This window comes from Aeromonas sp. 25-248 (assembly GCF_053005425.1).
Genome location: NZ_JBRKTB010000001.1, coordinates 167,828 through 283,170 on the forward strand (window position 1 = coordinate 167,828; position 115,343 = coordinate 283,170).

Consider the following 115,343-nt stretch of genomic DNA (forward strand, 5'->3'; position numbering starts at 1 on the left):
CGTCTCTTCCAGGATCAGGTGCTCACAGTCGATGAGACCGTCTGGGCAGAGGATCAGGGCGCGCTGCACCACGTTGTCGAGCTCGCGCACGTTGCCGGGCCAGGGGTGAGCCATCAGACGCTCTCGGGCGTCCTCTGCGAGCTGCGGCGTCGGCAGCCCCATCTGGCTGGCATGGAGCGCCAGCAGGTGCTCCGCCAGGGGAAGAATGTCCCCCGGGCGCTCCCAGAGCGCCGTCCAGCGCAGGGGGAAGACGTTGAGGCGGTAGTAGAGATCCTCGCGGAACAACCCGTCCTGCACCGCTTTTTTCAGATCCCGGTTGCTGGTGGCAATGACCCGCACATCGAGGGGGATCATCTTGCGGCTGCCGAGCCGCTCCACCTCTTTCTCCTGCAAGACCCGCAGCAGCTTGGCCTGCAGCCCCAGATCCATCTCGGTGATTTCGTCGAGCAGCAGGGTTCCTCCCTGAGCCTGCTCGAACTTGCCAGGGCACCCCTGCACCGCACCGGTGAAGGCGCCCTTCTCATAGCCAAACAGGGTCGCTTCCAGCATGTTCTCCGGAATGGCGGCGCAGTTGATGGCGACGAAGGCCTGCTCTGCCCGGCTGGAGTGGTCGTGAATGTAGCGAGCCAGCACCTCCTTGCCCGTCCCGCTCGGTCCGGTCACCATGACGGTGGCTTCGCTTCTGGCCACCCGGGTCGCCAGCTGGAACAGCTCCGCAGTCCTGGGGTCCCCGTACACCACGGCCCGTTTCTCCACCTTCTGGGCCGGCACATAACGGCTGACCTGGTTGAGCAGTACCTCGGGGGAGAAGGGCTTGGCCAGATAGTCGATCGCCCCCTCGCGCATGGCGCGCACCGCCCCGTCGATGTTGGCGTAGGCCGTCATCAGGAGCACAGGCACCTGGGGATATTGCTGGCGGATGTTGGCGAGCAGAGTCAGACCATCCATGCCCCCCATCTGGATGTCGGAGATCACCATGTCAAAGCGCTGACGGGACAGGGCAAGCAGGGCCCGCTCGCCGCTGTCCACCTCGCGGCACTCATAGCCACCGAGCAGCAGGGTATCCACCAGCGCCTCGCGCAGGCCGTTGTCATCTTCCACCACCAGAATGCGAGCCTGGGTCATGCCACACCTCCTACAACCAACATGGCCTTGTCGAGAATCATCTTCACCGGCGCTCCGGCTTTTGCGCGCATCATGCCACGCCCCCCAACTGAACCTGTTGCTGATGCAGGGGGAAGGACAGGGTAAAACAGGTGCCCTCGCCAGGGACCGAGGCCACGCTTACCTCCCCCTGATGGGCTCGTACCACCGACTGCACCACCGCAAGACCGAGGCCCGTGCCCTGAGATCGGGTGGTAAAGAAGGGTTCGAAGATCTGGTTGAGCAGGGAGGGGGCCATCCCCTTGCCGTTGTCGATGACCCGCATCTCCACCCGGTTGCCGCTGCGCACAGCGCTCACCAGGAGCGAATCGGCGCCGGCCTGCCGGGCATTGGCGATGAGGTTGTTGATGGCCCCCGCCAGGGCACTGCTGTTGGCAAGCAGACAGAGATCGGGCTCAGGGGCCTCCAGATGCAAGGCGCACCCCTGCTGCTGGCAGAAGGCTTCGGCCCCCGCCTGCACTTCCGCCAGCAGGCCCTGCACCGAGAGGGGCGCCACCACCTGGTTGTCGCCATTGCGGGCAAACAGCAGGATGTCGTTGATCTGTTTTTCCAGGTCTTGCAACCTGGCCATCAATTTTTGCTGGAACTGGCTGCGGGATTCAGGCTTGAGGGTGCGGTTGGCCAGGTTGGCCGCATAGAGCATGGCCGCGGAGAGCGGGGTGCGGATCTGGTGCGCCAGGGAAGCCGCCATGTTGCCAAGGGCGGAGAGGCGCTTCATGTGGTTGACCCTGTCCTGCAACTGGCGGGTCTCGGTCAAGTCGGTAATGAACACCAGTTGGCCGGGCTGATCCGGCAGCGGCTGGGTCGACAGCTGGACCCGGCGGCCGTCGCGCAAGGAGATCTCGTGACCGTCATCCTCACGGGGTTCGAAGCAGCGGGCGATGATCTGGCGCCAGGAAAGGCCTTCCAGTGGCTCTCCCAGCAGCGCCAGGGCGGCAGGGTTTGCGCGGGTGATCAGCCCCTCGCCATCGAGCAGCAGCACGCCGGTCGGCAGCGCCGTGAAGATGGCGTAAAGCTGACTCACTTCATGTGACTGGAGGGGGGCATCCTGCTGCAAGATTGTCATAAAGCTGACCTCAAACGGGCGATTGAGTCAGCTTATTCAATTTCCATGCCAGCAAAATAGACGTTATTTATCAATGTATTGGGTCAATGCGTCAAAGCATTGACCTCAATTGTCCTTGCTCATGCCGTACTTCTTCATCTTCTCCACCAGGGTGGTACGGCGCATGCTGAGCAGGTCGGCGGCGCGGGCCACCACCCCGTCCTGGGACTCCAGGGCCTGGCGGATCAGCTCCACCTCGAGGTCGGCCAGCATCTCCTTGAGGTTGACCCCCTCCTGGGGCAACTGCATGGGCAGGGGCATGGCGATGCCGGGATCCAGCTCTGGTGGAGACTGGAACACGGCAGCCAGGGCGTCCCGCTCGTCCATCTCGGTGAGCCGTTCATCTCGTGGCTCGCAAGGCAGCAGGCGATAGCGGCCGGGCAGATCCGCCACATCGACGATCTGGTTCGGATAGAGGATGAGCAGGCGCTCGATGAGGTTGGACAGCTCGCGCACGTTGCCGGGCCAGGCGTACTGCATCAGGGACTCCATGGCGCGCTGGGTCAGACGGATGATCCCCTTGTGCTGTTCGGCATGGCGGTTGAGCAGCTCCTGCAGCAGCAGCGGGATGTCGTCGGCCCGATCCCGCAGGGGGGGCGTCTCGATGGGGAACACATTGAGGCGGTAGTAGAGATCTTCGCGAAATACCTGGGTGCGGATCATGGCTTCCAGATCCCGGTGGGTCGCCGCGATCACCCTCACATCGGCCTGGACGGCCTTGCCGCCCCCGACCCGATCGAACTGGCGCTCCTGCAGCACCCGCAGCAACTTGACCTGCATCGGCAGCGGCATGTCGCCGATTTCGTCGAGGAAGAGGGTGCCCCCCTGGGCCAGTTCGAAGCGGCCGCGCCGGGCGGCAATGGCACCGGTGAAGGCCCCCTTCTCGTGACCGAACAGCTCGCTCTCGAGCAGTTCAGCCGGAATGGCGCCGCAGTTGATGGGCACGAAGGGGCCCGCGCTTCGGGCGGACAGCTCGTGGATGGCGCGAGCCACCACCTCCTTGCCAGTCCCGGACTCACCGAGGATCAGTACGTTGGCGTCGGTCTCGGCCACCTGGCCGATGAGACGGCGCACCTCCTGAATGCCCCTCCCCTTGCCCACCAGCAGGCGCAGCAGGGTCTGACCCTTGTCGTGGGTCTGATGACGGGGATGCAGGGAGATGAAGGCCTGGCAGAAGTGCAGATGACGGGTGAGGGACTCATAGGTAAAGGGCGCCTCGGCCACCCCGATGAAGTTGCTGCAACCATGGCTCGCCGGCATCAGGGAGAGGAAGGGCAGACGAGGATGGGCGGCAAGCAGCTCACTCAGGGCGCGCTCGCGCAGTTCCCCGGCCAGAATTCCCTGCAAGGGCCCGGCAGTCTCGATGGCCACATCGAGATCGCTCTCCACCACCTCCTGCCAGGGGATCCCCATGAAGGAGAGCACAGTCCCCAGTTGCTGGCGCCGCACATCATCGGCATCAACAAGCAGCACACCCATAGCCATCCTATTCATATTTTCACACCTGACGCCAAGTTATTGTTTTTTAAGTGCTTATTAAAACCAATTTCGCACTGTGTCATAAGGGGGACAAAGTGCCAAAATTCTGGCGGATTGTCAAAACTTGTCGCATCCTCCCGGACCCTGGCGGGACGGGGATCACGCTTCCAGCCAGATTGAGTATCGGATGAAAACCAGCGAAGGGGAAAGAATGACGCCGACAGGGCGCGGCGTCAGAGAAGGGATCAGTGCTTCACGCTCTCCTGGGGTGCGGCATAGCGGCACTCGGGAAACCGGCTGCAGGCGAGGAACAGGCGACCGGCGTGGGGACCCTTTCGTGCTTCCCGTGCCACCAGGGGCGCGGCACAGCGGGGGCAATGAGGGGTCGTCTCCCGGGGCTCCTCCTCATCCGGATCGAGGAAGGGATTCTCCTCCATCAACACGGGCATTGCCTCTTCGGCCTGGGGGGGCGGCACCTGGGGCTCCCTGGCAACCCCCGGGTGTGACGTGCCCAGATCGACACCATCGAGCAGCAGCGGGCTGAAGGTCGGTTCGCGGCGCTCGCCGGGCAGCAGGTCATCCATCGGCGCCGTCGTTCTCGCCAGCAGGGGCAGCAGTTGCTCCCGCAACTCGTCGACCTGGTAGTGGCTGCTGGCCGGGATCTGCAACAGCGGCAGACCGGCGCCATCGCAGGCCGCCTTCAGGAAGAGATCCCGCGACTTGCGCTTCTGGTGGCGGTGCCCCTCGTCATCCAGCTCCACGGCACAGAGGAAAGAGAGATCCGCCGGGTGGCAGAGCAGAAAATCGAAGTGCTTCTCCCCTATCTTGTCGAGCGCCTGCTGGCGCTTGCCCTTGCCAAGGTGCGCCTCGGGCGTCAGTACATAAGAGGCTCGTACCTTGGCAAAGACACGGGCCTTGTCCCCCACCGCCTGATCCAGCACCCCGAAGAAGGTGCGCTCCGCTGGGCTCATCAAGGTTTCCTGCAGATCATAGGGCTCGGCTTTGCCCCCTTTCTCCCTGCGCCAGACGATCACCAGCAGGAGCAACCCCAGCAACACGGCTCCCGATACGACAAGGCTATTCATACACGCACATCCCGTTTACAAGACAAATTCAGTTCACACCAGAGGAAGGGGCACACTCTACCACGGGGAAAGCGACTCAGGCAGCGCAGAAATCAAGCCCGTCCCGGCATTCACGTTTTTTCACTGAATTTGCGCAAGGCGGGCTTCATATGGCCTGTCACAGCAGGCACAATGCTAGAGCCCATGGACGTTCTGGCGCGCACCCCGTCGCCGCCAGGTGTCAACGGACCCCACGCAGCCCCATTCAAGGAGAGCAGGATGCAAAAGCAATTGGTCGTCACCGTGATCGGCGCAGACAAACCCGGGATCGTCGAGAGCCTGGCCGATACCATCACCCGGCAGCAGGGCAACTGGCTGGCCAGCTCCATGAGCGAGCTGGCGGGGCAATTTGCCGGCATTTTGCACGTCGCCGTGCCTGACGAGCATTACCGCAGCCTGTGCGAGGCCCTGGTGATGCTGCCTGGCCTCACCGTGAGCTTCGCCGAAGGGCAGCTCAGCCCGCAACCGGCCCATCAGGTGATGCTGAGCGTCACCGGCAACGACAGACCGGGCATCGTCCACGAAGTGGCCAGCATCCTGCGCCAGCTCAACATCAACGTCGCCGACCTCACCACAGGTTGCGAACCTGCGCCCCACTCAGGCGCCCCCCTCTTCTATGCTCACGCCCTGGTGGCCCTCCCGCCGCAGCTCGAACTGGACGATCTCGTCACGGCCCTGGAGTCCCTCTCCGACGACCTCGTCGTCGACATCGATCAGGATCTGAGCGAATAGTGTCGCCTGTCATAAATTTGTCATGGTTTGACGCCATAACTTCCGCGCAGACGCAACCAGAGCAAAGAGGCACCAGATGAGCACCGACAAGCAGTATGAAGAGAAAGAGCTTAGCTGGCTCTCATTCAATGAACGGGTGTTGCAAGAGGCGATGGACAAGACGGTACCCCTCATCGAGCGGGTCCGCTTCCTCGGGATTTTCTCCTCCAATCAGGACGAGTTCTTCAAGGTACGGGTGTCGGACGTCAAGCGCCGCATCCTCATCAACGAAGTCCACGGCGGCGACGACGAGGCCAAGGTGCTGCTGCGCGCCATCCAGCAGAAGGTGATGGCGCTCGGCGAGGCGTTCGACAACACCTACAAGGAGCTGCTGATCGCGCTGGCCCGCCACAACATCTTCCTGGTGAACGAAAGCCAGCTCTCCGAGTCCATCCAGCAGTGGCTGCGGATCTTCTTCCGGGAAAAGGTGCTGCGCCACATCATCCCCATCCTCCTCAACAAGGAGGTCAACCCGGTCAAGTTCCTGAAAGACGAGCACACCTATCTCGCCATCGAGATGAAGAAGAACGGCCAGGTGATCCAGTACGCCCTGGTGGAAGTGCCCACCGACGATCTGCCCCGCTTCTTCCAGCTACCACCGGAGGGCACCCGTCGCAAGAAGCAGATCATCATCCTGGACAACGTTATCCGCTTCTGTCTGGACGAGATCTTCAAGGGCTTCTTCGACTACGACGAGATTGCCGCCTACGCGGTCAAGCTGACCCGGGATGCCGAATATGACCTCTCCGACCAGTTGGACTTGAGCCTGGTGGACAAGATGAGTGACGGCTTGAAACAGCGCCTCACTGCCATGCCGGTGCGCTTCGTCTACGAGCGGGAGATGCCGGCGGCCATGATAAGCTTCTTGAAGCTCAAGCTGCAGATCAGCTCCTACGACGCCATCATGCCCGGTGGGCGCTATCACAACTTCAAGGATTTCATCGGCTTCCCCAATGTGGGCCGGGATTATCTGGAAAACCCCAAGCTGCCGGCCCTGGACTGCCGCGACTTTGACGGCTTCGTCAACGCCTTCGACGCCATCGCCAAGCAGGACATCCTGCTCTACTACCCGTACCACAAGTTCCACCACTTCACCGAGCTGGTGCGCCAGGCGGCCTTCGACCCGGCGGTCAGCGCCATTCGCATCAACATCTACCGGGTGGCCAAGAAGTCGCGGATCATCCACTCCCTCATCGACGCCGCCAACAACGGCAAGAAGGTGACCGTGGTGGTGGAGCTGCGCGCCCGCTTCGACGAGGCGGCCAACATCGACTGGGCCAACATCCTGACCGACGCAGGCGTCAAGGTGGTGTTCGGGGTGCCCAGCCTCAAGATCCACTCCAAGCTCTGCCTCATCACCCGCCACGAGAACGGCGAGGCGGTGCGCTACGCCCATATCGGGACCGGCAACTTCAACGAGAAGACCGCCAAGATCTACACCGACTTCTCCCTGCTGACCCGCCATCCGGACATCACCGCCGAGGTGGAGAGCGTGTTCGAGTACATCGAGTACCCCTATCGGCGCTACAAGTTCAACCACCTGCTGGTCTCCCCCATCAACAGCCGCCGCCAGCTCTATCGCCTCATCGACAACGAGCTGACCAACGCCAAGGCGGGGCAACCCAGCGGTATCACCCTCAAGATCAACAACCTGGTGGACAGAGACCTCATCAACCGGCTCTATGCCGCCGGCCAGGCCGGGGTGCCCATCCAGATGATCATCCGGGGCATGTGCGCCCTGCGCCCGGGGGTGCCGGGTCTGAGCGACAACATCCGGGTCATCAGCATCATCGACCGTTTCCTCGAACATCCCCGGGTGATGGTGTTCCACAACAAGGGCAATCCCCAGCTCTATATCTCCAGTGCCGACTGGATGAGCCGCAACATCGACGGTCGCATCGAGGTGGGCACCCCCATCTATGACGAGCGGCTCAAGCAGCGCATCCTCGACATTCTCGAGCTACAACTGAGTGATACCTGCAAGGCGCGGGTGATCGATGCCGACCAGAAGAACGAGTACGTGAAGCGGGGCAACCGCCGCAAGGTCCGTTCCCAGGTGGCGATTTACGACTACCTCAAACGCATAGAGTCAAACCATGGACAATAGTCTGTACGCCGCTGTCGATCTGGGCTCGAACAGCTTCCACATGGTCATTGCCCGCCTCACCGAGGGGCGGATGCAGATCATCGATCGCATCAAGGAGCGAGTGCGCCTCGCCGAAGGGATGGATGAGCAGCGCCGCATGTCCCAGGAGGCCATGGCGCGCGGGCTGGACTGCCTCGCCCTGTTCGCCGAGCGGCTCACCAACATCAAGCCGGATCAGATCCGCATCGCCGGCACCTACACGTTGCGCCGCGCCAGCAACGCCCGCGACTTCGTGCGCGAGGCGGCCAAGGTGCTCAACCACCCCATCGAGATCATCAGCGGCCAGGAAGAGGCTCGCCTCATCTATCAGGGGGTCGCCCATACCCAGCACATCGAGGGCCAGGTGCTGGTGGTGGACATCGGCGGCGGCAGCACCGAACTCATCATCGGCGAAGGGTTTGAGCACAAGGCGCTCACCAGCCGCAAGATGGGCTGCGTGAGCTTCACCCAGAGCTTCTTTGGCAACGGCAAGCTCGGCGAGAAGGCCTTCAACGCCGCCGTGTTGGAAGCCCAGCATCAGCTCGCCCCCATCATCAACCAGTACCGCAAGCTGGGCTGGCAGAGCTGCCTCGGCAGCTCGGGCTCCATCCGCACCGTGCGCGACGTGTTGCAGGGGGAAGAGTGGACCGATGGTGCCATCACCCTGGCGGGACTGGAGCGGCTGAAGGAAGAGATGCTCAAGCACAAGCGGGTCGACCAGCTCAAGCTGGCGGGCCTCACCGAGGAGCGTCAGGGGGTGTTCGCCGCCGCGGTGGCCATCCTGCTCGGGCTCTTCACCTCCCTGCCCATCGAGCGGATGGAGTACTCCGACGGCGCCCTGCGCGAAGGGTTGCTCTACGAGTTCGAGGAGCGCCTGCAGCATCACGACATTCGCGAACGTACCGCGCTTGCCCTCAGCACCCACTATCGCATCGACAAGCGCCAGGCCACCCGGGTGGAGAGCAGCGTCCTCTCCCTGTTCGACGCCCTGAGCGGCCCCTGGGAGATGCCGGAAGAGCCCTATCGCGCCATCCTAGGCTGGGCGGCGCGGCTGCACGAGATCGGCCTTGCCATCAACTACAGCGGCATCCACAAACACTCCGCCTACATCTTGCAAAACACCGACCTGCCCGGCTTCAACCAGGACGATCAGGCCCTGCTGGCGGCCCTGGTGCGCTTTCATCGCAAGGGGCTCAAGCTCTCCGAGCTGCCGGCCCTGCCCAACCACGACGAGCAGACGGTGCTGCGCTGCATCCGCATCCTGCGCCTCGCGGTGGCGGCCCACCACAGGCGTCAGGACAACCTGCTGCCCGAGTGGAACGTGCAGGCCGCCGGGGATCAGCTGGTGGTCACCCTGCCGCTCGACTGGTGCGACGAGAACAAGTTGCTGATGCAGAACCTGGAAAAGGAGCACCGCTACTGTCACGAGCAGGGTTGGCCCCTGTTGTTCCAGCTCGGGTGATCCGCTCCTCTACGAAAAAAAGGCAGCCGATGGCTGCCTTTTTTGTCTCTTGTCCTTTCCTACTGCAGATCCGGCAGGATCAGCTTGGCTATCTCGAAGTAGATGATGAGGCCGGTACCGTCCACCAGGGTGGCGATGAAGGGGGCGGAGACCACCGCCGGGTCGATTCGAAAGCGACGCAGCACCATGGGGATCACCGAGGCGACGGTGGCGCTCCAGAGCACGATGGCGACGATGGTCAGGGTCACCACCATGCCGATCTCGGGCCCCACCCCCAGGCTCCAGGCCCGCACCCAGGCCGCCAGTGCGATGGCGGCCGAGATGAGCAGACCGGTGGAGATCTCCTTTTTCAGCACGGTGCCGAGGTTTTTCAGGCTCACCTCCCCCACCGCCATGGCACGCACTATGGTGGTGGTGATCTGGGTACCGCTGTTGCCACCGGTGCCGATGAGGAGCGGGATGAAGAAGGCCAGGGCGATGGCCGCCTCCAGCTGCTCTTCAAAGGCCCGCAGCACGGTGCCTGTGTAGGCTTCCGCCACGAACAGGATCAGCAGCCAGCCCACCCGCTTGCGCCATAACTGCCAGGGGGTGGCCTGCAGATAGGGGGTATCCAGCGGCGAGGAGCCCCCTTGCAGCTCCGCATCCTCGGTGGACTCCAGCTCCAGGATGTCGGCGGCATCGTCCACGTGGAAGACCCCCACCAGACGCCCCTGATCTTCCACCGGCAGGAGCGAGAGGTCACGGTCAATGAGCAGGCGGGCCGCCAGCTCCTGATCCGCCCGGGCGTTGATGCGCACCGCCTCCCCCTCCATCAGGTCCCCTACCGGCAGCAGCGGATCGGCGATCAGCAGCGACTTGAGGGAGACGCTGCCAAGCAGGCGCTGCTCGCCGTCAACCACATAGAGATGACCGAACAGCCTGGCCTGATCCCAGGCCCCGTGGATCAGCTGCTTGGCGCTTTCCACCGTCGCATCGGCCTCCACTGCCAGGTATTCGTGGCGCATGTTGGCCCCCACCGACTCGTTCGGCCAGGCCAGCAGGGACTGGAAGGCTTTGCGGGCGGGCTCCGGCAGCCGGGCGAGCAGGGTCTTGCGATCGTGCTCGTCGAGCCTGCGCAGGATGGCCAGCAGGTCACGACGGGCCAGGGTACCCTGCAGTATTCCCACGATGCTGCCATGCAGCCTGAGCAGCAGATGGCCGGCACACTCCGCCGGGAGGGAGGCGAGCAAGGACGCCCCTTCCGGCATGGAGAGGGTATCGAAGATGCAGTTGAGCTCTTCCGGGCGCAGGGTCAGAAGCTGATCGGCACGGGCCACCGGATCCAGGTTGTGCGCCAGCCAGTTGCGCAGGGCAACCGGGTCGAGCAGTTGATGACGATTGAGCAGGGTGTGTGTTTTCTTCATCACAGATGTCCTCATGTGATTTCAGGCGAACCTGAACGCCTCCGGCACCTGGCCGGATGCAACGGCAAGAAAACAGCAATTTGATTGACGAGTAACAGGCAGGAAATGACGCCGTCCGGCGTGTTTTCATCCCCACGTACCAGCTTTAGCACTGCATAACGTATCCGGCATGCCGGAAGCCACTTGGGTTGACACCTTAATCCGATGAAAACTGTCCTGATCTTGGGCGTCTCTGGACGTCGTGAGATCAGTGGCCTGTGTTTATGCAGGAGCCTCGCCTAACGAGATGCTGCGAACATTGATTGCACGGCGCGACCGTGCGGGCTGCATCATCTGCCCAGGCACAGGTCGAGTCAAGGCAAACGGGCCCCTGGCAACGGGTTGTTACAAATTGGCCGGACGGCGGGCCCTTCATGAAACGAGGCTCCCCCGTGCGTGGCACGGGGGAGCCTGCGGTCAACGGATGAACGTCAGCGGATATAGTCGAAGAGGGTCAGCTTGCTTATCTTGCTGAAGGCGAGCTGGGAGGCGCTCATGGCTGCATCCTCCTTGGAGAGGGCCGCGATCACCTCGTACATGTCCGCCTCGGACACCTTGGCCCGCGCCTGCTGGTTCAGGGTGCTGAGTCCGTCGTTGGAGCTCATCACCTGCTCCAGGCTGTTCATCCTTCCCCCCAGCTCCCCCAGTCCCCGGTCTATCTTGGTTCTGGCGTTGCTCATGTGGGTGGTGGCATCGGAGACCGCCAGCTGGAAATCGCTCTCGGACAGGGTCGGATCGCGCATGGCGGAGATGAAATCGGACATGCCATTGAGGATGTTGTCGTTTTTCGGGGTATCCAGCACGAAGTTCTGGGTCGCCGACCCCGCAGGGAGGTCGAGGGTGAGCGCCAGGCCGTTGAAGGGGATCTTGTTGCCCGCCACATAGTCGCCGCTTTGCAGCAGGGTGCCACCGCTGTCACGGATCTCGTAGGTGTCCGGCGGCCCGGCCAGGGTGCTGACCGCATACTGGTTGCTCGGCAGGGAAGCATCATAGTTGTTGCGATAGAAACTCTCGAAGTTCCCCTGATCCGCCACCGACACCTGGATGTTGCCACTGGCGGCGCTGGCGGTGCGCCGGGTCGCCACCATCTCGAACAGATCGAAACCGGAGTCGTTGGCCGGGATCTGCACCGTGGGAGAGACCTGGATGTTGCGCTGCCCCGTGTCCCCCTGGAACACATAGTTGCCACTGGCATCCTTGACGAAGGGCTGGGTCTTGCTCTGATTGCCGCCGAAGATGTACTCCCCCTGGGAGTTCTTGCTGTTCATCAGGTCGAACATCTGCTTTTGCAGCCCCTCCAGTTCGCTCGCGATGGCGTTGCGCTCCTCGGAGCCCATGGCGGAGTTGTTCGCCTTCTGGATCAGGGTCTGGGCACTCAGCATGGCGTTGTTGAGGGAGGTCAGCACCGTCTCCTCGTGGCCCAGGCTGTTCTCCAGCAGGCTGCCGTTGACGCCGTACTGCTTGAAGAGATCGATCTCCTTGGTCAGCGCCATCTTCTGGCTCATGCCGGCCGGGTCCTCCCCGGAGCGGGAGAATTTATCCCCCGTCATCAACTGGTTGTAGGCGGTGTTCTGGCGCTCGCTCACCTTGCTCATGGAGGCAAGGTTGCGGTCATAGATCATGTTGGTGGTGATGCGCATGACTTACCTCACGGAGGAGAGCAGGGTGTCGAAGATGGTCTTGGCGGTGTTCACTATCTGGGCCGAGGCCGCATAGGACTGCTGGAAGCGGATGAGGTTGGCCGCCTCCTCCTCCAGATTGACGCCGGAGACACTCTCGAAGATGGCGGTACTCTGGGTCAGCTTCGCCTCGTTGGCCTGCAGCAGGGTCTTGGCCTGGCTGGTCTTGTTGCCAATGCCGCTCACCAGACCCGAGTAGGCATCGTTGAAGGTCATCTTGTCGTTGCTGGTGGCGGCGTTGTTGTTCTTGCGCACCAGCTCCTTGTTCTGCAGCTCCGCCAGCGCCAGGCCGTTGGCGTTGTCCGCAAAGCCGTCCTTGTTGTAGCTGAGCGTGAAGCTGTCGTTGGCCTCCACCTTGCCGGTGATGCTGAACTCATAGCCCGGGCTCTGGGTCGGATCGGCGTAGACCTTGGGCCCCCCCAGGGGGCTCTCGAGGGCGGCCATCAGGTTCTTCCCCTTGCTGGAGGCGGGGGCCACACCGAGCAGGTTGTTGTTCTTGTCATAGACCTCGTAGTTGCCGCTGCCGTCGATCTTGATGACCTGGGGGGCACTCGGGTCCAGAGTGTTGGTGCCAAAACCCGAGCCCGTGCCGGTGTTGTAGACACCGCCCAGCGTTATCTCGCCCGAGCCCAGGTTCTGGGATCCCTTGTCCGCCTTCAGGGGGGATGCCAGCGCGATATCCTCGGGACGGGTGATCGCCTGCTCCAGGTTGGCAGCCGCATTCCGGGTGGGTTGCAACAAGATCTTGTCACCCGCGACCGGAGTGCCGGAGAGATCGATTTCGATGCCGTGCCCCGCCACCTCGAAGGTGGCTGGCGGCGTGGTCCCCGTGGCGAGCGAGGTACGCTGCCCGCTGCCGTCGATGGAGAATACCTCGTAACCGGTGGCGCTGTTGAACCGCACCTCGTAGTCGAAGGTGGTGACCTCGCTCCCCTTGCCGGGGACGAAGTTGACGCTGGCCGCCCCGTTACCCTGGTTGCTGGCGTAGGGCAGCCCCTGGCTTCCCTTGAGGGTGAAGAGATCCCCCCCAAGCTCGTTGTCGAGATCCATCCCCAGCCGGTTCTGCTGGTTCATGGCATCCCCCAGGGCGACGGCCAGCTGCCCCAGCTCCCGCTTGGCGGGCTCCAGATCCCGGCGCGCGGTGAAGAGGCCACCGATGGCACCGCCAATATCCTGGTCGTTGATGCTGGCCTGGTTCTTGCCCAGGGTCAGCTGCAGGGAAGGCTCACGGGAATCCGGGTCCCCCGGCACCACCTTGAACTGGGCCACGCCGCCATCGAGCACCAGGGAGTGCCCTGTGCTCATGTTGACCAGCATGCTGCCATTGGGCTGGGTCACGGTGCGGATCTCCATCTTCTCGGAGAGCTGGCGAATGGCCTCATCCCGCTGATCGAACAGCATCAGGTTCTCTTCAGGGGAGCCCTGGGTACGGACAATGGCCTGGTTCAGATCGTTGATGCTGTTCAGCAGGCTGTTCACCCTGTCCGTCTCGTCCCCAATGGTGGCGTTGATGGTATCGGACTGCTTGTCGAGCTGGGCGGAGAGGGTATGGAATCTGTCCACCATGCCGCTCAGTTCACTCAGGGTCGTCTTGCGCCCCCCGATCTCGGACGGTGACTCGTTGGCGGTGTGGAAAGCCTTGAAGTAGGAGGTGATGGTGGTCCCCACGCTGTTGCTGGCATCACCGAGCAGGCTGTCGAGCCGGAACAGTTGATCGTAGCGGGTGTTGGCCGCCTGATAGGCGGACGTATCCCGGCGCACCTCGGCCTGGGCATAGGCGTTGATGATGCGCTCGCTCACCATGTCGCCCGTCCCCAATCCGACGGAATTGGTGTAGATCAGGGTGCGTTCACGTACATAGCCCTGGCTATTGACGTTCACTATGTTGTTGCTGGTGGTCTGCAGCAGTCGCTGCTGGGCCAACACACCCGAGGTCCCAATTCCAAGCAGATCGCTTGCCATAGCTTACAGCTCCATCTCTGTGTTCCTGTCTGCAATGTTGCCGGGCGTCGAGTAACCGGCGATGGCATCACTGCGCAACACTTGTTTAAGTTTCCTGGCGTACTGGGGATCGGTGGCATAACCGGCCTGCTGCAACGCCTCGAAGTAACGGTCCGGGCTGTCCACCTTGGCCAGCGCCCCCTTGTAGCGACTCCCCGAGGTCAGGAAATCCACGTAGTCGTTGAAGCTCTCTTCGAACGACTCGTAGGAGCGAAACGCCGCTTTCTGGCGCGAGGCCACCCCTTGCTCGTATTCCAGGGTGCTCACCACCGCCTTGGGGCCTTCCCAACGCGGATCGGCCTTGATGCCGAACAGGTTGTGCGTCACGTTTCCGTCTGCATCCTTGATCACCCGCTTGCCCCAGCCACTCTCAAGGGCGGCCTGGGCCACCAGCACCGCCGGACTCAACCCCAGCTTGTCCGCCGCCTTCTTGGCCAGCGGCATCAGCCTGTCGACGAACTCTTCCGGGCTATCAAACACCTTGGCGCTGCCATCCAGGGCCGAAGGCCTCTGGCTGCTGCCCATGGGCGGCACGGTGCGGTGGGGGCGTCTTGGCAGGGCCAGCGTACGCTCGGCCCCATTCAGCTCACCCTTCATTTCGTTATCAGCAAAATCTTTGCCAACTTTGGAGGCAGCAATCAGATCGTTGGAGGCACTGGGGGGTTGATAGGGCTTGTAGACCCGCTCGGTACGCTGGGGCAGCTTGAGTACCCGGCCATCCTGATGGGTGAAGGTCTGCTCGGGTGAGAGCTGCCTGGCCACCATCTCGGCAATGCCCAGCCCCCCCTTGCTCGACATGTCGGCAACCCGCTGCTCGTCCAGCATCCCTTCATAGAACTGGGTGTAGCTGCTGTTCATCGGGTTGCCCTCGGTGAGCACCGAGTTGGCCTGGCGCATCCCCTTGAACAGGGTCTGGGTGAAGATGGATTCGAACTGGCGGGCGGCCGCCATCAGGGCCCCTTGCTTCCCCTCCTTGCTCAGGCTCATCTGGCGCAGTTTGTCCAGGTTCTGGACGTCCTGCACCATGCCAATATTGATACCGCTCTGGGTGTCGAACTCTGCCATAACCTACCTCTTTGCCGCCCGTGGCAACCGCTTGCCGCTCACGAAATTACAGAATGACCAGTTGGCCCTGGATCGCGCCCGCCTGCTGCAGCGCCTCCAGGATCGCCATCAGATCCCCGGGGGCGACCCCCACCTGGTTCACCGCCCGCACCAGGTCGTCCAGGGTCGCGCCGGTATCGAGCTTGAACATCCGACCGGGATCCTGCTGCACGTTGATGGTGGAGTTGTTGGTGACCGCCGTCTGCCCGCCAGCGAGCGGATTGGGTTGGGAGACCTGCTGGTTCTCGGCGATGGTGACCGTCAGCCCACCGTGGCTGATGGCCGCCGGGCGCAGCTTGACCTCGCTACCGATGACGATGGTCCCGGTGCGCGAATTCACGATGATCTTGGCGGACTCGCTCGCCGGGTCCACTTCCAGGTTCTCGATGGTGGAGAGGTAGGAGACCCGCTGGGCCGGATCCCGCGGTGCGAATACCTTGATGGAGGTGGCGTCCATCGCCTGGGCGGTGTTCGGACCCACCAGATCGTTGACCACGTCCGCCAGACGGCGGGCGGTGGTGAAGTCCGGCCGGTTCAGGTTGAAGGTGATGGTGTCGCCCTGGCTGAAGGAGTTGGGAACCTCCCGCTCCACGGTCGCCCCGTTGGCGATGCGCCCCACTGTGGGCGTGTTCACCACCACCTTGGAGCCGTCCGCCCCTTCGGCCCCGAGGCCACCGACCACCAGGCTGCCCTGGGCCACCGCATAGACGCGGCCATCCAGCCCTTTCAGGAAGGTCTGGAGCAAGGTGCCGCCACGCAAGCTCTTCGCCTCGCCGATGGCGGAGACGGTGACGTCTATGGTCTGACCCGGCTTGGAGAAGGGGGGCAGATCCGCGTGGATGGCCACCGGCGCCACGTCCTTGATCTTGGGCTTGATGTTGTCAGGCACCTTGATGCCGAAGTTGTTGAGCATGGTCCTGAAGGTCTGCTCGGTGAAGGCGTTGTTCTTCTCCCCCGTGCCGGGCAGGCCCACCACCAGACCGTAACCGATCAGCTGGTTGCTGCGCACTCCTTCCACCGAGGCGAGGTCCTTGATGCGGGATGCGTGCGCCAGCCCGAAGGGCAGCAGGCAGCACAGCAGGGCAAGCAGACGGAATCGGTTCATGACATCTCCTAACAAAACCTTCCTGATCCGGGGCCCGTGAACGCCCCGGACTATTGAGTCTTAAATGGGCCACCAGGGGCCGTTGAAGAAGCTGGTGAGCCAGCCCTGTTCCTGGGTGTTCGCCAGATCCCCGGTACCGCCGTAATAGATACGCGCATTGGCCACCCGCTGGGAGGAGACGCTGTTTTCCGAGCTCACGTCCTCCGGGCGCACCAGACCGGTGATGCGGATATATTCGTTGCCATTGTTGAGCATGATCCACTTCTCGCCGCGCACCAGCAGGTTGCCGTTTGGCAGTACCTTGACCACGCTGACCGAAATGTTGCCCTGCAGGCTGTTGCTCTGATCCGCCTTGGCCTGCCCCTTGAAGGCACTGTTCTGGCCGATGGAGGCCGACAGATCGTAGGGCCCCGCCGTGACCGGCACGCCACCCAGGGTGACGGGGTCGAGCGCCAGCTTGTTGTCCTTGCCGCTCTGGGTGTTGGCCTTTTTCGACGCTGAGGTCGACTCCGCCAACTGGATGGTGATGATGTCACCCACCCGGTGCGCCTTGATGTCCGAGTAGATGCCGTTGACCTGCTCGGGCTGGAAGATGGCGCCGGTCGGGCGCACCGACACCGGCTCAGACTCCCCGTAGACGGGGGCGAAATCCGGGTCATCCGGTTTGGCGGTATTGGGGGTACTGGTGCAACCCGCCAGCGTCAGCAGTCCCAGCATCCATATGGCTTTCATCATGACACTCCTTTCATCAGGTCCGCTGGGTCAGGAAGGACATCATGGAGTCGACGGCGGAGATGACCTTGGAGTTCATCTCGTAGACCCGCTGAGCCTGGATGAGATTCACCAGCTCCTCGGTCACGTTGACGTTGGAGGTCTCCAGCATCCCCTGCTTGATCACCCCCAGCCCGTCCGCGCCGGCAGTCCCCTGAATGGGGGCGCCGCTGGACTGGGTCTCGAGGAAGAGGTTCTCCCCCATGGGCTGCAGGCCGGTGGGGTTGACGAAGTCCGTGGTGTTGATCTGGCCCACCACCTGGGATTGGCCATCTCCCTTGAGCTGGACGGAGACCTGGCCATCCTCCCCCACGGTGACGCTCTGGGCGTTCTCGGGGATCTGGATCTCCGGTTGCAGCGGGTAACCGTTGCCCGGGGTGACGATGGTCCCCTCGTCGTTCAGGGTGAACTGGCCGTTGCGGGTATAGGCGGCGCTGCCATCGGGCAGCTGGATTTCGAAGTAGCCGCGGCCGCTGATCATCAGATCAAGGGAGTTGTCCGTGGTCTGGACGTTGCCCTGACTGTGGTTTTTCTGGGTGGCGACCACCTTGGCCCCCGCCCCCAGCATCAGGCCGGAAGGGAGCTCGGTGTCCGCCGAGGAACGACCGCCAGGCTGGTTGATGTTCTGATAAAGCAGATCCTCGAAGATGGCCCGCGCCTTCTTGTAGCCCACTGTGCTGGCGTTCGCCAGGTTGTTCGAGGTGACCGAGATGTTGGTCTGCTGGGCATCGAGGCCGGTCTTGCTGATCCAGAGTGCAGGATTCATGGGGTGCTCCTTGATTAGCTGATACGCAGCAGCTGGGTTTGTGCCTCGTCGTTCTCCTCGGCGGTCTTCATGATCTTGACCTGAGTTTCAAACTGACGTTGCAAGCGAATAAGGTTGGTCATCTCGTCGACCACGTTGACGTTGCTCCCCTCAAGGGAGCCGGCGATCAGGCCCACATCCGCAGACGCGGCCTCATTCTGGCCATCCTTGCGGCGAAACAGGCCGTCCTGGCCTTTCTCCACCGCATCTGCCGCCGGGTTGACCAGCTTGATACGCTGGAAATCTTCCGGCAGGTTGGCTGCTGCCCCCTCGGGACGGCCGCTGATGGTACCGTCACGATTGATCTCAATTTTCTCCATGGGCAGGGGCAGCACGATGGGCTGACCGGCATCATCCACCACATTCAGACCGGTGGAAGTCTGCAGATTGCCGGTGGCATTGAGCTGCAGGTTGCCCATGCGGGTATAGGCTTCCGCACCGTTGGGATCCTGCACCGCAATCCAGCCTGGCCCATCGACGGCAACGTCAAGATCCCGACCCGTGGTCATCAGCATGCCGTGCTGCAGGTTCTGGCCCGGCCGCTCGGTCATGGCGAACACCCGCGTGGGCAGCCCTTCGCCAAACGCCTGCATGCTGCGCGCCTGCTCGAAGTCAGACTTGAAGCCAATGGTGTTGGCGTTGGCAAGGTTGTTGCCACGAACAGCCAGGCTGTTCATGTTCTCCTTGGCCCCGGACATGGCGATGTAAAGCAGGTGATCCATGGGATCCTCCGTCAAACAGATGACTCTCACAGCTCAACTGCAAGTTGAATGCCAATAGAGATGACGAAGACGGAATGAAAGGAGGAAATGAGGCGGGACGGAAATGACAAGGGGCGCCGAAGCGCCCCTGCCAACTACCCGCCGTCTTAGCGGATCTGCAGTATGTTCTGCTGCAGGGAGCTGTTCACTTCCAGGGAACGGGAGTTCGCCTGGAAGTTGCGCTGGGCAGTGATGAGATCGACCAGCTCGGTGGTGAGATCCACGTTGGACTGCTCCAGTGCCGACGACTTGATGGAGCCGAACGTGCCGGAGTTCGGGGTGCCGGGCAAGGCATCGCCAGAGAGCAGGGACTGGCGCCAGGAGGTGTCGCCGACCTGGGTGAGCCCCTGGGCATTGGCAAACTTCGCCATGGCCACCATGGCCACCTTGACGGTGGTGGCGTTGCTGTAAGTGGCGGAGACAATGCCATCCGCCCCGATCTCCACCTTGGTCAGGCGACCGACGGTGGAGCCGTCCTGGGTCAGCTTGCTCACTTCAAAGGGGGAGGCGTACTGGGTCACGGTACCAAGCTTGAACTCAATCTCCTGGGTGCCATCGGCGCCATTGGTGATGATACCAGCCCCTGTCGCCCCCAGGGGTTCCGTCTTGATGACCGCCGGGGTGGTGGGTGTGACCATCTTGCCGGAGGCATCGAAGGTCACCCGGGCGCTCAGGGGAGCCTGGCTCAGACCGGTCGCCATGGTGGTGGCCGTACCGCCTACGATGTCGATGGGCTTGTCCCCTTCATAGAGGTACATGCGCCAGGCAGTCGGCACCGCCGCTTGGGTAGGATCGGCCGGATCCGCTTCCTTGGTGAAGTACTGGGTGATGGTGTGTGGCTCGCCCAGGGAGTCATAGACCACCACGGAGGTGGAGGAGGAGTAGGTGGTCGAGTCCGTGGGATCGAATTTGGAGGCATTGACATCCATCAGCGTTTTCGTGCTGGAAGGCAGGTTGAAGCCAGCCTCGACCGTCGTGGTCTGCACCGGCTCACCGGCCTTGTCCGGGATCTGGATGGGCTTGGTGGCATTGATGCTCACCGCCTTGGGGGTGCCGTCAGAGTTGATCTCGTACCCCTGCAGATAACCGCCGGAGTTGCTGACCATGTAGCTGCTTTCATTGAGCTTGAAGGCGCCCGCACGGGTGTAGGTGCGATCCAGGTTGGTCAGGCCGTCCGAGGTCACGAAGAAGCCGTTGCCCTGGATGGCAAGATCCAGCGCGTTGTTGGTGAATTGCAGCGCGCCCTGGTGGAACTGCTGGGCCACAGCGCCAGTCGCCACCCCGTTGCCGACCTGGGTCTTGGCGTTGACGAAGATGGAGTTGGCGTAGACGTCGGCAAACTCGGCACGGGACTCCTTGAAGCCGGTGGTATTGACGTTGGCAATGTTGTTCGCGGTGACGTTCAGGTCTTTTTGAGCCGCATTGATGCCGCTGAGGGCATTGTTGAATGACATGTCTTTCTCCTTAGATCACTGCGTTAGAGGACGAAGCCGACTGGGTGGTGGTCTTGCCGGTCGTCGCGCCAATTTCCAATACATCGGTCAGGTAGATGCCACCCAGTCCCTTGAGTTTGAGGGTGCTGGGGTTGGTGCTCGTTCCCAGGGTGACGCTCTCCACCTTGGCGTAAGTCAGGGCGGGGACGCTCTCCGACTTGCCGTCGACGGTGGCATGCGCCTCTATCGAATACTTGCCGCTCTTGGCCTGGTTGCCGGACTTGTCCTTGCCATCCCATTCGAAGGCCACGTTCCCCTTGTGGCTCCCTTCGATGGCGAACTCCCTGATGACCTGGCCGCTCTCGTCCTTCACCGTCACCTTGATGTTGCTGCCGCCATCGCCGGTGGCGATGACCCCCGTGAGGGTGCCCCCCTTCTCCACGTAACCCGTGTTGGACGGGATCAGCACGTTCTGCCCCACCAGCGCGGAGGCCTGCAGCGCCTGGCTGGAGGTCATCAGGCTGTTGAGGCTCTCCATCTGGGTGGAGAGACTGCTGATCCCCTGAGACGTCGACATCGAGGTCATCTGGGAAAGCATCTGGGCGTTGTCCACCGGTTTGAACGGATCCTGATAGGAGAGCTGCATGGTCAGCAGCTTCAGGAAGGACTCCTGATCCAGCTCCTTTTTCTGGGTACTGGTGTTGGCCGTACTGGTCTGGGCCGACGTCGTCCGGTTGACACCCAGCAGGCTGTCATAGGTATCTGCCACTTATGCTCCCCCCTCTAGGGCGTGCCCATTGGGCCGATTGTTGCCGCCTGGCAGGCGATCATGGGTCACTCTCATCCGAGTTCACCTCTGTCAGGACTTGCCCAGACCCAGGGTCTGCTGCAACATTTTCTTGGCCGCGTCGGCCACCTGGACGTTGGTCTGGTAGCTGCGCGACGCCGCTATCATGTCCGCCATCTCTTCCACCATGTTGACGTTGGGCTTGAAGATGAAGCCATCCTTGTCCGCCATGGGGTGATTCGGGTTGTACTCCTTGAGCAGGGGCGCATCACTCTCGACGATGCCCTTCACATCCACCCCGACCGAGGCCTGCTTGTCGGACATGGCCTGATCCAGCTGGGCGGCAAAGACTGGCCGCCTGGCGTGGTAAGTTTTTTCCACGCTGGAGCTGACACTGTCAGCGTTGGCCATGTTGCTCGCCACCGTGTTGAGGCGAACGGACTGCGCGCTCATGGCAGAGCCTGCAATGTCAAAGACCTTGAACAAACTCATCCTTGCTCTCCTTTCAGTGCCTTGAGCAGGCCGCTTATCTTGCTGTTCATGAATTCAAGGGAGGCCTGGTATTCGAGGCTGTTGCGCAGGAACTCGCTGCGCTCCTGCTGCACGTCCACCGTGTTGCCGTCACCGGTATCCGGTTGCAGGGGATTGCGGTACTGGGTCGTGCCCGGGGTATCCATCTGCAAGGCGAAGTGCTTCTCGCTGGTGGTGCTGAGCCCGAACCCTTGCTGGCCCTGGGCATCCTGCAACGCCTGTGAGAAGTCGATGTCACGGGCCTTGAAGCCCGGCGTGTCCGCATTGGCGATGTTGCTGGACAACACCTCGGCACGCTTGGCGCGCACGCTCAGCGTGTACTGATGAACACCGAATGCCTTGTCGAATGAAATTGCCATAGCACACCTCCTGCTTCATGAATATTTAGCAAGAGGTGTGCCAAGAGGGTATTGAGCGGGGTTATTTGACCTTGTAGACGATGCCGGGGTTGCAGCGGATCATCTCGAACTTGTCGGTGAGGCCGGCCAGAGACTCTGAGGCCCCCAGCATCAGGTAGCCGCCAGGATTGAGGCTGCTGGCGAACTGGTTGAGGATCTTGGATTTCACTTCGGGCGCAAAGTAGATGAGCACGTTGCGGCAGAAGATGATGTCAAACTTGCCGAGCAGGCTGTAGCTCTCCAGCAGGTTGAGGGGACGGAAGCTGGTCAATTTTCTGACACGCTCCACCACCCGCATCTTGTTGTCGCCACAGGGTTCGAAAAAGAGTCGCTTGCGCTCGGGGGAAAGCCCGCGAGCCAGCGCCAGGCTGTCGTAGACCCCCTCCTTGCACTGGTTGAGCATGGTGCTGGAGATATCGGTCCCCACTATCTGCACCCCGCCCGGCAAGGTACCCGGCCGCTTGACTTGCTGCTCCAGCGCCGTCATGGCGATGGAGTAGGGTTCCTGCCCGGATGAAGAGGCGGCAGACCATATCTTGATGGGACGACCGCTCTTGCCAAGCTCCGGGAAAATCTTGTCGCTCAGCAGCTGGAACGGATAGGTATCGCGAAACCACAGGGTCTCGTTGGTGGTCATGGCATCGACCACCGCCATCTTGAGCTCCCGCTCGCGCACACCCATCGCCCGGGTGACCAGATCAGACAGACTCTCGATACCAAACTGAGTCATCAAGGGCGACAGGCGGCTCTTGACCAGATACTGTTTGTTGTCACCCAGCACTATGCCGCTCTGTTGCGCCAGAAAATTGCTGAATTGCCTGTATAAGTCGTCCGAAAGTGTCTTCATGCAGTTGTTCTTCTTGATTAGAGAGCGCCTTGTACGGCCTTGGCCAATTCATCCGGCTGGAATTTGGCAATGAAATTGTTCGCTCCGACTTTCTGCACCATGGCCTGATTGAACACCCCACTGAGGGAAGTGTGCAGGATAACATGCAAATCCTTGAGGTTGGGATTGTTGCGGATCTCGGCGGTGAAGGTATAACCGTCCATCTCCGGCATCTCGATGTCCGAAATGACCAGGGCTATCTGATCCTTGATGGGACCGTTCTTGGACATCTCCAGCAACATGTTGAGCGCTTCCCGTCCATCCTTGGCCAGCACGCACTGCACCCCGATAGCCTCCAGTGCCCGTTGAACCTGCTTGCGCGCCACCGAAGAGTCGTCCGCAACCAGCACGGGACGCCCGTGAGGATTGCGCTCCACGCTTGCTTCCACCAGTTCGGTGGACACCTCGGTGGAGACCGGCGAGATCTCGTTGAGAATGCGCTCCACGTCCAGGATCTCCACCAGCTCACCATCTACCTCGGTCACCGCCGTCATGTAGTTGATGCGACCAGCCCCTTTGGGTGGCGGCAGGATGGACTCCCAGTTCATGTTGATGATGCGCTCGACCGAGTGGACCAGGAAACCCTGAATGGAACGGTTGTACTCGGAGATGATGATGAAGCACTTGGAGAGGTCCTGGATGGGGCGCTTGCCCATCGCCATGCTGAGATCGATCACCGAGATGGTCTGGCCACGGATATGTGCCACGCCGCGAATGCAGGAGTTGAGCTTGGGCATGACGGTCAGAGGGGGACACTGCAGCACCTCGCGTACCTTGAATACGTTGATGCCAAATCTTTGACGTCCATTGAGACGAAACAACAGCAGCTCCAGCCTGTTTTGTCCCACTAGCTGGGTTCGCTGGTTGACCGAGTCCAGAATACTCGCCATAAACACTCCCTAAAAATGCTTGGCACTGATCGTGCATGTCATTATGCATGCACATTGGCTTGCATCAGATCATCGTTGTTTCAACAACCGAATAATTCTGGAGCAAGCATAGTTAACTACGGTGGTATACGTGAATAACTTATCGACCGGTAAGCAAAAATGATTAGTAGACTTTTCCTTATCTTACTGCCGTTTTGCAGTCTGTCTCACGCCATGGCGTCCGAGGTCACCGACTATCTGCAAGAACAGGCACAGGCGTTCGTGCTCGACCAGCTCGATATTCCCCTCGATGCACAGGCCGACGTCAAGGCCGGTACCATTGACGAGCGCCTCCCCCTCACGCGCTGCGAAGATGCCCTCACCATTTCCCTCCCCGCCAGGATGGAGATCCGTCGCAACACTACCGTCTACCTCAAGTGCGAGGGAGACAAATCCTGGGATCTCTATCTACCGGTCCGGGTCAGCATCCAGAAACCCTATGTCACCGTCGCCGTCCCGGTTGCCAAGGGAGACATTCTGAGTGAACCCATGCTGACCCTGGCATACCAGGACCAGACCCTGATCCGTGGCGACTACCTTACCGACCCGACCGCCCTCATCGGGGTACGCAGCAAGCGTGAGCTCAAACCGGGCCAGCCAATCAGGCTCACCCAGGTGTGCGTGGTCTGCAAGGGGGACCAAGTCACCCTGAGCGCCGAAAACAGCAGCATGCAGATCAAAACCATGGCCCGCGCCTTGCAAGATGGCAGCTTCGGAGACATGATCCGGCTTGTCAACACGCGCTCGGGCAGAACGGTGCAAGGCCAGGTCAGTGCAGTGGGCTCCGTGGTCGTGACATTCTGACACATGAATGCACTGCGCAATTTTTTTCTAAAGTTCTGACCGCCGTCACCGATAAACAGGTAAGCGAACAGCAAAGCAGACGAAGGTAAACCTTATGGCTATCAACAATATCAACAACTTGGCTAACAACCGCCTGCAAAACAGCGGCAGCAGCCAAGGTGTAGCCACCAAGTCGGCGACCTCCAGCGAGAGCAGCCGTGCGACGACCGTCAAGAGCGACTCTGTCTCCTTGACCAGTGAGGCGCAGCAATTGCAACAGATGCAGAAGACCCTCAACACCGCCTCCACCGGTAACGAGAGCCGCGTCGAGAGCCTGAAGAAGGCCGTGGCCAGTGGGGAGTACAAGGTCAACAGCGAAGCCGTAGCCAGAAAGATGTTCAGCTTCGAAGCCGATCTGGATAAACGGTTGGGATGATGGACCTCCCTTCGCTGCTGCGCGCTCAGGACGACAACCTCTCCCAGATGCAAGGCTTGCTGGCAGAGGAGTTCGACCTCCTCAAGGCTCACCGGGCCCTTGCCTTGCCGGCACTCGCCGATCGCAAGCAGCAACTGTTGGTGGCCATCGAGACGCTGGACAAGACTCTGGCAGAGCTACCCGACCTGCAGCAACAGCTGGGCGCCTTCCCGACCCAATTGCAGGCCCTTCAAGCCAAGCTGGAAGCCTGTCAGGAGCAGAACAACCTCAATGGACGTCTGCTCGAACTCAGCATTGTCTCCAATCGCCGTCTCGCCAGCTTCCTCAGCAAGCTCAGAGACAGCAGCTCCCTGACCTATGACGCCAAAGGCAATACCCGCTCAGGCACCCGCTCTTTCGGGATCAAGGCCTGACCTCCTCTCCCCCTTCTGGTTTCCTCTCCTTGTCAGCTCCTAGTCAGAGCACCAGCTGCATCAGGGTTTCTCCATCCTTGCAGGCATGGATGCTCATGCAGCCCTCGTCATAGCGCCCATAACTGGCCACCCACTCGCCCCTTGGAAAACAGATAGACCCCGGGTTCATCAGGAAAATCTCTCCCTCCTGGCGCAGCACAGGCACATGGGTATGACCGCTGATGAACAGGCTCCCTGCTGGCAGGGGCACGTTGCCGGGCTCATAGAGATGACCGTGGCTGACAAACCAGCGCCGCCCATCCACCAGCAGCTGGTTGTAGGGCGCCGTGATGGGGAAGTGGAGCAGCATCTGGTCCACCTCCGAATCACAATTGCCACGCACCGCCATGATGCGGGGGGCCAGCTCGTTGAGCCTTGCCGCCACGGCGGCAGGATCATACCCCGCCGGCACCGGATTACGCGGCCCGTGATTGAGCAGATCCCCGAGCAGCAGATAGTGATCAGGCTGCCAGGGAGCGAGTTGCGCCAGCACCTGCTCGAGGGCAGTCAGACTGCCGTGCAGATCCGAGATAATGGCAATCTTCATTCCACACTCCTCATGGCTGGCTGAAATAGAGATCCTTGGTGGCGATGGCGCCCTTGAGGTTGCGGCTCGGCAAGCCGCGCAGTGCCGGGTCCACCAGTCGCATCTGGTTGTAGTGATAGACGGGGATGACGGGCACCTCCTCCATCAGCAGTTGCTCGGCCTGATGATAGATCCCGGACCGGGCGTTGGCATCCAGGGTCTCGGAAGCCTGCTGCAGCAGACCATCGAAGGCGGGGTTGCAGTAGCCGCTCTCGTTCTGGGGATCCTGGCAGCGGAAACTGCCAAGCATGGACGACGGCTCGACATAATCACCAAACAAAAATGAACGAGCCAGCATGAAATCACCACTGTCCTTGGCGACCTGATAGGCATTCCACTCCATGTTGTTGAGGGAGACTTCGACCCCCAGCGGTTTCCACATGGCCGCCACCGCCAGGGCCAGCTTCTTGTGGTTCTCCGACGTGTTGTAGGTCAGCGTCAGCCTGAGGGGATGGGCGCTGTTGTAGCCCGCCTGGGCCAACAGCGCGGCGGCCCGGGCCAACCGGGTCGGCTGGTCTTCCCGGGAGAGGGGGATATCCAGCTCGTCATAACCCGGCATGGCGGGCAGCAGTGACCAGGCAGAGCGCTCCCCCTGGCCGCTCACCTTCTCGGTCAGCAGGTGGCGATCGATGGCCATGGAGAGCGCCTGGCGCACCCGCACATCCTGCAACTCGGGGCGATTGAGATTGAAAGTATAAAGATAGGTGCCAAGCAGCGGCAGACCCCAGATCCGCTCCGGTGCCTCCTGCATGGTCTTCTGGTAGTACTCCAGCGCCACCTTGTTGGTGAGCTGGATCTCCCCCGCTTCGTAACGCAGCCGCTCCCCATGCTGGGAAGCGAGCGGCAGGTAGGTCACCCGCTGGATCCGGGTATGGGCGTCATCCCAGTACTGGGGGTTGCGTTCGGCTTCGATGCGCTCGTTCACCACCCAGCTCGCCAGCTTGTAGGGGCCATTGCTCACCATCTTGCCTGGCTGGGTCCACTGCTTGCCAAACTGGGCGATGACCCGCTCGTTGACCGGCACGAAGGGGCGCTGGCTGACCAGTTGCAGGAAATAGGGAACAGGGCGCTCCAGGGTCACTTTCAGGATCTGGTCGCTTTCTGCCTCCACCCCCAGGGCATCGAGGTCGAGCGCCCCGGCATAGATGGACTGGGCATTGTTGATGCCGGTCGCCAGCAGCAGGCCGGCGGAGGGGGAAGCCTGCGCCGGGTTCAGCAGCCGCCGCCAGGCGTAGACGAAATCCCGGGCGGTGAGGGGCTCGCCGTTGGACCATTTGAGCTGGGGACGCAGGAAGAAGCGCCACACCAGCCCATCCTCGCTGGTCTCCCAGCGCTGGGCCTGGGCGGGCACTATCTTGCCCTGACCATCCTCGCTCACCAGCCCCTCGAACAGGTCCACCAGCACCACCTCCCCCGGGAAACCGGAGCGGATCAGGGCCGGATCGAGGGACTCGGGTTCGGCGCCATTGCCCTTGACCAGGGTCTGCCTGTCCGACAGCACGGGCTGCTGCACCACGGTAGTGGCCTGAAGCGGCGGCACCGCCATCAACCCGAACAGCAAGGGAGAGAGCCAGCGGCGGGCTGGCCTGGCGGCGAAACGGTAAAACATGACATCAACCTCGTTCAATTCTTTTGACTGCAATGGGGGGAAGGCCGGCGGCGCGCCTGGAACCGAATGCAACATGCCGCGCTTGTTATCCCCGAAGACGACCCGTATTGTATCGGGCCTGCCCGATAGAGGGAGTCTTTCGGGCTATTTTTTTCAAGGTTTTATGACGACACGGCCGCCACGGGTGGGCGCAATCGCCAGAAGGCGCACTCCCCTGCCCCCTTGGCAATCGCCCCGGGGCGATGTGTCGCCTGCAAGTCCGGTTGTCGTCTACCGTTTCAGGGGTCTTTATGGGTTACGAATGGCTGGCGCTGGCTGCCGCCAGTTTATGGGCGATCGCCGCCCTCATCTCCGTCAAACCGGCTCGCCATCTGGGGGCCTTTGCCTACAGCCGCTGGCGGATGTTCCTGGTCAGCCTGATGCTGGCCAGCGCAAGTCTGGTGACGGGAGGCTGGCAGACCCTCACCGAGAGCGCCCTTCCCCTGCTGGCCCTCTCCGGCCTCATCGGCATCTTCGTCGGCGACACCGCCCTCTTTGCCTGCATGAACCGGCTCGGCCCCAGGCGCAGCGGTCTGCTCTTCTCCTGTCACGCCCTCTTCTCCGCCCTGCTCGGGCTCTGGCTCTTTGGCGAGCGGCTCGATGGCTGGCGCCTGCCAGGCGCCTTGCTGGTCCTGGCCGGGGTCATGCTCGCCATTCTGTTTGGTCGTCGTGGCGACAACCAGCAGAACGAATGGGAGCAGGTGCGCGGCCGCCTCGTGGTCGGCATAGCCCTTGGCCTCACCGCAGCCCTGTGCCAGAGCCTCGGAGCCATCATCGCCAAGCCGGTGATGATGAGCGGCACCGTGGACGCGGTGAGCGCTTCCGGCGTGCGCATGGGCAGCGCCCTCTTGGCACACTGCGTCTTGCGGACACTGCGCCTGCCGCTCGCCATGCCGCACAACCCCATCAACCGGCAGGTGCTCGGCATGATAGGCATCAACGGATTTCTGGCGATGACGCTGGGAATGACCCTGATCCTGGTGGCCCTGCGTCAGGGAGATGTGGGCATGGTGGCCATCTTGTCTTCCACCACACCGGTCATTCTGCTGCCCTTGCTGTGGTGGCACTCGGGGATGCGTCCCTCGCTCCCCGCCTGGGCCGGAGCCCTGCTGGCCACCCTGGGCACGGCCCTGGTGCTCGGAATGGGGAACTGAGCCGCCGATGCTCCCCCGCGCCGGACAGGGAGAGAGGCGATCGCGCCCCTAGAACAGAGCCACTTCCTCTTCGGTCAGCTCCCGGTATTCCCCAGGAGCCAGCTCATCGTCCAGAGCCAGATCGCCGATGCGTTCCCGATGCAGCCCGACCACCTTGTTGCCGATGGCGGCGAACATCCGCTTCACCTGGTGATACTTGCCCTCGTGGATAGTCAGGCGTGCTTCCCGCTCGTCCAGGATCTCCAGCTCCGCAGGGCGGGTCTTGTCGTTCTCGTTGCGCAGGTAGATACCGTCGGCAAAGAGCGAGATGGCCTCTTCACTCACGGGATCAGCCAGCCAAACATGGTAGGTCTTCGCACACTCGTGCCGGGGCGACGTGATGCGATGGGACCACTGGCCGTCGTCGGTGATCAGCACCAGCCCGGTGGTATCGAGATCGAGGCGCCCCACCACGTGCAGTTTGCCCATGGCCGGCTCGTCGAGCAGGTGGAACACGGTGGCGTGATCCGGGTCCTCATTGGAGCAGACATATCCTTCCGGCTTGTGCAGCATGAAGTAGCGATTCTGCAGGTTAAGGGTCAAGGTCACACCGTCAAACTCGATCTGGTGTTGCTCATTGATGTGAAAGGCGGGCTGCTTGACCAGCACGCCGTCTACCAGCACTTCCCCCTGACGGATCAGCTTGCCCGCCTGGGAACGGGTCAAATCGGAGCAATCGCAAAGAAATTTGTCGAGCCGCATGCAAAAACCTCGGAATCCATCATGATTGGGGGCGACATTATATCGGTCAGACCCGACAACACCAGTACTAAGCGACAGGGACTCAAGATGGCGCCTGACGCCATGATGTGCCAGTGATAGACTGCCGTCAGCAGACCGACATCACACATAATAATAAGCTCAGGATGTACCCATGAAGCCGACGAAGTCTCACCCCGTCATCCCCGTCAGCCAGCTAAAACCTGGCATGTACGTCATTGCCATTGCCAGCCAGACCGGCGCCATGGAGATTGCCCAGACCGGCATGGTGACCAACCCCCAGCAGGTGGAGGCGCTGATCCGGCGCGGCGTGCTGACGGTGCGGGTGGATCTTGCCCGCAGCAAGCTGCCGGGAGGGGGCTCGGCAAGCCCGGCGGATGTGGTGACAAACGGGGCGGGCTCCTCTCGTCAGATCGGCAGTGGTGAAGGGCGCGAGCTCAAGATCCGTCGGCTCTATCAGGAAGCGCGCGAACTGCAGGGCAAGTTCATTCGCCATCTCAAAGCCGGAGAGCCCATCGACATCACGCCCCTTGCCGCCGTGGCCGAAGAGATGGTCGATACCATGTTCACCCACGGCGATGCCATGCTCTGTCTGGCGCGGATCCGTGCCAAGGATGCCTACCTGATGGAGCACTCCATGAATGTCGCCATCCTCCTGGCGAACTTCGGCCGCTACCTGGGGCTGGATCGCAGCGTGCTCAAGGAGCTGACCCTCGGTGGCCTGCTCCACGACGTGGGCAAGATCATGACCCCGGACGAGGTGCTCAACAAACCGGGCAAGCTCACCGATGAGGAGCTGGAGGTGATGCGCGAGCACGTGGTCCACAGCCACGACATCCTGGCCGCCACCGCCGGCATCACCCCCATCATGCTGGAGGTGGCCGCCAACCATCACGAGCGGATCGATGGCACCGGCTACCCGCAGCGCCTCAAGGGGGATCAGCTCTCCCTCTACACCCGCATGAGCGGCATCGTCGATGTCTACGATGCGGTGACGGCGGACAGGGTCTACAAACAGGGCATGCAGCCAACCCAGGCGTTTCGCATTCTGCTCAAGGGGGTTGATCTGCATTTTGATGCCGACCTGGTAACCAGGTTCATCAAGTGCATGGGGGTCTATCCGGTGGGTACCCTGGTGCAGCTCTCCAACCAGCGCCTGGCCATCGTGATGCAGCGCAACGAACAGCAACCGCTCAAGCCCGTGGTCAAGGTGATCTATCACGCAGGCCATCGCCATTATCTCGAGGTGCAGTGGCTGGATCTCGCCAAAAACGGGGTTCAGGAGACCATAGAGAGCACGGTGGACCCCAAGGAGTTTGGCATCAACCTGGCCAACTTCGTCTAACCTGTCCGGCTTGTTGGCGGCTGCTCACGGCAATGGCGAATGAGGAACTCCTCATCCAGCGGGGAGAGATCGAAGCGCAGGCAGGCCTCTTCGATGGCCCGGATGTCGTGTTGATGGTGTTCGCTGAGCCAGCGCACCGCGCGGCGCAAGTCTTCACCATGGGGCAGCAGGGTATGGTCGCTCATGGAATACCTCCGGTCAGCCATCGACGCCAGCCCGTCAATCCGGGCTCTCACTTTTAGCTTAGCCCGCCCGCACTCGCCCGGCAGACACCTGCGCCCTTGACGGTGCCCACCCTATAGCAGGTATGCTCGACCCCTTCGGCGCCCTGCCGTGCCGGCGCCGCTCAAACAAGGATGCTGCATGCAAACCAAGGACAAGTGTCTGGCCGCCCTGGTCATTCTCTGCTGGGGACTCAACTTCGTTGCCATCAAGTGGGGGCTGGAAGGCATCCCCCCACTGCTGCTGGGAGCACTACGTTTCGTCGGAGTCGCCTTCCCCGCCATTCTGCTGGTTCCCAGGCCTGCCATGCCCTGGCGCTGGCTGCTGGCCTATGGCGGTGCCATCAGCCTGGGCCAGTTTGCCTTCCTGTTCTGCGCCATGAAATTCGGCATGCCCGCCGGCATGGCCTCCCTGGTGCTGCAATCCCAGGTGGTCTTCACCCTGCTGTTCGCCATGATCTGGCTGGGAGAGCGCTGGCAGCCCCACCACTGGGTGGCACTGCCGCTGGCGGGAGCAGGTCTTTATCTCATCGCCACCCATGGCGAGGGCAACCTCACCCTCATCGGGTTTGTGCTGACGCTGTGCGCAGCCGCCTGCTGGGGCCTTGGCAACGTCATCAATCGCCAGATAGGTCTGCGCTATCGCACCTCTCTGCCGAGCCTGGTCGCCTGGGGCGGGCTGGTGCCCATCCTGCCCTTCTTCGCGCTCTCCTGGTTGTTCGAGGGGCCCGAACTCATCGCGAGCAGCCTGCTCAACATCCGTTGGCAGGGCGTCTTGTGCGTGCTCTATCTCTCGTTTATCGCCACCTGGCTCGGTTATGGCCTGTGGGGGAGGCTGCTGATGCGCTATCCGGTGGCCCAGGTTGCCCCCCTCTCCCTGCTGGTGCCCTGTGTCGGCATGGTGGCCGCCGCCCTGCTGCTCGATGAACATCCCACTCCCCTGCAATGGCTGGGCTCGGGTCTGGTGCTGCTCGGCTTCGTGGTGCATCTGCTGGGGGGCAAGATGCGCTTCTTGAAGACCCAAACCGAGGATTGACCTCGCCCGGGAAACTTCCCATCATGGGTCAGGCCCTCTTGGGCCCACCCCGTTATTTCGGCAGGACGCCATCATCAGGAGAGCAAGGACATGCGTCATCCGTCATTTTCGATCATCCCCTCTTTACCAGGCATCATGCGGGTCACGGCCATGCTGCTCCCCTTCTGCTGGAGCCCGTTCGGCTGGAGTGCCACCCTGCCGGCAGATCTCAAATGGGAGAGCAACGACACCGATCCCGTCTATGCAGACCCCGAGGCCAAGCGAGGCGGCACCTTCCGGGATTTCATGTCGAGCTTTCCGCTCACCTTGCGCAAATACGGGCCGGATTCCAACGGCGGCTTTGCAGCCTACGTGCGCGAGACCAACCTGCCGCTCCTGAGCACCCATCCCGTGACGCGCAACCCCATCCCCATGCTGGCCAATCAGTGGGCTTTCGGCGCGGATAACAAGACGCTCTATTTTCGCATCAACCCCAAGGCCCGCTGGTCGGACGGCCAGCCCGTCACTGCGGACGACTGGGTCTTCACCCTCAAGATGATGCGCAGCAAGGAGATCAACGACCCCTGGTACAACAACTACTACAGCACCCAGATAAGCGAAGTGACCAAGTTTGACGATCACACCCTCGCCATCACTAGCGGCACCGAGAAGAGCCGGGAAGATCTGCTCGAAGCCCTCCCCTTCACCCCGGAGCCCAGCCACGCCATCAAGCTGACCGCCAACTGGGTCAAGGAGTACAACTGGAAGGTGCTGCCGGTCACCGGCCCCTACCAGATTGGCGAGCTCAAGAAGGGCAAGTCGGTTACCTTCGACCGGGTCAAGGATTGGTGGGGGAACGACGAGCGCTACTTCCAGCACCGCTTCAATCCGGATCGCATCGAGATCAAGGTGCTCAGGGATCAGAACATCGCCTGGCAGCACTTCCTGCGCGGTGAGCTCGACACCTTCCCCCTCGTGATGCCCAACTGGTGGCACGACAAGAGCAAGACCGCCGAATTCGAGAAGGGCTATATCGAGCGGCTCTGGTTCTACAACCAGACGCCTCAGCCCCCCATGGGGCTCTATCTCAACACCGCCGATCCCTTGCTGAGCAATCTCGACGTCAGACTCGGCATCCAGCACGCCCTCGCCCTGGACAAGATGATCGCGACCCTGCTGCGGGGGGACTACCAGCGTCTCAACACCTATGGCTCGGGCCAGGGAGATTTCACCAATACTGACCTCAAGGCGCGCCCCTTCGATCCCGCACTTGCTCGCGAATTCTTTGCCAAGGCCGGCTTTACCAAGACCGGACCGGATGGCATCTTGCGAAACGACAAGGGCCAGCCCCTCTCCCTCAGCATCACCTACACCACGGCGGAACATGCCCAGCGCCTCACCCTGCTGCGGGAAGAGGCGAAAAAGGCGGGGCTCAACCTCGAGCTCAATCTGATGGATGCGTCTGCCGGCTTCAAATCCATGCTGGAGAAAAAACACCAGAGTGCCTGGATGGCCTGGAGCGGTGGCCGTTATCCCGCCTATTGGGAACACTTCCACAGGGTCAATGCCAACAAGCCCCAGACCAACAACATCATGAACATCGATGACGACAGGATCTCGGCCCTGGTGGAGCAATACGACAAGGCGTTCGATTTCGGCAAGAAGGCCGACCTCTCCCGCCAGATCCAGCAGCGACTCTATGAGCTCGCCAGCTTCGTCCCCGCCTATCAGGTGCCCTATACCCGGGCCGGCGCCTGGCGCTGGATACGCCTGCCCAAGGTGCCGGCAACCCCCCAGAGCGACTTGCTCTACTGGCCCCTCGACGGCTCCAACTCGGGTTACAGCTTCGGCGGTCTGCTCTGGATTGACGAAGCAGCAAAGGCGCAGACCCAGGCCGCCATCAAAGAGGGGCAGACCTTCCCGTCAGTGACCATCACGGATACCACCTACCAGCAAAAATAGGGCAGCTGGCACCGTCATCCCCAAAACAAAAGACCCCGCACATTGGCGGGGTCTTTGTTACAACCGGGATGGCACCAGGCAGAGGGCATTCAGCTGCGTTTGGCCTGCTTTTGCGCAATGGCGTCGGCGACGTCGGCCGGGTCCAGCACAATGCCTTCCTGATCCGGCGTCGGGAACACGGCCACGCAGAGATCATCCTGCTCCATGCCGTCCACCCAGCGATCCAGCCACACCTTGAGGGTGATGGACTGCGGCTTGCACTCGGCCCACTCCCCTTCGGCCCAGGCCTTGGCGTAGTCGGGATGCGGCCATACCGGGATGCAGTCTTCCTCTTCGGTCGTCAGCATCATGACGCCGTGTTCGTCGGTCAGGACAAACAGCTCTTCGTGCTCGACCAGCTTGCTGATGAAGTGATCAAAGCGGTAATCGGCGTTCAGTTGCAGCGCGGCATTGCGCTCGGTGTCGCTAAGTTCATAGCTCATCGGTCAAGTCTCTCGTTCAATAAAGGGCGACATGTTCACATCTTGCCGACCCCTTGTCCAGCAGGAGTAATGGGTCATCTGTCTTTCCATCGCCTCACCCCAGCTCGGGGGTCAACAGCCGGAGTCCCGCGGTCTCACCCAGTCGCTCCCTCAGCCAATAGGCGGACTCCACCTCCACAAAGCAGAGCTGATCCCGCCCCGCAGCGACCCCCACCATGATCTGCTCAAGCCGTGCTTGCTGGGCGGTACTCCAGGCAGCAACCAGCTTGCCGCCATGGGCCTCGTCCACCACCTCGCGGCGCAGCTCGAACAGGTTATCGGTGATCGGGCTGTTTATCTTGCTCGGGTGGCGCCAGTACATCTGCAGGTTGTCCAGCATCTCCTCATCGTAACTTGCCAGCGCATCGAGCTCCGGCGTCTCTTTGCTCTGGGCCGCGAATTCACACCAGCCTGCCGACAAGGTAGCCAGACTCTGGGCATCCTTGCCATGCTGACGCAGGGTTGTCACGTCTTCCCCACGAATGGCCGGCAGCCAGAGATCTCCTTGATATTGCGCCAGGAGAGGGAGCAGCAAGGAGGGAGCATAAACAGGAAAACGGGGACCCAGAGAGTGCAGCAGAGAGACCAGAGTAACAGTGATCATGAGACGCGCCTTGAACAAGATGACCTAGCATCACGCCTGGTCATGAGGGTGAACGAGGGTGCCATTCTAGCATATTTGCCTTGCTGGGGGCGTTTGCGTCCAGCCGGACCGGGGATAGATAGCGTCCAAAAAAGCAGCGTTTGAACCAGAGCGGCACCGATAAAGGCCAATTGTTTGAGCCAGCGCCCACTAAAGAGACACCGGGGATGCTAGGTTGCATACATCTTTAGCGTAAGGAGTGCATCCATGAGTGGGATCAACCAGGTTTCTGACGATTTTGTGAATGAGCTGAAAATACTGGCGTGTTTTGATCCGGCCAACATGAGCCTGGGGATCAAGCTGCGCAGCGACATGTCGGAAGCGCTTTGCCAGGCGGCAGCGCGCCTGCACAGCCAGGGCCTGATCACCGCGGCAGATGGCGGCTATCTGACCCCTTTCGGCATGACCATGCTGGAGCATCTCCAACACCTGCTGGTCGCACTCAAGCCGAATTGAGCGGTTGTGGTGCCCAGAGCGAGAAGTTGAGCAACTCCCAGCGCTCTCCTTGTCGCAGCAGACAAGCAAACAGCAAAGGACCTTCGGGTCCTTTTATCTTGCCATCGACCAGCCACTCTCCCGCCCGTTTTGGCACCGGCTGTACCCTGATCTCATCGGGTTTCACCGCGTTTCCCAGACGAACATGTACAAACTGTTGACACACGGACACGGCATCATTCACCGCAGGATCCGGCGTTGGCGGGCTGGCCTGACCGGTCAACGCCACGGTCAGCAAGAGGGAGGAGATCAGGGTCATGACGCGTATTGATGAAGCCATGAAAACAAAAAGCCGTGGCACCAGAGGTACCACGGCTTTCTTAAATTCTGCAAGAATTACAGAGCAGTTACGTTCTCAGCCTGCGGGCCTTTTTGACCTTGGGTCACAGAGAACTGTACGCGCTGACCTTCAGCCAGGGTACGGAAGCCGTTACCTTGGATGGCGCTGAAGTGAACGAAAACGTCCGGGCCGTTTTCTTGCTGGATGAAGCCAAAACCTTTGGTTTCGTTGAAAAACTTAACGGTACCGGTGATCATGTTAGACATATCTTTAAACCTGTATTCAAAATAATTACTTATGCTTTTCAGCGGGTAAAGCTCAAAAAACGGGATTACTTATGAACAACAGGAAAAGATGTAAAACATCATATTCATTGACATAACTATCGCCCTTTCAAGCTGGTTGAGATTATACGTGCCTTTGTCGATTACGCAAACAAATTTGTACCCCGCCAGCGGCGGGGTACAGCGGTTTAGACCTGTGCCGACTCCAGTGCCTGAACCAGGGCTTTGAGGAAGCGAGCCGCCTCTCCACCGGTGCAGGCTCTGTGGTCAAACGTCATCGACAGGGGAAGTGCACGCACCGGGCGCGCCTCGCCGTGGATGAACACCACCTTCTCGAACAACTTGCCCGCTCCTATGATGGCCACCTGGGGTGGTGTGACGATGGGGCTGGCGTAACGGCCTGCGATGGCGCCAAAGTTGGTGAGGGTGATGGTTGCCCCCTGCAGCATTTCCCGCGGCACGGCACGGGCCTTCACATCGGCGATCATCCGATCCAGCCCCTGCCGTATGTCAGCCTGGTCCCGCTCTGCCACGTTCTCCATCACGGGCACATAGAGCCCATGCTTGGAGTCGACTGCGATGGCCACATTGACCTCCCTGAATAGACGCCGCGACAGGGTCTCTCCGTCAAACCACGCATTCATGGAGGGTTCAGCCCGACACGCCACGCCGATCGCCTTGATGAGGCGCACCGTCACATCTTCATCCGGGCGCCAGTGGCGCAAGTCCACTTCGTCGGTGATGCTCACCGGCACCACAGTCCGGTGCGAGAGCTCCATCGCCTTGGCCATGGCCCGGCGCGAGCCTTTCAGGAATTCGTTGCCGCTCTCCTGCTGGGCCTCGAACGCCTGTTGCACATCCTGCTCGGTCACCATGCCAGCGCTGCCGGTTCCCTTGACCTTGTCGATGTCCAGCCCCAGTTTTTGCGCCAGCAGACGTACCGCTGGCATGGCTTGCACCAGCGTGCCGCCGGGCGCCATGGCCCCCACCACGAAATGATCCTCGATATGCTGCTGATGGGCGCTGACCTTGCCAACGACGGTGCCGTCATCCTCGCCCCCTTCAAACTCCACCAGCGGTGCCCCGATGTGGAGGATGTCCCCCCCCTGCCCGCACAATCTGGCGATGACCCCGGCCACCGGTGAGGGCACATCCACCAGCGCCTTGGCTGTCTCCACCGACAGCAGTACCTGATCTACCTGCACCGTATCACCGGCGCTCACCTTCCACTCGACGATCTCGGCCTCGGCCAGTCCTTCGCCCAGATCCGGCAATTTGAAAAATTTCATGACCTGCTCTCCCTCTGCTGGGACATCACCAAACATTGACAGACACCATGGAGCCCTGTGGCCCTGGCACTTGCGCATCCGTACCTGTCGTGCGTCATAGCCACTGGTTCTCCATCAGTTGCCGAGCCGCCTGCGCGATCTCCTGCTCGGTGATGAGGTAATACTCCTCGTTGCGATAGTAGGGGACGGCGGCATCCACGCCGGTGAGGCGTCTTGGCGGCGCCTTGAGGGCAGTCATCGCCTCTTCGGTCACCTGGGACACGATTTCGGCACCCACCCCGAAACTGCCACAGGCTTCGTGTACCACCAGCAGCCTCCCGGTCTTGCGTACCGAGGTCAGGATGCTCTCCATGTCCAGGGGTTTGATGGTGGCAAGATCCAGCACCTCGCACTGGATGTCCTGCTCCGCCAGCAGGTGCGCCGCACGCATGACTTCCTGGATGCAGGCACCCCAGGCCACCACAGTGATGTCCCGGCCGGGACGCAGGGTGAAGCAGACATCCAGCGGCAGGCCGACGCCGTCATCCACCACATCCGACTTCATGGAGCGATAGATGCGATCCGGCTCGAAGAACATCACGGGATCCGGATCCCGAATGGCCGACAGCAGCAGGCCGTAAGCCCGCTTCGGGCTCGAAGGGATCACGACCCGCAGCCCGGGGATATGGGCAAACAGGGCCTCGACGCTCTCGCTGTGGTGCTCGGGTGAATGGATGCCGGCGCCGTAGGGGGAGCGGTAAACGATGGGACAGGTGACGCGGCCACGGGTCCGGTTTCGCATCCGTGCCGCCTGGCAGATGATCTGCTCCATGCCCGGGAAGATGAAGCCCTGGAACTGGAATTCGGCCACGGGTTTGAGCCCCTGGGTCGCCATGCCCACCGCCACCCCGGCGATGAGTCCTTCGGCCAGCGGCGTATCGATGACCCGCTTGAACCCGAATTTATCGCGAAGCCCCACAGTGGCGCGAAACACACCGCCGTTGACCCCCACATCCTCCCCCAGTACCACCACATCAGGATCGCGTGCCATCTCGTGGTGCAATGCCAGATTGATCGCTTCGAGCAGCGTGATATCGCTCATAGTCCCTCCCCGCTCTGCTGCATGCCCTTGGCGATGATGCGCTTGCGCTGGGCAAGATAGGCCTTCGGCAGCTCGGCAAACTGGTAATCGAGCAGGGTCTCCGGCGCCTGGGGCGTGATGGCCTCATAGGCGGCAACGGCGCGTTCCACTTCCCGGCCCGCCTCTGCCAGCAGCGCCTGTTCCTGCTGCTCGTCCCACCAGCCCCGTTCAAACATGAACTGGCGCAGCCGCTTGACCGGCTCCCTGGCCCAGGCCGCTTCCACCTCGGCGCCGTCACGATAGCGAGTCGCATCATCGGCGGTGGTGTGATCCCCGAGCCGGTAGCTGACGGCTTCGATGAGCGTCGGCCCCTTGCCGCTGCGAGCCCGCTCGACGGCGGCGCGGGTCGCCTCATAGACCGCCACCACGTCATTGCCGTCCACTTGGAGGCTGCGCACCCCGGCCCCTATGCCCTTCTGGGCCAGGGTGGGCGCGCTCGACTGCAACTTGCGCGGCACCGAGATGGCCCACTGGTTGTTGTTGATGATCATCACCATGGGGAGATGCCAGACACCGGCACAGTTGAGCCCCTCGAGAAAGTCTCCCTTGGAGGTGCCGCCATCGCCGATGGTCACCACGGCGACCCTGGGCTGGTTGCGCAGCTTGAAGGCGGCCGCGATGCCGGCAGCATGGGTGATCTGGGTGGCGATGGGAACGCAGATGGGCAAGTCTTCCGACAACTCGCCATCGGCCTTGTAGAAGACGCTGCCCCGTTCATCGCCGCCCCAATACTGCAGGTTCTGCTCCATGGGCACGCCCCTCACGTAGAGAGTGGGCATGTCCCGGTAGTAGGGCACATAGACATCCTCTGGCTGCATGGCGAGCCCGACCCCGATCCCCACCGCTTCCGCCCCGAGATGGGAGGGAAAGGTGCCGAGTTTGCCGGTTCGCTGCAGTGCTATCGCTTTCTTGTCGTAACTGCGCACCATCACCATGTTGCGGTAGAAGGTGTGCAGCATCGCCTTGTCCAGCCAGGTCGGCAGTGTCGCGACCGGGCGCCCCTCCTCATCGAGGTAACGAAGGAAGGGGATGTCGACATGGGTCATAACTGGCTCCTTGCCGTTGTCAGCGTCACCACCATGAGGTGACATTTAAAATGTAAACAACATGTTAACCAGAGGGCAACGAGATTCATCCAGGTAAGACCAGTAGAAACTTCTTTTATTTTCGAAGGTAATCGGAATTTTCGGCGAGCATAAACAAAGAAGGGAGCCTGTTCAGGCTCCCTGTCATATCGAGTTCGGGATCATACCCATCACCGCCATGCTGCTTGCCACCGCCCGTGGCGCAGGATCAGCATGACAAAAAGGCGTCAATTCACTCCCACAAACGGGTGGGTACCACCAGCAACATGGTGCGCTGTCCGATGGCCACGTTGGCGTTGGGGAAGACCACCGCCTCCCGCGGTTTCTCTACCCTGTATTGCCGATCCCCATCTTCTGCCAGCACAAAACCCTGGGGAAATTCGGTGAAATTGTCCACATCGCTGGCAAACAGGAAGCGGAACTGCTCCGACTGCTTGTTGATCACCCGATCTATGGCAAAAAGGGTGAAGTCATCGGCTCGCCATGGCTCGAGGGCCACCTCATCCTGGGTCACCAGCTCCTGCAATGTCTGGCGCACCTCGATGAAGCGGGTCATGTCGTTTTCACCGAAGGGCCGCACCTTGCCCAGCTCCACCGTAAAGGCATGGGCGCCGTGCTGGTGCGAGCTGTAATAGCTGAAGGTGGTGGTCGGGCCGCTCGAGAGCAGTATGGTGCGCACGCCGCAGGCACCGAGGAAACGTACCTGCTCCTTGCAGTGGGGGCGTTCGTGGGGAAAGGGATAGACGGCAAACTTCTCGTGGCGCGAGCCGCGAATGGCGGTATGGAGATCGTAGTGGTAACGGGGCCTGCCCGAGTCGGCAAAGAAGCGGCTCACATACTGCTCCAGACGCATGGCGCGGATGCGCTCCCGGTTGCACAGCCCCTCCCCCTTGCTGTGGGCGCCCGAGAAGAGGCGGTTCATGTTCTCTTCCACCTCCCTCACCCCCTGGTTCATGGCGGCGGGGTTGCCAAAGAGGAAGAGCACCCGGTGACGAACCTTGAGCTCCTCTGCGAGCAACCGGGTCAGCAACTGGTTGCAGATCTCGATGGGGGCTGTCTCGTTGCCGTGGATGCCGCAGGAGAGGACGATGTCCTTGTGCCCGGGTTGCCCCGCCTCGGAAGCGGGTTCCAGGCAGATCACGCCGGTATCCCACACGCTCACCCGGGTACCGTCGGTCAGATTGAAGGCGAAAGGCTCGAGCTGCCACTCATGGCGGCGCGTCAGGGCCAAAAAGTCATGCTGGGGAATCATCCGTCTCACCCTTTAGTCTGGAATGCCATGGCCGGATTATACGCAAGGCAACCGGGCTTAAAATCAGTTTTTAAACAAATTCAAACAGTAAGGATACAAAAATGGCGAGAATGAGTGACAACTCATGCAACAGGATCAAGCGGGGGGAAACACGGAAGAGGGAAAGCGGTGAACGGGTATCGGCAGGTGAAGACAGCATGTCTTCGGCAGACAGGCGGGCAGCATGCCCCTGGGATCAGCAGAAAAACAAGGCATCCATGCCCGGCTGATCAACCACGCCAGAACGGCTTGGTGGTCTCTTGATAGCGGTCGGCTTCGTTCAGACCGATGTCCTTGAGCAGGTAGGCGGGCAGCTCGGAGAGCTGGCGACGGCTGCGGCTGCGTTCCAGCCAGGTCAGGACGGTCATCTTGACGCGAGCAACCAGATTCGATTCGCTGGAATGCTGGTAACCGGCTTCGGTATAAGTCATGTTGGCCATGATATGGCTCCTCTCTCTCGTTCTGCGCAAGGCTCGGATTTGATGCGCAAAGCTTAGTCAGGGCGGGGAGGTGCCTCAATTGACGAATTTTGATACATGACATTAGTAAAAGTAATGGTTGATATCGCCAAGGAAATAACCATAACCATATGATTTTAAAATGAAATAATGCTGAAACTTTCCCCCTGGCAGCCTGACAGCATTTTCTCCTGCGCCACCCACTTCTAACTATGCACTTTCCCACGCTAGCTATGCACGGCACGACGCCGAGTCAGCAGGGTGCAAACTCTCGGCCACCAGGGTTTGTTAACAAATAGATCGCAACAAGATCGTTATTTAACAAAAAGATACGAACAGGCAACCTGAACCGGATGCCCCCCATGTCACCCCCATCGTCAGGGTGGCACCGGACACTTGGCACCCTGCCATCATACTGGTATGGTTATTTATACAGTGGTTTATCATGCTGCCTCCCCACACTGCCCCAATATCATGCTGAACAGGGGAGCGGCACACACAGGATCTGCCGATGGACACCTTTACCCCCACCGCCGCCCTGCGTCAACAGATGGCCCTGCTGGAGGCGTCGCTGGCACGCCTTGCCCGGCAACTGGGCCAGCTCGACCTGCTGGAGGCTCATGTCTATCCCCTCCCGGCCGTGGCCCAGGGGGAAGAGCATGAGCCCATCGAGGCCATCGAGGTGGGCTATCTCTCGGGCGAGGCGGCCCTGGCCGCCACCCTCGCCGCCTTTCAGGACCACTGCGCCCGCCCCGGCTGCTCCACCAAGGCGACCCACCGTCTGCCCGGCTGGCTGCGCTTTCCTGCCGCCAGCGCCAGGGAGCTGGCCCCCGTCATCGAGGAGATCAACGCGCACAAGCTCGCCTTCAAGGCCATGGTGCAGGCGGCGGGCGGGCGGGACGAGAAGTTCGAGCTGGTGCACGGTGCCCTGCCCGGTGTCATCACCCTGCAGGTCTATCGCAAGCTGACCTGGCTTCAGGGGGATCTGCATTCGCTGGGCTTCACCTGGGCCGACAAGCAGAGCATCAGCCGCCTCAGCCGGGAGCAGGTACTGGAGATGCTGGAGCGCAGCCGCCGATATGTACCGGCGCTCTTTGACAACGAAGAGTGGAGCAAGATGGTGGATCAGGAGGTATACGACATTCGCCGCCTGCCGGCGGATGCGGCCCTGCGGATCCGCAGGCCGGTCAAGACCCACCCCATGATCAACCTGCTCTGGCAGGACAGGGAGCCCCGCAAGCAGCAGATCAAGGCGAGCCTTCCCCTGCTGCTCTGCTCCGATACCCAGCCGGCCGTCACCCATCTGGGCCACTACCCGCCCAAGCTCCGCCAGGCACGCCGGGATCGCAAGATTGGCGGTGACCCCATCATAGAGCGGCTGCACCTCTACCTCTATCAGGGGTAGCGCAGGCTCGGCACCGCCACAAACGACAAGGGGAGCATCACGGATGCTCCCCTTGTCACATCGGGCGACAGCCCATCGCCGTCAGCTCATCAGCAGTGCCCGCAGGCTCTCCACATCCAGCCCCTTCACCTCGGACTGGCCGCTCAGGAGGCCGTCGGCCAGTGCCCGCTTCTCGTCGTGCAGCGCCACTATCTTCTCCTCCACCGTCTGCTCGCACACCAGGCGATAGACGGTCACCGGCTGGGTCTGGCCCATGCGGTGCGCCCGATCGCTCGCCTGATCCTCCACCGCCGGGTTCCACCAGGGATCGAGGTGCAGCACGGTGTCGGCCTGGGTCAGGTTGAGGCCCGTCCCCCCCGCCTTGAGGCTGATGAGGAAGAGTGGCACCGCTTCGTGGCGAAAACGCAGGATGGACTCCTGACGGGACTTGGCCGAGCAGCCCCCATCCAGATAGCAGTAGTCCCACTGCCGCTGTTCGATACGGCTGCGCAGCAGGCTCAGCAGATCGACAAACTGGCTGAACACCAGCACCCGGTGGCCACCATCGATGGCTTCGTCCAGCAGCGCCATCGCCTCGTCCAGTTTGCTGCTGGTCTGGGACCACTCCGGCATCACCAGCTGGGGGGAGCAGCAGAGTCGGCGCAGCCGGGTCAGGCCGCTCAGCACATGCATCAGGGCACGGCCATCGGCACTTTGCACCTGCTGCACCACCTCGCGCCGGGTCGCCTCGTAGAGCTGACGCTCCTCGGGGGAGAGGCTGATGTGATGGATGATCTCGGTCTTGTCCGGCAGCTCCGTCAGCACCTGTTGCTTGAGGCGGCGCAGGATGAAGGGGCTGATCACCGCCCGCAGCATCGCCATGTGCTGGGGATCCTTGACCGCCTTGCCAAAGCGGCGCTTGAACTCCCCGAGGCTCCCGAGCAGGCCGGGATTGATGAAGCTGAACAGGCTCCACAGCTCCCCCAGATGGTTCTCGATGGGGGTGCCGGAGAGGGCGAGGCGAAAATCCCCGTCGAGCTGGAACAGCAGCTTGGCGCGCTGGGTACCGGCATTCTTGATCTGCTGTGCCTCGTCCAGCACCATGCTCGACCAGCGGCGGGACTTGAGCGCCTGGGAGAGACTGCCGAGCATGCCGTAGTTGACCAGGACGAGCTGTCCGGCCCTGGCCCCCTGGATCAGGGTCTCCCGCTCGGCGGGATGGTCGAACACCACCACCTCGAGCTCGGGGGCAAAGCGGGCCACCTCCTCCTGCCAGTTGGTGACCACTGACTTGGGCACCACCACCAGCGCCGGGCCCAAGTGCTGGCGCATGCGCAGCACGATGAGGGCCTGCAAGGTCTTGCCCAGGCCCATGTCATCGGCCAGACAGGCGCCAAAGCCGTGATGGGCCAGGGTCGCCATCCAGCGTACCCCCTCCTTCTGATAGTCCCGCAGCGCCGTCAGCAGCTCGGGGGGACAGCTCACCTCCTGCTGCCACTCCTGCTGGAGATTCTGCCAGGCGGCATCCCCCTCGGTGGTGATGACGGAGAGCAGGCGGGCCAGCGGATAGGCCAGCTTGTTGTTGATGCGCTGCTCGTTGTCCAGCATGGCGCCGAGCACGGTGAGGCGTTCCACCAGCTTGTCGCTCAGCATCAGGCTGGTCTTCTCGTCGAGCTGCACCGTGCGCTGGCCCGGGGTCAGCTGGCGCAGGATGAGGCGAAGATCGAGGATCTGGTGCTCGTCCAGCGAGAGCGCGCCCTCCACCTGGAACCAGTCCTGACGCCGCTCGATGCGCAGGCTCAGGGCCGCCTCATCGAGGCTCTTGAGGCGGGCGCTGTCCTGGTGCCAGTGCACCACCACACCGGCGTCCACCAGCTCCGGCAGGGCGTTGACCAGGGTGAGCGCCTGCTCCCCGTCCAGCTTCCACTCGTTGCCGGGCAGGCCGATGGGCAACTGGTTGCGAAGGCGCTGGGCATCCTCTTTCTCGGCAGCCAGATCCCGCTGCCAGTAGTGATACTCCCGGATACCCTGGCGCACGATGGCCTCCCCCTTGCCCAGAGGCAAGGGAGGCAGGTCCCCCTCCCGGGTCACCAGCTGGACCACGAGCTGCCCCTCCTGCCAGTCGAGCAGGACGGAGGGAACGCCGGGCCAGGGGGCCAGCTCGGCATTGCCTCTGAGCCCCGCCACCTGGCTGTGCCAGGGGAGATCGGGGATCGCATCCAGCGTGCGTTGCAGCTCCTCGAGCCCGGCCGGCGGCAATGCCGGAATGGCCTCCAGGGCCGGTAATCTGTCCAGCAGTGCCTGCGGTGTCAGAATAAGCTGCCACAAATCCTGAGCCAGAGGGACGATGTGCGCACCGCGGGCGGCGGGAGCAGGATGTAGTCTGGCACTCATGCCCTCCCCGCTCTGTACCAGTTGCAGCAGGGGGGCGCTGACGGCCAGTTGCAGCTTCTGCCCCTTGGCATTGAAGAGGCGAGGATGGTTTGCCAGGGGCACCCAGGCATCCCGGGGCAGCTTGCCCATGTTGCGCGGCAGGGTGCGCACCAGTGCCCAGTCCGCCTCGTCCAGCAGGCTGGCGTACTGGGTGGAAAGCAGAGCCGGATCGACCCTTCGCCCGGCGGTCCACTCCCCCTTGGTGCTCTGCTTCTGGATCTTGCACTCAAGCTCAGGCCCCTCTGCGTGGAGCAGCCAGACCAGCCGCTCCTGGGGCTTGCGTACCCCGCTCGAGCGTCCCAACCCCTGCAGCCAGTTGAGCCAGCTTGCCGAGGCGGGGGCCTTGCCTTCCTCCTCGGTGGCATCCTCTTCCTCCCCTTGAGCAGGACGCAGCGCGCGCAGGGGCCAATGGGCGGCCTCCCGGCCCAGCAGGAGTCGCAGCAGATCCTGGCAGAAGGCCATCAGTCGATGCCGGGGCTCGGCGTCCAGCACGTGGGAGAGGTCCCACTTGTGCAAGATGGTCACCTGGGGGCTCTGCTCGCCGTGGCGCGCCAGGGCGCAGAGATCGAGCCAGAGGTAACCCCAGTGGAGCTCCTCCAGCGGCAGTTGCAGGGTATCGAACAGGCCGACCGCCTGGCCGTGGCGATCTCCGGCCCACTGCCCCAGCAGATCGGCCAGCAGGGGGGAGTGATGGCCCAGACTGCGCTGCCACTTCTTGCGCTGCTCGCTCCCCTGCACCGGATCTGCCTGTTGCAACCAGCCGAGCCAGAGCAGGGCGCTGAACATCCGGGGCCAGGGCGACGCCTCTTGCCCCTGCCACTGGCCAAGCGCCCCCAGCAGCCGCTCGGCCAGGGGTTGCTCATCCCCTTTCTGCGCCAGTTGTTGCAGCGCAGGCCAGTGAGTGGTTACCTCGCCGCCAAAGGGGCCGCAGAGCCACTCCCATTCTTGGGCGCGAGCCTGGATCTGGCCAGAGAGCGCCGGGGAGCAGGAGGCAACCAGCGTTGCCAGCGGCCAGCCCTCGTCAGGCTCTGCGTCAAGCAGGGCCTGCAAGGCGAAGTGCTCGAGCAGCAGGGCCTGCCAGGCGGGGCTGGAGCCTGCCAGCAGGCGGGGAGCATCGGGGAGATCCAGGAGGCTCAGGAGTTCGGCACTCTGGTAATAGGCCGGGATCTGCCCCGCGTCTCCCAGACAGAGCTCGCGCACCACCTCCTGTGCCCGCTCCAGGCCCGTGACCGAGGGGATGCGGGACCACTGCGGCATGGGGCACTCCCCCGCACGCACCGCCAGGATCAGGGTCAGGGTTCCCTCTGCCGTCAGACTCCACTGCTGCTCCGTTCGTTGACGGACAAGCCCCCACTGCTGCAACTGATCGAGGGTATCGAGCAGCGCACGCCCGGGTGCGCCCGGGGCATAGAGGGTGTCTTGCAGGTAACGAGTGCTGGCGGCGCGCTGCAATTGCAGCTCGCACAGCAGGGCATGGCAATCTGAAGAGAGGGTGAAGGCTGACATCAGAACTCACGGGCAAGTGCAAAGGCGGAATTTTAACGGGAAAGCGGCGGCGGCTCGACCTTTAAGCGCGAAATAGTGCAAAAAAGCTGGCGCCTTTGATGGGTACACGAGCGACAGGGCTGACAGGGCACTCGTCCCTGCCACCGGGCAACGGGCCACAGGAGGGGCGCGGTCATCAAAAAAGGCGCCGCAGCGCCTTCTGGAAACAGATTGTTGGCTCAGCCTTCCAGCCGGGCCAGACGGGCTTCCAGCCCCTGCAACTGCCCCTTGAGGTGCTCGACCTCTTCCTCGAGCGCTGCCAGTCTGTCTGCCGCCGGTGACACAAGGTTGCCAGCGGGCGCCGCGTCGGCCAGCGCCTGCAGATCCACCTCGCCACTGAACAGGTGCGCGTAGCGGGATTCCCGCTTGCCCGGCTCACGGGGCAGCTTCACCACATAGGGCCCCCGCTCGATGAGAGTGGCCAGCACCGCATCCACTTCGGTCACATCGTCAAAGCTGCACAGCCGGTTGGTGCGCGAACGCAGCTCACCCGGGGTCTGCGGACCACGCAACAAGAGTTCGCAGATAATGCCGAGCTCCTGGGCCGAGAACTTCAGCTCGCCGAACTCGGTATTGCAGAAACGATGCTGATAGCGGGGCACCCTGGCGTTGAAACCGGCGGTATTGACCACCAGACGGCGGCGGATCAGCTCGTCGATCACGGCGCGAATATCCAGCTCGGCGAGCTCCAGCACGGGTTCCCGGTTGCTCTTCTGGTTGCAGGCATTGACCAGTGCATTGAGCGAGAGAGGGTACTGATCCGGCGTACAGATCTCTTTCTCAATCAGGCAGCCGATCACGCGGGCCTCTAATGGGCCTAGTACTATCTCCATGTCATACTCCCTTGCCAAACAAGACGTTAAGACGGTTATCTTAACCAAGGCGCTTGCGCCGTCCAGCAGATAACCCCATTTTTGCGAGCCGATGAAACCCTTGCTGCAACCTTGTACAGCAAAACGGCCGCGGTGCGCGGCGAGGTGGACGGATGGCCGGGAACCTCTTTGGCAACAAGCCCCCTCCCCCTTCAACGAGGCGGGCACAAGAACCATCACGGCCGCAAAGGCGGCCGTGATGGTAGACAGATTGAAACGGCCCTCACGAAGAGGGCTTGCGCTCCAGGGTCGCGGCCACCTTTCTTGCGGCCGACACGGTGAGCAAAGGCTCACCCGGATAGAGCATCAGGGCGCTTGCCCGCAGGTTGTCGGCCTCCGCCGTGCGCCCCAGGGCATTGAGGGCGATCACCATGTTGGCGTAGATGTTGGCCCTCGGGGTATGGCGCACGAAGGCCTGCCCCCAGTCGAGGTAGGCTTCAAGCTCCGCCTTGTTGTTGGCCTGCAGACCGACCATGAGGCGCACCGCGTTCACGTCGAACTCCACCCGGGTCAGCCAGGCCATGGGGTTGACGATGTCGAGCAGGAGTGCAGGCTGCTTGTAACCGCCCCGCTCATACTTGGTCACCACCCAGGCGGTATGCAGGGTGGTCAGCATGAAGGGGATGACGATCAGGGGAATGGCGATGGCCATGAAGCGCAGCAGCAACCAGGGGCGGCACAGATGGTCGCGCCAGTTGCCGTGGTCTTGCTCCTCCACCTCCGCATCCATCGCATACAGAAGCAGCAGCAGCGCCCACCACAGGGCGATGGCGTGGTAAAAGGGGTACTCGGTCTGGGTGTGCAGCAAGATGGGGGTCACCAGCGCAAGCAAGGCGGCGCCCTTGACCCAGCCCGCCCGGCTCAGACGCCACAGCAGGGCTCCGCCCATCAGCACCATGCCCAGCATGGGTGCCAGACCCCCTTCAACCGCCCAGTAGAGAAACTCGTTGTGGGGGTGATCCAGGTTGTACTCAATCTGCACCATGGCCGGGTTCAGCGCCTTGTCGGCCATGTAGTGATGGAGAAACACCGACTCGAAGCTGCCATAACCCCAACCGGTCCAGGGCATCTGGGCAATCAGCTTGGCTGCGTAGGGCCAGTAGATGGAGCGCATGCCACCGGACTGGTAGATCTCCAGCCCTCGTCTGGCTCCGGCCATCAGGTATTGCGAGGCCAGCCCAAGCAGAATGCCCAGGGCCACCAGCGCGAGCATCCGGCCCAGCCGCCGCTCACGCCCCAGCTGGGCGGACAGCAGCAAGAGAGCCATCACGCCGCCCAGTTGCCCGACCCGCGATTGCAGGACCACCAGCAGCAGAGAAGTGGCCAGGATCACCCCATAGCGCAGCCCCTTGAGCCAGGGGTTGGCATCACCGCGCAGCTCCAGCCAGATGGCCAGTGACAGGCCGGTCGCCATGAAGCTCGCCATCACGTTGGGTTGCTGGAAGATGCCATAGGGGCGGTTGGTCTGGGTGTCGTACCCAATCCAGTTGCCCGGCACCAGCAGGTAATACTGCACCAGGCCGAGCAGCGCCTCGATAGCAACGGCCCCCAGCAGCAGATAGAGCAGCCTGTCTCGCCCCTCGCGGCCGAATCGCCACTGATAGAGGCTTGCCAGAAACAGCAGGCCGGCAAACAGCCCCAGCAGCCGGGGAATGGCATAGTCCTTGAGCTCGGCTCCCGGATAGGCCATGGGCAGCAACAACAAGAGGCCCCCCAGCCACTGGGCCGTCAGCAGCGGCGAGACCACCAGCCGCTGGCTGAGGGTCACATGCCACAGCCCCAGTGCCATCACCAGGCTGGCGAAGATCCAGCCCCAGGCATTGAACGGCAGATAGAGCCCTGCCCCGCCCGGGTTGTGCATGAAAAAATGCATGCCAAGCAACCAGTAAAGGAGGCTGACAACCCCCAATATCCCAGTCGTCGACGTCACCGTCACTGCTCCCTGTTGTGTCATGCTCATGCTCGTTTTCTTCCGACACGCCATACATGAAGGGGGGCAGAGCCCCCCTTGTTCACTTCAATCATCCTTGTGCCGATTCCGGTCGGCGAAACGCATGGCGCACCAGCACGATGCCCACCCCCAGCATGCCGCCGAGCAGGGTAGCCAGCACCACCACCAGAGGGCGCTTGGGCTGTTCGCGGCTCAGGGGCTCACTCGGCGAAGCCAGATAGGCGAACGACTGGAAGGGCTGTGCTTCAAGCTTGATGGCCTGAAGGCTGCCCAACTGCAGGCGCAGGTCGCTCAGCGCCGGGTTGAGGAACTCGGGGTTCTTGATCTCCTTGAGGATCTTGAGCTTCTCGGCGAGGGCGCGCGCCCCCAGATCGATGGGAAGGCTCCCCTGCTCCTGCAGATTCTGCACCGGCGCCTCCAGCCCGGCCGCCTGTGTAATGCGCAGACCATATTCGGTACGCAGAATATCGTCTTGCAACTGCTTGAGGGTATCGGCCTTGGCACTCTCGAACTGGGTCTGCAGCGTCTTGATGCGATTCTGCCAGATGGTATACAGCTCCTTGCCCTTGGCCGCCGACTCCTGATGCTGGATAAAGGCGATGTACTGCTCCAGCCGGGATTTGGCCTCCCCCGCCGTGGCCGCGGCAAAGGAGAGCGTCACATCTTCACGCAACTTGTCCGGCGCCTTGGCGCTGATCCCCTCGGCCATCTTCTTGAGCAGCAGCCGCTTGCCTTTGGGATCTGTGACGTCGGCCTGCGCGGCTTCGGCATCCAGATAGCCTCTTTCCAGCAGGAACTGGCGTTTGTTGTTGAAGCTGTTGAAGTTGTTGACGAAGTCGCCATAGAGCGCCTTCTTGTCAAAGGCAGTAAAAGCCGCTACCGGTACCTGAGCATTGACCAGCTGGTTGATGTTGAGCTCGAGGGACTCCATCTCCTTGAGGGTGGGCGACTTGATCTCGGCCTGGCTGACCCAGACCTGGGGGGCCAGGAGGGCATAAGCGATACCAGCCAGGGCAAAGAGACCTGCCGTCAGCAGGACAAGGAGCTTCTGGCGCCACAGGACCAGGATCAGCTCACGCAGATCGATTTCATCACCGGAAGAGGCTTGCCAACCCTGGGGCAACTGACTGTCTGAATTATCGAATACTTGTTTGTTCATATCGGGCTCTGAAGATGAGGTGATTGCCAGAGGGGGGCGTGACGGTCTTTCTCCGACAAGCGTAATGGCACATTGTCCATGAGGGGCCACTCAATAGCCAGTGTAGGATCCGACCAGTGAAGGGAGGCTTCCAGCTCGGGAGCGTAATAATCGGTGCATTTGTAAAGCACCTGGGCCCATTCGCTCTGAACATAAAAACCGTGGGCAAAACCTGGCGGGATCCAGAGGGAGGTTCCCTCTTCGGCCGAGAGCGACACCCCCACCCACTGGCCCAGGGTCGGGCTCCCGGCGCGCACATCGACGGCCACGTCGAAGATGGTGCCTGCCAGCACCTGTATCAGCTTGCCCTGGGGCCGCTGGCGTTGATAATGCAGGCCCCGTAGCGTCCCTTGTCGGGAACGACTCAGATTGTCCTGAACGAAGCAAAAATCACCGCACCTGCGGGTGAAAAGATCGTGGCGAAACAGCTCCATGAAGTCGCCCCGCTCATCTGGATGACGCTGGTGACGGATCTGGATAACATCCGGAATCTTCAATGAAATAAAGTGCATAGGTGTTTTCTTTGGAATAATGGGCAAGGATATATCACTCAATGGAGTGCCTTATCAATCCCAATCGGGGTGCATTTTGCCAAAGGGCTCTTGCAACAGACGCAACAGATAGGCGCCATACCCGCTTTTTGCCAGTGGCTGTGCCAGTGACGCCAGCGCCTCGTCAGAGATCCAGCCCTGGCGCCAGGCGATCTCCTCCGGAGCGGCCACCTTGAGCCCCTGGCGTTTCTCCAGGGTCTGGATGAAGCTGCTCGCCTCCTGCAGGCTGTCATGGGTCCCGGTATCCAGCCAGGCAGCACCACGCCCCATGAAACAGACCTCCAGACTTTGCTGTGCCAGATAATGGAGATTGACATCGGTGATCTCGAGCTCTCCCCGTGACGAAGGGCGCAGGCCCCGAGCAATCTCGCTTGCCGTGGCATCGTAGAAATAGATGCCCGTCACCGCATATTGACTGGCAGGAGATGCCGGCTTCTCGACGATCGACTCGACCCGCCCCTCGCCGTCGAACCCCAGCACACCGTAACGTTCTGGATCCTGTACATGATAGGCAAACAGGGTGGCGCCTTGCGTCTTGGCGCTCGCGCGCTGCAACTGGCGGGGCAGCTCGGTGCCATAGAAGATGTTGTCCCCCAGAATGAGGCAGCAGGGGCTGCCGGCCAGAAAGGGCTTCGCAATGAGCAGCGCCTGGGCCAGCCCGGCAGGCTCTTCCTGCACCGCGTAGCAAAATTGCATCCCCCACTGGCTGCCATCCCCCAGCAGCAGCTCGAAGCGGGACAGATCCAGCGGCGTGCTGATGATGAGAATCTCACGGATCCCCGCCTGCATCAGGGTTGAGAGGGGGTAATAGATCATGGGCTTGTCATAGACCGGCAGCAGTTGCTTGCTGATGGCCAGCATCGCCGGATAGAGACGGGTGGCGGATCCCCCGGCCAGGATAATGCCTTTACGCTGGTGCATGGAACACCTCCAGAGGAGAACGGAGAGCCATCAAGACACGCGTCACATCATTCACCTTCACACTGACTGGCAAGCCAGCGGCTCATCAGCCCTTCCCAGGCCGGGATCTGGATCCCGAACACAGTGGCAAACCGTCGACAATCGAGCCTGGAGTTGGATGGCCGACGGGCTGCCTGGGGCCAGTTTGCAGATGGAATGGGTTTTATCGGAACGGGCTGCGCCAGCAGACCAAGCCGACAGCCTTCCTCAACCAGGGCCGATGCAAAGCCATGCCAGCTCGTCTCGCCTGCGGGGCAGAGATGATAGAGGCCGCCCTTGTCTGGCGCCTTCACGACCTGTTTCAGCGCCAGGAGAACAGACGTTGCCAGCCAGTCCACCTGGGTCGGCGCCCCCCACTGATCCGCCACCACCTCAAGGGGCTGGCCCTCGTTGGCACGGCGCAAGATGGCTCGGGCGAAGTGTGCCCCTTCCCCACCATAAACCCAGCTGGTGCGCACGATCAGATGATGGGGACACAGGCTCTGAATGGCCTGCTCTCCGGCCAGCTTGCTGGCACCGTAGACATTGAGCGGGGCAGGCACATCCACCTCGCGCCAGGGAGCGCTGCCGGAGCCATCGAACACATAGTCGGTGGAAAAATGCACTAGCAGCGCCCCCCTGGCACCGGCTTCCCGGGCAAGCAGTGCGACGGCCTGATGATTGATACGCTCTGCCAGCTCGGGCTGGCTCTGTGCGAGATCGACTGCCGTATAGGCCGCACCGTTGAGGATGACATCAGGCTGATGGCGGTTCAGGGCGCAGATCAGCGCACCGGGGTCGGTGATATCACACGCATCCCTGCCAAGGGCCGTCACCTGCCAATGGGGATAATCCCGGCACAGGGCAGAAAAAAGGGCTCGTCCCAACTGGCCACGAGCCCCCAGCAACAAGATCCGCATCGGGATTACCGCGCGCCAAAACCGGTCAGGATGGTGCGGATGGTCTTGAACACGATGAGCACATCCAGCCAGAGGGAGAAGTGCTTGATGTAGTAAAAATCGTGCTCGATCTTGATGCGGGTATCATCGGCATCGGCGGCATAACCGTGGACCACCTGGGCCCAGCCACTGATCCCAGGCCGCACGATGTGACGGTACATGTAAAACGGGATCTCCCGTTCGAACTGATCGACGAACGTGCGCTGCTCCGGTCTTGGCCCAATCAGGCTCATGTCCCCTTTAAGGACGTTGAAGAACTGCGGCAGCTCGTCGATGCGCAGCTTGCGGATCACCTTGCCAACCCGGGTGACGCGCATGTCACCGTCCTGGGCAAACTGGGCGCCGGCTTTTTCCGAATCCTTGCACATGCTGCGGAACTTGTAGATGCGAAAATCCTTGTTCCCCTTCCCTACCCGGTTTTGCAGGAACATCACGGGGCCCGGACTCTCCAGCTTGATGAGGATCGCCGTCACCAGCATCAGGGGGGAGAACAGCGGGATCGCGATCAACGCGGCCAGAATGTCCATTCCCCGTTTGATGAAGGCATAGACGGGGGACGGCAAGAGGGAACCAAGCTGGTTCTCGTGGAGATGGTCGATCTTCACGCGCCCGGTCAGGGTCTCGCTGATCTGCTTGATGTGATAGACGGGAATGTGCGCCAGGGCGCAGCGCGCCAGGAAACGCTCCCACTCACCCGCCAGCTTCTCATCCCGAAGATCTGCCACCACGGCGTCATAACGCACGGCCCCGAGATCGGGTTTGTCCAGCAGACGCCACTGCACACACTCGTGCCGGGTCAGGGCCTGATAGTCCCCAAAGGGCAGCAAGGCATATTTGGGGGTCCGGTAACGGCGGCCAATGAAGTAGGCCAGCCAGCAGCAGAGCAAGGCAACCAGATACGACTCGAACAATACCTGGCGGCTGTAAGGCAGCCGCAGGAAGAAGAGAATGCCGACCAGGGCACCATAGAGGGTGGTCACCGTGGGGATCATGTAGGCCACGGGACTCGCGCCCGGATAGCGCAGGAAGCGATGCAGCACAATCCCGGTCAGCAGAAACGCCACAAAGGCACCGCTCAGGGTGTTGATCCGGACAGCATCGAAGTGATGCCAAAACTCCAGGCCCCATCGCTCAATGGCTGGCAAGCAGACTGCAAGCAAGGCCCCGAAGGTAAACAAGGCAGGAGGGCTGAATAATACACGCTCATACCAGCGTGAGTGACGACGTTGAAATGACAAGGACAACCCCCAAATAAAATATTAGCTATATATCATTACACAAAACTAGAATTAAAAGAAGATAATAAAACTACAGCAGAACGATTTTATTAAAAAATATTAAATAACAAGAATAGTGCTAGAGCTAGTCGATCACGAGCTCTACGCCTTAGTTCATTAACTCTAACAAGAAGATATAAATTACCTTTATAACCATTTTCAAGGCCAAATCTGAATATGGCTGAACTTTGTAAATCCAAACATTCAGCGATATTCATCACTTGTTTACGATACCATTTGGACTTAATTAGTGAGATCCTTTTCTTGGCTGCTTTAAAATTATTATTAGTACCAACCTGATTATTAGCGTGCTGCCGATATCGCATCATAGGCATAGCGTCTATAAACCAACGATAACCATAACGACGAGAGAAAGCATAAATGAGCCAATCATGAAGTTCTATATTATTAGACACTCTAGCATAGTTACCTATCAACCATTTCTGAAAGTTAATAGCAAAGTCGCGATTAAAAACATAAGTACAACCAGGTCCGGCAGCCTCAAATAGAAAATCCCATCGACGAAATGGTTGAGCCTTGTTGATTAAAACCTCACGCCCATCCTCCCAAAAAGCAATAACATTAGACGAATAACAATCATATTCACTCAAATATTGAGTTGCACGGTATATTTTATCGGAAGGCCAGATATCATCTTGATCAGAAAAAGAAATAATATCATACTCACCAATATAAACATCTTTTAATAGTCTATAGAAATTTTTACCCGCCCCTCCAAATCGTTCACCATAGGGCAAAAGTGTTATATTAGAGAATTTATTTGCATACATAGTGCAAATATCCAAAGAACTATCACAACTTAAATCAAGGCTAATTACAATGTTAACATCAATTTTTTCTTGTCGCAAAATGCTATCAAGCTGCTCTACGAGCGTAGTTGCACCATTGTATGCTGCAACCAAAACGAGACATTTACTATTACTATTACTATTACTATTTACGATCATCTAAAAAATCCATGTCAAAAAATTCTAAAGCTACTTTAAAAAATAACACTTTAACATCCTAAGAGGATATTTCAAATTCTCTAATATAGTAGCGGTAAATAAAAATAAAAAGCTAATTTCCTTTTTATAATAAAGATCTTTTAGAACTATTTTATATGACTCATGCATATTAGCGATGTTCCCTGTCAAACCACTGGCTCCAATAGCTGCCTTAAAACCACCAGCCAATGGTATTTTTATTAAAAATGCAGGCCCCCTTTTTATATTTTCTAGCCAACAACAGTAATCATCAACCACTCTGTACTTTGGATTAAACATCACCATGTCTCTTTTAATCATAACAGTTGGCGTAAAGAAAGGATTACCAATCAAAAAATTGATTTTTTTAATCCTCTTTGATTTAATAATGTCAGAAGACTCCATTTTTTTAAAATTTACATTCTGAACGTAGTAATGCGCAGAGATATGAGCATTGCTTTCAAGCATAAAATGATACTGTACTTCAATCTTCTTGGGGTGCCACACATCATCTGAATCAAGGAATGCAATTAATGAGGAGCTTGATAACGCAACCCCCATATTCCTTGCATATGCGGCCCCCCGATTTTCCGATAAGGAATGTAACCTAATATTTAATTTGTTAGAAAAACATACTACAATATCAGAAAGCACTTTTTTATCTACACTACAATCATCAATTATAATAACTTCTCTGGGTATTAAGGTCTGTTCACAAATAGACTGTAGTGATTGAGATATTGTATTTTCACCATTGTAATATGGTATAACCACACTGACATCAACCATTATAGACCTCATTATACTTTCTCGACTTTTCCTTTACATAGAAAAGTAATAATATGGAATATATATACATTGCATCATATGGATATATCAGAGACATCCCAGCAATAATCATAGGCAATGTTATATATAAGCTATCGAATCCTACTTTTACATACGAGTAGATAATAATAGAAATATAAAAAAACATTCCAACAATACCCACTTCGCCAACAATAAGAGGTATCATTGCATGAGCATACCCACCTTCTTTCCAACTATATAAGTAGCCACCAACATCAAATCCCTGGCCAAACATAAGTGTGCCTAAATTGACTTCAAATATCTTGGAAAAAAAAGCATTAAATATACCAAACTTTGTTTCAAAACTGGCATCATTAAAATCTAAAAAATCAATATAGTGGATGATAATAGCTAGTATTAATGGCGTGATAATTGAAAACAATACAAATTTACTTTGGATACTTACCTTTCTAAGAAGGTATAATACAGGAATAATGAAAAATGCCACATAAGCTGCGCGACTTAACGTCATTATTATTATAACGATACAAAATAACGACAATATCTTCCTAAAAAAACCACAAAACAAATAATACACTAACACACTAACAACTAATGCATGCAAGGCCACATAATTTGAATCCAGATACATTATGCTTCCATACTTAAATACATAGAATGTATCTCTCTTTAAAGCGTCACTGTAGCCCTCCCCATCCCCCTTTACTGCGTACTCAGGATGCATAAAACGAATATATGTATCAATCAACATCAATAAGATGGATGCAACAGTAAAAAGCTGCCCACCTTTTATGACCTCATTTAAGTTTATTTTTTCACAGATAGACTTTAATGATATAAAAACTGCAAGTGGGTAGATAAACTCTATGCTTTTTCCAACAGCAGCGTACCCTAGATCGATTGACCATATAAGTACGTATGTAGTAGCAATAAAGGAATACAATAATAATGAAATAGCATTCCCCCACTTCAATATGCCGTTTTTAACATAAAAAGATGAGAGCAGAACAAAAGGAAATATTACTATGATAACTCGTAATGGAATATATCGGGTAGAATCATTAAAGTAAAAAGATAGCCTTATTGACAAGGAAATACTAATAATATAAAAAAACAAGGTGAAATAATTTCTACCATGTGTTTTTGTAAGATGCATTATTTATCCTGAGAGGTGTCTGAAATAGCCATGAAGCCCGTCAAAAGACTTTTCAGAAAGTAGAACTTAGAGACCCCCATAACTTTTGACATTGGTTTCAAAAATGACAACCTTAAAATCAAAAGCAGGCCGATTATAAAGCCAAACCCATATCGGTAAACCGCCCCTTTTGCTTTCAGAATACTAAAGGCATTATTTTTATTTGTTGCTGTACTTTCTTTAGGATGCGACACAATATATTGATTAATGAAGCTAACGTTTAAATTGGCATCTATTGCATCAAAAAGAAAAACACTCTCTTCTCCACAAATGAATTTAGCTCCTATCCCAAAATCTTTATTAAAGAACACCTCAGATGTGTCTATTTTTCTTTTGTCGATAACCATTTCAATAGAGCATGCATGTAAACATTCTATTTTACTTAATTGTCCACTGTTTATCGGATATTTTCTAAAATCCGTTGAGTCTTCTGTAACCTTAGCTTTAAACAAGGCAATATGAAAAGGATTTTCTTTTTGGGCTGATAATATCTTATCAGCCACATCACACTCATAGACAACGTCATCATCAGATATAAGTATTAACTCTTCTGTAGAGTACTTCAATGCTTCATTTCTGCTATTCGTCAGTCCCTTTGTATCACTTTCAATTAGAGTTATATCTTCATAAGAAAATCTTTCTTTTGCATCATTTGAGATAAATACATCGACATAATCCTGATGCACTATCAAATACCTACAATTATTTAAAAATGGTAAGGATGATAGCCTGTTTATTCTCTTTCCATATGTCGATATACATATTTCCAGCATTTGTTCACCATTATGCATAAATTTAGCGATAATTAAAAATCAGAAATGATATTTATAATTCATTTAAAAATCAAATAGATTTTTCTTTATAGAAGAAACTATCGTTTCATTTCCTTTATGATAGTCAATACCAAATAACGCTTTCATATCATTCCGTTCCGTTTGATGGTCATCACTATTGGAAATGATTTTTTCCATTGCAGCTATAAGTTCAGACAATGAATAAACTTTAACTCCCGGCGTATTTAAATCATAATCTAGATAAAGCTCTCGCTCTTTCAAATAGTTTTCTTTATCAAACGGGAAAAATATTATTGGTCTATCTAGAATCAAAAAATCAAAAAATATTGATGAGTAATCCGTAATTAAACAATCAGCCATAACCATTAACTCACAAGGATCTATTTTATTGTCAATCAAAGATATATTTGACCATCCTATAGGGTTAATAGTCAGCTCTGTCGCAGGGTGTAGTTTTATTTTTAACCTAGCATTATTTCTTGCTAAAAAATCATTGAGCAGCTCAAAATTAATGCCTGACTCTGCTATGAAATCCACACCTGAATCACGCCAAGTTGGTGTATATACGAAAGTAAAGGGGCTTTTATCAGCATCAATACTCTTATTTTTTGTCATTTTTAAAATTTGACCAATTCTAGGATAAGAAGTTATGATTAAATTTTCTATACCTCTCAGCCTGAATGCAGAAATATAAGAATATTCAGCCACATATAATGACGGGCATAGCACCAGATCATGCCTTAAGTGTGCATGAGGGTGCATAAACTTAGATAAGATATTGGCTTCATGGAATATTTTCACCAAAGGCAAACATCTGATGTCAAATTCAATTTTCTTTAATGGAATCCCATGCCATAAATTAACATTAAGAGCTCCTCTAGATGTAAACCAGCAAATATCCCTAGCGTACGAACTATAAATATAGACACCAGCTCGAAGACAGAAGTACAATCCCATAACAGAATATCTACGATAAGACTTACCATATTTAGAGGCTAATTCAACTGATTGAATATTTTGCGATATCCAGACAGGTGTTATATCTGGATTATTTTTACACACATGTTCATAAAGATATCTACTGTTATCCCCATATATGCCAAAGCACCCGAAAACCCAAATATTTTTATTCCTTGGAAAAGCTCCCGAGAGCCAATATAAAAAGTACTGCATGCATCTAAAAGCAATTCTGAAAACATTATTCATATATATGATTTCATTTTATGTTAATGAGCATGATAATAGCTACACATTAAGACTAGCATTATGCTGTGGCAATGAGCAGGAATTATCTTGAGATGACGTGTGGGACTTAGCAATAATAAGATTAAGATTTTCGACAATTTAAATGATATGTGACTACATTGTGAAAATATTTACTCTATTTTTTCTGTAAGAAATAAAAAAAAATCACTCTTATAAGCATAACTAGAGACTCTACAGCCAAAACACTTAGGCATATGTTTTTTGCCGTAATAGCATCCGTTATATACATAACACTTAGCGCCAGGATCTGAATTACCGCAGCAAAAATAACACTTCTATTTGCTATATCAATCCTGTTAATGGACGCAAATGCTGGATAGCCAAAGTTAACCCCAACAAAATTAATTAGAAGTGCTATAAGAAATATCTCTAGATATTCATGTGCAGAAATAAATTGCTCGCCAAACAAAAAACCCATTATCTCTTGAGAATAAGATATACCAATAATGGCAGTAAATGCCATAGGGATTATCCCTACTCCAACGAATTTATAAAGATCTTTTTTATTGCCGGTTCTAGCCAGATAAGGGAACAATGCTTGACTTACTGGTGATATAATACTTTGACCTGCTTGATATAATTTTTCCGCACTATTATACAATGCCGCAGCATTAGTTCCAGAAAATGAGCCCACGAGAAAGGTACTTGCACTCGTATATACTCCCACTGCTAATCTTGAAACAAAAAATACTCCTCCCTCTTTCAATAGGGTATAACATTTTTTACGATCAGCCATTGAAATCCAATAGCCTTCTTTATATATGCTGACAACCCCAATAGATGTAGCCAATAGATTACTTAAAGCAAAAAATATTAAAACAGAGTCAGTTTGATTTTTTTCTTTAATAAAAATAAAAATTAAGAAAACGTAAAGCAGTTTTGCAGACACCATAGATATGGTGATTTTTTTCATTTTCTCTATGCCTAAAAAAAACCAATTAGGCTGAAAAGATTGAAAGAAAATTGATGTTATTATAGCAATATGGATGCTGCTAATATCTGGTATTGTATTGCCTAGCCTAAAATATAGTAAAACAAATGCGGAAGTTATTAAAAACAAGAAAAGTTTTACGGTAAAAATAGCCCCCAAGTAATCGGCTACCATTCTCTTATTTTCTTTGTTTCTTGCCAGCCAATAAGGAGCTGATATACCAAAGCCATAGTCGGTAATAATCAGAGCAATACTACAAAGTGACATTGACATAGCTACCGTGCCAAAACCCTCTAATCCGAGAACACGGCTAAGATAAGGTAACACTAATAACGGCGCTATATAGTTACTGAACTGAACTAACATCAATGATAGAATGTTTTTGCTTAATGCTACCTCTCTCAATTAATCCTCTCTCAGCTTTTAATGCATTTACTTTTATAAAAAGAAAGGGAAATGAATTGACTTTTAAGCTTCACTTGTTGTCAATAACAAAATCCGGGTTTAATTCCAAAATGCCTTTTCGATAGAATACAATATCTCCAGATTTATACTGTTGAGTTGTAATTGCGTTAATTATAGGTCTTATACCTTCTTCAATCGTCATTACATTTGAGTTATTTATTGAAAGTCCATCACGTAATTTTGTATCGATAGCTCCAGGACATAGAGCTAAAGTATCATATCCATCTTTAGCTAATCCCATAGTTAGTTTAATTACCCCCGCTTTAGCGGCACAATAAGCAGTCCAATCTTTATAAGCGTTAAATGCTGCTGTAGACGATATATTTACGATACGGCATCTATTATTCTTTATGAGGGCCATTCTAGATACTAGATATGTGCCGATCAAATTTGTCTGTATATCATTGATCCAGAGTGCTGGTTCGGAATCCACAATTCGACTAGAATATAATGAACCTGCACAATTGACTACGACATCAAAACTATTACCTAAAAAATAATTCTCAACAGATTTTTGACTTGTTACATCTAACTCAGCACGTTTTGGAGCCGAGACTTGATAAACATCAAATCTGCAAAGTGTCGCGGCTATATGTTTTGCTAGATCACTGTTACCACCAGTTAATAAAATTTTCATATTTTTGGCTCTGGTATTGGATGATTATCACTTCGCTCAATCAATTTTTCATACTGATCATGAATTTTCTTTTTAAGATTAGTAGAACTCACTCCTTTTCCATATGGCATATAGAAAACTTTCACACCTAATTTTCTTAAATAATCATACTTCCCTAACCAATCATCACCTATCACGAAGATGTCAATGTTTAGCTTTTTAACAGTTTCACTGTGCTCTAAAGTATGTTGAGGTACCACAACATCAGGTGCTCGTAATCCTTCTATAATTGATATGCGCTCTTCGAATGGTACAGCTGGTGGATTTTTATAGCTACAAACTAACTCGTCTGTACTAACCCCAACAATAAGTACATCTCCTAATCCACGACCATATTCTATCATTTTCAGATGGTTACTATGAAATAAATCAAATGTACCAGATACATATACAATATGTGACATAAATCACCTTATATTATTTCGCATTTAAAATAAATAAAAATACCCACTTTATTAAACCATCATATTTAATGGTAAAGCAGCTGTGTCTTTTTCTGACAATATCGGAGCCCCATCAAAAGGCCAATCAATCCTTAACTCTGGGTCGCACCACAGAATAGTTCTTTCACAATGTGGTTTATAATAACTTGTCGTCTTGTATAAGAAATCCACTGACTCGCTTAAAGTTAAAAATCCATGAGCAAAGCCGGCAGGAATCCATAATTGTCGTTTATTCTCTGCAGAAATATTCACTCCAACCCACTGTCCGAATGTAGGTGAGTTATTACGAATATCTACCGCGACATCAAATACCTCACCCACAGCACATCGCACCAGTTTCCCTTGAGCATGGGGTGGCAACTGGTAGTGTAATCCACGTAGCACGCCTTTCGACGACTTTGAGTGATTGTCCTGTACAAAGGTAACAGGATATCCTACAGCCTCTTCAAACTGCTTATGATTAAAGCTTTCAAAGAAAAAACCACGCTCATCACCAAATACTTTGGGCTCCAAGATAAGCACATCAGGAATTGCTGTCTTGATTACATTCATCTGTCTATCCACATTTAATTAAATCTTTATGGGGGAGCATATTCCCTCCCCCATATCACATCAGGCTTTGGCAACTATTTTTAACAAATATTGGCCATACGCATTCTTTGCCAACGGTTCAGCAAGTTCACGAACCTGTTCGGCATTAATGAACTTCTGGCGATAGGCGATCTCTTCCGGGCAAGCCACTTTCAGTCCCTGACGTGTTTCTATAGTCTGAATAAAGTTGCTCGCTTCTATCATGCTTTCATGGGTACCGGTATCAAGCCAGGCATAACCACGTCCCATCATGGCCACCGATAGATTGCCTTGCTCCAAGTAGATACGGTTCACATCGGTGATTTCCAGCTCACCACGCAGTGACGGCTTTAGGCTCTTGGCGATCTCAACCACGCTGTTGTCATAGAAGTAGAGCCCCGTCACCGCATAGTTGCTCTTGGGCTCCAGTGGCTTCTCTTCCAGGGAAATAGCGGTGCCCTCTTTATCAAACTCCACCACCCCATAACGTTCCGGGTCATGCACATGGTAGGCAAAAACGGTAGCTCCACTATCTTTACTTGCTGCAGTTTCCAGTTGTTTCTGCAGATCATGGCCATAGAAGATGTTGTCGCCCAGTACCAGCGCACAGGGGTCTGAGCCGATGAACTCTTCACCCAGAATAAAGGCTTGGGCCAACCCGTCCGGGCTTGGTTGCACCTTGTATTGCAAATTCAGGCCCCACTGATTGCCATCCCCCAACAATTGCTCAAAGCGAGGAGTATCTTGCGGCGTACTGATGATCAAAATATCGCGAATACCTGCCAGCATCAGGGTGCTGAGCGGATAGTAGATCATTGGCTTGTCATATATGGGCAGCAGTTGCTTGCTAACCGCCATAGTGACTGGATAGAGACGAGTGCCAGAGCCGCCGGCCAGAATAATGCCTTTACGTTTGGTCATGATGCTTGTTTCTTATTTTTAAATTGCAAAAGAAAAGGGTGGCTTGCGACTACACCTTTCAAGTTTTACCCTTGCCTGTCGGGGTTTTACTTGCCGAGGATCTCAGCCAACATCCGCTCCACGCCGACCTTCCAGTCCGGCAGCACCAGATCGAAGGTGCGCTGAAATTTAGTGGTATCAAGACGGGAGTTATTGGGGCGTTTGGCAGGGGTCGGGAAGGCACCGGTCGACACCGCATTAAGTTGCGTGACCGCTAGTTCAACCCCGGCCTCTCTGGCTTTGGCAAACACCAGCTGGGCATAGTCAAACCAGGTGGTGGTGCCGGTGGCAATCAGATGATACAGCCCGGCAACCTCGGGTTTGCTCTGCGCCACGCGGATCGCATGGGCTGTGCAATCGGCCAGCAACTCGGCACCGGTCGGGGCGCCGAACTGGTCATTAATGACTGACATCTCGCTACGTTCTTTGCCAAAGCGCAGCATGGTCTTGGCAAAGTTGGCGCCGCGGGCGGCGTAGACCCAACTGGTGCGGAAGATCAGATGACGGGAACAAAACGCAGCCCCTTGCTCACCCGCCAGCTTGGTCTCACCGTAGACGTTGAGCGGTGCCGTTGTGTCGGTTTCCAGCCAGGGGAGCTCGCCACTGCCATCGAACACATAATCGGTGGAGTAATGCACAAACCAGGCACCCAATGCTTCCGCTTCTTTGGCGATAGCGGCCACACTGGTGGCGTTGAGCAATTCAGCAAACTCCCGCTCGCTCTCGGCTTTGTCTACCGCAGTGTGGGCTGCTGCGTTCACGATGACATCAGGCTTCACCAGGCGAACAGTCTCCGCCACGCCGGCCGGCTTGCTGAAGTCACCGCAATAATCGGTTGAGTCAAAATCGACGGCAGTGATACGACCCAGCGGCGCCAATGCGCGTTGCAGCTCCCAACCTACCTGACCGTTTTTGCCAAACAGCAGAATATGCATCAGGTACGCTCCCCGTAGTTCTGCTCAATCCAGGATTGGTAGGCGCCGCTCTTGACGTTGCTGACCCACTGCTGGTTACCCAGATACCACTGCACCGTCTTGCGGATACCGGACTCGAAGGTCTCTTGCGGTTGCCAGGCGAGTTCGGCGCTCATCTTGCTGGCGTCGATGGCATAACGGCGATCGTGACCGGGGCGATCGGCCACATAGGTGATTTGATCGCGGTAGCTTCTCCCCTCACCCCGGCCCTCTCCCCCAAGGTGCGAGGGAGACAGAGGTACCATCTCGTCCAGCAGATCGCAGATGGTATGAACGACGTCCAGATTCTGTTTCTCGTTATGACCGCCAATGTTGTAGGTCTCGCCGATCACGCCTGTAGTGACCACGGTATAGAGTGCACGCGCATGATCCTCAACATAGAGCCAATCGCGGATCTGGTCGCCCTTGCCATAAACCGGCAGCGGCTTGCCATCCAGCGCATTGAGGATGACCAGCGGGATCAGCTTCTCAGGGAAGTGGTAAGGACCGTAGTTGTTGGAGCAGTTGGTGACAATGGTCGGCAGGCCGTAGGTACGGCGCCAGGCGCGAACCAGATGGTCACTGGAGGCTTTAGAGGCAGAATAGGGGCTGCTGGGGGCGTAAGGGGTGGTTTCAGTAAAGAGTGGCAATGGCTCACCAGCGGCGACTTCATCCGGATGGGGCAGATCCCCATACACCTCGTCGGTGGAGATGTGGTGGAAGCGGAAGGCCGCCTTGCGTATCTCATCCAGACCGTTCCAATAGGCACGTGCCGCTTCCAGCAACATATAGGTGCCGACGATATTGGTTTCTATAAAATCGGCAGGGCCGGTGATGGATCGATCAACGTGACTCTCGGCAGCCAGGTGCATCACGGCATCGGGTTGGTGGGCAGCGAAGATCCGATCCAATTCGGCGCGGTTGCAGATGTCAACTTGTTCAAACGCATAGCGGTCGCTAGCAGAGACAGCCGCCAAGGATTCCAGGTTGCCCGCATAGGTCAACTTATCGAGGTTGACCACTGAATCTTGGGTATGCCGGATGATATGACGAACAACGGCAGAGCCGATAAAACCGGCACCACCAGTCACGAGGATCTTCATTGAAAGGTTCCCGATTGCAATCTGATTAAATGAAAAAGAGATTTCTGGCTATGGTTGGCGACCATATGCCGTCACATCTCATTATGAACAAGCGTATTGTGTGTAATAGCGCAATAGCTGGAGTAGGGAGCATCCATTTACTTCAGCAGGTTGGCGCTTTATTTCAGGAGCGTGGAAAAACAACATTGATGGAAACGCAGATTATGCCGTTGTCAGCCCAGAAGGTGAACAAGGCTTATGCTACCGCCCTTGGGTTACAGCTCCCAACATGCTGCTTTTAACCTGATTGTCCGTGCTGTTGGCCATCACATCCTCCAGCTTCTTGTTTTGATTGATGTTTAACAATGTTGTCGCATTACATTGCACACCCAGGCAGTCCACAGCCTGCATTGCTCACATCTTGGGCTATCTGCGCCCCAAACCCGATTCGGGGTCAGATTCTATCTTGTTTAACCCAAAGATGAACAGTCAAAACAATAGGAAAGCGCCTATTGAAATCAGGATTCAAAAAAAACCATTCATGTGATACTGCCCTTTGTGAATCCACTCAGCCGTTGCCGGGGATTGCCCTGCTTTGTTCCAGCATCCAGGCCAGGGCATGTAAACATGTTTAATTTCAAACAATTAAATTCATACCTCAAGCGCTTGCAGGCACACGGGGATGGCCTGACGCCAGCAAGGCCCCCCCGCCCCTGTGTACCGGCGGCAAGCCGCTTGTGCGATAAGAATGGTCGCGACCAGCCCCTGCACCGGCTCTCCCCTCAACACCCAGAAACCGGCAGGCACGGATAGCGAGCCTGAACACGAGGCTGATGACACAGCGTTGCATCATGGGAAATGCATGAGGAAAGAATACAGGGATGATTCAGTCCCGATACAGCGGGGTCAGGTAGGATCCGGATTGACTCTCCCTCTTGTTGACCCTCTAATTGACAGCCTGGACCCTCATCATCATGCATCTTATGAAAATCCTACTGGTTGAAGACGACAAGCTGCTCAATCACCACCTCTCCACCCTGTTGACCGAGGCCCAGAACCAGGTTTACAGCACGGACAATGCCCAGGTGGCGCTGCACTACGCAGCCGACTACCCCATCGATGTCGCCATCATCGATCTGGGCCTGCCTGACATGGATGGCCTTCAGCTCATTACCCGCCTGCGCGAGCAGCAGATCCCCTTTCCCATCATTGTGCTGACGGCCAGAGGCAACTGGCAGGACAAGGTGGAAGGACTGGAGGCCGGGGCGGACGACTACCTGGTCAAACCCTTCCAGAAGGACGAGCTGCTGGCCCGCCTCAATGCGCTGGTACGCCGCAGCGCCGGCTTCATCTCCCCCAGAGTGAAGGCGGGTGACTACGAGCTGGATCTCTCCCGCAAGGAGCTGACCATCGCCGGCGAGGTCACCGTGCTGACCAGTTTCGAATATCTGATCCTGGAATACCTGATGCGAAATGCCCGTCAGGTGGTCTCCAAACAGCAGTTGCTGGATCAGCTCTATGGGGATGGTGAAGGGGACCCCAACACCATCGAGGTGATGGTGAGCCGGCTTCGCAAAAAACTGGATCCGGAAGGGAGCATCCAGCCCATCTCCACCATCCGCCGCCAGGGCTACATCTTCAACCTCGCCTGCAGCTGATGCGCCTTGCCATGTTGCATCCCCTGACCCTGATCCGCCGCTCCCTGCACCTCAAGCTGATGCTGAGTGCCATGCTGGTCATCGCGCTCATCATGGCCTTCTCCGTCTACATCCTCTACCTCGGCCATGCCGAGGAGCAGGCCCAGAAAGCCAGTGTCCGCATGCAGGAGAACCTCTCCAAGCTGTTCTCGTCCAAGCAGCCGGAGCCCCACGCCATGACGGATCTAGGCAAGCTCACCCCGGATGCCATCGATCCCAATCTCGATACCCTGATCTGCCGCGCCGACGGAGTGTTGAGCTGGTCCAGCCTGCACATGCCGGAGGTGGTCTCCATCAAGGAGACCATCTGCCGGGATCTGATGAGATACCTGGGGGGACTGGATCAGGACTATTTCTTCAAGCTGCATACCATCAAGAACGGCGAGAGCTACTTCATCTACAGCCTGCGTTTCCTGCGCAATCATGGCGCCGGCCCCACCACCTACTACGTGGTGATGGTCGATTCCGCCCGGCGCTATCAGGCCCAGACCCGCGATTACCTCTACCGCTGCATTCGCCAGGCGCTGCTCGCCTACTGTCTGCTGGGCGCCCTGTTGCTGCTCACCAGTTTCTGGAGCCTCTCCTCCCTGCGCACCATGGCGCGCCAGATTGACGAGATCCGCGCCGGTACGCGAGAGGCACTGTCAAACGACTACGAGCGCGAGCTGACCCCCCTGACAAGCTCGGTCAACCAGTTGCTGGAGAACGAACGCCAGCAGACCCAGCGCTACCAGCACGCCCTCAACGATCTCGCCCACAGCCTGAAAACCCGACTGGCGCTCATCCAGATCACCGCCCAGGAGCTCAAGCTCGGCCACGACATCCATGACAACATCAATGAACAGATCACCACCATGGATCAGATCATCCAGTACCAGTTGCGCCGCGCCGTCACCGGGCGAAAGCGCCTCGCGAGCAAGGGCACCGAACCGGTTCCCCTCATCGAGAAGCTGTTGGCCAGCCTCGCCAAGGTCTATCGCCACAAGAAGCTGCAGACCGGCTTCCAGTTTGACGATGATGTCTTCTTTCACGGCGAGCAGGGCGATCTGATGGAGCTGATGGGCAACCTGCTGGACAACGCCTGCAAGTTCGCCATCAGCGAGATCCGGGTTCATGTCCGCCACCGGGAGAGCGGCCTGCTCATCGTGGTGGAAGACGACGGCCCCGGCATCGCCCCCGGCAAATCGCAGCAGATCTTCCAGCGCGGCGTGCGGGCTGACAGCTCCCCCGGCCAGGGGATTGGCCTCGCCGTGGTGACCGAAATCGTGCACAGCTACGGCGGCGAGATCCGGGTGGATGACTCCCCGCTCGGCGGCGCGAGATTCCACATCACCCTCCCCTGACAGCGCAGGAGCCAGTACCTGGCTCCTGCCGCATTCGGGCATTGCCATCCCGGTGCTTTCTCTGTCTCACGCCTCACTCCTTATGCTTCGACCAGGCCAAGCACATGGCAGCGAGGCTGACGAGCTTGCCCCCCCATCAGAAGCTGGCCTGCCGCTCCCCTCAGCCCCATGCTCGCGCAGAAACGACAGGCATAAAAAAACCGGCCGCGAGGGCCGGTAAAACAGTTCAGGCTTGTCAGGTGACAATGCGCACCCAGCGGATGAAGACCGGTTTCAATTCCCTATGAAGCCCCGTCCTCTTGAGTACGTAGGTTCACTTTACGCCCCGGTCACTGAATCGGGACTGAACCATGTTCACCCTGGCAAGGCTCAGAGACGGATCCCGAGGGACTGGCGCAGATAAGCCCCCGCCCCGAGCAGCCCCGGCCCTTCATGGGTGATGAGGAAGACCGGAATGTCTTTGAGATAAGGCTTGAAGCGCCCCTTGTCCTCGAAGGCGACCCGAAAGCCCGATCCGATGAAGAACTCCTGGAAGCGCGGCACTATGCCACCGGCGATGTAGACACCGCCGAAGGTGCCCATGTTGAGGGCCAGGTTGCCGGCAAAGCGACCCATGAGCACGCAGAACAGGCTCAAGGTGCGACGGCAATCGAGGCAATCCCCCGCCAGCGCGCGCTCGGTGATGTCCTTGGGGGCAAAGGGTTCGGGCTCGCGGCCATCGGATTTGACCAGGCCGCGATAGAGATTGACGAGCCCGGGGCCCGAGAGGAAACGCTCCGCCGACACATGGCCCAGCTCGCCGCGCATCACCTGCAGCACCGCATCTTCCTCTTCCGTGTTGGCGGCGAAGTCCACGTGACCGCCCTCACCCGGCAAGCTCAGCCACTGCTCACCGGCCTGCACCAGGTGGGCAACGCCAAGGCCGGTCCCTGCGCCATAGATGGCGATGGGCTTGCCGGCGACTGGGGCCGCGCCCCCGAGCTGGATGCGATCGCTCTCGCCGAGCACGGGCACCGCCATGGAGACGGCAGTGAAATCGTTGATCACCTGCAAGCGTGCCAGGCCGAGGTTGGCCTGCATCTCGCGGATGGAGAACTCCCAGCTGTGGTTGGTCATGGCGACCCAGTCACCATTGATGGGACAGGCGATGGCGATGCACGCCTCGCCCACGGTGGCATCGTGCTCTTCGAGATAGAGGCGCACCACGGCCTCCAGGCTGGGATGGGCCAGCCCCGAATAGGTTTTTGCCTGGGAAATGGCGCCCGTCGCCAGTTCGCAGAGGGCCAGCCGGGCATTGGTACCGCCAACGTCGCCCACCAGCGCATGGGTATGCTGCATAACAAACTCCTTCGTTACCGACTCGGGGCGGCCCTTACCGTCCCGACATTATTATTTGGCTGCAATACTACTCGAGCCCGCAGCCGGGCTGCGCGATTTATGCAGACAAGTGTGCGCCCGCTCACAGTGTTGTTGCTTTGCAACATTTGTAAGCGTTTTCAAGACGTAAATGGAAGTTTGCAACTAAAAACACGAAATAATTAGACATGAGTCATACTTTGCAGGGCCGAGATTAGTTCCGATAAGCGCTTGTCTTGTATAGTCATCGCGGAGACTGGAAACCTGCTTGAGCTGTGAATTTAGTGCACAGACACTGAAGTTAAATTACAAAAATGCCTGGTGGTAATGATGAATACCCTCGATAAAATTACGAACAATCTGGAAAGTTTCAGTAAATCAGAGCGTAAGGTGGCTGAAGTGATCCTGGCCTCACCCCAGACCGCCATTCACTCCAGCATTGCTACCCTGGCCAAGCTGGCCGATGTGAGCGAACCGACCGTCAACCGTTTCTGCCGTCGCCTCGATACCAAGGGTTTTCCCGATTTCAAGCTGCACCTGGCCCAGAGTCTGGCCAACGGCACCCCTTATGTGAACCGCCACGTGGAAGCGGAAGACGGCCCGGATACCTATACCGCCAAGATCTTCGAATCCACCATGGCCTGCCTCGATGCCGCCAAGAACAGCCTGGACATCTCAGCCATCAACCGCTGCGTCGATATTCTGACCCAGTCCAAGAAGATCAGCTTCTTTGGTCTGGGCGCCTCCTCCGCCGTCGCCCGGGATGCCCAGAACAAGTTCTTCCGCTTCAATATCCCCGTGGTGAGCTTCGATGACATCGTCATGATGCGCATGAGCTGCATCAACAGCAGCGAAGGGGACGTGGTGGTCCTCATCTCCCACACCGGCCGCACCAAGGCCCTGGTGGAAATTGCCGCGCTGGCCCGGGAAAACGATGCCACCGTCATCGGCATGACCGCCAAGGACTCTCCCCTGGCCCGCGAATGCAACCTGGTGCTCTCCATGGACGTGCCGGAAGACACCGACGTCTACATGCCCATGGCCTCGCGCATCGCCCAGCTCGCCCTGGTGGACGTGCTGGCCACCGGTTTCACCCTGCGCCGTGGCATGAAATTTCGCGAAAACCTGAAGAAAGTCAAAGAAGGTTTGCGCGAATCCCGCTTTGATACCCCGCACTCCTCCTGATCATTCGGGGGTCCGCCCCCGACTGTCTATGCCAACGGGCTTGGTGTAGTATCGAAATTCAATCAAACAAGGCCACCCAGATGGCCTGCCAGTTGGCGCCATGCCACATGCTTGACGGGGCAGTATTTCAAGTCATATCAACTTCACATTGGAGTCTTTCATGCCAAGACGTACAAAGATTGTTACCACACTCGGTCCGGCGACCGATCGCGACGGCATTCTCGAGGGGATCATTCGCGCCGGTGCCGACATGGTGCGGATGAACTTCTCCCACGGCACTCCTGAAGATCATATCCAGCGCGCCAACCAGGTGCGTGACATCGCCGCCAAGCTGGGTCGCCACGTGGCCATCATGGGCGATCTGCAAGGCCCCAAGATCCGCGTCTCCACCTTCAAGGATGGCAAGATCTACCTAGCCATCGGTGACAAGTTCATTCTCGACGCCGCCCTCGGCAAGGGAGAAGGCTGCCAGGAACAGGTTGGCATCGACTACAAGAGCCTGCCGCAGGACGTGGTATCCGGTGACATCCTGCTGCTGGACGATGGCCGCGTGCAACTGAAGGTCGAGCAGGTCGAAGGCACCCGCATCCACACCACGGTGACCGTGGCCGGCCCGCTCTCCAACAACAAGGGCATCAACAAGAAGGGTGGCGGCCTCTCCGCCCCCGCCCTGACCGAGAAGGACAAGGAAGACATCAAGACCGCCGCCCGCATGAACGTGGACTACCTGGCGGTTTCCTTCCCCCGCAGCGGCGATGATCTGCGCTACGCCCGCGAACTGGCCCGCGAAGCTGGCTCCAACGCCAAGATCGTGGCCAAGGTCGAGCGCGCCGAGACCGTCGCCAGCGACGAGGCGATGGAAGACATCATCCTCGGCTCCGATGCCGTCATGGTGGCCCGTGGTGACCTGGGTGTCGAAATCGGCGACCCCGAGCTGGTGGGTGTGCAGAAGAAACTCATTCGCCACTCCCGCCGCCTGAATCGCGTGGTCATCACCGCGACCCAGATGATGGAGTCCATGATCAACGCACCGCTCCCGACCCGTGCCGAAGTCATGGACGTGGCCAACGCCGTGCTGGACGGTACCGATGCGGTGATGCTCTCCGCCGAGACCGCCGCCGGCCAGTTCCCCATCGAGACCGTGACCTCCATGGCCAGCGTCTGTGTGGGCGCCGAGAAGCACCCGAGCCTGAACGTCTCCAACCACCGCATGAGCTACACCTTCACCTCGGTGGAAGAGGCGGTGGCCATGTCCACCATGTATGCGGCCAACCACCTGGAAGGGGTCAAGGCGATCGTGGCGCTGACCGAGTCGGGCACCACCCCGCTGCTGATGTCCCGCATCAGCTCCGGCCTGCCCATCTTCGCCATGTCTCCTCACAACAAGACCCTGGCCTGGGCCAACCTCTACCGCGGCGTCACCCCCGTGCTGTTTGATGGCGACGAGACCAAGCCGGTCTACGAGGTGTGCCGCGACGCGCTGGACGTGCTCAAGGCCAAGGGACTGCTGCAAAGCGGCGACATGGTATTGCTCACCCACGGCGACAAGATGGAGACCGTCGGCAGCACCAACACCTGCAAGGTGATGATGGTCGAGTAATCGCCCCTCCTCCCTGCAACAAAAACGGCTCCCGCGGGAGCCGTTTTTTTATGGGATCAGCCCCAGGTTCAACCGCGAAACAGCTCCACCTTGTCCCCATCCTGCAGGCTGCCGGCGCCGCGCACCACCACCTTGTCTCCCTGCTTGAGGGCGCCACTCACCGCCACCTCCCGGCTGTCCCCAAAGAGCACGGTTACCGGCACCCGGTTCACCGTGAGCGCCTCGCCGTGCTGCTCCACCTGATAGACCACGCTTCCCTCGGTGCCGAGCACCAGGGCATCCCGTGGCAACAGCATGGTGTGCTGCTCTCCCATCGGCAGCGCCACCCGCACCGGCGAGCCGATGATGAAGGTGCCCGCTTCCGGCTTGAGGCGCAGCTCGATGAGCCGGGACTTGGGATCGGCGCTCGCCGCCCGCTGGTAATAGATGGCGTGGCTGCTGAGCTGCTCCCCTTCCACCCGCAACCGGGCCTGGGTGGCCAGTTGCCGGGCCCAGGCGATGGGCGCACGCAACCGGATGTCCGGCTGGTCCGGATTGACCAGCTCAAGCGCCTGTTCGCCCGCATCCACATGCTCCCCCGGCTGGATGAAGTGTTCATTCACCACTCCGTCAAACGGGGCAAAGATGCGGCTTCTGCGCAGCTGCTCCTCAATCTGGCGCACCTGCACCCGCGCCAGCTGCTCGGCCAGCTCAGCCTGCTCCACGTCATAGCGAGCCTTGTCATACTGGCTCTGGGAGGCACTCTTTTGCTGGTGCAAACGATCCAGGCGCTGGAACTCGGCGCGAGCGTAACGCAGGTTGCTCCCCTCTCTGGCTTGTTCCGCCCTCGCCTGCTCCAGCGAGAGGCGCAGGGTCGCGCTGTCCAGGCGCAGCAACTCGTCCCCCGTCTTCACCCGGCTGCCAAACTCGGCTATCCACTCCACCCGACCGCTCACTTCGGCGCTGAGCGCCGCCTGCTGGCGGCTCGCCACCGTGCCGCTGACCCAGATGCTGGCCCCCGCCTCTCCCTGGGCCACCTCCGCCAGCGTCACCATCTTGCTTTGTGCAAACGCAGGCAGCCCGCCAGCCAGCAGCAGAGCCCCCACCACTATCCTTGTGAAACCTTGTGTCATCGATGAGCTCCTTGCTCAGGCACGCTGCCGAAGGGCGTGCGGTATGTCGGTCTGCTCCCCCAACCGCAGGAAGGCGGGCAACAGGATCAGGGTGAAGAGGGTGCTGCAACTCATGCCGCCGACGATGACGGTGGCCAGCCCCCGGTAGATTTCGCTCCCCTCGCTCGGACTCAACATCAGAGGCAGCATGCCGAAGATGCTGGTGAGGCTGGTCATGGCGATGGGACGCATCCGGCTTTGCAGAGCATCGGTGACTGCCGACTGTCGGCTCATCCCCTCCCGCTCGGCCATCCTGGTCTGGTGCACCAGCAGAATGGCGTTGTTGACCACCAACCCGAGCAGGATGACGAAGCCGATGATGGTGAGCAAGTCCATCGGCAGCGGCACCACCAGACCGCTCAGGTGCAGCGCCAGCACGCCGCCTACGGTGGCGAGTGGCAAGGTGAGCAGCACCAGCACGGCATCCTTGAGGGAGGCAAACACCCCCCACAGCAGAATGAGCAGTATCATCACGGCGAACAGGAAGATGCTGCCGAGGTTGCCGAGCGCCTGCTGCAGGCTGTCGGCATTGCCGGCGACCCGCAGCTCCCCCCCGGCCGGCAGCAACGGCCGGATGGCGGCAAAGCTCTTGTGCTGCAGGGTGTCGAGCACCTGCTCCATGCTCATCCCCGCAGGGGGGGAAATCTGCAGGCTGATGCTGCGCCGCCCATCGGATCGGAAGATGCTCTCAGGCCCGAGTTGTGGCTCCACCCGCAGCAGTTCCCCAAGGGGAACGATGCGCCCGGACGGGGTAGCAAGCGGCACCGCCTTGAGCTCGTCCGGGTTGGCGGAGGCCTGCCCCATCAGCAGGATGTCGAGCCGCTCATCCCCGTCGAAATATTCGCCGACCCGCAGACCATCGCCGAAGGTCTGGATGATGGCGGGCATCGGGGAGCGATCCCAGCCCACCTCGGCCAGGCGCCTGTCCTGGGGCACCAGCCGAAGCTCGGGAGCGGTGAAATCGAGTCCGGGCTCTGGCCTGACCTGGGCGCCGGGCAAGTCCCGCTGCACTATGGTCATGCTCTCCCGGGCCGCCTGATAGAGTTCGGGTAGCCCACCCCCCTGGATCAGCAGGGAGATGCTGTTTTCACTGTCAAAACCGCCAAACAGGGACCCCTGACCGCCAAACACCCGGGTGTCGGGAATGCCCACCAGCAATTGCTTCATCAAGAGCTGCTCCAGCACCTTGATCTGGTTATCCTCCTTTGGCCGCACCCCGATCTGGGCACCGCCCGGGTAGCGCAGGATGTAGTAGTTCTTGAGGACAGGCTCCTTCTCCCCTTTCATATAGGGGTCGAGGCGGGCAATCAGGGTATCGATCACCTCCTCCCGCTGGGCCTTGAGATTAACCCCGGGGGTGAAACTCATCCAGACGTCGATGGCGTCCCGCTTCACATCCGGCAGGTAGTTCATCTTGGGCAACATCAACCAGCTCACCAGCACAGGCCCCGTCATCATCAGGACGATGATGGCCCAGCGCCTGGGGGCGGTGGCAGTCCAGCGGATCACATGGCGGGTGACGCGGCACCACAGGCGCTCAAAGGGATCAATCAGCCGCTCGTGCCCCATCCAGCGCGCCGCCACCGCAGGCAACACAGTCACCGCCACCACCATGGAGACGGTCACCGCGCAGGCGATGGTGAGCGCAAGATCGGCAAACAACTGCCCTTCCACGTCGTTGAGCAGGAGCACCGGCAGGAAGATGGCGACCGTGGTCAGGGTGGACGCCACCAGAGCGGTCCACACCCGGCGGGTGCCCTCCAGCGCCGCCTCTCCCTTGCTGATGTCACCCCGCTCATGGCGCCGGTAGATGCTCTCCAGCACCACGATGGCGGCGTCGAGCACCATGCCGACCGCAAACGCAATGCCCGCCAGGGAGATGATATTGAGGGTCCGCCCCATCACCTTGAGCAGGCAGAAGGTGAGCATGATGCTGATGGGAATGGCGATCGCGATCATCAGGGTCGCCTTGAGCTGGCGTAGAAAGACCCAGAGGATGGCGCAGGAAAGCAGCACCCCGAGCCCCAGGTTGGCGGTCACCATGCTCACCGCCCGGTTGATGTAGAGGGAAGCGTCAAACGACTGCTCCATGTGCAGGCCGACCGGCTCCAGCACCTCCCGGTTGAGCTCCCCGACCTTGGCCTTGATCCCCTCGAGCGCCGCCAGGGCATTGGCGCCGCTCTCCTTGAAGATCTGCGCCGCGATGGCGGTGTTGCCGTTCTGGATGCGCAGCACCGGGTTCTCCTCCCGGGCCACTCTGATCTCGGCCACGTCCCGCAGATAGATGGGCAGGCCGTCACGCCAGTCCACCACCTTGTCCCCCAGGGCCGCCACGTCATAGCGACCGGCAAAGCGCAGCTTGTACTCCCAGCGTCCGATGTCGAGGGTCCCGGCCGACACATCCCAGCCCGTCGTTGCCCGGCTGGCGAGCACCGGGATCTCCACCCCCAGCTCGGCGGCGCGGTAAGGGTCGAAGCGGATCTGGATCTGGCGCTCGTTGATCCCCTCGATGTCGACCGTGGACACCCCGGGGATCCGCTCCAGCTCGGGCTTGACCCTCGCCTCGATCAGCGCCTGGTGATCGTCTATCTCCCCCTTGGCGCCGGGCAGTTGCTGGATGAAGAAGAAGGTCAGGGTGTCGTTGCTGCTGTAGTTGTTGACGTAGGGGCCACCGATGTTGTCCGGCAGCCCCGAGACCCGGTTCAGGCGGGAGATGACGTCAAGCTGGGCCCGCTGCATGTCGGTGCCGAGAGCAAACTCCATGTCGATTTCGGTGAAGCCGGGGTAGCTGTTGCTGCTGAGGCTCTTGAGCCCCTGTACCCCCTGCATCTCCTGCTCGATGGGATCGGTTATCTCCGACTCCATCTCCTGGGGCGAGGCCGAACGCCAGTCCACCGTGATGTTGAGGTGAGGACGGTCTATGTCGGGAAACAGCTGGACGGGCAGTCCCCGGATGCTGAGCAGGCCCAGCAAAAAAATCAGCACGACCGAGACCGCCACCCAGATGGGGCGTTCGATCGCCTTTTTGGCGAGGTTCATTCACTCTTCCTGAGTTGTTGTTATCGGCCATTCCGATGGCCTTGCTTCCTGCCCCAAGGGTGGGGGCCATTGCATTAAACTGGAATTAATCGACCTTGTAAATGCCTGGTTGAACAACAAAAAACCGGCCACTAGGGCCGGTTGTCGGTTTACGCTCGGGGTCAGGCTGCATGCTCGACCGGGTTCGGTTGAGACAATCCTTCCAGCTCCCCAGGAGCGAAGTTGTCCACCTGGATAGCCTCGTAGCGCAGGGCATCGGCGGCCAGCAGCTTGTCCGCCTCCTCCTTGCCGAGGATGGACTGGGACAGGGCCGCAGCCACCAGCTCAGGCAGCGCCAGCTTGCGGGGCAGTCTGCCCTCTTTCTGGGCCTGCACCAGCTTCTTCTCGATGGGCTGCACCGAGACCATGGCCTGGAAGGCACGCTCCATCAGCCCCACCGGATCCGCCTCGTCCTTGCCTACATAACAGAGCGCGGTCAGACGATCCCGGAACTCGCCCGGCGTCATCATGGCCAGACAGATGGCATGGCAGCGATCGTCCGCCGGCATCTTGTAACCGACGCCGAACGGGAACACCACCCTCTTGAGTACGGCACCCACCACCTTGTTCGGGAAGTTCTGGAAGAAGCCCTCGAACGCCTTGCCAATCAGGTAGAGGTTGCGCTCCACCGCGTACTGGACGAACGGCAGGTCAGAGACCATGCGGCCCTGATCCTCGTAATGCTTGAGGGTGGCGGAGGCCAGGTAGAGGTGGCTCAGCACGTCACCCAGACGGGCGGAGATCATCTCCTTGCGCTTGAGATCCCCGCCCAGCATCAGCATGGAGACGTCGGCGCACAGGGCCAGCCCCTTGCTCATGCGGGAGAGCTGCTTGTAGTAGCGGGCGGTTTCGCCAGCTACCGGCGCGCTGTTGAACTGGCCCAGGGTCAGCCCCTGGAACAGGGCACCGAAGAAGTTGCCGGTACCGAAGGCGATGTGCTTCATCAGCAGGGCGTCAAACTTCTCGAGACCGCGCTCCACATCGGTGTCGGCCGCCGCTTCCAGCTCTGCAAACACATACGGATGGCAGCGGGTGGCCCCTTGCCCGAAGATCATCAGGTTGCGGGTCAGGATGTTGGCCCCTTCCACCGTGATGGCTACCGGAATGCCCATGTAGGCGTAGCCGGTGTAGTTTTTCGGGCCCAGCTGGATGGCGCGACCGGCGTGGATGTCCATGGAGTCATCCATCACCTGGCGGGCCATCTCGGTCATGTGGTACTTGGAAATCGCGGTGACGATGGCCGGTGCCTGACCCAAATCCAGGGAACCTGCGGTCATGCGACGAGCGCCTTCGAGCTGATAGGTGAGGCCGCCAATGCGGGCCAGCGCTTCCTGCACACCTTCAAACTTGCCGATGGACATGCCGAACTGCTTGCGCACATAGGAGTAGGCGCCCACGGTGCGGCTCGCCATGTGACCACAGGCGGTGCCAAGGGCAGGCAGCGAGATGCCACGACCGGCGGAGAGGCACTCCACCAGCATGCGCCAGCCGCGGCCGGCGTAATCCGGGCCACCGATGATCCAGTCGAGCGGAATGAACACATCCTTGCCGAAGGTCGGGCCATTCAGGAACGCCAACCCCATGGGGTAGTGGCGATCGCCGACGCGCACGCCAGGGTGACTGGTCGGGATCAGCGCACAGGTGATGCCGATCTCTTCCTTGTCACCCAGCAGTTTTTCCGGGTCATAGAGCTTGAACGCCAGCCCCAGCACGGTGGCACGCGGCGCCAGGGTGATGTAGCGCTTGTTCCAGTTCAGGCGAATACCCAGCACCTCTTCACCCTTGTGCATCCCCTTGCAGACGATCCCCTTGTCCGGGATGGCGCCCGCATCGGAGCCCGCTTCCGGCCCGGTCAGGGCGAAGCAGGGTACCTCCTTGCCGTTGGCCAGCCCCGGCAGCCAGAAATCTTTCTGGGCCTGGGTGCCGTAATGCATCAGCAACTCGCCCGGGCCGAGGGAGTTGGGCACCATGACGGTGACCGCGACGCTCAGGCTCTTGGTGGCGATACGGGTGACGATGGTGGAGTTGGCAATCGCCGAGAACTCGCGGCCGCCGTAGGATTTCGGGATGATCAGGGAGAAGAAGCCTTCTTTCTTCAGATAGTCCCACACCGGCTCCGGCAGGTCCTTGGTCTCGTTGACGATCTTGAAGTCGTCCACCATGGCGAGCAGGGTTTCGACCTGGTTGTCGATAAAGGCCTGCTCTTCTGCGCTCAGCTCGGCCTTGCCGTAGCCGTGCAGTTTCTTCCAGTCCGGGTTGCCGCGAAACAGCTCCCCGTCCCACCAGACGGAGCCGGCCTCCATGGCCTCCCGCTCGGTGGCCGACAGGGGCGGCAATATCTTCTTGAAGATGCCGAACACGGGGCGGGTCACCACCTTTTTACGGATGGCGGGGACACCGAGCACCACGGCTATCGCCAGCACCAGCAGGACAAGCAATGTGATCATACCGAAGTTCCTTCTATTTCACTGTTTCCGTTGATTATTGTTAGGTGTTACACGGCCAGGGAGAGCCTGGTCGACTCCACGGGCGCCCCGACACCGGACGCCAGATAAGGAATGACGTTGCGCACCAACCCTTCCACATCGAGCTGCTGGCCAAAATCGGCCTGGGCGATGTCACGCAGGGCATCCGCAGAGGCCATGGTGAAGACGACGGTGCCCAGAGTGAAGTGCAGGCGCCAGAAGAGATCCGCTGGCGACAAATCCGGATTGGCCTTGGAGATGGCCTGGGTGATCCCGTGCAAGGTCGCCCCATAATGGGTGGTAATAAAGCGGCGCAGGTGGCCCTGACTGTCGATATAGCCGCGCCCCAGCAACTGCATGAAGAGCGCCGGGCCATTCGCCCTGACGGCCGACAGTTTCATCAGGGGTTCGACAAAGCTCTCGAACACCTGCAACAGGGTCAGCTGATCCTGCGCCATCAACGTCTGCAACCGCCCGTCCAGTGCCGGCATGAAGAGGCTCAGATATCGGTCGAGCACCGCCTGGATAAGCTCCTTCTTGGAGCCGAAGTGATAATTGACCGAAGCCAGGTTCACATCGGCCTCACTGGTGATCAGACGCAACGAGGTATCGGCGAACCCCCGCTCGGCAAACAGCACCTCGGCGGCATCGAGAATACGGTTCTTGGTATCGATTTTACTCACTGGACACCTCACTTAAACGAATGTTTAAAAAGTACGTTTCACGCCCACCCATGTCAAGAGAATGTGAACAAGTGTTGGCTAAATGTTTTTAATCAAAAAAGAGGGAAGATGGCGGGAACTTCGCGGCGAGACGGTACTCTATATCTATGCCACTGCAATTAAACATTAAGTCTCGCCCAACCTGCGTCATGCTAGTTGGGCATTTTTTTGCCCTGCCGTCACCCGATGCGCCGACAGAGAACCAAAAAAAAACCGTCGCAGGTGCGACGGCGGGGAAAACGGGTCTGACTATCCAGTGTCGACCCATCGATGGGTGTTCAGGCTTGCATCGATGTCGCTATCCTCGCAGTGAAACGTCATCAGACTTTGTCAGCACAGACCCAAATTGTGACAAAGTATGGCAACCAGCCACATGGCCCGGCTTCGCCAATCTTGCTATGCTGTCGCCTCATGCCAGAGGGGAGAGAAGATGAAGTATACGGTCGATACCCACACGCACACCGTCGCCAGCACCCACGCCTACAGCACCATTCACGATTACTTGCCCATCGCCAAAGCCAAGGGGATCAAGCTGTTCGCCACCACGGACCATGGCCCGGACATGGCAGATGCCCCGCATTACTGGCATTTCGTCAATCTGCACGTGTTGCCCAGGGTCGTGGACGGGGTCGGCATCCTGCGCGGCATCGAAGCCAACATCAAGAACATCGACGGTGAAATAGACTTCCCCGAGCGCTACGAATCGCGGCTCGACATGATCATGGCGGGCTTTCACGAACCGGTGTTCCCCCCCTGCGATCAGGCGACCCACACCCAGGCCATGATCAACGCCATTCGAAGTGGTCGGGTCGACATGATAAGCCACCCCGGCAACCCCGCCTTCCCCATCGATATCCAGGCGGTGGTCAAGGCAGCGGCAGAGTATCGAGTGGCGCTGGAGGTCAACAACTCCTCGTTCAGTCACTCCCGTGCAGGCAGCGAAAGCAACTGCCGCGCCATCGTCGAGGCAGCGCGCGATCTGGGTGCCTACCTCACTTTCGGCTCCGACTCCCACGTGGCATTCAGTCTCGGCGACTTTGATCACTGCCATCGGCTGGTCACCGAAGCCAACTTCCCACATGAGCGGATCCTGGCCCGCTCCCCCCGCGCACTGCTCGATTTTCTCGAGAGCCGCGGGCGTGCTCACATCCCGGAGTTCGTTGGCCTCTGATATGCCTTAACATCATGAGCCAACTCATAAAATCGAGCTGGCTCAATTGACTTGTCCGGCTTTTTTCACGACTCTGAACATCAAGCCGCCGGTATAGCTCAGTTGGTAGAGCAGCGCATTCGTAATGCGAAGGTCGTAGGTTCGACTCCTATTACCGGCACCAGACAGACGAAGGGTTGGCCTCAGTGCGAGGCCAACCCTTCGTGCTTTTTGTCCCGGGTCTCTGGCCAAGACGCCGGTGTGACTGCGCCAGATCACCCTCCCCCTCTAGGACACCGCCATCCGCGACGGTCCTGTTCATCTTTCAGAGCCTGACGCACCAACCTGGCCCCACCGACAGAGAGGGCTGCCAGGCAGCCACGCCCCGGCTGCACCTGGGCGAGCATCGTTATCCCGGGGCGCCTCAGCGCTGGGCATAGATCTGGTCGAACACCCCGCCCTCCTTGAAGTGAGTGCGCTGGATCACAGGCCACGCGCCGAAGATCTTCACCACGTCGAGGAAGGTGGCGTTCGGGAAACGGTCTGCAAACTCGGCGAGGATCGCCGGGTTGCGCGGGCGTAGATAGTTGCTGGCAGCAATGCGTTGGCCTTCGTCAGACCAGAGATAGGCAAGATAGGCTTCGCCCTCCTTGCGGGTACCCTGCTTGTCGACCACCTTGTCCACCACTGACACCGGCAGTTCGGCCACGGCAGTGACGCTCGGATAGACCACCTCGAAGCTGCCACGACCGAACTCCCGGGCAATCATCTCGGCTTCGTTTTCGAACGTGACCAGCACGTCCCCTATGCGGTTCTGGATGAAGGTGGTGGTGGCGGCGCGGCCGCCGGTGTCGAGCACGGGAACCTGCTTGAACAGCTTCCCGACAAATGCCCTGGCCGCATCTTCATCGCCCCCCTGCTCCAGCACATACCCCCAGGCAGACAGATAGGTGTAGCGGCCGTTCCCCGAGGTCTTGGGGTTGGGCACGATGACCTGTACCCCCTCCTTGAGCAGATCAGGCCAATCCTTCAACCCCTTGGGGTTGCCCTTTCGCACGATGAACACGGTGGCCGAGGTGAAGGGGGCGCTGTGATCCGGCAGGCGATCCGCCCACCCCTTGGGCACCAGGCCCCCATGCTCAGCCAGGGCGTTGATGTCGGTGGCCATGTTCATGGTGATGACATCGGCGGGCAGGCCGTCGATGACGGCGCGCGCCTGCTTGCTCGATCCGCCGTGGGACATGTTGATCTGCAGTGGCTCCCCACCTTCGGCCTGCCAGTGCTTCAGGAAGGCTCCGTTGTACTCCTTGTAAAAATCGCGCATCACGTCATAGGAGGCGTTGAGCAGGGTGGTCGCCTGGGCCAGCGGGGCGAGAGCCAGTCCTGCAACAAGCAGGGTGGCGGGCACGAGTCGTTTCATTTCACATCCTTGGAATGAGGGGCGAGTGACTGACTATAAGAGCCGACCATTTATTCTTTGAAAGAATAATTACTGCTCAGCTTATGCGATAAATGGCATCTCCTGGGTCCGGCGCAACGGATGACGGCGATGAGGTGGTCACCTCCAGGCGGGCCATGATGGCTGCCGAGGACGGCGCCCATGAGCCTGGGGCTCCTCCTGCCCGCTCCCTGCCCCGGGCAGGGAGCGCCGTTGTCACCAGCCTCGATTTGGCTTCTCGACATGACAGATAAAAAAACGGGGCGAACCTAGTGGTTCGCCCCTGATGCTTTTTACGTCAACCCCGAGGGGTCAACCCTGTTTGTCTGATGCCGGCTCTGCGTCCTTCGGCGCCTGCCAGCCGCCACCGACGGCCTTGTAGAGGGCGACCTGGTTACTCAGCTGGGCGAGCCGGGTGCTGATGAGCCCCTGCTTGGCGCTGAACAGGGAGCGCTGGGCATCGAGGCGGGTCAGGTAGCTGTCCACCCCTTGCTCGTAACGCACCTCCGCCAGCCTGAAGTAGGTCTGATTGGCATCCACCAGCGCCTGTTGCGCCTGCAGTTGCTGCGCGTAGTCCGCCTGGGCACCGAGGGTGTCCGCGACCTCCTTGAAGGCGGTCTGGATGCTCTTCTCGTAGCTGGCCACCGCCTGCCTGGTCCCCACCTCGGCCACGTCCAGATCCGCAACGCGCTTGCCGCCATCGAAGATGGGCAGATTGATCTGGGGCATGAAGGTCCAGGTGCCGGTGCCGCCGTCAAACAGACCGCTCAGCTGGTTGCTGGCGGTGCCCGCCGTCGCGGTGAGCGAGATGGTCGGGAAGAAGGCGGCGCGGGCCGCCCCTATGTTGGCGTTGGCCGCCTTCAGGTTGTGCTCCGCCGCCAGGATGTCCGGGCGTTGCTGCAACAGGCTGGAGGGAGCCCCCACCGGGATCGGCGCCAGTTTCACCTCGGCCAGGGTGGCCGGTTGTGCCGCCAGCACCGGGATATCGGTGCCAAGCAGCAGGGCCAGACCGTTTCTGTCCTGCTTCACCAGACGCTGGTATTGCGCCTGGCTGACCTTGGCGTTTTCCAGTGCCGTACGCCCCTGGGCCAGCTCCATCTCGGAGGCGGCGCCCAGGCGGTATTTGTGCTCGGTCAGGGCATAGCTCTCCTGCTCGGTGGCGAGGGTCGCCTGGCTCAGGGCCAGCAACTCCTGATCCGCCAGCAGGGTGAAGTAGGCATTGGCCACCGAGGCCACCAGCGCAATCTGGGTGCTGCGCTGGGTCTCGATTTGCGCCAGATAGGTCTCAAGGGCCTGATCTTTCAGGCTCTGGATCCGGCCAAACAGATCCAGCTCATAGGCGGTGATGCCGATGTTGGCGCCGTACTGGCTGCTGATGGTGCCCTGCCCCGTACTACTGAGATCGTCGGATCCCTGCTGGCGGGTGCCGCTGCCACTGGCGGCCAGGGTCGGCAACTGGGCCGCCCGCTGGATACGGTATTTCGCCTCGTAGGCCTCGACGTTGAGGGCTGCCAGGCGCAGATCCCGGTTGCTCTCAAGGGCGGTGCCGATCAGCGTCTGCAGGGCCGGGTCCTGGAACTGCTGGCGCCAGGGGGCAAGTTCCCCCTTGGCGGCCAGGTCAGCTTGCCAGGAGGCGCCTTGGGGCAGCTCGGGGCGCTGGTAGTCGGGGGCCATGGAGCAGCCCCCCATCATCAGGGTCACGCCCAGGGCGATCAGGGTCTTAGTCATGGTTGATCTCCTTGGTGTGGACACTCTCTTCCCCGGCATGCTTGCGTTCGGTGAAATAGCGCATCACCAGCACAAAGAACAGCGGCACGAAGAAGATGGCGAGCACGGTGGCACTGATCATCCCCCCCATCACGCCGGTCCCGATGGCGTTTCGGCTGCTGGCGCCCGCCCCGGTGCTGATCACCAGGGGCAGTACCCCCAGGATGAAGGCGAGCGAGGTCATCAGGATGGGGCGCAGACGCTGACGCGAGGCCTCCACCACCGCATCCCCGAGCCTCATCCCCTTGTCGTGCAGCTCCTTGGCGAACTCGACGATGAGGATGGCGTTCTTGGCCGACAGCCCGATCGTGGTGAGCAGGCCCACCTGGAAGTAGACGTCATTCTCAAGCCCGCGCAGGGTCGCGGCCAAAATGGCCCCCAGCACCCCGAGCGGCACCACCAGCATGACCGAGAACGGAATGCTCCAGCTCTCGTAGAGGGCCGCCAGACAGAGGAAGACCACCAGGAGCGAGATGGCGTACAGGGCCGGCGCCTGGGAGCCTGCCTGACGCTCCTGGAAGGAGAGGCCGGTCCACTCGATGCCGATCCCTTCCGGCAACTGCTTCACCATCTCCTCGATGGCCGCCATGGCGTCACCCGTACTCTTGCCCGGGGCCGCCTCACCGACGATCTCCATGGCGGAGACACCGTTGTAGCGCTCAAGACGGGGAGAGCCGAAGCTCCACTCCGTGCTGGCAAAGGCGGAGAAGGGCACCATCTGGCCCGCGCTGTTGCGCACGTACCACAGCTTCAGATCTTCCGGGTTCATCCGGAAAGGGGCATCCGCCTGCAGATAGACCTTCTTGACCCGGCCTCTGTCGACGAAGTCGTTCACATAGGAGGAGCCCCAGGCCGCCGACAGGGTGTTGTTGATGTCGGTGATGGAGAGCCCCTGGGCCAGCGCCTTCTCGTAATCGATCTTGATGTCGAGCTGGGGCGTGTCTTCCATCCCGTTCGGGCGTACCCGCACCAGGTTGGGATCCTGCGCCGCCATGCCGAGCAGCTGGTTGCGCGCCTGCATCAGCTTCTCGTGACCCAGACCGCCGCGGTCCTGCAGGAAGAAGTCGAAGCCGGTGGCCGTGCCGAGTTCCGGAATGGGGGGCAGGTTGAAGGCGAAGACCTGGGCTTCCTTGATGCTGAACAGGAACCCCATGGCGCGGCCGATGATGGCATTGGCGCTACGCTCTTCCCCCTTGCGCTCGCTCCAGTCCTTGAGCTTGATGAAGGCCATGCCGCTGTTCTGACCGCTACCGGCGAAGCTGAAGCCCGCCACCGTCAGCACGGAGTCCACGTTCTCCTTCTCGTTCTCGAGGAAGTAGTCGCGCATCTCCCCGAGCACCACCTCGGTCCGCTCCTTGGTCGCCCCCACCGGGAGCTGCACCATGGACATGATGACCCCCTGATCCTCTTCCGGCAGGAAGGAGGTGGGCATGCGCATGAAGAGCACCGCCAGCACCGCCAGCATGGCCAGATAGATGATGCCGTAGCGGGTGCCCTGCTTGATCACCTTGCGCACGCCGTTCTGGTAACGGTTGGCGTTGGTGTCGAAGAAGCGGTTGAACCAGCCGAAGAAACCGCGCTGGGCGCCGAATTCACCGTGCTTCATGGGTTTGAGCAGGGTGGCGCACAGGGCCGGGGTCAGGATCAGGGCCACCAGCACCGAGAGCACCATGGCCGAGACGATGGTGAGGGAGAACTGGCGATAGATGGCACCGGTAGAGCCACCGAAGAAGGCCATGGGCACGAACACCGCCGACAGCACCAGGGCGATGCCCACCAGGGCGCCGGTGATCTGGGTCATGGACTTGCGGGTCGCCTCGAGCGGGGAGAGATCCTCCTCGCTCATCAGACGCTCCACGTTCTCCACCACCACGATGGCGTCATCCACCAAGAGGCCGATGGCGAGCACCAGACCGAACATGGTCAGGGTGTTGATGGAGAAGCCGAAGGCCGCCATCACCCCGAAGGTGCCGAGCAGGACCACGGGCACCGCGATGGTCGGAATCAGGGTTGCCCGGAAGTTCTGCAAGAACAGATACATGACGCAGAACACCAGGAAGATCGCCTCGATCAGGGTCTGCACCACCTCCTCGATGGAGATCTTCACGAACGGCGTGGTGTCGTAGGGATAGACGATCTCCATGTTGGCCGGGAAGTACTCGGAGAGTTCACCCAGCTTGGTCCGCACGTGCTCGGCGGTATCCAGGGCGTTGGCACCGGTCGCCAGCTTGATGGCGACGGCGGCGGTGGCCTGGCCGTTGTAGAGCGCGGTCGCGTCGTAGTTTTCACCGGCAAGTTCGACCCGGGCCACGTCCTTGAGCTGGACCTTGGAGCCATCCTGGTTCACCCGCAGCAGGATGTTGTTGAACTCCTCCACGGTGGAGAGCCGGGTCTGGCCCATGATGGTGGCGGTAAATTGCTGATCGCTCACCGCAGGGGTCCCCCCCAGCTTGCCGAAGGCAACCTGGGCATTCTGGGCCTTGATGGCGGCCTGAATGTCGGCCGGGGTCATCTGCACCCGGTTGAGCTTGTGGGGATCGAGCCAGACACGCATGGAGTACTGGCTGCCGAACAAGGTGATGTCACCGACCCCGTCCAGACGGCTCAGGGGCTCCTTGATGTTGGCTACCACATAGTCCGCCAGGTCATCGTTGGTCATGGCGCCATCGGTGGAGATGAAGGCGGCCACCATCAGGAAGCTGCTGGAGGTCTTCTGTACCCGCACGCCCTGTTGCTGCACCTCTTGGGGCAGGAGCGACATGGCCTGTTGCAGCTTGTTTTGCACCTGCACCTGGGCGATGTCGGGATCCGTACCCGGCTTGAAGGTGAGGGTCACGCTGACGTTCCCTGACGAGTCGGATTGCGCCGACATGTAGAGCAGGTGATCCAGCCCGGTCATGTTCTGCTCGATGATCTGGGTCACCGAGTCTTCCACCGTCTTGGCGGAGGCCCCCGGGTAGCTGGCGGAGATGCCAACCGCCGGCGGGGCGATGGTCGGGTACTGGGCCACCGGCAGGCCGATGATGGCCATGGCCCCAGCCAGCATGATCACCAAGGCGATCACCCAGGCGAAAATGGGTCTATCTATGAAAAAACGTGCCATGAGGCGACTACTCCATCCTACTGCTTGGTTGCCGGGGTCTGTTGTGCGCTGTTACCGGCACGTTCAGTGGGCGCCACCACGACCCCGGGTTTGACTTTCTGCAGACCGGCGACGATCACCTTCTCGCCAGCCTTGAGACCGGACTCCACCACCCAGCTGTCGCCGGACATGCGGCCGACCTGCACTTCACGCAGTTCCACCTTGTTGTCCGCCGTCACCACCATGACGGTGGCACCGCCCTTGGGGGTGCGGGTCACGGCAGTCTGGGGCACCAGCAGGCCTTGCGGGCGCTCGCCCTCCTGCAAGGTGGCGCGCATGAACATGCCGGGCAGCAGCAGTTGATCCGGGTTGGGCACGATCACCCGCAGGGTCACCATGCCGGTCGCCTCGTCCACGGTCACGTCGGAGAACTGGAGGGCCCCTTTCTCGCCATACTGGCTGCCATCTTCCAGCTGGAAGCTGACACCGGCCCCGTCCTTCTCCCCCTGGGTCAGCTTGCCCTCGGCCACCAGGCGCTTGAGCCGCAGCAGGTCGGCGGTGGACTGGCGCACGTCCACGTACATGGGATCGAGCTGGGAGATGGAGGTGAGGCTGTCCGCCTGCTGGGCGGTGACCAGGGCACCCTCGGTCACCGCCGACTTGCCGATGCGGCCGCTGATGGGGGCCGTGATGCGGGTGTAGGCCAGGTTGATGTTGGCGGTCTGCAACGCAGCCTTGGCGGCCCCGATCTCGGCCAGCTGCTGTTTCCAGGCCGCGTCGGCGTCGTCATACTCCTGGCTGCTGATGGCTTTCACCTTCACCAGCTCGGCGTAGCGCTGGGCCTTGAGGCGGGCGCTGCGCTCATTGGCCTCGGCCTTGGCGAGGTTGGCCTTGGCGGAAGCCACTTCGGCCTGATAAACGGCGGGATCAATCTGATAGAGCAGTTGACCGGCCTTGACGTCGCTCCCCTCGGTGAACAGGCGCTTGAGGATGATGCCGTTCACCTGGGGACGCACCTCGGCCACCCGCAGGGGGGCGGTGCGGCCGGTGAGCTCGGACAACAGTTGCAGGGGGGCCGTATGGAGGGTGACCACGTCCACGGCGGCGGGAGGCATCTCCCCCATGGCCTGCTGGGCCCCGTCCTTGTCACCACAGCCAGCCAGCAGGCCGCTTGCCAGCAAGGCAAGGCCGACCGAACGTGCGAGAATATGTTTATGCATCAAGACTCTGAACCTCTGTTTCAATCAAAAAGAAGTGACAAAACCACAGGGTTTATAAGGCCCCTGTTGGTAAAACGGCGAAGATGAGGCAATATACATACATTCATGAATGTATGTAAGAAACTTTTTTCACTTTTAAACAGGACCGGAGTCAATGGCCAGACGCACCAAAGAAGAGGCGCAGCAAACCCGCTGCAACATCATGAGCACGGCCCTGGATCTCTTCTGCCAACAGGGGCTGGCGCGCACCAGCCTGACCGATATCGCCAAGGCGACGGACCTCACCCGGGGCGCCATCTACTGGCACTTCAAGAATAAAGAAGAGCTGTTCGTCACCCTGTGGGAGGAGCTGTGTGCCCCCCTCTCCCACCAGTTGGATGCCTGCGTCGACGAGGCGGAGCCGGATCCTCTGGGCAAGCTGCGCAGCTTTCTCAAGGAGGTGATGCTCAAGATCAGCACCGAGCCCGCCCACCAGCAGATGTTCACCATCATGTTCAATCTGGAATCCATGGAGGGAGAGGCCGCCGTCATGCGCGAGCACATGCACCTGCAATCCATGAATTTCTTCCGGGATCTGGAGATCACCCTGGCCAATGCCGTGCGTCGCGGCCAACTGCCCGAGGGGCTGGATCTGCGCCGCGCCGCCACCCTGCTCCACTGCACCCTGGACGGCTACATCATCAACTGGCTGCACTTCCCGGATCGCATCGATCTGATTGAGGAGTCGGACTTTCTCCTCGATACCCTGTTCACCCTCATCGCGAGCCCCACCCTTCGCCGCCACCCCTGAGTCTGCAAGACGCGCCGCCCCCGCCAATGCTCAACAGCCGGGGGCAAACCTGCTAGAGTAACGCCCCCCACCACGATGAGCCCGACACCCTTGCCACACGCCCCCGCGCCGGCGCACGACGCCGCCCCTCGCCCCGCCCTCGTGGCAGGCGCCCATGCCCTCTTCCTGGCCCTGCTGGGCAGCGGCCGTCATCTGCTGGAGGCCGGTTGCGGGGCAGGAGAGGATCTGCGCCTCTTTCGCCAGCAAGGCCTCACCGTGACCGCCTTCGATGCGAGCCGGGCGCAGGCCGCCGCCGCCTCGCGCCTGTGCGGCCAGCCGGTGCGGGTCTGCCGCTTTGAGCAGATGCAAAGCGTCGTTCCCTATGACGGCATCTGGGCCAGCGGCTCCCTCCCCTGTCTGCCCGAACACGAGATAGCCCCGGCGCTCGGTCATCTGGCCACCCTGCTCAAGGCCGGGGGCCCCCTCTACGCCTCCTTCCCCCACGGGGAGGGCGAACCGCTGCCACGGTCGGGTGAATATCCCCTGCAGACCCGGCTCGACGAGGCGGGGCTGCGACGCCTGATCGCTCCCCTCCCCTTCACCCTGCACCATGGCTGGGTGGGGGAAGATGAGGTGAACGGCCCCTGGCTGCACGCCTTGCTGGTGCGGCGCTGATCCGCGAAAGCCCCTGGGGACAGTGACACCTCACGGCATTCAGCCCGTTAACAATATTTAACCCTGAGTTAACCACCATAAAGCAGACAAGATGCGGCACTTGTGTTAAAAAGCGGCATTAAAATCAAAATTAAATAACAAATCAGACACCAACACCTGGATTCCCCCATGAAACTCGTTCTCAATCTGGTTGCCGGTATCCTCGCCGGCCTGCTGCTCGGTCTCTATGCCCCCGAATGGGTCGCCCGCGTGCTGTTCACCGCCAAGACGGTGATAGGCCAGCTCATCACCTTCACCATCCCGCTCATCATCCTCTTCTTCATCATGAGCGGCATCGCCAGCCTGCCGAAGAACTCCGGCAAGCTGCTGGGCAAGACGGTGGGGCTCTCCTACTGCTCCACCATACTGGCGGGCCTGTTCGCCTTCACCGTGGCGAGCCACCTGATCCCGCACCTGACCACGGCCGCCGAGCCCACCGCCGAGGCAGCCACCAAGCTCGCTTCCTACATCAACCTCGAGATCCCGCCCCTGTTCGGGGTGATGTCGGCCCTGGCCGCCGCCTTCGTGTTCGGCATCGGCATCAGCGCCACCCAGGCCACCGACCTGCGCCGGGTCGCCGATCAGGGCCGTGACATCATCGACCGCCTGCTGGCACGCGTGATCATTCCCCTGCTCCCCTTCTACATCGCCGGCGTCTTCGTCGAGATGACGGTGGAAGGCACCGTCTTCGCCACCCTCAAGACCTTCGGAGTGGTGCTGGTGATGGCCATCGTCATGCACTGGATCTGGCTCTGCGTCCTGTTCGTCGGCACCGGCCTCGCCCAGGGACGCTCCCCCGTCATGCTCATCAAGAACATGCTGCCCGCCTACTTCACCGCCCTTGGCACCATGTCCAGCGCCGCCACCATTCCGGTGGCCCTGCAAGCCAGCAAGCGCAACGGCGTGAGCGACGGCATCGCCAACTTCACCGTGCCCCTGTGCGCCACCATCCACCTGTGCGGCTCCACCATCACCCTGGTGACCTGCGCCACGGCGGTGATGTTCCTCTCCGAACACCTGGCCATTCCGGGCTACGGCACCATGGTGCCCTTCATCATGATGCTGGGCGTCATCATGATTGCCGCGCCGGGCGCACCGGGTGGCGGTGTCATGTCCGCGCTCGGCCTGCTCACTTCCATGCTCGGCTTCGGTGAGGCCTCCATCGCCCTGATGATCGCCCTCTACCTGGCCCAGGACAGCTTCGGCACCGCCTGCAACGTCACCGGTGACGGCGTCATCGCCCTGTGGGCCGATCGTTTCGCCCGGGGCGAGCCAGCACTCAGCACCGAGCAGGACGCAGCCTGATAGCGCAGGCAATAAAAAACGGGAGCCATCGGCTCCCGTTTTTTATTGGTGCAAGAGGGCGTCTCAGCCCCGGCGACGGATCACCCCTTCCTGCATGGTGCTCGCCACCAATAACCCATCCCGGGTGAAGAACTGGCCGCGCACCAGACCCCGACCGCCGCTGGCGCTCGGGCTGTCCACCACGTAGAGCAGCCAGTCGTCCAGCCGGAACTCCCGGTGGAACCACATGGAGTGATCGATGGTGGCCACCTGCATGTCCGGCTCCCAGTAGGAGACCCCGTGGGGCTGCAGGGCGGCGAACAGAAAGTGGAAGTCGGAGGCATAGGCCAGCAGGTAGTTGTGGACCCGCTGATCGTCCGGCACCGGGCCATTGGCCTTGAACCAGGTGTAGCGAAGGGGCTCGTGAACATCCGGGCGAATGGGGTCCACCAGGGTCACCGGGCGAATTTCGATGGGCTTCTCGCACAGGATCTTGTCCCGCAGGGCCGCCGGGATCAGCTGCTCGTAGGGACGCACCAGCTCCAGCTCGCTCTTGAGCTGCTCGGGGGGCGTGATGCCGCCCGGCATCTTCGCCTGGTGCTCGAAGCCCTCGGCCTCCACCTGGAAGGAGGCGTTGAGGTAGAAGATGGGCTTGCCATTCTGGATGGCCTTGACCCGGCGGGTGGAAACGGTCTGGCCGTCGCGGATGTTCTCCACGTCGTAGACGATGGGCTTGTTGGCATCCCCGGGGCGCAGGAAATAGGAGTGGAAACTGTGGACCTGGCGGTCGCTTGCCACCGTCTGCTTGGCGGCTGACAAGGCCTGCCCCATCACCTGTCCGCCAAACACGGATCGCAACCCGAGATCCTGGCTCTGGCCCCGAAACAGGCCCTCCTCGATCTTTTCGAGCGCCAGCAACGCCAGCAGCTCATCCAGTACCTTGCTCATTGGTTTCTCCTGTCTTTGTGCGCGAAAGGCTAACAAGCCCGTCCCGGCAGGGCAACAGCTCCCTCGGCAGGGTCGAAAAAAAGAAAGAGAAATTAATGAAAACAAAAATGCATTAGTAAAAGGAATGAAAAGCCCCCTGCGCCGCCCTCTTTGTCGTACCAAGCCGGGAACATGTCCGGAACACAAAAAAGCCCGCACCTTGGGGTGCGGGCTTGTGGCGTGTCCGGGGCGAGCGGCCCGTGGCGGCGGCTTACTTGCTGCCGGTGCCGGAATTGCGGGTGGAGGAGGTCGGCTTGCGACGGGCGGTGGTGGCACGGGCGCGCGGCTCCTTGCCCTGCATCTCCTTGTGGCGCTTCACGGCGCGACGGATCTGGGCGGCCTGCTTGTGGCGGGTGCTCTTGCCATCCTGCTGCAGATCGACCTTGGATTCGGTCTCGTTCGGCAGGTTGACCAGGCCGCGCAGGTAGTTCACCTCGGGGAGTTTCAGCTCCTGCCAGCCGCCGCGGGGGATGCCGCGATCCAGCTTGACGTCGCCGTAGCGGATACGCATCAGGCGGCTCACCTGCACTTCCTGGGATTCCCACAGGCGGCGCACTTCCCGGTTGCGGCCCTCGGTCAGGGTGACGTTGAACCACTGGTTCAGCCCTTCACCGCCGGCCGGCTTGATCTTGTTGAACTTGGCCATGCCGTCTTCCAGCTGCACGCCCTTGCGCAGGCGCTGCAGCATGGCTTCGGTGATCTCGCCAAAGACGCGCACCGCGTATTCCCGCTCCACTTCGTGGCTCGGGTGCATCAGCCGGTTCGCCAGCTCGCCGTCGGTGGTGAACAGCAAGAGACCGGAGGTGTTGACGTCCAGACGACCCACCGCAATCCAGCGGGCGCCATCCATCTTGGGCAGACGATCAAACACGGTGGGACGTCCTTCCGGATCGTGGCGGGTGCACATCTCCCCTTCGGGCTTGTGGTAGGCCAGCACGCGGCAGATCACTTCCTCTGCGGCGCGGGTCTTGACCTGGTGGCCATCCACCCGGATCACGGCGTTCACTTCGACGCGATCCCCCAGCGTGGCGACCTTGCCATCCACGCTGACCCGACCTGCGGTGATCAGGGCCTCCATCTCACGACGGGAGCCTTGACCCGCGCGGGCCAATACTTTTTGCAGTTTTTCACTCATCGGGTTTACCTGATTGTTGATCGCTGCCCGCCGACATCGCGGACAACCTTGGCTCTTGTGGGACGGCCCCATTGGCCTCCCCACCATGTTCATGCTCAGCACGGCCTGCCAGAGGCTGACCGTCACCGCCCTCGCCCGGCATGAGCGACAAGGGGGCCTGCAGCTCGGGATCCAGCTCGGGGAGCTGCTCCAGACTCTGCAGGTTGAAATAGTCCAGAAATTCACGGGTGGTGGCGAGCAGCTCGGGGCGACCCGCCACCTCCTTGTGGCCGATGCTGCGCACCCAGCCACGCTCCTTGAGGGTGTTGACGATCTGGCTCGACACCGCCACCCCGCGGATGGCTTCTATCTCCGCCCGGGTGATGGGCTGACGATAGGCAATCAACGTCAGCGTCTCCATCACGGCGCGGGAATAACGGGGAGCCCGCTCGCTCCACAGGCGCGACAGCTCCTCGGCATACTCCTGGCGGGCCTGGAAACGCCAGCCGGAGGCGACCTCTTTGAGCTCCACCCCCCGCTCGCTGTAATCCTGTCTGAGCTCTGCCAGCAGCAGCTGGACATAGCGGCCGGTGACCGGGTAGTCCGAGAGCACGCTGCCCTTGATTTCGCTCACCGTGAGGGGACGCCCCGCCACGAAGATCGCCGCCTCGATCAGGGTCTTCAATCGTTCAGCAGGCAGCGCCACGGTGGACCTCCCGGGTCCACGCCCCTGGCGCAGCCCCTCGCTCAGTGTAGATGCTCATGCTCCTCCCCTTTCCCCTGACTGGCCAGGGCAAAATGGATGGGCCCCAGGGGCTCCGCCTGCAAGATCCAGATCAATTGCTCCTTGCACAGCTCCAGCAGGGCCAGGAAGGTCACCAACACCCCCATGCGCCCCTCCTCGGCCCGCAGCACCTGCTCCAGGCGCAGGGTCTGGCCCAGGGAGAGCATGGCGAGGATCTCCGCCATCCTTACCCGGGTCGGGATCTGCTCGCGGCGGATCTGGTGATGTTCAAAATGAGTCGCGCGTTTTACCACACTTTGCATGTAAAGGGCGAGTTCAACCAGAGAAACATCGGGCGCCAATGGCTTCAAGGCACCAAAATCCGGCGCCATGGCGGCGGCGACGAAGATCTCCCGCTCCACCCTCGGCAGGGCATTGACCCGCTCCGCCCCCAGCTTGTAGCGCTCGTACTCCTGCAGGCGACGAATGAGGGTGACGCGGGGATCTTCCCCCTCCTCCTCGTCTTCCAGCTCCGGGGCCTTGGGCAGCAGCAGGCGGGACTTTATCTCCGCGAGCCAGGCCGCCATCAGCAGGTATTCCGCCGCCAGCTCGAGGTTGAGGCCCTGCATCAGATCCACGTACTCCATGTACTGGGCGGTGATCTGCAGGATGGGCAGGTTGAGGATGTCGAGCTGCTGGCGCCGGATGAGGTAGAGCAAGAGATCCAGCGGCCCCTCGAAGGTGTCGAGAAACACCTCCAGCGCATCGGGGGGGATGAACAAGTCCTGGGGCAGCTCATGGTAGGGCTGCCCCAGCACGGTGGCGATGGGCGGGGGAAGGGAAGCCTCCCCCGTCGTGCCCGCGGGGGTTGTCAGCGCGGGCACGGGGTCGGCAAGATCACTCAAACGGCGTCGGATCCCCGGCACCGCGGCGACGCAGCACGGGCTCGTCGTCGGAGAAGTCCACCACAGTGGTGGGCTGCTCGCCCAGATACCCGCCGTTGACCACCAGATCCAGCTGCTTGCCGAGCTTGTCGGCAATCTCCTCGGGGTCGAACTCCGCCATCTCGGAGCCCGGCAGGATCAGGGTGGTGGAGAGCAGCGGCTCACCGAGGGCCTCGAGCAAGGCCAGCGCGATGTTGTTGGCCGGGACCCGGATGCCGATGGTCTTCTTCTTCTCGTTCATGAGGCGGCGCGGCACCTCCTTGGTGGCCTTGAAGATGAAGGTGTAGGGTCCGGGGGTGTTGTTCTTGACCAGCCGGAAGGCAGTGTTGTCCACCTTGGCATAGGTGGAGATCTCCGAGAGATCCCGGCACACCAGGGTGAAGTCGTGGTTCGGCTCGATGCGACGGATGCGGCAGATGCGCTCCAGGGCATCCTTGTTGCCCATCTGGCAGCCCAGGGCGTAGCCGGAGTCGGTGGGATAGACGATGACGCCGCCGTTTTGCAGGATCTGCACCGCCTGGCTGATGAGGCGAACCTGGGGATTGTCGGGATGTACGTAAAAATGCTGACTCATATGCTCTTCTCGCGATAGGGGGCACGCTCGTTGCCCGCTTCATGGTCAAGGGCCCCTTGGCCCATGACACTACCTTAACCTGTTTGACGCAGACTCGCCTGCATCAAAGATGCCGGCCCGGGGCGCTCAGCGGCTGGCCAGCAGGCCCGCATGCTCCTCGGGGGTGAGCCCGAAATGACCGGGGTGACCCAGCCACAGCGGCATCCCCTCCTTGGGGAGCCAGAGGTGGCGGCCAAGCTCGGTCCAGTTGGAGGGGAAGTGAAAATCGGACCCCACCGAAATATAGAGATCGTGCTCCCTGGCCCACTGGCCGAGATTCGCCCGCTCCTGTGGGCTCTGCTGGGGCAGGGAGACCTCCATGGCATCCCCCCCGACGGCCTTGAAGGCCACCAGCAGCCGCTTGATCCACTTGGCGGTGAGATTGTAGCGGCTCGGGTGGGCCAGCACCGCCAGCCCGCCTGCGGCGTGGATGGCCTCGATGGCCTCCCCCATCCCGGGCCACTCGGCGGGCACATAGCCCTTGTTGCCCCGGCTCAGGTACTTCTTGAACACCTTCTGCATATTGTCGGCCACCCCGCGCGCCACCAGCACCCGGGCAAAGTGGGCCCGGGTCACGGCGGCGTCACCGGCAAGCTGCTTGGCCTCTTCATAGGTGCCCGGGATGAGGCACTTCTCCAGACGACGCCCGATCTCCTCGGCGCGCGCCTCCCGGCGAGCCCGCTGCCCTGCCAGAAAGGCGAGCAACTGGGGATTTTTCTCGTCCACCCCGAGGGCCACGATGTGGATCTCGTGATGCTCCCACCCGGTGGAGATCTCCACCCCGCTCACCAGGCGCAGTGGCAACTGGTCGGCCGAGATGGTCTGGCGCACCTCCTCAAGCCCGTCGAGGGTATCGTGGTCAGTGACCGCTAACACCTCCACCCCTTTTTCGGCGGCGCGGCGCACCAGGTCGGCGGGGCTCAGCACCCCGTCCGAGGCGGTGGTGTGGCAATGAAGATCGAATCTCATCGGCGTGTTTCGCTCTTGTTTGGGACCTGCCTGGAAAAGGCCGGCAAAAAAGCGACTTGACTTGGCCGCGGCTTTATCGTTTTCTGTAGGCACTTCATTGCAAACATCTTTTTACAGGACTCAATCTCATGCAAGCGACTTCCATCCTGACCATCTGGTGGTGGCACACTCCCTGACATGCGGGCGTGTGGTCGTTGCTGTACCTGTAATCTGACAGCAAGTTAAGAACCCAAAGAAAAAGCCCGCTGACCCCAGCGGGCTTTTTTATTATCCGGCAAATGGACCTGTGATGAAACCGACAATTCAGAGAAGCACACTGACATGGCGATGGCGAACTCGCTGACGTGACCCGAACCCGACCCATTTTCAAGAGAGACAGCGCCATGACCATCGGTGACACACAACACATGCAAGGGAAGGCATTATGACAGGCAACAAGACCCGTTTGCCCCTGGGCGAATTCGATACCATCCGGCTCAATGCCCCCTATGTGACAGACCCCCTGGCACTCTATACCCGACTCTGCCAGGACAGACCCAACAACCTGCTGCTCGAATCGGTGGAGATCGACTCCAAGGCCGGTACCCAGAGCCTGTTGCTGGTGGACGCCTGCCTGCGCATCGAGTGCCGCGGCCGCGCCGTGCAGGTGCGCCCCCTCGGCGACAACGGCGCCGCCCTGCTGCGCCTGCTGGAGCAGCGCCTGCCCGCCGTCATCACCCAGACCCGAGTGGCGGACGAGCTGCACCTCGACTTCCCGGCGTCCGATCGGGAGCTTGACGAAGACAGCCGCCTCAAGGGCAGCAGCGTGCTGGACGTGCTGCGCACCCTGCAGCGGGAGCTGCAATGCCAGCAGGGCAAAGAGGCCCTCTTCATGGCGGGCAGCTTCGCCTACGACCTCATCGCCTCCTTTGAAGACTTGCCCGAGGTGCCAGAGGGGAGCAACGACTGCCCTGACTACTGCTTCTATGTGGCCGAGACCCTGATCACCATCGACCACATCAAGCAGAGTACCCAGTTGCTGGCCTGCCTGTTCGGCGGCGAAGAGGATGAGCAGCTGGACGCGCGCTACGCCCGCCTGACCGCTCGCCTCGAGTCCTTCAAACAGGCCTGTCAGCAGCCGCTGCCTGCGCCACAGGGCACGGCGCCGCTGACCGGCGCCCTGGCCGTCGACAAGGGGGACAAGCAGTTCTGCGCCGAGGTCGAGAAGCTCAAGGGCTTCATCCGCCGTGGTGACATCTTCCAGGTGGTGCCGTCCCGCAGCTTCTCCCTCCCCTGCCCGGATCCCGTCGCCGCCTATCGCCGCCTCAAGCAGACCAACCCCAGCCCCTACATGTTCTACGTGCAGGACGAGGGCTTCACCCTGTTTGGCGCCTCCCCCGAGAGCGCGGTCAAGTTCTGCGCCAACAGCCGCCAGGTGGAGATGTACCCCATCGCCGGCACCCGCCGCCGTGGCCTCAACCCGGACGGCAGCATCAACCTGGATCTGGACGGCCGCATCGAGCTGGAGCTGCGCCAGGACGAGAAAGAGGTGGCCGAGCACCTGATGCTGGTGGATCTGGGCCGCAACGACATCGCCCGCATCTCCGCCCCCGGCACCCGCTACGTCAAGGATCTGCTCAAAGTGGATCGCTACAGCCACGTCATGCACCTGGTCTCCCGGGTGGTGGGCACCCTTCGCGCCGACCTTGACGCCCTGCACGCCTACCAGGCCTGCATGAACATGGGCACCCTGACCGGTGCCCCCAAGCTGCGCGCCAGCGAGCTTATCCGCATGGTGGAAGGCAAGCGTCGCGGCAGCTACGGCGGCGCCGTGGGTTACCTGAACGGCGCAGGGGAAATGGACACCTGCATCGTCATCCGCTCCGCCTTCGTGAAAGAGGGGGTCGCCCATGTCCAGGCCGGCGCCGGGGTGGTCTATGACTCCAAACCCCAGGCCGAGGCGGACGAGACCCGCGCCAAGGCGGCGGCCGTGCTGGCCGCCATCGCTGCCAGCCATGGCACCTCCCTGCAGGCCCTCAGCGCCCAGCAGGAACAACACAAGGACGTGAGCCATGACTAACATCTTCCTGCTCGACAACTTCGATTCGTTCACTTACAACGCTTTGGCCGACCAGTTCCGCACTTCGAAGGAGCAGTCCCATGACTAATATCTTCCTGCTCGACAACTTCGACTCGTTTACCTACAACCTCGTCGACCAGTTCCGCACCCTGGGCTACCCGGTGCGCATCTACCGCAACAGCCTGCCTGCGAGCCGCATCATGCAGGAGATCGACGCCTGCGAAGGGGACGCCGTGCTGGTGCTCTCCCCGGGGCCGGGCGCTCCCCATGAGGCGGGCTGCCTCATCGATCTCATCAAGCTGGCCCGGGGCCGGGTGCCCATCCTCGGCATCTGCCTCGGTCATCAGGCCCTGTGCGAAGCCTACGGCGGCACCGTCGGGGCGGCGGGGGAAATCGTCCACGGCAAGCGCTCTCTCATCGAGCACAACGGCCATGGCGCCTTCGCGGGGCTGCCGAGCCCCTTGCCGGTGGCCCGCTACCACTCCCTGGTGGCCACCTATGTGCCACAAGAGTTGCAGGTGATTGCCCACTATCAGGGCATGCCCATGGCCATCGAGCAGCGTGACGAGCGGGTGCTGGGCTTCCAGTTCCACCCGGAATCCATCATGACCAGCGAAGGGGCCCGCCTGCTCACCCAGGCCCTCGCCCATGTCACCCGTCCAGAAAGCCACGTGCGGTAAGGAAGAGACCATGCATCAACATCTCAACACCCTCTATCAGGGTCAGTCTCTCACCCGCGACGCCGCCCGCGACGCCTTCGGCCAGGTGGTTCGTGGTGAAGTGGATCCCATCGTGCTCGCGAGCCTTTTGACCGCCCTCAAGATCAAGGGGGAGACCCCGGAGGAGATCGCCGGCGCCGCCGAGGCGCTCTTGGCCGAAGCCCGCGACTTCCCGCGCCCGGACTATGCCTTCTGCGACATCGTCGGCACCGGGGGAGACGGCCTTAACACCATCAACGTCTCCACCACCTCGGCCCTGGTGGCCGCCGCCTGCGGCCTGAAAGTGGCCAAGCACGGCAACCGCTCGGTCTCGAGCAAGTCGGGGTCGAGCGATCTGCTCGATAAAATGGGCATCAAGCTCGACATGAGCCCGGCCCAGGCCCGCCGCTGCCTGGACGAGCTCGGGGTCTGCTTCCTGTTCGCCCCCCAGTACCACGCCGGGGTGCGCCACGCCATGCCGGTGCGCCAGGCCCTCAAGACCCGCACCCTGTTCAACGTGCTGGGGCCGCTCATCAATCCCGCTCGCCCCAGCTTCCAGCTGATGGGGGTCTATGCCCCCGAGCTGGTGCGCCCCATCGCCGAAACCCTGCTGGCACTCGGCCTGAAAACCGGTATGGTGGTGCACGGCGCCGGTCTCGACGAGATTGCCATCCACGGCCCGACCCAGGTGGCGGAGATCCGCGACGGCGAAATTCGCGAGTACTTGCTCACCCCGGCAGACTTTGGCCTCGACACCTACCCGGTCAGCGCCATCCAGGGCGGTGAGCCCGAGGAGAACCGCGCCATCACCGCCGCCATCCTGGAAGGACGCGGCAGCCCGGCCCACAACGCCGCCATCGCCGCCAACGTGGCGCCGCTCCTGGTGATGGCGGGCGAGGCCCCGGACTTTCGGCAGGCCGCCGCCCGGGTGCTGGCGGTGCTGGCAAGCGGTCAGGCCGCCCTCCTCGCCCGGGATCTCGCCACCCTGAGCCATCAGGAGGCATGATGTCAGCCACCACCACAGCGTGCCCCAGGGGCACTCACCCAGAACGCCCGACGGGCAACAGCCAGCTTCGCAAGGATAACGAGATGTCAGATGTCATTGCTCCCCACGCCTTTCTGAACATGGCCTCCATCAGCCAGACCATCCTCGGCAAGATCGTGGCGGCCAAGCAGGAGTGGGTCGCCGCCCGCAAGGAGAGCCAGCCCCTGGCGAGCTTCCAGGACGCGCTGACCCCGAGCGATCGGGATTTCGAGGGGGATCTGCGCAAAGGCTCCACCCGCTTCATTCTGGAGTGCAAGAAGGCCTCCCCCTCCAAGGGCTTGATCCGCAACGACTTCAGCCCGGAGGCCATCGCCGACATCTATGGCCACTACGCCACCGCCATCTCGGTGCTGACGGACGAGAAGTTCTTCCAGGGGGATTTCGCCTTCCTGCCCCGGGTACGGGGCCGCGTCCAGCAGCCGGTGCTCTGCAAGGACTTCATGATTGACCCTTATCAGGTCTATCTGGCCCGCCACTATCAGGCGGACGCCATCCTCTTGATGCTCTCCGTGCTCACCGACGAGGGGTATCGCGCCCTGTTCAACGTGGCGAAAGAGTTGGGCCTCGGGGTGCTCACCGAGGTGAGCAACGAGGAGGAGCTGACCCGCGCCATCGACCTCGGCGCCCCGGTGATTGGCATCAACAACCGGGATCTGCGGGATTTGAGCGTCGATCTTGCCCGCACCCGGCAGCTGGCCGCCAGGATCCCGGGAGATCGGGTGGTGATCAGCGAATCCGGCATCAACCACCGCGCCCAGGTGGCGGCCCTGCGCCACCACGCCAAGGGCTTCCTGGTGGGATCTTCCCTCATGGCGGAGCCGGATCTGGAGGCCGCGGTGCGCAAGCTCGTGCTCGGCCAGAACAAGGTGTGCGGCCTGACTCGTCCCGAGGACGCCGCCGCCGCCCATCAGGCGGGCGCCGTGTTCGGCGGCCTTATCTTTGTGGCGAAAAGCCCGCGCTACGTGGACATTCCCGCCGCCCGCGCCGTGATGGCGGGTGCGCCGCTCTCTTACGTCGGGGTGTTTCGCAATGCCCAGCCCGCCACCATCGCCAAGACGGTGGATGCGCTGGGGCTCGCCGCCGTGCAACTGCACGGGGATGAAGATGCCGCCTATGTCGAGGCACTGCGCGCGCTGCTGCCGGCGGGCTGCCAGATCTGGAAAGCGGTTGGAGTCACAAGTGGCGAGCCCCTGCCCGCCCTCGACTACCCGGCGGATCGCCTGCTGCTGGATACGAAAGTCGGCAGCCAGAGCGGCGGCACCGGTCAGGCGTTCGACTGGACCCTGCTGGCCCATCTCGATAAAGCCACGCTGATGCTGGCGGGGGGCCTCAACCCCGACAACGCCCTCGAGGCCGCCCGGGTGGGCTGTCTCGGCCTTGATTTCAACTCCGGGGTGGAGAGTGCCCCGGGCAGGAAGGATGCCCACAAGCTGGCGGCTGCCTTTGGCGCCCTGCGCCAACTGTGAGCGCCCCCATGACTCATTCAACGAATTAATGAACTGCGTTTGCCCATAAGCACAAGGAATAATGTATGACCCTGCTCAATCCGTTTTTCGGTGAATTTCGTCGATGACATGTATGTGCCCCAGCCATACACCTCAGCCCGACAAGGCTCATACCTGATCTCAATTGCAGAATGTAAAGGAAGATAACCATGACCCTGCTCAATCCGTTTTTCGGTGAATTTGGCGGTATGTATGTGCCCCAGATCCTCATCCCCGCCCTGCTCCAGCTGGAGAAGGCCTTCGTCGATGCCAAGGATGATCCGGCCTTCGTCGCCGAGTTTCAGTCCCTGCTGACCGAGTATGCCGGTCGCCCGACCCCGCTCACCCTCACCCGCAATTTGACCAAGGGCACCAAGACCCGCCTCTACCTCAAGCGTGAGGACCTGCTGCACGGCGGCGCCCACAAGACCAACCAGGTGCTGGGTCAGGCCCTGCTTGCCAAGCGCATGGGCAAGCACGAGATCATCGCCGAGACCGGCGCCGGTCAGCACGGTGTGGCAACGGCGCTGGCCTGCGCCCTGCTCGGCCTCAAGTGCCGGGTCTACATGGGGGCCAAGGATTGCGAGCGCCAGAAGCCGAACGTGTTTCGCATGAAGCTGATGGGCGCCACCGTGATCCCGGTGCACTCCGGCTCCAGCACCCTCAAAGATGCCTGCAACGAGGCGCTGCGGGACTGGGCCGCCAACTATGAAACCGCCCACTACCTGCTCGGCACCGCCGCCGGTCCCCACCCCTTCCCCACTATCGTGCGGGAGTTCCAGAAGATGATCGGGGAAGAGGCCAAGGCCCAGTGCTTCGAAAAAGAAGAGCGCCTGCCGGATGCGGTGATCGCCTGCGTCGGCGGCGGCTCCAATGCCATCGGCATGTTTGCGGACTTTATCGATGAGCCTTCCGTGCGCCTTATCGGGGTCGAACCCGGTGGTCACGGCATCGAGAGCGGCGAGCACGGCGCGCCGCTCGGTCACGGCAGCAAGGGGGTCTTCTTTGGCATGCACTCCTTCCTGATGCAGGACAACCAGGGCCAGATCCAGGAGTCCTACTCCGTCTCGGCGGGGCTGGACTTCCCCTCCGTCGGCCCCCAGCACGCCCACCTGGCCGCCATCGGCCGCGCCGAGTACCCCTCGGTGACCGACAAGGAGGCGCTGGACGCCTTCCAGGAGCTGGCCAAATCCGAAGGCATCATCCCGGCGCTGGAGTCCTCCCACGCCCTGGCCCACGCCCTCAAGATGGCCCGCAGTGAACCGGAAAAAGAGCAGGTGCTCATCGTCAACCTCTCCGGCCGTGGCGACAAAGACATCTTCACCGTTGCCGACATCTTTGAAAAAGAAGGAACCTTGTCATGAACCGTTACGCACAACTCTTCTCCCGTCTGGACAAGGCCAATCAGGGCGCCTTCGTGCCCTTCGTGATGCTGGGTGACCCCACCCCCGAATTGTCCCTGGCCATCGTCGATGCCCTGGTCGAAGGGGGCGCCGACGCCCTCGAACTCGGCATTCCCTTCTCCGATCCGGTGGCAGACGGCCCCACCATTCAGGGCGCAGCCCTGCGTGCCTTTGCCAGCCACACCACCCCGGACGACTGCTTCGGCCTGCTCGCCCGCATCCGCGCCAAGTACCCACAGCTGCCCATTGGCCTCCTGGTCTACGCGAACCTGGTCTATGTGCGCCACATCGACGGCTTCTACGAGAAGTGCCAGCAGGCAGGGGTGGACTCCGTGCTGGTGGCGGACGTGCCGGTGCAGATGTGCGAACCCTACAAGGCGGCCGCCGACAAGTTCGGCATCGACAGCATCTTTATCGCCCCGCCCAACGGCGATGCCGAGACGCTCAAGGCCGTTGCCGAGCTCGGCTCCGGTTACACCTATCTGGTGAGCCGCGCCGGCGTGACCGGTGCCGAGACCAAGGCCGGCATGCCGGTGGAGGGCCTCATCAACACCCTGCGCGAGTTCAATGCCCCCCCTGCCCTGCTCGGCTTTGGCATCAGCGAACCGGCCCAGGTACGTGAAGCGATCGCCGCTGGCGCCGCCGGTGCCATCTCCGGCTCCGCCGTGGTGAAGATCATCGAGACCCACCACCAGAACCCGGAGCATATGCTCACTCGTCTGAAGGAGTTTGTGGAAGGGATGAAGGCTGCGACCAATCGATAAGGAGTGGCATGGGTCAGATGCCATTGGCCGTTTCTGCAAAAAGGGAGCCTGATAGGCTCCCTTTTGTTATCCGGCGTCAAAGGTCGGCTTCTCTGTAGGTTTGATTAGCGAAGCGTAATCAGACGTTCGCGACGTTGATGTGATGGCGCGGCTTCGCCACGCAGGACGCGAGGGCTCTGCCCTCGACGGGGTTTCGCCAGCCCTCAGCTCCCGTCTAACCGCAAACAAGCCCCCCCTCCCCCCGGGAGAGGGTTGGGGTGAGGGGAATTCCCTCTATTCTGCTCACCCAACAGCCAACTAGAACGACAGTTGTTCACTAATTGATTGAACCAGCTCAGATTTCTATCAACTGCCTCTTTCCATGTCTCAATCCGGCCCCTTAAAATAGCCAAACGACAATCCATCTCTCGGGAGAACGCCATGACAGCGATTGTTGCTATCTCGCAGGTAACAGGCAGCAGACTGGGGGCTGGAACTCAGGGGCGGTAGCCTTGTCATCGCACGCCATAGCTGACTCTTTATCTGTGTTTTTACACAGTGGTAATGTTTAGAACAAAAAGAAGAAGGCAAGCGAATACGTTCAAGTATCAGAGGCAGACTGGTAACGTGAAGATTTAAAATGCATTTTTCACGGTGGTGAATGAGGGTGTGGCGGAGTTATATGGAATGCCCCGTTATCGGACTTATACCGCTTTCCATCTAATCATTGTTAGGCCTTTACGACTATGAAACCAGAGCATAGATTTCACTCGTACGTTACCGCAGCAACGATAACTGCAATGTACTTTGTCATTCAGCACCTATTGTCGCTGATAGACGAGTCAACATACCCGTACCTAAAGCCGGCAAGTGCGTTGCTGCTATCTGTTGGTGTGTACAAATTGTTGGCAACCACTTTGCAAAGCACTGCGCGCAAAATCAACTTCGTAAAGCGTCATTTGCTTGGAGCCAACTATGTAAATGGCACATGGGTTGGAAAATTCAAGGCATCTGATGGCGCCTTCGCATATACAGTTGAGCACTTTGAGCAAACCCTCTCCTCTCTGCAAATCAGAGGTGAAGCATATAGAGAGTCAGGTGAACCTTACGCTCAGTGGATTTCCTTGTCCGAAACAATAGATGAGATGGCAGGCAGCCTGACCTACACATATAACTGCGACAAGCCAAGTGATAAGGGATCTTTTCAAGGTGTGTGCGTATTTCAGTTCGAACGATCCAATGAAACTTGTGTCCCAGATCGAATTAGAGGCTACTCTGCCGACTTGGTAGATGGAGTGCGCACTCCGAACTATGAAACAAAAATCTCTGAAGAACTTTTACCTTTCGGTGAGGCACTCACCAAAGCGCGGGAGTTGCTATGAAATGCATTTCGTGCCTTCGCGCCATAGCCTAAGTGGTTGTTCAACAGGACGTCTACCAGCTTCGCTGGCAGCCGCCTGTTAACGCGGGTGTTAGCTCTCAATTTGATTAATCAGACAGAGGAATATTAATGTCAATTCCTGAAAGAACAGTCGCTAGTATTCTAGTGAAGTGTGCACGACATTGCAGTATTTGTAGAAGGTTTTCACCTTTACAAATACAAGTGCATCACATTACCGAGCAATGTGATGGCGGCACGCATGATGAAGATAATCTTTTGCCTGTTTGTATCGGTTGCCATTCGACAATCCATACGAAAACACATATGACAAAAAATTTCTCAGCTAGTGAGCTTAAAGGCCATAGAGATGAAGTTTACGACATGGTCGCGAAAGGGAAACTTCCCGCACAAGCACAAGTTACTAGCGGAGAAATGCATGCATTATCTGCGACGATATTGGCGACACTTAAGGCCCAGAACGAAGATACAAAGTTATCGGAAACAGCTGCTGAACTCTTACTAGCGGCTGCATGTGAAGATGATAAATTAAAAGTCCAAAAATTTGAGCATTCTTTCCATATAACTGTAGGTGGTCAAAACTTCTCCCTGAAGGCGGATAAAAAAGAACAATTTCCAAAAGAAATACTTGAGTTGTTAAACAAAGGCTACGTGACTGTAGGGGGGGACTATGCGGAAATATCAGACTCCGGAATATCTCATGTACAAGAGCTTGTGAAAACCACTGCAAAATTCATTGAAAAGAAGATTAAGTGTTTAAAATGCAGCCTGCATTTCACCATATATTCTTGGAATCCTGACTCGCATAGAGCAAAAGATTTACATTGCCCTGAGTGTGGCCAATCTGAAGGCATTTTCTTAGTGTGGGCGCAACAAAGGTTTGGCTTTATATTCCAGCAAGTTCCCGGTAATGCCTCACTTTGGGATATTGGTGAATGAAGTAAAAAAGAGCTAACAAGCAAAATCAGCCGGACGCGTAAATGCGTCGCGGCTTTAGGCGTTATAGGGCAAACATGAACAGCCTAGACAAGGTCCGAAATCCCACTCCTTTATGGTATACGCACAAAACGTGGGCTGAAAAGCTTCTTATTCGAGTATTTAATTTTGGGTCAGCGGAGGAAATAATAACGCCAGAAAACCGAGGAACTAATCCAATCCCCGGGACAAACTCAAAAAATCAGGGCACCCACCTTTCTGAGTAAAGCGCTGTATAGCCAGCGCACAAAAAGATGGGTGTCCACGTTTTTTCAGGCATCAGAGATGCAAATAAACATAACAAAGAATTTAAGTCTGGATAGTGCCGCCTAGCATTCTTATTATTTATGTTTTTTGCAGTGTAGCTAGAATACTTAAATTTGACTTTGTACGATTTCCTTTAAAATTACACTATTTTTAACTTTAACCAAAGAGGCATTAAATAATGGATCGTCAGTTAGCAAAAAACCTAATCAGGTCAATTGGTGAAGAATATGGCTATGAAGTGTCTGGTAATGAAACAGATGCTGAATTCGATGTTTATTTAGCTAGAGAAAAGCATGGGATAGCCTTTCAAATTAAAAATTCTACACATGACTCTGCACGACAGGGCGGTTGGTTGCAAGTTCACCATTATGAAGGTGAGCCAGCTAACTGGGGGCCTGCTCTGCATTCTCTTAGAACTATGGGAGACGTTGTTGCATTTTGCCAAACACTTATAACATTTTCTCAAATTAAGTCAAAAAGACAGGCATAAAGTTTGAAAATTAGGACACCCACCTCTGAACATGACTTTTCATAGCCAGAATCCAAGTGATGGGTGTCCCAATGTTTTTATTTAAACATTATGAGTCATAAAATTATCATGACAGGACCGTTATTCATTTCCACATTACTATTCTATAGTACTGTCAGCTATGCTGAGCAGCAAGAGGCTACACCTAGAAACATCGAGAGTCTAATTCTAGGTGAATGGAAAGCTCACGTATTATGAACTGATTGCTATGAGAGGCGTAATTTCAGGGGTGATGGCGTTTTATATTCTCATGCATCGGAACAAGTTTTAACATCGAAATACAACATCGCCTCCACACCGTCTCCATCCGGCTTTTATACTTTAGAGGAACATATTCTAACTGACAATGGTGGCAATGACTGTCTTGGTATGAAAATGCCAGACATGAGCGACTATACATTTCATTTAGTATTTTCACCATCTGGGAACGAACTTTTAATGTGCTTAGAAGAAAAGTATGACTCATGTATTGGCCCCTATATCAGGGTGTTGAATAGCGAATCACAAAAATAATAACAGAACATAATAAAAATATTTATCTTCGTTCAGCCATTACTTTCTCTATAGGCATCAGGAAATTAGGATTTCTACCTTTTTGAGCTCATCATTGCATAGCCAAGCCACAATAATTCGGGTATCCCAGTATTTTCTCCATCTGACCCTGGCGGAATAACAAATATCAACCGAAAAACAAAACGATTGGCCATTCTCTGCACTTTCCTGTTTCTGATCAGACTCGGATTTCGCGCCTTTGGCTATGACCAGCTTTATCACAATTCGAATGATCCCTACGGCATATCGGATTTGATTGAAGTGGCGTTAGCCCTCATTTATCTGGTGAGTCTGGGTCTTTGCATAGTGCATGCGTTGCGGATATTGCACCGGTACTGGGATCAAGGTGCCTTTGGGGCATCAACCCTCCTCGCCCTCTGTGCCGTGCAGTGGCACAGTTATGACTATCTTCATCACCTGGCCGCCAGTCTCCGCATCCCCTAGGGCCCCTTCCCCACACCCGCCATCCCATCAGCATCAATAGAACCCCAGCAGCCAAACCCAGTAGAGATCGGAGAGGATCACCGCCTCACCTCGGGCGGTGAGGTAGGCCTCCAGCTTGAAGGGGGCGACCCGGATCACCTGCCAGGGGGCGAAGAAACGCTCGTCACGCCACGGCCAGAACCAGCCTACCCCCTTGCCGCCTCGAGCAGGCTGTGGGGGAGCAGAGAGACCAGAGCGGTGGCGGAATGCTGGGAGTATTGCTATGGACAGGCAGGCTCGTCTCCATTCGTGGCTCAAAGCGCTTGCCATGGGTATCCATCTTACGCATCATTCACCATTTATAGAGTCATACGAAAACGGAATTGTGATGAAAAAAGGGTTATTCCTGCTTTTAATGCTGTTGCAAGCACAAGTTTTAGCCGAAGGCGCCCCTCTGAAAGCCAAAGATCCGCTCGATTTTGTCCCCAAGGGATATGTTGTCTTTGAGAAAATCGAGGGGGATTTAAACAAGGATGGCCAGAGTGATATGGTCATCGTCATCAAAGGCACTGACAAGCGCAATGTCATTGTTGACGAATACCGTGGTGAGCTGGATCGTAATCGGCGAGGTCTTATCATCGCGTTCAATAAGGGGGATCACTATGAGCTGGCGCTCGATAATCCAAGCTGTTTCTCCTCGGAGAATGAAGATGGTGGTGTCTATTTTGCCCCTGAGCTTTGGGTCTCCGTAGAGAAAGGGATCTTGCAGATCCACTATGGCCATGGACGTTATGGTTACTGGTCTTACAAATTCAGATATCAGAACGCCGGTTTCGAATTGATTGGCTACGACATGAGTGAAAACCGCGGCCCCCTCGTCGAGCGGGTGACGAGCATCAACTTCTCGACCAAGAAAATATTAATAAAGGAGAACATCAATCAGAATGCGCAAGAAGATGGTGACGAGATCTTCAAGGAAACCTGGAAACGATTCACCTTGCCAGCACCCTTTACCCTAAAAACGGTTGCTGACTTTGATGATTATTACTACGACAAACTGTACAAAATCATTCTCTAGATACCTTGCAGGGTATCTGGATGAAAAGACTACATATATAAAAAACGGCAAATCCAAGCGAAGGCAGCGTATACCCAAGACTTTGTGAAAATTTGTACATACAAGGAACCACAGTGAATACAAACAAATTATCCAATTACTGTCAAGCGCAGTGATAGTTCAGGAAGCCAGAGAATGAGAGAGTTAATCCAACGGATTGGTAAGATGGAAAACTGCAAGGTATTGCCACCTTCAGGCATTCCTGACATGGATATTCCAGATGATTTAAAAGAATTTTATTCACTCTGCGGTGGTGTCATTCTTTTTGAGGCAAGTGACTATTGTTTCAAAATCTCGACATCAGCAGAATTAATCCCTGCGAATCCATCTATACTGCCTGAAGGATATGAGCAAGACATACCCAAAGATGATATGTCCAATGATTTTTATATCATCGCAAGAAATGGCCCTGAACAAGCAATAAGCATAAATCTCGGGGATTCTCAATTTGGCTACTGTTACGATAGCTTCTGGGACCTCCATGCAACGAGTGATTCCCCCATAATCGCATACGGTTTCACATCTCTCTTGAATAGCTTGGTCAAAGATAAAGGCTCTTGTCTTTATTGGCTCAATTCAAGCTTTGTTAGTTTGGGGTACTTATATGACTAGGCGCTTTACAAGGGCCAGCAAACGACAGGGTAACGCCAATTAACATACTGACAAACAGGTGAGGCCGGGAGCATGTGCCCACAGCCAAAAGTACCGACATATCGGACACCCGCCTTGCTGAGCAAGGCGCTGGATAGCCAGAACACAAAAGATGGGTGTCTACGTTTTTGATTTTCGACTCCCATAGGAATATAGCTGCAATCACTGCATCACCCCGCCAGATCGACGCCCTTTCGCTTTCCTGCTTGTTGCCAATCACGGCATCGTTGTCGCTTCGCTCGACGGGAGACGGCAGGAGCGAAGGGGCTTTTTTCATACATCTGCTCACTCAGCAGCCCGCTTAAAACAGTAATTACTCACTAATGTATTGAAGCTAATAGTATTTTTCTCACTCCCCTCTTCCCATGCCCCGATCAGAGCCCTTATGATAGCCAAACGACAATCCCTCTCTCGGGAGAAGGCCATGACAGCGATTGTTGCTATCTCGCAGATGACAGGCAGCAGACTGGGGGCTGGAACTCAGGGGCGGTAGCCTAGCCAGGATTGTGGCGCCAGACTCGAAAAAGATGGCGCTCAATGCAGGTTCAACCACTGCAAGGGCTTCGATATCGACCAATAATCCGGCAACATAGCCGGGACTTTTCCATCGTATCGAGATCTGAGTGTGACCAAGACTCCAATTCTGCTTTTAGTCGGCCGCGACGATTGGCAAAGAGATGAAGCATTGAACCAGGCCCTGCTGACCAGATTGAGAAAAAACAATGTCGACATTCGTTGGGAGGATCCAGCGGCCGGCTTCATTTTTTCATTCAGAAAATGGGTAAAACGGCTCCGTCTTCTTCCAAAACGCCTGGAACGATTACATCTTCGGGCGGCACAGGTACTCTATGGTATCTTGCACCCATCGTATTTTTCCTATCTGTATCACAGGAAAGACAACGCTGTGTTATCTCGTTGTGATTTTCTCAAGAAGACAATCAGCAGCCAGGGTATCGCTGAACGTGTCATCGTGCTTGCACGCTCTTCAGGTGGGCGGGTGTCATCATTGATCGCCGATGAACTGGGTCTCAAGAAAATAATTTGCCTGGGCTACCCTTTCAAACATCCTGATTCGCAGGATGAGCCAGAACGTTATCAGCATCTGGCACATCTCCAAACTCCCATGCTGATTATCCAGGGTGTTCATGATGAATATGGTGGTCTGGGTATAGAAGATCACTACCCTCTCAGCGAGAATATTCAGATCTCTTATTTTGATACGAATCATAATTTCACTGTCGATGATGCCACCATCACTCGATTGGTTGATGCCATTGAAAACTACTCGGGTTTGGTGAAACGGTCTTGATATTTATAAACAGATGCATGTGTTGAGACCAGGGACGGTTTGAAACAGGCGGGATAATCAGTTCACCTGCCTATTGACCAGAGGTGGTTCTTCTTTGATGATGAGACCACCTTTTTATTATTACCGCCTTTCCGGATAATTACTCTTGAAGTAATCTTGAAAAGTGAAAGATGTCCAATCTGTGGCTTTACAGATATAACCGTGTTGAATGAGTCAAATTGCACCACTTTTGAGATGTGTGCATGTTGTGGTGCCGAGTCAGGTTTTGATTATGATCAACACTCCACACCTGAGCATTTTGCCAAGATCCGTCATCAATGGGTTGAAACAAAACATTGCGCATGGTGGGGGAGTAAACAATCGATTCCATGAAACTGGGGTCCAAAAAAGCAAATGGCGCTTGCCAACATTGAGATGTCTCTGTAGTAGCCAGTTGTTGGCAAACCATGCAGCACACCACTCACCAAAAACCGGCACTTGAAAACAGCCACGGGTTCTATATTAACCATTGAGAAAATATGAGCTACCGACTCACTGAAAAGGAAATGCAAAACGTCCTTGCTCTTCCGTCGACAGAGCGTGTCATGCATTTCATCATACGCGTCGCAGACCAGGAGTCTGCCTGGGGATTGCGTGCATCTGACGGCTGGGTGTCTGGCGATATTGATGGTTGTGGCAAGCCAGCATTTGCCATCTGGCCTCACCCTGAATACGCCAGCGCATGTGCCACGGGTCCTTGGTCAACGGCGAAACCTGAGAACATTGGCCTGGACGACTTGATGGACGAGTGGTTGCCTGAAATGTCCAGACTGGGCATTCCGCTCGCAATATTCCCCACCCCTCAGGACGCCGCTGTGCCCATGACGGCACAAGCGTTATCGGCAGCCCTGGCATATGAGCTGGAAAACTACTAGGTGTCAGCGGTCACCCATTCCTGTCGGGCTTCTCATAACGGCGCCTGAACTCGGACCTCAGTAGATAAAAGAAAAGGAGCATCTTTTGAACCCAGACTACCTTGAAACCGGCAAGCAGTTTTTTGTTGGGTGGGGGACATTGATGCTAATCAATGCTGTCCTCGCCCAAGGGAAGAATCGTAGCGGTTTAGCCTGGTTTTTTATTTCATTGCTGCTAGGCCCGGTTGCAACATTGATATTGGCTCTGGTTCCAAAAAGAACAGAAAGTCAATGACAAGACATGCTTTAACCATGATGCTTTTCAATTTTTTGATAACTGGTGGATCATGTAGCGATTCATTTTTATCAATTTGGCAGGCTCAAAAAATCAGTCAATATGCTTGAAAAAAACAAATTATATCGCTGTGAACTGGCGCTATATGAATTTTCCTGGTTGATGTTCATGTTTGCACCGCAATCCAGGTCGTGTATAAATCCCTTGCGCCATGAATATATTTCCATCAGGCATATTCGGATATCCCGGTAAGGACCTGGTATCTGATGGTGCGATCATGCTCTCAATCTGAGGCTCATCAAAAATGAACCCCCTTTTTTTATCTGAAAGACATCCTGTTTCCCATAAGGCGGCCATTCTTGCTGATGAAGGGACTTCGGTCTGGCTCTACATGACAGACTCCGGGTCTGATTACCCTGCAGCGGACTGTTGGCTGCTCAATACGGTACCATCCCCTGAACATCTGAATGAGTACTGCGACAACAACGCACCGCCGGCAATCCTCAAGTTTGTTGTTCCTGGTAGTGAAGGTGATGCACCCCTCGAAAGCGATATTGAGCTGCGTTGGGCGCCTGGCGGTCATTCCGTCGCCCTGTTGGTCAAGGGTACGCCACTGGGGTTTATTGCACAGGGAAACAAACATGGCTACAGCAAGAATCTGGTGACTGCCAGCCCATTTGGCATGCCATTTGAACAAGAGCTTTATGAGCGGTTGTTCCCATGATCACTCCTGTCTTGTCGGCCTGTCATTCAAGACGTTCATAGCCTTCACTGGTCTGGATTGACCACCCCATCTTGCCAACAGGTCGGGCAATATTGCAGCCAAATCCCAAACACAGAATCTGCCGCAGAACAATTTTCTGTTATGCATGTTGACCGCGAGATAGGTTGCCGCCGCTGGATATAACACGCCATAACATAGAATCTGAGAAGGCAAAATGGACAATCTGGAAAAAATCAAAAACCTTATTCCGCTATGGTATGCACAAAGGAAGTGGGCTGAAGAGCTGCTTGTACGTGTTTTTCATCTGGCCTCCGCAGAGGAAATATTGGAGCCAAAGTATAGGGGAAGCATGACCATACCAGGGACTCATTGGGTCTATCGTACTCATGGTGTTGGTGTCGATATATACCGAACTGCTTCTGTCGGTGGAATAGACTTTGATTTCAACAAGCCAGATCCCGACGAATGGCGCTTAAAAGTATTCTTTGAAAAACAGTACAATGAGGGCAACCTCTCTTTCACCGCGTACCGCGAGCTCTATGAGGATGAAGAACTGCTTGACCGCGTTATAAAAATGGCGCTTGACAGGTGATCTACAACACCTGTCGTTTATCAAACCCATATCTGGTTTTAGTGGGTCGTGTCACGACAGGGCGGCGTAGATTTCCCGGGCAAGGTGTCATTCGATCTGGAGGATAATGATGGACATTCGACATAGAGAGCCCGTCAAAGAGTATGTTATCAAGGCAGGCATGACGTCTGTTTCGAACAATTCCAAATGGAATCGTCTTTTTGCGTTGCTGCATCAGAGCAACAGGTTCTTCCAATACCGGCGAACGGATCTGGATGGTTCCACATTTCCAGAAGATGGTGAGAGCTATACACCAGAACTGGCCCAATATTGGGGCAACTTCTGGGCCATGGAGTTCCTTGACGTCCTGGCATACCAGGCTCACTCCAGAGGGGCATTGCTGGCACCGGATATTGAAGATTTCACGGATGAAGCGATTCATATTGCGAGCCAGGCCGGTGTCAAATTTACCATGCTGGAGCGTGGTATCCGGGTCTGGGGCTATGTGAGAAAAGAGAGCCATCCCGTTTTCGTCTGTATGCACAACCAGTCTCTACAGGCGCAGCGGCAGGACCACTGCGCAAACTAGCGTACTGTGTTGACCCTTATTTTTCTGCATTGCGTAAACGACTTGCGCCCCAAAAAGAGCGACGAATGTCTTGGTGTAAATACATGCCCTACACAGAGTCGTGTCACTGGACATATCAACCATCGTCACCACACCAGATGTTGCAGGTAAAGCAATATGCCCGATGAAATACAGCTGGCATTTACGCCAGACAATGTAAAACAGGTTTTGACATGGGGCGCCCATCCAGAAAGTGCACCTCACCATCATGAGTCCATTGCTCACTGGTGTGAGGCTTTCTGGAACAAATACGCTGATATAGATGCCCCCGCAGAGA

The 115,343-nt window shown here is 58.6% G+C and carries 104 protein-coding genes, 1 tRNA gene, 1 pseudogene and 1 riboswitch (2 of these 107 running past the window's edge); of the genes and pseudogenes, 39 read left to right on the forward strand and 67 right to left on the reverse strand.

What is annotated here, in order from left to right:
• From ACVDHI_RS00830 to ACVDHI_RS00845, 4 genes are all read right to left on the reverse strand, one after another.
• A protein-coding gene (locus tag ACVDHI_RS00830) for a sigma-54-dependent transcriptional regulator (protein ID WP_010675277.1) crosses the window boundary here: on the reverse strand, positions 1 to 1,125 show its 5' portion. 210 nt of this gene lie to the left of the window's left edge; the window shows 1,125 of its 1,335 coding nt (coding positions 1-1,125); it begins with the start codon at positions 1,123 to 1,125; its stop codon lies beyond the left edge, outside the window.
• A gap of 70 nt (positions 1,126 to 1,195) precedes the next feature.
• Positions 1,196 to 2,230, reverse strand: coding sequence for a sensor histidine kinase (locus tag ACVDHI_RS00835; protein WP_010675278.1), 1,035 nt, complete (start codon positions 2,228 to 2,230; stop codon positions 1,196 to 1,198).
• Positions 2,231 to 2,335: 105 nt separating this feature from the next.
• Positions 2,336 to 3,754: a sigma-54 dependent transcriptional regulator gene (locus ACVDHI_RS00840; protein ID WP_104454388.1), complete on the reverse strand. Its 1,419-nt coding sequence runs from the start codon at positions 3,752 to 3,754 to the stop codon at positions 2,336 to 2,338.
• Positions 3,755 to 3,993: 239 nt separating this feature from the next.
• The gene (locus tag ACVDHI_RS00845; RefSeq protein WP_219595924.1) at positions 3,994 to 4,833 is read right to left on the reverse strand and encodes a DUF2726 domain-containing protein; all 840 of its coding nucleotides are present in this window, start codon (positions 4,831 to 4,833) and stop codon (positions 3,994 to 3,996) included.
• Between the two features lie 258 nt (positions 4,834 to 5,091).
• Between ACVDHI_RS00845 and ACVDHI_RS00850 the strand changes: the two genes are divergently transcribed.
• The 3 genes from ACVDHI_RS00850 to ppx all read left to right on the forward strand — a co-directional run bounded on the left by ACVDHI_RS00850 (position 5,092) and on the right by ppx (position 9,230).
• The gene (locus ACVDHI_RS00850) at positions 5,092 to 5,604 is read left to right on the forward strand and encodes a glycine cleavage system protein R (protein WP_010675281.1); all 513 of its coding nucleotides are present in this window, start codon (positions 5,092 to 5,094) and stop codon (positions 5,602 to 5,604) included.
• Positions 5,605 to 5,680: 76 nt separating this feature from the next.
• Positions 5,681 to 7,750 (forward strand): polyphosphate kinase 1, encoded by a 2,070-nt coding sequence (ppk1, locus tag ACVDHI_RS00855; RefSeq protein ID WP_039040240.1) that lies wholly within the window; start codon positions 5,681 to 5,683, stop codon positions 7,748 to 7,750.
• Positions 7,740 to 9,230, forward strand: a complete 1,491-nt coding sequence (ppx, locus tag ACVDHI_RS00860) for an exopolyphosphatase (RefSeq protein ID WP_041214872.1) — start codon at positions 7,740 to 7,742, stop codon at positions 9,228 to 9,230. Before ppk1 ends, ppx begins: the two co-directional genes overlap by 11 nt.
• Before the next feature lie 59 nt (positions 9,231 to 9,289).
• Here the strand turns inward: ppx and mgtE are convergent, their stop codons facing one another.
• The 14 genes from mgtE to ACVDHI_RS00930 form a co-directional block, all read right to left on the reverse strand.
• Complete coding sequence (mgtE, locus tag ACVDHI_RS00865) at positions 9,290 to 10,633, reverse strand: magnesium transporter (protein WP_042879590.1); 1,344 nt, start codon at positions 10,631 to 10,633, stop codon at positions 9,290 to 9,292.
• Between the two features lie 123 nt (positions 10,634 to 10,756).
• Positions 10,757 to 10,926, reverse strand: a riboswitch (M-box (ykoK) riboswitch).
• A 177-nt stretch (positions 10,927 to 11,103) separates the two neighbouring features.
• Positions 11,104 to 12,312 carry a flagellar hook-associated protein FlgL gene (flgL, locus tag ACVDHI_RS00870; RefSeq protein ID WP_010675285.1) on the reverse strand — a complete coding sequence of 403 codons (1,209 nt, stop codon included), beginning with the start codon at positions 12,310 to 12,312 and terminating at the stop codon, positions 11,104 to 11,106.
• A 3-nt stretch (positions 12,313 to 12,315) separates the two neighbouring features.
• Complete coding sequence (flgK, locus tag ACVDHI_RS00875) at positions 12,316 to 14,313, reverse strand: flagellar hook-associated protein FlgK (protein WP_039040236.1); 1,998 nt, start codon at positions 14,311 to 14,313, stop codon at positions 12,316 to 12,318.
• A 3-nt stretch (positions 14,314 to 14,316) separates the two neighbouring features.
• Positions 14,317 to 15,417, reverse strand: a complete 1,101-nt coding sequence (gene flgJ, locus ACVDHI_RS00880) for a flagellar assembly peptidoglycan hydrolase FlgJ (RefSeq protein WP_042017546.1) — start codon at positions 15,415 to 15,417, stop codon at positions 14,317 to 14,319.
• A gap of 46 nt (positions 15,418 to 15,463) precedes the next feature.
• Positions 15,464 to 16,561 (reverse strand): flagellar basal body P-ring protein FlgI, encoded by a 1,098-nt coding sequence (locus ACVDHI_RS00885; protein ID WP_010675288.1) that lies wholly within the window; start codon positions 16,559 to 16,561, stop codon positions 15,464 to 15,466.
• A 60-nt stretch (positions 16,562 to 16,621) separates the two neighbouring features.
• Entirely contained in the window at positions 16,622 to 17,293 is a 672-nt protein-coding gene (gene flgH, locus ACVDHI_RS00890; RefSeq protein ID WP_010675289.1) for a flagellar basal body L-ring protein FlgH, read from the reverse strand.
• A gap of 16 nt (positions 17,294 to 17,309) precedes the next feature.
• On the reverse strand, positions 17,310 to 18,098 hold the full coding sequence (flgG, locus tag ACVDHI_RS00895; RefSeq protein ID WP_010675290.1) for a flagellar basal-body rod protein FlgG: 789 nt from the start codon (positions 18,096 to 18,098) through the stop codon (positions 17,310 to 17,312).
• Between the two features lie 14 nt (positions 18,099 to 18,112).
• Positions 18,113 to 18,859, reverse strand: coding sequence for a flagellar basal-body rod protein FlgF (gene flgF / locus ACVDHI_RS00900; RefSeq protein WP_010675291.1), 747 nt, complete (start codon positions 18,857 to 18,859; stop codon positions 18,113 to 18,115).
• A gap of 146 nt (positions 18,860 to 19,005) precedes the next feature.
• Positions 19,006 to 20,352 carry a flagellar hook protein FlgE gene (flgE, locus tag ACVDHI_RS00905; protein ID WP_039040233.1) on the reverse strand — a complete coding sequence of 449 codons (1,347 nt, stop codon included), beginning with the start codon at positions 20,350 to 20,352 and terminating at the stop codon, positions 19,006 to 19,008.
• Between the two features lie 10 nt (positions 20,353 to 20,362).
• Positions 20,363 to 21,100, reverse strand: a complete 738-nt coding sequence (locus tag ACVDHI_RS00910) for a flagellar hook assembly protein FlgD (RefSeq protein WP_042879599.1) — start codon at positions 21,098 to 21,100, stop codon at positions 20,363 to 20,365.
• Between the two features lie 90 nt (positions 21,101 to 21,190).
• Entirely contained in the window at positions 21,191 to 21,610 is a 420-nt protein-coding gene (gene flgC / locus ACVDHI_RS00915; protein WP_005329775.1) for a flagellar basal body rod protein FlgC, read from the reverse strand.
• The gene (gene flgB, locus ACVDHI_RS00920) at positions 21,607 to 22,008 is read right to left on the reverse strand and encodes a flagellar basal body rod protein FlgB (RefSeq protein ID WP_010675294.1); all 402 of its coding nucleotides are present in this window, start codon (positions 22,006 to 22,008) and stop codon (positions 21,607 to 21,609) included. The genes flgC and flgB overlap by 4 nt, the downstream gene beginning before the upstream one ends.
• Before the next feature lie 61 nt (positions 22,009 to 22,069).
• Positions 22,070 to 22,894, reverse strand: a complete 825-nt coding sequence (locus ACVDHI_RS00925) for a CheR family methyltransferase (protein ID WP_180906936.1) — start codon at positions 22,892 to 22,894, stop codon at positions 22,070 to 22,072.
• A 17-nt stretch (positions 22,895 to 22,911) separates the two neighbouring features.
• A complete protein-coding gene (locus ACVDHI_RS00930; RefSeq protein ID WP_010675296.1) occupies positions 22,912 to 23,823 on the reverse strand; it encodes a chemotaxis protein CheV in 912 nt (303 codons plus the stop codon).
• A 237-nt stretch (positions 23,824 to 24,060) separates the two neighbouring features.
• Between ACVDHI_RS00930 and flgA the strand changes: the two genes are divergently transcribed.
• The 3 genes from flgA (at position 24,061) to ACVDHI_RS00945 (ending at position 25,494) form a co-directional block, all read left to right on the forward strand.
• Positions 24,061 to 24,666 (forward strand): flagellar basal body P-ring formation chaperone FlgA, encoded by a 606-nt coding sequence (flgA, locus tag ACVDHI_RS00935; RefSeq protein WP_029314756.1) that lies wholly within the window; start codon positions 24,061 to 24,063, stop codon positions 24,664 to 24,666.
• A 94-nt stretch (positions 24,667 to 24,760) separates the two neighbouring features.
• Positions 24,761 to 25,081 carry a flagellar biosynthesis anti-sigma factor FlgM gene (gene flgM, locus ACVDHI_RS00940; RefSeq protein ID WP_010675298.1) on the forward strand — a complete coding sequence of 107 codons (321 nt, stop codon included), beginning with the start codon at positions 24,761 to 24,763 and terminating at the stop codon, positions 25,079 to 25,081.
• Entirely contained in the window at positions 25,078 to 25,494 is a 417-nt protein-coding gene (locus tag ACVDHI_RS00945) for a flagella synthesis protein FlgN (RefSeq protein WP_039040232.1), read from the forward strand. Before flgM ends, ACVDHI_RS00945 begins: the two co-directional genes overlap by 4 nt.
• A gap of 43 nt (positions 25,495 to 25,537) precedes the next feature.
• Here ACVDHI_RS00945 and yfcE read toward each other — a convergent pair whose 3' ends face one another.
• Entirely contained in the window at positions 25,538 to 26,080 is a 543-nt protein-coding gene (gene yfcE / locus ACVDHI_RS00950; protein ID WP_042017538.1) for a phosphodiesterase, read from the reverse strand.
• A gap of 10 nt (positions 26,081 to 26,090) precedes the next feature.
• Positions 26,091 to 27,728, reverse strand: coding sequence for a peptide ABC transporter substrate-binding protein (locus ACVDHI_RS00955; protein WP_039040230.1), 1,638 nt, complete (start codon positions 27,726 to 27,728; stop codon positions 26,091 to 26,093).
• Between the two features lie 290 nt (positions 27,729 to 28,018).
• Here ACVDHI_RS00955 and ACVDHI_RS00960 point away from each other — a divergent pair, with 290 nt between their 5' ends.
• The gene (locus ACVDHI_RS00960) at positions 28,019 to 28,921 is read left to right on the forward strand and encodes a DMT family transporter (protein WP_221365622.1); all 903 of its coding nucleotides are present in this window, start codon (positions 28,019 to 28,021) and stop codon (positions 28,919 to 28,921) included.
• 48 nt (positions 28,922 to 28,969) lie between these two features.
• Here ACVDHI_RS00960 and rsuA read toward each other — a convergent pair whose 3' ends face one another.
• Entirely contained in the window at positions 28,970 to 29,662 is a 693-nt protein-coding gene (rsuA, locus tag ACVDHI_RS00965; protein ID WP_039040228.1) for a 16S rRNA pseudouridine(516) synthase RsuA, read from the reverse strand.
• 172 nt (positions 29,663 to 29,834) lie between these two features.
• Between rsuA and ACVDHI_RS00970 the strand changes: the two genes are divergently transcribed.
• A complete protein-coding gene (locus ACVDHI_RS00970; RefSeq protein WP_447211582.1) occupies positions 29,835 to 31,025 on the forward strand; it encodes an HD-GYP domain-containing protein in 1,191 nt (396 codons plus the stop codon).
• Here the strand turns inward: ACVDHI_RS00970 and ACVDHI_RS00975 are convergent.
• Positions 31,022 to 31,210, reverse strand: a complete 189-nt coding sequence (locus ACVDHI_RS00975) for a hypothetical protein (RefSeq protein ID WP_010675305.1) — start codon at positions 31,208 to 31,210, stop codon at positions 31,022 to 31,024. The two genes, ACVDHI_RS00970 and ACVDHI_RS00975, sit on opposite strands and share 4 nt — an antisense overlap.
• A gap of 178 nt (positions 31,211 to 31,388) precedes the next feature.
• Between ACVDHI_RS00975 and ACVDHI_RS00980 the strand changes: the two genes are divergently transcribed.
• Positions 31,389 to 32,282, forward strand: a complete 894-nt coding sequence (locus ACVDHI_RS00980; protein WP_447211583.1) for an EamA family transporter — start codon at positions 31,389 to 31,391, stop codon at positions 32,280 to 32,282.
• A 135-nt stretch (positions 32,283 to 32,417) separates the two neighbouring features.
• Positions 32,418 to 34,223, forward strand: coding sequence for an extracellular solute-binding protein (locus ACVDHI_RS00985; RefSeq protein ID WP_408813678.1), 1,806 nt, complete (start codon positions 32,418 to 32,420; stop codon positions 34,221 to 34,223).
• 89 nt (positions 34,224 to 34,312) lie between these two features.
• On the opposite strand, the gene ACVDHI_RS00990 is transcribed toward ACVDHI_RS00985, so the two are convergent.
• Together ACVDHI_RS00990 and ACVDHI_RS00995 are read right to left on the reverse strand one after the other, a co-directional pair.
• Positions 34,313 to 34,705 (reverse strand): DUF2750 domain-containing protein, encoded by a 393-nt coding sequence (locus ACVDHI_RS00990; RefSeq protein WP_039040225.1) that lies wholly within the window; start codon positions 34,703 to 34,705, stop codon positions 34,313 to 34,315.
• 94 nt (positions 34,706 to 34,799) lie between these two features.
• Positions 34,800 to 35,348, reverse strand: coding sequence for a hypothetical protein (locus tag ACVDHI_RS00995; RefSeq protein WP_447211584.1), 549 nt, complete (start codon positions 35,346 to 35,348; stop codon positions 34,800 to 34,802).
• A gap of 246 nt (positions 35,349 to 35,594) precedes the next feature.
• On the opposite strand from ACVDHI_RS00995, the gene ACVDHI_RS01000 reads away from it, so the two are divergent.
• A complete protein-coding gene (locus ACVDHI_RS01000; RefSeq protein WP_010675310.1) occupies positions 35,595 to 35,843 on the forward strand; it encodes a TIGR02647 family protein in 249 nt (82 codons plus the stop codon).
• On the opposite strand, the gene ACVDHI_RS01005 is transcribed toward ACVDHI_RS01000, so the two are convergent.
• The 7 genes from ACVDHI_RS01005 to ACVDHI_RS01035 form a co-directional block, all read right to left on the reverse strand.
• On the reverse strand, positions 35,830 to 36,141 hold the full coding sequence (locus tag ACVDHI_RS01005; RefSeq protein ID WP_102948633.1) for a hypothetical protein: 312 nt from the start codon (positions 36,139 to 36,141) through the stop codon (positions 35,830 to 35,832). The two genes, ACVDHI_RS01000 and ACVDHI_RS01005, sit on opposite strands and share 14 nt — an antisense overlap.
• Before the next feature lie 77 nt (positions 36,142 to 36,218).
• Entirely contained in the window at positions 36,219 to 36,428 is a 210-nt protein-coding gene (locus ACVDHI_RS01010; protein WP_005302803.1) for a cold-shock protein, read from the reverse strand.
• Positions 36,429 to 36,634: 206 nt separating this feature from the next.
• Positions 36,635 to 37,735, reverse strand: coding sequence for a dihydrolipoamide acetyltransferase family protein (locus tag ACVDHI_RS01015; protein WP_447211585.1), 1,101 nt, complete (start codon positions 37,733 to 37,735; stop codon positions 36,635 to 36,637).
• Between the two features lie 94 nt (positions 37,736 to 37,829).
• Positions 37,830 to 38,816, reverse strand: coding sequence for an alpha-ketoacid dehydrogenase subunit beta (locus ACVDHI_RS01020; protein ID WP_010675313.1), 987 nt, complete (start codon positions 38,814 to 38,816; stop codon positions 37,830 to 37,832).
• Complete coding sequence (pdhA, locus tag ACVDHI_RS01025; RefSeq protein WP_039040221.1) at positions 38,813 to 39,901, reverse strand: pyruvate dehydrogenase (acetyl-transferring) E1 component subunit alpha; 1,089 nt, start codon at positions 39,899 to 39,901, stop codon at positions 38,813 to 38,815. The genes ACVDHI_RS01020 and pdhA overlap by 4 nt, the downstream gene beginning before the upstream one ends.
• A 271-nt stretch (positions 39,902 to 40,172) precedes the next feature.
• Positions 40,173 to 41,192 (reverse strand): succinylglutamate desuccinylase, encoded by a 1,020-nt coding sequence (astE, locus tag ACVDHI_RS01030; protein WP_069785276.1) that lies wholly within the window; start codon positions 41,190 to 41,192, stop codon positions 40,173 to 40,175.
• 269 nt (positions 41,193 to 41,461) lie between these two features.
• Positions 41,462 to 41,671, reverse strand: coding sequence for a DUF1127 domain-containing protein (locus ACVDHI_RS01035; RefSeq protein ID WP_010675316.1), 210 nt, complete (start codon positions 41,669 to 41,671; stop codon positions 41,462 to 41,464).
• A gap of 529 nt (positions 41,672 to 42,200) precedes the next feature.
• On the opposite strand from ACVDHI_RS01035, the gene ACVDHI_RS01040 reads away from it, so the two are divergent.
• A complete protein-coding gene (locus ACVDHI_RS01040) occupies positions 42,201 to 43,094 on the forward strand; it encodes a DNA replication terminus site-binding protein (RefSeq protein WP_226044033.1) in 894 nt (297 codons plus the stop codon).
• 81 nt (positions 43,095 to 43,175) lie between these two features.
• On the opposite strand, the gene ACVDHI_RS01045 is transcribed toward ACVDHI_RS01040, so the two are convergent.
• The 20 genes from ACVDHI_RS01045 to rfbB form a co-directional block, all read right to left on the reverse strand.
• Positions 43,176 to 47,012 (reverse strand): DEAD/DEAH box helicase, encoded by a 3,837-nt coding sequence (locus tag ACVDHI_RS01045; RefSeq protein WP_447211586.1) that lies wholly within the window; start codon positions 47,010 to 47,012, stop codon positions 43,176 to 43,178.
• Between the two features lie 218 nt (positions 47,013 to 47,230).
• Entirely contained in the window at positions 47,231 to 47,884 is a 654-nt protein-coding gene (locus ACVDHI_RS01050; RefSeq protein ID WP_039040218.1) for a YceH family protein, read from the reverse strand.
• A gap of 262 nt (positions 47,885 to 48,146) precedes the next feature.
• On the reverse strand, positions 48,147 to 49,796 hold the full coding sequence (locus ACVDHI_RS01055) for a Wzy polymerase domain-containing protein (protein WP_447211587.1): 1,650 nt from the start codon (positions 49,794 to 49,796) through the stop codon (positions 48,147 to 48,149).
• Between the two features lie 148 nt (positions 49,797 to 49,944).
• Positions 49,945 to 51,033 carry an LPS O-antigen chain length determinant protein WzzB gene (locus ACVDHI_RS01060; RefSeq protein ID WP_447211588.1) on the reverse strand — a complete coding sequence of 363 codons (1,089 nt, stop codon included), beginning with the start codon at positions 51,031 to 51,033 and terminating at the stop codon, positions 49,945 to 49,947.
• Complete coding sequence (gene rfbC / locus ACVDHI_RS01065; RefSeq protein WP_042017517.1) at positions 51,030 to 51,584, reverse strand: dTDP-4-dehydrorhamnose 3,5-epimerase; 555 nt, start codon at positions 51,582 to 51,584, stop codon at positions 51,030 to 51,032. The genes ACVDHI_RS01060 and rfbC (ACVDHI_RS01065) overlap by 4 nt, the downstream gene beginning before the upstream one ends.
• A 54-nt stretch (positions 51,585 to 51,638) precedes the next feature.
• Positions 51,639 to 52,544, reverse strand: coding sequence for a glucose-1-phosphate thymidylyltransferase RfbA (gene rfbA / locus ACVDHI_RS01070; RefSeq protein ID WP_042017516.1), 906 nt, complete (start codon positions 52,542 to 52,544; stop codon positions 51,639 to 51,641).
• 47 nt (positions 52,545 to 52,591) lie between these two features.
• Complete coding sequence (gene rfbD / locus ACVDHI_RS01075; RefSeq protein ID WP_447211589.1) at positions 52,592 to 53,482, reverse strand: dTDP-4-dehydrorhamnose reductase; 891 nt, start codon at positions 53,480 to 53,482, stop codon at positions 52,592 to 52,594.
• 5 nt (positions 53,483 to 53,487) lie between these two features.
• On the reverse strand, positions 53,488 to 54,585 hold the full coding sequence (locus tag ACVDHI_RS01080) for a sugar transferase (protein WP_231959439.1): 1,098 nt from the start codon (positions 54,583 to 54,585) through the stop codon (positions 53,488 to 53,490).
• 263 nt (positions 54,586 to 54,848) lie between these two features.
• Complete coding sequence (locus ACVDHI_RS01085) at positions 54,849 to 55,766, reverse strand: glycosyltransferase (protein WP_368180499.1); 918 nt, start codon at positions 55,764 to 55,766, stop codon at positions 54,849 to 54,851.
• A 30-nt stretch (positions 55,767 to 55,796) separates the two neighbouring features.
• Positions 55,797 to 56,573: a glycosyltransferase family 2 protein gene (locus ACVDHI_RS01090; protein WP_162183366.1), complete on the reverse strand. Its 777-nt coding sequence runs from the start codon at positions 56,571 to 56,573 to the stop codon at positions 55,797 to 55,799.
• On the reverse strand, positions 56,566 to 57,750 hold the full coding sequence (locus tag ACVDHI_RS01095) for a hypothetical protein (RefSeq protein ID WP_145983739.1): 1,185 nt from the start codon (positions 57,748 to 57,750) through the stop codon (positions 56,566 to 56,568). Before ACVDHI_RS01095 ends, ACVDHI_RS01090 begins: the two co-directional genes overlap by 8 nt.
• Positions 57,750 to 58,475, reverse strand: coding sequence for a glycosyltransferase family A protein (locus tag ACVDHI_RS01100; protein ID WP_162183365.1), 726 nt, complete (start codon positions 58,473 to 58,475; stop codon positions 57,750 to 57,752). The genes ACVDHI_RS01095 and ACVDHI_RS01100 overlap by 1 nt, the downstream gene beginning before the upstream one ends.
• Before the next feature lie 150 nt (positions 58,476 to 58,625).
• Positions 58,626 to 59,789 carry a CDP-glycerol glycerophosphotransferase family protein gene (locus ACVDHI_RS01105; RefSeq protein WP_080768108.1) on the reverse strand — a complete coding sequence of 388 codons (1,164 nt, stop codon included), beginning with the start codon at positions 59,787 to 59,789 and terminating at the stop codon, positions 58,626 to 58,628.
• A gap of 175 nt (positions 59,790 to 59,964) precedes the next feature.
• Complete coding sequence (locus ACVDHI_RS01110; protein ID WP_290434946.1) at positions 59,965 to 61,185, reverse strand: oligosaccharide flippase family protein; 1,221 nt, start codon at positions 61,183 to 61,185, stop codon at positions 59,965 to 59,967.
• 70 nt (positions 61,186 to 61,255) lie between these two features.
• A complete protein-coding gene (locus ACVDHI_RS01115; RefSeq protein ID WP_080768106.1) occupies positions 61,256 to 61,882 on the reverse strand; it encodes an SDR family oxidoreductase in 627 nt (208 codons plus the stop codon).
• Positions 61,879 to 62,325: an adenylyltransferase/cytidyltransferase family protein gene (locus tag ACVDHI_RS01120; protein WP_080768105.1), complete on the reverse strand. Its 447-nt coding sequence runs from the start codon at positions 62,323 to 62,325 to the stop codon at positions 61,879 to 61,881. The genes ACVDHI_RS01115 and ACVDHI_RS01120 overlap by 4 nt, the downstream gene beginning before the upstream one ends.
• Before the next feature lie 51 nt (positions 62,326 to 62,376).
• Positions 62,377 to 62,916 carry a dTDP-4-dehydrorhamnose 3,5-epimerase gene (gene rfbC / locus ACVDHI_RS01125; protein ID WP_080768104.1) on the reverse strand — a complete coding sequence of 180 codons (540 nt, stop codon included), beginning with the start codon at positions 62,914 to 62,916 and terminating at the stop codon, positions 62,377 to 62,379.
• A 60-nt stretch (positions 62,917 to 62,976) separates the two neighbouring features.
• Positions 62,977 to 63,855: a glucose-1-phosphate thymidylyltransferase RfbA gene (gene rfbA, locus ACVDHI_RS01130; protein WP_447211590.1), complete on the reverse strand. Its 879-nt coding sequence runs from the start codon at positions 63,853 to 63,855 to the stop codon at positions 62,977 to 62,979.
• An 86-nt stretch (positions 63,856 to 63,941) separates the two neighbouring features.
• Positions 63,942 to 64,829: a dTDP-4-dehydrorhamnose reductase gene (rfbD, locus tag ACVDHI_RS01135; RefSeq protein WP_042017498.1), complete on the reverse strand. Its 888-nt coding sequence runs from the start codon at positions 64,827 to 64,829 to the stop codon at positions 63,942 to 63,944.
• On the reverse strand, positions 64,829 to 65,950 hold the full coding sequence (rfbB, locus tag ACVDHI_RS01140; RefSeq protein WP_042017497.1) for a dTDP-glucose 4,6-dehydratase: 1,122 nt from the start codon (positions 65,948 to 65,950) through the stop codon (positions 64,829 to 64,831). The genes rfbD (ACVDHI_RS01135) and rfbB overlap by 1 nt, the downstream gene beginning before the upstream one ends.
• A gap of 962 nt (positions 65,951 to 66,912) precedes the next feature.
• Here rfbB and ACVDHI_RS01145 point away from each other — a divergent pair.
• A complete protein-coding gene (locus ACVDHI_RS01145) occupies positions 66,913 to 67,587 on the forward strand; it encodes a response regulator (protein ID WP_041207018.1) in 675 nt (224 codons plus the stop codon).
• Positions 67,588 to 67,598: 11 nt separating this feature from the next.
• Positions 67,599 to 68,969: an ATP-binding protein gene (locus ACVDHI_RS01150; RefSeq protein ID WP_375338741.1), complete on the forward strand. Its 1,371-nt coding sequence runs from the start codon at positions 67,599 to 67,601 to the stop codon at positions 68,967 to 68,969.
• Positions 68,970 to 69,338: 369 nt separating this feature from the next.
• Here the strand turns inward: ACVDHI_RS01150 and glk are convergent, their stop codons facing one another.
• Positions 69,339 to 70,307, reverse strand: coding sequence for a glucokinase (gene glk / locus ACVDHI_RS01155; RefSeq protein ID WP_039041241.1), 969 nt, complete (start codon positions 70,305 to 70,307; stop codon positions 69,339 to 69,341).
• A 348-nt stretch (positions 70,308 to 70,655) separates the two neighbouring features.
• Here glk and ACVDHI_RS01160 point away from each other — a divergent pair, with 348 nt between their 5' ends.
• A complete protein-coding gene (locus ACVDHI_RS01160; RefSeq protein ID WP_029314760.1) occupies positions 70,656 to 71,510 on the forward strand; it encodes a MurR/RpiR family transcriptional regulator in 855 nt (284 codons plus the stop codon).
• A 160-nt stretch (positions 71,511 to 71,670) separates the two neighbouring features.
• Complete coding sequence (gene pyk, locus ACVDHI_RS01165) at positions 71,671 to 73,110, forward strand: pyruvate kinase (protein ID WP_041214849.1); 1,440 nt, start codon at positions 71,671 to 71,673, stop codon at positions 73,108 to 73,110.
• A gap of 68 nt (positions 73,111 to 73,178) precedes the next feature.
• Here pyk and ACVDHI_RS01170 read toward each other — a convergent pair whose 3' ends face one another.
• From ACVDHI_RS01170 to ACVDHI_RS01185, 4 genes are all read right to left on the reverse strand, one after another.
• Positions 73,179 to 74,222 carry an efflux RND transporter periplasmic adaptor subunit gene (locus tag ACVDHI_RS01170; RefSeq protein WP_182951610.1) on the reverse strand — a complete coding sequence of 348 codons (1,044 nt, stop codon included), beginning with the start codon at positions 74,220 to 74,222 and terminating at the stop codon, positions 73,179 to 73,181.
• A gap of 15 nt (positions 74,223 to 74,237) precedes the next feature.
• Positions 74,238 to 77,300 carry an efflux RND transporter permease subunit gene (locus ACVDHI_RS01175; protein WP_447211591.1) on the reverse strand — a complete coding sequence of 1,021 codons (3,063 nt, stop codon included), beginning with the start codon at positions 77,298 to 77,300 and terminating at the stop codon, positions 74,238 to 74,240.
• Between the two features lie 161 nt (positions 77,301 to 77,461).
• Complete coding sequence (locus tag ACVDHI_RS01180; RefSeq protein WP_041213197.1) at positions 77,462 to 79,786, reverse strand: acyl-CoA dehydrogenase; 2,325 nt, start codon at positions 79,784 to 79,786, stop codon at positions 77,462 to 77,464.
• A gap of 47 nt (positions 79,787 to 79,833) precedes the next feature.
• On the reverse strand, positions 79,834 to 80,487 hold the full coding sequence (locus ACVDHI_RS01185) for a TetR/AcrR family transcriptional regulator (protein ID WP_005324182.1): 654 nt from the start codon (positions 80,485 to 80,487) through the stop codon (positions 79,834 to 79,836).
• Between the two features lie 469 nt (positions 80,488 to 80,956).
• Here ACVDHI_RS01185 and ACVDHI_RS01190 point away from each other — a divergent pair, with 469 nt between their 5' ends.
• Positions 80,957 to 81,697 carry a phosphatase gene (locus ACVDHI_RS01190; RefSeq protein ID WP_053288306.1) on the forward strand — a complete coding sequence of 247 codons (741 nt, stop codon included), beginning with the start codon at positions 80,957 to 80,959 and terminating at the stop codon, positions 81,695 to 81,697.
• An 87-nt stretch (positions 81,698 to 81,784) separates the two neighbouring features.
• A tRNA-Thr gene (locus ACVDHI_RS01195) sits at positions 81,785 to 81,860 on the forward strand.
• Between the two features lie 240 nt (positions 81,861 to 82,100).
• Here ACVDHI_RS01195 and ACVDHI_RS01200 read toward each other — a convergent pair.
• From ACVDHI_RS01200 to ACVDHI_RS01215, 4 genes are all read right to left on the reverse strand, one after another.
• A complete protein-coding gene (locus tag ACVDHI_RS01200; protein ID WP_447211592.1) occupies positions 82,101 to 83,096 on the reverse strand; it encodes a sulfate ABC transporter substrate-binding protein in 996 nt (331 codons plus the stop codon).
• A 330-nt stretch (positions 83,097 to 83,426) separates the two neighbouring features.
• The gene (locus ACVDHI_RS01205) at positions 83,427 to 84,842 is read right to left on the reverse strand and encodes an efflux transporter outer membrane subunit (protein WP_043155092.1); all 1,416 of its coding nucleotides are present in this window, start codon (positions 84,840 to 84,842) and stop codon (positions 83,427 to 83,429) included.
• A complete protein-coding gene (locus tag ACVDHI_RS01210; RefSeq protein WP_041213203.1) occupies positions 84,835 to 87,984 on the reverse strand; it encodes an efflux RND transporter permease subunit in 3,150 nt (1,049 codons plus the stop codon). The genes ACVDHI_RS01205 and ACVDHI_RS01210 overlap by 8 nt, the downstream gene beginning before the upstream one ends.
• A gap of 17 nt (positions 87,985 to 88,001) precedes the next feature.
• A complete protein-coding gene (locus ACVDHI_RS01215; protein ID WP_010673710.1) occupies positions 88,002 to 89,183 on the reverse strand; it encodes an efflux RND transporter periplasmic adaptor subunit in 1,182 nt (393 codons plus the stop codon).
• A gap of 154 nt (positions 89,184 to 89,337) precedes the next feature.
• On the opposite strand from ACVDHI_RS01215, the gene ACVDHI_RS01220 reads away from it, so the two are divergent.
• The 3 genes from ACVDHI_RS01220 to ACVDHI_RS01230 all read left to right on the forward strand — a co-directional run bounded on the left by ACVDHI_RS01220 (position 89,338) and on the right by ACVDHI_RS01230 (position 91,971).
• Positions 89,338 to 89,973 carry a TetR family transcriptional regulator gene (locus ACVDHI_RS01220; protein WP_010673709.1) on the forward strand — a complete coding sequence of 212 codons (636 nt, stop codon included), beginning with the start codon at positions 89,338 to 89,340 and terminating at the stop codon, positions 89,971 to 89,973.
• Positions 89,974 to 90,063: 90 nt separating this feature from the next.
• The gene (locus ACVDHI_RS01225) at positions 90,064 to 90,627 is read left to right on the forward strand and encodes a class I SAM-dependent methyltransferase (protein ID WP_447211593.1); all 564 of its coding nucleotides are present in this window, start codon (positions 90,064 to 90,066) and stop codon (positions 90,625 to 90,627) included.
• A 168-nt stretch (positions 90,628 to 90,795) separates the two neighbouring features.
• Complete coding sequence (locus tag ACVDHI_RS01230; RefSeq protein ID WP_042014198.1) at positions 90,796 to 91,971, forward strand: dicarboxylate/amino acid:cation symporter; 1,176 nt, start codon at positions 90,796 to 90,798, stop codon at positions 91,969 to 91,971.
• 63 nt (positions 91,972 to 92,034) lie between these two features.
• Here ACVDHI_RS01230 and tesB read toward each other — a convergent pair whose 3' ends face one another.
• The 6 genes from tesB to rnm all read right to left on the reverse strand — a co-directional run bounded on the left by tesB (position 92,035) and on the right by rnm (position 97,301).
• Positions 92,035 to 92,898 (reverse strand): acyl-CoA thioesterase II, encoded by an 864-nt coding sequence (tesB, locus tag ACVDHI_RS01235; protein ID WP_323922531.1) that lies wholly within the window; start codon positions 92,896 to 92,898, stop codon positions 92,035 to 92,037.
• Positions 92,899 to 93,148: 250 nt separating this feature from the next.
• Positions 93,149 to 94,072 (reverse strand): 23S rRNA pseudouridine(2605) synthase RluB, encoded by a 924-nt coding sequence (gene rluB, locus ACVDHI_RS01240; RefSeq protein ID WP_039039190.1) that lies wholly within the window; start codon positions 94,070 to 94,072, stop codon positions 93,149 to 93,151.
• Positions 94,065 to 94,757, reverse strand: coding sequence for an SMC-Scp complex subunit ScpB (scpB, locus tag ACVDHI_RS01245; protein ID WP_043155571.1), 693 nt, complete (start codon positions 94,755 to 94,757; stop codon positions 94,065 to 94,067). Before scpB ends, rluB begins: the two co-directional genes overlap by 8 nt.
• 41 nt (positions 94,758 to 94,798) lie before the next feature.
• On the reverse strand, positions 94,799 to 95,680 hold the full coding sequence (locus ACVDHI_RS01250) for a segregation and condensation protein A (RefSeq protein ID WP_010673703.1): 882 nt from the start codon (positions 95,678 to 95,680) through the stop codon (positions 94,799 to 94,801).
• Positions 95,673 to 96,293, reverse strand: a complete 621-nt coding sequence (locus ACVDHI_RS01255) for an L-threonylcarbamoyladenylate synthase (RefSeq protein WP_010673702.1) — start codon at positions 96,291 to 96,293, stop codon at positions 95,673 to 95,675. Before ACVDHI_RS01255 ends, ACVDHI_RS01250 begins: the two co-directional genes overlap by 8 nt.
• 126 nt (positions 96,294 to 96,419) lie before the next feature.
• Positions 96,420 to 97,301 (reverse strand): RNase RNM, encoded by an 882-nt coding sequence (rnm, locus tag ACVDHI_RS01260; protein ID WP_039039192.1) that lies wholly within the window; start codon positions 97,299 to 97,301, stop codon positions 96,420 to 96,422.
• A 424-nt stretch (positions 97,302 to 97,725) separates the two neighbouring features.
• Here rnm and ACVDHI_RS01265 point away from each other — a divergent pair, with 424 nt between their 5' ends.
• From ACVDHI_RS01265 to ACVDHI_RS01305, 9 genes are all read left to right on the forward strand, one after another.
• On the forward strand, positions 97,726 to 99,360 hold the full coding sequence (locus ACVDHI_RS01265; protein ID WP_041213211.1) for an anthranilate synthase component 1: 1,635 nt from the start codon (positions 97,726 to 97,728) through the stop codon (positions 99,358 to 99,360).
• A gap of 80 nt (positions 99,361 to 99,440) precedes the next feature.
• Positions 99,441 to 100,040, forward strand: coding sequence for an aminodeoxychorismate/anthranilate synthase component II (locus ACVDHI_RS01270; protein WP_039039194.1), 600 nt, complete (start codon positions 99,441 to 99,443; stop codon positions 100,038 to 100,040).
• 10 nt (positions 100,041 to 100,050) lie between these two features.
• Positions 100,051 to 101,064, forward strand: a complete 1,014-nt coding sequence (gene trpD, locus ACVDHI_RS01275; protein WP_010673697.1) for an anthranilate phosphoribosyltransferase — start codon at positions 100,051 to 100,053, stop codon at positions 101,062 to 101,064.
• Complete coding sequence (trpCF, locus tag ACVDHI_RS01280) at positions 101,064 to 102,569, forward strand: bifunctional indole-3-glycerol-phosphate synthase TrpC/phosphoribosylanthranilate isomerase TrpF (RefSeq protein WP_447211594.1); 1,506 nt, start codon at positions 101,064 to 101,066, stop codon at positions 102,567 to 102,569. Before trpD ends, trpCF begins: the two co-directional genes overlap by 1 nt.
• A 188-nt stretch (positions 102,570 to 102,757) precedes the next feature.
• The gene (gene trpB / locus ACVDHI_RS01285; protein WP_113069981.1) at positions 102,758 to 103,951 is read left to right on the forward strand and encodes a tryptophan synthase subunit beta; all 1,194 of its coding nucleotides are present in this window, start codon (positions 102,758 to 102,760) and stop codon (positions 103,949 to 103,951) included.
• Positions 103,948 to 104,754, forward strand: coding sequence for a tryptophan synthase subunit alpha (gene trpA, locus ACVDHI_RS01290; protein ID WP_113725446.1), 807 nt, complete (start codon positions 103,948 to 103,950; stop codon positions 104,752 to 104,754). The genes trpB and trpA overlap by 4 nt, the downstream gene beginning before the upstream one ends.
• A 779-nt stretch (positions 104,755 to 105,533) precedes the next feature.
• Positions 105,534 to 106,115 carry a hypothetical protein gene (locus ACVDHI_RS01295; protein ID WP_324062217.1) on the forward strand — a complete coding sequence of 194 codons (582 nt, stop codon included), beginning with the start codon at positions 105,534 to 105,536 and terminating at the stop codon, positions 106,113 to 106,115.
• 128 nt (positions 106,116 to 106,243) lie between these two features.
• Positions 106,244 to 107,071 (forward strand): HNH endonuclease, encoded by an 828-nt coding sequence (locus tag ACVDHI_RS01300; protein WP_324062219.1) that lies wholly within the window; start codon positions 106,244 to 106,246, stop codon positions 107,069 to 107,071.
• 481 nt (positions 107,072 to 107,552) lie between these two features.
• Positions 107,553 to 107,864 (forward strand): hypothetical protein, encoded by a 312-nt coding sequence (locus ACVDHI_RS01305; RefSeq protein WP_163135275.1) that lies wholly within the window; start codon positions 107,553 to 107,555, stop codon positions 107,862 to 107,864.
• A 1,024-nt stretch (positions 107,865 to 108,888) separates the two neighbouring features.
• Here ACVDHI_RS01305 and ACVDHI_RS01310 read toward each other — a convergent pair.
• Positions 108,889 to 109,132 (reverse strand): annotated as a pseudogene (locus ACVDHI_RS01310) (metal-dependent hydrolase); the annotation flags it as partial.
• Between the two features lie 134 nt (positions 109,133 to 109,266).
• Here ACVDHI_RS01310 and ACVDHI_RS01315 point away from each other — a divergent pair.
• From ACVDHI_RS01315 to ACVDHI_RS01355, 9 genes are all read left to right on the forward strand, one after another.
• Positions 109,267 to 109,956 (forward strand): hypothetical protein, encoded by a 690-nt coding sequence (locus tag ACVDHI_RS01315; RefSeq protein WP_324062221.1) that lies wholly within the window; start codon positions 109,267 to 109,269, stop codon positions 109,954 to 109,956.
• 174 nt (positions 109,957 to 110,130) lie between these two features.
• Positions 110,131 to 110,607 (forward strand): SMI1/KNR4 family protein, encoded by a 477-nt coding sequence (locus ACVDHI_RS01320; protein WP_447211595.1) that lies wholly within the window; start codon positions 110,131 to 110,133, stop codon positions 110,605 to 110,607.
• 664 nt (positions 110,608 to 111,271) lie between these two features.
• Positions 111,272 to 111,955: an alpha/beta family hydrolase gene (locus tag ACVDHI_RS01325; RefSeq protein ID WP_261999606.1), complete on the forward strand. Its 684-nt coding sequence runs from the start codon at positions 111,272 to 111,274 to the stop codon at positions 111,953 to 111,955.
• A gap of 518 nt (positions 111,956 to 112,473) precedes the next feature.
• Positions 112,474 to 112,869, forward strand: a complete 396-nt coding sequence (locus ACVDHI_RS01330; RefSeq protein WP_324062226.1) for a DUF2750 domain-containing protein — start codon at positions 112,474 to 112,476, stop codon at positions 112,867 to 112,869.
• An 85-nt stretch (positions 112,870 to 112,954) separates the two neighbouring features.
• Positions 112,955 to 113,143 carry a hypothetical protein gene (locus ACVDHI_RS01335; RefSeq protein ID WP_048208017.1) on the forward strand — a complete coding sequence of 63 codons (189 nt, stop codon included), beginning with the start codon at positions 112,955 to 112,957 and terminating at the stop codon, positions 113,141 to 113,143.
• A gap of 304 nt (positions 113,144 to 113,447) precedes the next feature.
• A complete protein-coding gene (locus tag ACVDHI_RS01340; protein ID WP_447211596.1) occupies positions 113,448 to 113,867 on the forward strand; it encodes a hypothetical protein in 420 nt (139 codons plus the stop codon).
• Positions 113,868 to 114,081: 214 nt separating this feature from the next.
• Positions 114,082 to 114,459, forward strand: coding sequence for a DUF6896 domain-containing protein (locus tag ACVDHI_RS01345; RefSeq protein WP_319892781.1), 378 nt, complete (start codon positions 114,082 to 114,084; stop codon positions 114,457 to 114,459).
• Positions 114,460 to 114,568: 109 nt separating this feature from the next.
• Positions 114,569 to 115,027, forward strand: a complete 459-nt coding sequence (locus tag ACVDHI_RS01350; protein WP_167825916.1) for a DUF6678 family protein — start codon at positions 114,569 to 114,571, stop codon at positions 115,025 to 115,027.
• A gap of 156 nt (positions 115,028 to 115,183) precedes the next feature.
• Positions 115,184 to 115,343, forward strand: the 5' portion of a protein-coding gene (locus ACVDHI_RS01355; RefSeq protein ID WP_081396122.1) for a hypothetical protein. Its footprint extends 128 nt past the window's final position; 160 of the gene's 288 nt are visible here — the first part of the coding sequence; its start codon is at positions 115,184 to 115,186; the stop codon falls past the right edge of the window.

Coding starts and splice junctions, on each gene's coding strand:
- ACVDHI_RS00835 (WP_010675278.1), bottom strand. CDS start 2,230: ATGACAATCTTGCAGCAGGATGCCCCCCTCCAGTCACATGAAGTGAGT.
- ACVDHI_RS00840 (WP_104454388.1), bottom strand. CDS start 3,754: ATGGCTATGGGTGTGCTGCTTGTTGATGCCGATGATGTGCGGCGCCAG.
- ACVDHI_RS00845 (WP_219595924.1), bottom strand. CDS start 4,833: ATGAATAGCCTTGTCGTATCGGGAGCCGTGTTGCTGGGGTTGCTCCTG.
- ACVDHI_RS00850 (WP_010675281.1), top strand. CDS start 5,092: ATGCAAAAGCAATTGGTCGTCACCGTGATCGGCGCAGACAAACCCGGG.
- ppk1 (WP_039040240.1), top strand. CDS start 5,681: ATGAGCACCGACAAGCAGTATGAAGAGAAAGAGCTTAGCTGGCTCTCA.
- ppx (WP_041214872.1), top strand. CDS start 7,740: ATGGACAATAGTCTGTACGCCGCTGTCGATCTGGGCTCGAACAGCTTC.
- mgtE (WP_042879590.1), bottom strand. CDS start 10,633: ATGAAGAAAACACACACCCTGCTCAATCGTCATCAACTGCTCGACCCG.
- flgL (WP_010675285.1), bottom strand. CDS start 12,312: ATGCGCATCACCACCAACATGATCTATGACCGCAACCTTGCCTCCATG.
- flgK (WP_039040236.1), bottom strand. CDS start 14,313: ATGGCAAGCGATCTGCTTGGAATTGGGACCTCGGGTGTGTTGGCCCAG.
- flgJ (WP_042017546.1), bottom strand. CDS start 15,417: ATGGCAGAGTTCGACACCCAGAGCGGTATCAATATTGGCATGGTGCAG.
- ACVDHI_RS00885 (WP_010675288.1), bottom strand. CDS start 16,561: ATGAACCGATTCCGTCTGCTTGCCCTGCTGTGCTGCCTGCTGCCCTTC.
- flgH (WP_010675289.1), bottom strand. CDS start 17,293: ATGAAAGCCATATGGATGCTGGGACTGCTGACGCTGGCGGGTTGCACC.
- flgG (WP_010675290.1), bottom strand. CDS start 18,098: ATGAATCCTGCACTCTGGATCAGCAAGACCGGCCTCGATGCCCAGCAG.
- flgF (WP_010675291.1), bottom strand. CDS start 18,859: ATGGATCACCTGCTTTACATCGCCATGTCCGGGGCCAAGGAGAACATG.
- flgE (WP_039040233.1), bottom strand. CDS start 20,352: ATGTCATTCAACAATGCCCTCAGCGGCATCAATGCGGCTCAAAAAGAC.
- flgC (WP_005329775.1), bottom strand. CDS start 21,610: ATGAGTTTGTTCAAGGTCTTTGACATTGCAGGCTCTGCCATGAGCGCG.
- flgB (WP_010675294.1), bottom strand. CDS start 22,008: ATGGCAATTTCATTCGACAAGGCATTCGGTGTTCATCAGTACACGCTG.
- ACVDHI_RS00925 (WP_180906936.1), bottom strand. CDS start 22,894: ATGAAGACACTTTCGGACGACTTATACAGGCAATTCAGCAATTTTCTG.
- ACVDHI_RS00930 (WP_010675296.1), bottom strand. CDS start 23,823: ATGGCGAGTATTCTGGACTCGGTCAACCAGCGAACCCAGCTAGTGGGA.
- flgM (WP_010675298.1), top strand. CDS start 24,761: ATGGCTATCAACAATATCAACAACTTGGCTAACAACCGCCTGCAAAAC.
- ACVDHI_RS00945 (WP_039040232.1), top strand. CDS start 25,078: ATGATGGACCTCCCTTCGCTGCTGCGCGCTCAGGACGACAACCTCTCC.
- yfcE (WP_042017538.1), bottom strand. CDS start 26,080: ATGAAGATTGCCATTATCTCGGATCTGCACGGCAGTCTGACTGCCCTC.
- ACVDHI_RS00955 (WP_039040230.1), bottom strand. CDS start 27,728: ATGTTTTACCGTTTCGCCGCCAGGCCAGCCCGCCGCTGGCTCTCTCCC.
- ACVDHI_RS00960 (WP_221365622.1), top strand. CDS start 28,019: ATGGGTTACGAATGGCTGGCGCTGGCTGCCGCCAGTTTATGGGCGATC.
- rsuA (WP_039040228.1), bottom strand. CDS start 29,662: ATGCGGCTCGACAAATTTCTTTGCGATTGCTCCGATTTGACCCGTTCC.
- ACVDHI_RS00970 (WP_447211582.1), top strand. CDS start 29,835: ATGAAGCCGACGAAGTCTCACCCCGTCATCCCCGTCAGCCAGCTAAAA.
- ACVDHI_RS00975 (WP_010675305.1), bottom strand. CDS start 31,210: ATGAGCGACCATACCCTGCTGCCCCATGGTGAAGACTTGCGCCGCGCG.
- ACVDHI_RS00980 (WP_447211583.1), top strand. CDS start 31,389: ATGCAAACCAAGGACAAGTGTCTGGCCGCCCTGGTCATTCTCTGCTGG.
- ACVDHI_RS00985 (WP_408813678.1), top strand. CDS start 32,418: ATGCGGGTCACGGCCATGCTGCTCCCCTTCTGCTGGAGCCCGTTCGGC.
- ACVDHI_RS00990 (WP_039040225.1), bottom strand. CDS start 34,705: ATGAGCTATGAACTTAGCGACACCGAGCGCAATGCCGCGCTGCAACTG.
- ACVDHI_RS00995 (WP_447211584.1), bottom strand. CDS start 35,348: ATGATCACTGTTACTCTGGTCTCTCTGCTGCACTCTCTGGGTCCCCGT.
- ACVDHI_RS01000 (WP_010675310.1), top strand. CDS start 35,595: ATGAGTGGGATCAACCAGGTTTCTGACGATTTTGTGAATGAGCTGAAA.
- ACVDHI_RS01005 (WP_102948633.1), bottom strand. CDS start 36,141: ATGACCCTGATCTCCTCCCTCTTGCTGACCGTGGCGTTGACCGGTCAG.
- ACVDHI_RS01010 (WP_005302803.1), bottom strand. CDS start 36,428: ATGTCTAACATGATCACCGGTACCGTTAAGTTTTTCAACGAAACCAAA.
- ACVDHI_RS01015 (WP_447211585.1), bottom strand. CDS start 37,735: ATGAAATTTTTCAAATTGCCGGATCTGGGCGAAGGACTGGCCGAGGCC.
- ACVDHI_RS01020 (WP_010675313.1), bottom strand. CDS start 38,816: ATGAGCGATATCACGCTGCTCGAAGCGATCAATCTGGCATTGCACCAC.
- pdhA (WP_039040221.1), bottom strand. CDS start 39,901: ATGACCCATGTCGACATCCCCTTCCTTCGTTACCTCGATGAGGAGGGG.
- astE (WP_069785276.1), bottom strand. CDS start 41,192: ATGATTCCCCAGCATGACTTTTTGGCCCTGACGCGCCGCCATGAGTGG.
- ACVDHI_RS01035 (WP_010675316.1), bottom strand. CDS start 41,671: ATGGCCAACATGACTTATACCGAAGCCGGTTACCAGCATTCCAGCGAA.
- ACVDHI_RS01040 (WP_226044033.1), top strand. CDS start 42,201: ATGGACACCTTTACCCCCACCGCCGCCCTGCGTCAACAGATGGCCCTG.
- ACVDHI_RS01045 (WP_447211586.1), bottom strand. CDS start 47,012: ATGTCAGCCTTCACCCTCTCTTCAGATTGCCATGCCCTGCTGTGCGAG.
- ACVDHI_RS01050 (WP_039040218.1), bottom strand. CDS start 47,884: ATGGAGATAGTACTAGGCCCATTAGAGGCCCGCGTGATCGGCTGCCTG.
- ACVDHI_RS01055 (WP_447211587.1), bottom strand. CDS start 49,796: ATGCATTTTTTCATGCACAACCCGGGCGGGGCAGGGCTCTATCTGCCG.
- ACVDHI_RS01060 (WP_447211588.1), bottom strand. CDS start 51,033: ATGAACAAACAAGTATTCGATAATTCAGACAGTCAGTTGCCCCAGGGT.
- rfbC (WP_042017517.1), bottom strand. CDS start 51,584: ATGCACTTTATTTCATTGAAGATTCCGGATGTTATCCAGATCCGTCAC.
- rfbA (WP_042017516.1), bottom strand. CDS start 52,544: ATGCACCAGCGTAAAGGCATTATCCTGGCCGGGGGATCCGCCACCCGT.
- rfbD (WP_447211589.1), bottom strand. CDS start 53,482: ATGCGGATCTTGTTGCTGGGGGCTCGTGGCCAGTTGGGACGAGCCCTT.
- ACVDHI_RS01085 (WP_368180499.1), bottom strand. CDS start 55,766: ATGATCGTAAATAGTAATAGTAATAGTAATAGTAAATGTCTCGTTTTG.
- ACVDHI_RS01090 (WP_162183366.1), bottom strand. CDS start 56,573: ATGGTTGATGTCAGTGTGGTTATACCATATTACAATGGTGAAAATACA.
- ACVDHI_RS01095 (WP_145983739.1), bottom strand. CDS start 57,750: ATGCATCTTACAAAAACACATGGTAGAAATTATTTCACCTTGTTTTTT.
- ACVDHI_RS01105 (WP_080768108.1), bottom strand. CDS start 59,789: ATGAATAATGTTTTCAGAATTGCTTTTAGATGCATGCAGTACTTTTTA.
- ACVDHI_RS01115 (WP_080768106.1), bottom strand. CDS start 61,882: ATGAAAATTTTATTAACTGGTGGTAACAGTGATCTAGCAAAACATATA.
- ACVDHI_RS01120 (WP_080768105.1), bottom strand. CDS start 62,325: ATGTCACATATTGTATATGTATCTGGTACATTTGATTTATTTCATAGT.
- rfbC (WP_080768104.1), bottom strand. CDS start 62,916: ATGAATGTAATCAAGACAGCAATTCCTGATGTGCTTATCTTGGAGCCC.
- rfbA (WP_447211590.1), bottom strand. CDS start 63,855: ATGACCAAACGTAAAGGCATTATTCTGGCCGGCGGCTCTGGCACTCGT.
- rfbD (WP_042017498.1), bottom strand. CDS start 64,829: ATGCATATTCTGCTGTTTGGCAAAAACGGTCAGGTAGGTTGGGAGCTG.
- rfbB (WP_042017497.1), bottom strand. CDS start 65,950: ATGAAGATCCTCGTGACTGGTGGTGCCGGTTTTATCGGCTCTGCCGTT.
- ACVDHI_RS01145 (WP_041207018.1), top strand. CDS start 66,913: ATGAAAATCCTACTGGTTGAAGACGACAAGCTGCTCAATCACCACCTC.
- ACVDHI_RS01150 (WP_375338741.1), top strand. CDS start 67,599: ATGTTGCATCCCCTGACCCTGATCCGCCGCTCCCTGCACCTCAAGCTG.
- glk (WP_039041241.1), bottom strand. CDS start 70,307: ATGCAGCATACCCATGCGCTGGTGGGCGACGTTGGCGGTACCAATGCC.
- ACVDHI_RS01160 (WP_029314760.1), top strand. CDS start 70,656: ATGAATACCCTCGATAAAATTACGAACAATCTGGAAAGTTTCAGTAAA.
- pyk (WP_041214849.1), top strand. CDS start 71,671: ATGCCAAGACGTACAAAGATTGTTACCACACTCGGTCCGGCGACCGAT.
- ACVDHI_RS01170 (WP_182951610.1), bottom strand. CDS start 74,222: ATGACACAAGGTTTCACAAGGATAGTGGTGGGGGCTCTGCTGCTGGCT.
- ACVDHI_RS01175 (WP_447211591.1), bottom strand. CDS start 77,300: ATGAACCTCGCCAAAAAGGCGATCGAACGCCCCATCTGGGTGGCGGTC.
- ACVDHI_RS01180 (WP_041213197.1), bottom strand. CDS start 79,786: ATGATCACATTGCTTGTCCTGCTGGTGCTGGCGATAGCCGTGGTGCTC.
- ACVDHI_RS01190 (WP_053288306.1), top strand. CDS start 80,957: ATGAAGTATACGGTCGATACCCACACGCACACCGTCGCCAGCACCCAC.
- ACVDHI_RS01200 (WP_447211592.1), bottom strand. CDS start 83,096: ATGAAACGACTCGTGCCCGCCACCCTGCTTGTTGCAGGACTGGCTCTC.
- ACVDHI_RS01205 (WP_043155092.1), bottom strand. CDS start 84,842: ATGACTAAGACCCTGATCGCCCTGGGCGTGACCCTGATGATGGGGGGC.
- ACVDHI_RS01210 (WP_041213203.1), bottom strand. CDS start 87,984: ATGGCACGTTTTTTCATAGATAGACCCATTTTCGCCTGGGTGATCGCC.
- ACVDHI_RS01215 (WP_010673710.1), bottom strand. CDS start 89,183: ATGCATAAACATATTCTCGCACGTTCGGTCGGCCTTGCCTTGCTGGCA.
- ACVDHI_RS01220 (WP_010673709.1), top strand. CDS start 89,338: ATGGCCAGACGCACCAAAGAAGAGGCGCAGCAAACCCGCTGCAACATC.
- ACVDHI_RS01230 (WP_042014198.1), top strand. CDS start 90,796: ATGAAACTCGTTCTCAATCTGGTTGCCGGTATCCTCGCCGGCCTGCTG.
- tesB (WP_323922531.1), bottom strand. CDS start 92,898: ATGAGCAAGGTACTGGATGAGCTGCTGGCGTTGCTGGCGCTCGAAAAG.
- rluB (WP_039039190.1), bottom strand. CDS start 94,072: ATGAGTGAAAAACTGCAAAAAGTATTGGCCCGCGCGGGTCAAGGCTCC.
- ACVDHI_RS01255 (WP_010673702.1), bottom strand. CDS start 96,293: ATGAGTCAGCATTTTTACGTACATCCCGACAATCCCCAGGTTCGCCTC.
- rnm (WP_039039192.1), bottom strand. CDS start 97,301: ATGAGATTCGATCTTCATTGCCACACCACCGCCTCGGACGGGGTGCTG.
- ACVDHI_RS01265 (WP_041213211.1), top strand. CDS start 97,726: ATGACAGGCAACAAGACCCGTTTGCCCCTGGGCGAATTCGATACCATC.
- ACVDHI_RS01270 (WP_039039194.1), top strand. CDS start 99,441: ATGACTAATATCTTCCTGCTCGACAACTTCGACTCGTTTACCTACAAC.
- trpD (WP_010673697.1), top strand. CDS start 100,051: ATGCATCAACATCTCAACACCCTCTATCAGGGTCAGTCTCTCACCCGC.
- trpCF (WP_447211594.1), top strand. CDS start 101,064: ATGTCAGCCACCACCACAGCGTGCCCCAGGGGCACTCACCCAGAACGC.
- trpB (WP_113069981.1), top strand. CDS start 102,758: ATGACCCTGCTCAATCCGTTTTTCGGTGAATTTGGCGGTATGTATGTG.
- trpA (WP_113725446.1), top strand. CDS start 103,948: ATGAACCGTTACGCACAACTCTTCTCCCGTCTGGACAAGGCCAATCAG.
- ACVDHI_RS01295 (WP_324062217.1), top strand. CDS start 105,534: ATGTACTTTGTCATTCAGCACCTATTGTCGCTGATAGACGAGTCAACA.
- ACVDHI_RS01300 (WP_324062219.1), top strand. CDS start 106,244: ATGTCAATTCCTGAAAGAACAGTCGCTAGTATTCTAGTGAAGTGTGCA.
- ACVDHI_RS01305 (WP_163135275.1), top strand. CDS start 107,553: ATGGATCGTCAGTTAGCAAAAAACCTAATCAGGTCAATTGGTGAAGAA.
- ACVDHI_RS01315 (WP_324062221.1), top strand. CDS start 109,267: ATGAAAAAAGGGTTATTCCTGCTTTTAATGCTGTTGCAAGCACAAGTT.
- ACVDHI_RS01320 (WP_447211595.1), top strand. CDS start 110,131: ATGAGAGAGTTAATCCAACGGATTGGTAAGATGGAAAACTGCAAGGTA.
- ACVDHI_RS01330 (WP_324062226.1), top strand. CDS start 112,474: ATGAGCTACCGACTCACTGAAAAGGAAATGCAAAACGTCCTTGCTCTT.
- ACVDHI_RS01340 (WP_447211596.1), top strand. CDS start 113,448: ATGAACCCCCTTTTTTTATCTGAAAGACATCCTGTTTCCCATAAGGCG.
- ACVDHI_RS01345 (WP_319892781.1), top strand. CDS start 114,082: ATGGACAATCTGGAAAAAATCAAAAACCTTATTCCGCTATGGTATGCA.
- ACVDHI_RS01350 (WP_167825916.1), top strand. CDS start 114,569: ATGGACATTCGACATAGAGAGCCCGTCAAAGAGTATGTTATCAAGGCA.